Source organism: Solirubrobacter soli DSM 22325 (assembly GCF_000423665.1).
GTDB lineage: Bacteria > Actinomycetota > Thermoleophilia > Solirubrobacterales > Solirubrobacteraceae > Solirubrobacter > Solirubrobacter soli.
Map to the genome: position 1 here is coordinate 451,239 of NZ_AUIK01000009.1, position 111,788 is coordinate 563,026.

At 71.3% G+C, this 111,788-nt stretch carries 108 protein-coding genes and 3 tRNA genes (2 of these 111 cut by a window edge); 41 read left to right on the forward strand and 70 right to left on the reverse strand.

What is annotated here, in order from left to right; all coding sequences use genetic code 11:
• From G569_RS46870 to G569_RS0109310, 16 genes are all read right to left on the reverse strand, one after another.
• Positions 1-997, reverse strand: the 5' portion of a protein-coding gene (locus tag G569_RS46870) for a complex I subunit 4 family protein (RefSeq protein WP_037495687.1). It extends 461 nt beyond the left edge of the window; only the first 997 of its 1,458 coding nucleotides appear in the window; the start codon lies at positions 995-997; its stop codon lies off the left edge, out of view.
• On the reverse strand, positions 994-3,006 hold the full coding sequence (gene nuoL / locus G569_RS0109240) for an NADH-quinone oxidoreductase subunit L (protein WP_028063205.1): 2,013 nt from the start codon (positions 3,004-3,006) through the stop codon (positions 994-996). The genes G569_RS46870 and nuoL overlap by 4 nt, the downstream gene beginning before the upstream one ends.
• Entirely contained in the window at positions 3,003-3,302 is a 300-nt protein-coding gene (gene nuoK / locus G569_RS0109245; RefSeq protein WP_028063206.1) for an NADH-quinone oxidoreductase subunit NuoK, read from the reverse strand. The genes nuoL and nuoK overlap by 4 nt, the downstream gene beginning before the upstream one ends.
• Before the next feature lie 70 nt (positions 3,303-3,372).
• Positions 3,373-4,002, reverse strand: a complete 630-nt coding sequence (locus G569_RS0109250; RefSeq protein ID WP_028063207.1) for an NADH-quinone oxidoreductase subunit J family protein — start codon at positions 4,000-4,002, stop codon at positions 3,373-3,375.
• A 43-nt stretch (positions 4,003-4,045) separates the two neighbouring features.
• Positions 4,046-4,576: an NADH-quinone oxidoreductase subunit NuoI gene (nuoI, locus tag G569_RS46875; protein WP_028063208.1), complete on the reverse strand. Its 531-nt coding sequence runs from the start codon at positions 4,574-4,576 to the stop codon at positions 4,046-4,048.
• Complete coding sequence (nuoH, locus tag G569_RS0109260) at positions 4,576-5,604, reverse strand: NADH-quinone oxidoreductase subunit NuoH (protein ID WP_028063209.1); 1,029 nt, start codon at positions 5,602-5,604, stop codon at positions 4,576-4,578. Before nuoH ends, nuoI begins: the two co-directional genes overlap by 1 nt.
• Positions 5,601-8,195, reverse strand: coding sequence for an NADH-quinone oxidoreductase subunit NuoG (nuoG, locus tag G569_RS46880; RefSeq protein WP_064750293.1), 2,595 nt, complete (start codon positions 8,193-8,195; stop codon positions 5,601-5,603). Before nuoG ends, nuoH begins: the two co-directional genes overlap by 4 nt.
• Complete coding sequence (gene nuoF / locus G569_RS46885; RefSeq protein ID WP_053226089.1) at positions 8,195-9,550, reverse strand: NADH-quinone oxidoreductase subunit NuoF; 1,356 nt, start codon at positions 9,548-9,550, stop codon at positions 8,195-8,197. Before nuoF ends, nuoG begins: the two co-directional genes overlap by 1 nt.
• Positions 9,547-10,176, reverse strand: a complete 630-nt coding sequence (locus tag G569_RS0109275; protein ID WP_028063210.1) for an NADH-quinone oxidoreductase subunit NuoE family protein — start codon at positions 10,174-10,176, stop codon at positions 9,547-9,549. The genes nuoF and G569_RS0109275 overlap by 4 nt, the downstream gene beginning before the upstream one ends.
• Positions 10,176-11,444 carry an NADH-quinone oxidoreductase subunit D gene (locus tag G569_RS0109280; RefSeq protein ID WP_245602455.1) on the reverse strand — a complete coding sequence of 423 codons (1,269 nt, stop codon included), beginning with the start codon at positions 11,442-11,444 and terminating at the stop codon, positions 10,176-10,178. The genes G569_RS0109275 and G569_RS0109280 overlap by 1 nt, the downstream gene beginning before the upstream one ends.
• The gene (locus G569_RS0109285) at positions 11,437-11,955 is read right to left on the reverse strand and encodes an NADH-quinone oxidoreductase subunit C (RefSeq protein WP_028063212.1); all 519 of its coding nucleotides are present in this window, start codon (positions 11,953-11,955) and stop codon (positions 11,437-11,439) included. Before G569_RS0109285 ends, G569_RS0109280 begins: the two co-directional genes overlap by 8 nt.
• A complete protein-coding gene (locus G569_RS46890; protein WP_503473921.1) occupies positions 11,948-12,511 on the reverse strand; it encodes an NADH-quinone oxidoreductase subunit B in 564 nt (187 codons plus the stop codon). The genes G569_RS0109285 and G569_RS46890 overlap by 8 nt, the downstream gene beginning before the upstream one ends.
• 122 nt (positions 12,512-12,633) lie before the next feature.
• Positions 12,634-12,996 (reverse strand): NADH-quinone oxidoreductase subunit A, encoded by a 363-nt coding sequence (locus G569_RS0109295; RefSeq protein WP_028063213.1) that lies wholly within the window; start codon positions 12,994-12,996, stop codon positions 12,634-12,636.
• A gap of 53 nt (positions 12,997-13,049) precedes the next feature.
• On the reverse strand, positions 13,050-13,490 hold the full coding sequence (locus G569_RS0109300; RefSeq protein ID WP_028063214.1) for a hypothetical protein: 441 nt from the start codon (positions 13,488-13,490) through the stop codon (positions 13,050-13,052).
• Positions 13,490-13,960 carry a flavin reductase family protein gene (locus G569_RS0109305; RefSeq protein ID WP_028063215.1) on the reverse strand — a complete coding sequence of 157 codons (471 nt, stop codon included), beginning with the start codon at positions 13,958-13,960 and terminating at the stop codon, positions 13,490-13,492. Before G569_RS0109305 ends, G569_RS0109300 begins: the two co-directional genes overlap by 1 nt.
• On the reverse strand, positions 13,957-14,331 hold the full coding sequence (locus tag G569_RS0109310) for a cupredoxin domain-containing protein (protein WP_028063216.1): 375 nt from the start codon (positions 14,329-14,331) through the stop codon (positions 13,957-13,959). The genes G569_RS0109305 and G569_RS0109310 overlap by 4 nt, the downstream gene beginning before the upstream one ends.
• Positions 14,332-14,355: 24 nt before the next feature.
• Here G569_RS0109310 and G569_RS0109315 point away from each other — a divergent pair, with 24 nt between their 5' ends.
• Genes G569_RS0109315 through G569_RS46895 form a run of 3 tightly spaced genes read left to right on the forward strand, consistent with a single transcriptional unit; the run spans position 14,356 to position 16,748 of the window.
• Positions 14,356-14,784, forward strand: coding sequence for a c-type cytochrome (locus tag G569_RS0109315; protein WP_157591920.1), 429 nt, complete (start codon positions 14,356-14,358; stop codon positions 14,782-14,784).
• A 4-nt stretch (positions 14,785-14,788) separates the two neighbouring features.
• Positions 14,789-16,024, forward strand: a complete 1,236-nt coding sequence (serS, locus tag G569_RS0109320; protein WP_037495373.1) for a serine--tRNA ligase — start codon at positions 14,789-14,791, stop codon at positions 16,022-16,024.
• Entirely contained in the window at positions 16,008-16,748 is a 741-nt protein-coding gene (locus G569_RS46895; protein WP_037495375.1) for a tyrosine-protein phosphatase, read from the forward strand. Before serS ends, G569_RS46895 begins: the two co-directional genes overlap by 17 nt.
• On the opposite strand, the gene G569_RS0109330 is transcribed toward G569_RS46895, so the two are convergent.
• Together G569_RS0109330 and G569_RS0109335 are read right to left on the reverse strand one after the other, a co-directional pair.
• Complete coding sequence (locus G569_RS0109330) at positions 16,723-17,484, reverse strand: cyclase family protein (protein ID WP_028063219.1); 762 nt, start codon at positions 17,482-17,484, stop codon at positions 16,723-16,725. The two genes, G569_RS46895 and G569_RS0109330, sit on opposite strands and share 26 nt — an antisense overlap.
• Positions 17,474-19,111, reverse strand: coding sequence for a thiamine pyrophosphate-binding protein (locus G569_RS0109335; protein ID WP_028063220.1), 1,638 nt, complete (start codon positions 19,109-19,111; stop codon positions 17,474-17,476). The genes G569_RS0109330 and G569_RS0109335 overlap by 11 nt, the downstream gene beginning before the upstream one ends.
• A gap of 28 nt (positions 19,112-19,139) precedes the next feature.
• Between G569_RS0109335 and G569_RS0109340 the strand changes: the two genes are divergently transcribed.
• Genes G569_RS0109340 through G569_RS0109350 form a run of 3 tightly spaced genes read left to right on the forward strand, consistent with a single transcriptional unit; the run spans position 19,140 to position 21,328 of the window.
• Entirely contained in the window at positions 19,140-19,409 is a 270-nt protein-coding gene (locus G569_RS0109340) for a hypothetical protein (RefSeq protein ID WP_028063221.1), read from the forward strand.
• A gap of 42 nt (positions 19,410-19,451) precedes the next feature.
• Positions 19,452-20,273 (forward strand): DUF1775 domain-containing protein, encoded by an 822-nt coding sequence (locus G569_RS57580; protein ID WP_053226092.1) that lies wholly within the window; start codon positions 19,452-19,454, stop codon positions 20,271-20,273.
• A gap of 11 nt (positions 20,274-20,284) precedes the next feature.
• Entirely contained in the window at positions 20,285-21,328 is a 1,044-nt protein-coding gene (locus G569_RS0109350; RefSeq protein WP_028063222.1) for an AbrB family transcriptional regulator, read from the forward strand.
• A gap of 55 nt (positions 21,329-21,383) precedes the next feature.
• Here G569_RS0109350 and lgt read toward each other — a convergent pair whose 3' ends face one another.
• The 5 genes from lgt to G569_RS46910 are packed head-to-tail and all read right to left on the reverse strand — an operon-like array spanning position 21,384 to position 25,815.
• On the reverse strand, positions 21,384-22,265 hold the full coding sequence (gene lgt / locus G569_RS46905; RefSeq protein WP_306765002.1) for a prolipoprotein diacylglyceryl transferase: 882 nt from the start codon (positions 22,263-22,265) through the stop codon (positions 21,384-21,386).
• Positions 22,220-22,615, reverse strand: a complete 396-nt coding sequence (locus G569_RS0109360; protein WP_028063223.1) for a CBS domain-containing protein — start codon at positions 22,613-22,615, stop codon at positions 22,220-22,222. The genes lgt and G569_RS0109360 overlap by 46 nt, the downstream gene beginning before the upstream one ends.
• Complete coding sequence (locus tag G569_RS0109365; protein WP_028063224.1) at positions 22,612-23,397, reverse strand: enoyl-CoA hydratase/isomerase family protein; 786 nt, start codon at positions 23,395-23,397, stop codon at positions 22,612-22,614. The genes G569_RS0109360 and G569_RS0109365 overlap by 4 nt, the downstream gene beginning before the upstream one ends.
• Entirely contained in the window at positions 23,394-24,341 is a 948-nt protein-coding gene (locus tag G569_RS0109370; protein ID WP_028063225.1) for an NADPH:quinone oxidoreductase family protein, read from the reverse strand. The genes G569_RS0109365 and G569_RS0109370 overlap by 4 nt, the downstream gene beginning before the upstream one ends.
• 10 nt (positions 24,342-24,351) lie before the next feature.
• Positions 24,352-25,815 carry a sulfatase family protein gene (locus G569_RS46910; RefSeq protein WP_037495380.1) on the reverse strand — a complete coding sequence of 488 codons (1,464 nt, stop codon included), beginning with the start codon at positions 25,813-25,815 and terminating at the stop codon, positions 24,352-24,354.
• Positions 25,816-25,853: 38 nt separating this feature from the next.
• Between G569_RS46910 and tal the strand changes: the two genes are divergently transcribed.
• Positions 25,854-26,957, forward strand: coding sequence for a transaldolase (tal, locus tag G569_RS0109380; RefSeq protein ID WP_028063226.1), 1,104 nt, complete (start codon positions 25,854-25,856; stop codon positions 26,955-26,957).
• Here the strand turns inward: tal and G569_RS46915 are convergent.
• From G569_RS46915 to G569_RS0109400, 4 genes are read right to left on the reverse strand one after another with little or no spacing between them, the layout of a single operon-like run.
• On the reverse strand, positions 26,893-27,672 hold the full coding sequence (locus G569_RS46915; protein WP_037495382.1) for an energy-coupling factor ABC transporter ATP-binding protein: 780 nt from the start codon (positions 27,670-27,672) through the stop codon (positions 26,893-26,895). The two genes, tal and G569_RS46915, sit on opposite strands and share 65 nt — an antisense overlap.
• Positions 27,669-28,379 carry a cobalt ECF transporter T component CbiQ gene (gene cbiQ, locus G569_RS46920; RefSeq protein ID WP_053226094.1) on the reverse strand — a complete coding sequence of 237 codons (711 nt, stop codon included), beginning with the start codon at positions 28,377-28,379 and terminating at the stop codon, positions 27,669-27,671. Before cbiQ ends, G569_RS46915 begins: the two co-directional genes overlap by 4 nt.
• Positions 28,376-28,660 (reverse strand): PDGLE domain-containing protein, encoded by a 285-nt coding sequence (locus G569_RS0109395; protein ID WP_028063227.1) that lies wholly within the window; start codon positions 28,658-28,660, stop codon positions 28,376-28,378. Before G569_RS0109395 ends, cbiQ begins: the two co-directional genes overlap by 4 nt.
• Complete coding sequence (locus G569_RS0109400) at positions 28,657-29,295, reverse strand: energy-coupling factor ABC transporter permease (protein ID WP_028063228.1); 639 nt, start codon at positions 29,293-29,295, stop codon at positions 28,657-28,659. The genes G569_RS0109395 and G569_RS0109400 overlap by 4 nt, the downstream gene beginning before the upstream one ends.
• A 117-nt stretch (positions 29,296-29,412) precedes the next feature.
• Here G569_RS0109400 and G569_RS57585 point away from each other — a divergent pair, with 117 nt between their 5' ends.
• Positions 29,413-29,910, forward strand: coding sequence for a GNAT family N-acetyltransferase (locus tag G569_RS57585; protein WP_053226095.1), 498 nt, complete (start codon positions 29,413-29,415; stop codon positions 29,908-29,910).
• A gap of 4 nt (positions 29,911-29,914) precedes the next feature.
• Here the strand turns inward: G569_RS57585 and G569_RS0109410 are convergent, their stop codons facing one another.
• The 7 genes from G569_RS0109410 to G569_RS57590 all read right to left on the reverse strand — a co-directional run bounded on the left by G569_RS0109410 (position 29,915) and on the right by G569_RS57590 (position 37,469).
• Positions 29,915-30,490 (reverse strand): hypothetical protein, encoded by a 576-nt coding sequence (locus G569_RS0109410; protein ID WP_028063229.1) that lies wholly within the window; start codon positions 30,488-30,490, stop codon positions 29,915-29,917.
• Positions 30,491-30,503: 13 nt separating this feature from the next.
• The gene (locus G569_RS0109415; RefSeq protein WP_028063230.1) at positions 30,504-31,574 is read right to left on the reverse strand and encodes a winged helix DNA-binding domain-containing protein; all 1,071 of its coding nucleotides are present in this window, start codon (positions 31,572-31,574) and stop codon (positions 30,504-30,506) included.
• Complete coding sequence (locus G569_RS0109420; RefSeq protein WP_028063231.1) at positions 31,555-32,754, reverse strand: low temperature requirement protein A; 1,200 nt, start codon at positions 32,752-32,754, stop codon at positions 31,555-31,557. The genes G569_RS0109415 and G569_RS0109420 overlap by 20 nt, the downstream gene beginning before the upstream one ends.
• A gap of 6 nt (positions 32,755-32,760) precedes the next feature.
• The gene (locus tag G569_RS0109425; RefSeq protein WP_028063232.1) at positions 32,761-33,834 is read right to left on the reverse strand and encodes a S1 family peptidase; all 1,074 of its coding nucleotides are present in this window, start codon (positions 33,832-33,834) and stop codon (positions 32,761-32,763) included.
• Between the two features lie 55 nt (positions 33,835-33,889).
• Positions 33,890-34,621: a glycosyltransferase gene (locus G569_RS46930; RefSeq protein WP_028063233.1), complete on the reverse strand. Its 732-nt coding sequence runs from the start codon at positions 34,619-34,621 to the stop codon at positions 33,890-33,892.
• Between the two features lie 426 nt (positions 34,622-35,047).
• A complete protein-coding gene (locus tag G569_RS46935; protein ID WP_053226096.1) occupies positions 35,048-36,139 on the reverse strand; it encodes an arginase family protein in 1,092 nt (363 codons plus the stop codon).
• A gap of 4 nt (positions 36,140-36,143) precedes the next feature.
• Positions 36,144-37,469: an HD-GYP domain-containing protein gene (locus G569_RS57590; RefSeq protein ID WP_053226097.1), complete on the reverse strand. Its 1,326-nt coding sequence runs from the start codon at positions 37,467-37,469 to the stop codon at positions 36,144-36,146.
• A gap of 134 nt (positions 37,470-37,603) precedes the next feature.
• On the opposite strand from G569_RS57590, the gene G569_RS0109445 reads away from it, so the two are divergent.
• On the forward strand, positions 37,604-38,263 hold the full coding sequence (locus G569_RS0109445; protein WP_028063234.1) for a hypothetical protein: 660 nt from the start codon (positions 37,604-37,606) through the stop codon (positions 38,261-38,263).
• Positions 38,264-38,346: 83 nt separating this feature from the next.
• Here the strand turns inward: G569_RS0109445 and G569_RS0109450 are convergent.
• Positions 38,347-38,433 (reverse strand) — tRNA-Ser (locus G569_RS0109450).
• A 225-nt stretch (positions 38,434-38,658) separates the two neighbouring features.
• On the opposite strand from G569_RS0109450, the gene G569_RS64515 reads away from it, so the two are divergent.
• The 7 genes from G569_RS64515 to G569_RS0109485 all read left to right on the forward strand — a co-directional run bounded on the left by G569_RS64515 (position 38,659) and on the right by G569_RS0109485 (position 45,710).
• Positions 38,659-41,031, forward strand: coding sequence for a hypothetical protein (locus G569_RS64515; RefSeq protein ID WP_211232935.1), 2,373 nt, complete (start codon positions 38,659-38,661; stop codon positions 41,029-41,031).
• A 74-nt stretch (positions 41,032-41,105) separates the two neighbouring features.
• Complete coding sequence (locus G569_RS46945) at positions 41,106-42,035, forward strand: calcium-binding protein (protein ID WP_169542105.1); 930 nt, start codon at positions 41,106-41,108, stop codon at positions 42,033-42,035.
• An 87-nt stretch (positions 42,036-42,122) separates the two neighbouring features.
• Positions 42,123-43,142 (forward strand): rod shape-determining protein, encoded by a 1,020-nt coding sequence (locus G569_RS0109465; RefSeq protein WP_028063236.1) that lies wholly within the window; start codon positions 42,123-42,125, stop codon positions 43,140-43,142.
• Positions 43,143-43,171: 29 nt separating this feature from the next.
• Positions 43,172-43,261 (forward strand) — tRNA-Ser (locus G569_RS0109470).
• 16 nt (positions 43,262-43,277) lie between these two features.
• A complete protein-coding gene (locus G569_RS0109475) occupies positions 43,278-44,198 on the forward strand; it encodes a putative sugar O-methyltransferase (RefSeq protein ID WP_028063237.1) in 921 nt (306 codons plus the stop codon).
• A 64-nt stretch (positions 44,199-44,262) separates the two neighbouring features.
• On the forward strand, positions 44,263-44,844 hold the full coding sequence (locus G569_RS0109480; RefSeq protein WP_028063238.1) for a carboxymuconolactone decarboxylase family protein: 582 nt from the start codon (positions 44,263-44,265) through the stop codon (positions 44,842-44,844).
• Positions 44,841-45,710 carry an RNA polymerase sigma-70 factor gene (locus G569_RS0109485; protein WP_028063239.1) on the forward strand — a complete coding sequence of 290 codons (870 nt, stop codon included), beginning with the start codon at positions 44,841-44,843 and terminating at the stop codon, positions 45,708-45,710. The genes G569_RS0109480 and G569_RS0109485 overlap by 4 nt, the downstream gene beginning before the upstream one ends.
• Positions 45,711-45,713: 3 nt before the next feature.
• Here the strand turns inward: G569_RS0109485 and G569_RS0109490 are convergent, their stop codons facing one another.
• Positions 45,714-45,977 (reverse strand): hypothetical protein, encoded by a 264-nt coding sequence (locus G569_RS0109490; protein ID WP_028063240.1) that lies wholly within the window; start codon positions 45,975-45,977, stop codon positions 45,714-45,716.
• A gap of 192 nt (positions 45,978-46,169) precedes the next feature.
• On the reverse strand, positions 46,170-46,748 hold the full coding sequence (locus tag G569_RS46950) for a TetR-like C-terminal domain-containing protein (protein ID WP_084284549.1): 579 nt from the start codon (positions 46,746-46,748) through the stop codon (positions 46,170-46,172).
• Between the two features lie 79 nt (positions 46,749-46,827).
• On the opposite strand from G569_RS46950, the gene G569_RS57595 reads away from it, so the two are divergent.
• Together G569_RS57595 and G569_RS0109505 are read left to right on the forward strand one after the other, a co-directional pair.
• Positions 46,828-47,412, forward strand: coding sequence for a cupin domain-containing protein (locus G569_RS57595; RefSeq protein ID WP_084284554.1), 585 nt, complete (start codon positions 46,828-46,830; stop codon positions 47,410-47,412).
• Positions 47,390-47,463, forward strand: a tRNA-Arg gene (locus G569_RS0109505). The genes G569_RS57595 and G569_RS0109505 overlap by 23 nt, the downstream gene beginning before the upstream one ends.
• 153 nt (positions 47,464-47,616) lie before the next feature.
• Here G569_RS0109505 and G569_RS0109510 read toward each other — a convergent pair.
• From G569_RS0109510 to G569_RS46960, 3 genes are read right to left on the reverse strand one after another with little or no spacing between them, the layout of a single operon-like run.
• Positions 47,617-48,132: an LURP-one-related/scramblase family protein gene (locus G569_RS0109510; protein WP_028063241.1), complete on the reverse strand. Its 516-nt coding sequence runs from the start codon at positions 48,130-48,132 to the stop codon at positions 47,617-47,619.
• 12 nt (positions 48,133-48,144) lie between these two features.
• The gene (locus tag G569_RS0109515) at positions 48,145-48,546 is read right to left on the reverse strand and encodes an SHOCT domain-containing protein (protein WP_028063242.1); all 402 of its coding nucleotides are present in this window, start codon (positions 48,544-48,546) and stop codon (positions 48,145-48,147) included.
• Between the two features lie 59 nt (positions 48,547-48,605).
• Positions 48,606-49,721 carry an NAD(P)H-dependent flavin oxidoreductase gene (locus G569_RS46960; RefSeq protein ID WP_053226100.1) on the reverse strand — a complete coding sequence of 372 codons (1,116 nt, stop codon included), beginning with the start codon at positions 49,719-49,721 and terminating at the stop codon, positions 48,606-48,608.
• A gap of 71 nt (positions 49,722-49,792) precedes the next feature.
• Here G569_RS46960 and G569_RS0109525 point away from each other — a divergent pair, with 71 nt between their 5' ends.
• Positions 49,793-50,149: a winged helix-turn-helix transcriptional regulator gene (locus G569_RS0109525; RefSeq protein ID WP_037495388.1), complete on the forward strand. Its 357-nt coding sequence runs from the start codon at positions 49,793-49,795 to the stop codon at positions 50,147-50,149.
• The gene (locus G569_RS0109530; RefSeq protein WP_028063244.1) at positions 50,150-50,782 is read left to right on the forward strand and encodes a PI-PLC domain-containing protein; all 633 of its coding nucleotides are present in this window, start codon (positions 50,150-50,152) and stop codon (positions 50,780-50,782) included. It abuts the gene before it with no gap.
• On the opposite strand, the gene G569_RS0109535 is transcribed toward G569_RS0109530, so the two are convergent.
• From G569_RS0109535 to G569_RS46975, 4 genes are all read right to left on the reverse strand, one after another.
• Positions 50,772-51,410, reverse strand: coding sequence for a QcrA and Rieske domain-containing protein (locus tag G569_RS0109535; protein ID WP_028063245.1), 639 nt, complete (start codon positions 51,408-51,410; stop codon positions 50,772-50,774). The two genes, G569_RS0109530 and G569_RS0109535, sit on opposite strands and share 11 nt — an antisense overlap.
• A gap of 38 nt (positions 51,411-51,448) precedes the next feature.
• Positions 51,449-55,255, reverse strand: coding sequence for a hypothetical protein (locus G569_RS57600; protein ID WP_028063246.1), 3,807 nt, complete (start codon positions 55,253-55,255; stop codon positions 51,449-51,451).
• A 153-nt stretch (positions 55,256-55,408) separates the two neighbouring features.
• Positions 55,409-56,008, reverse strand: a complete 600-nt coding sequence (locus G569_RS57605; RefSeq protein WP_053226102.1) for an Hcp family type VI secretion system effector — start codon at positions 56,006-56,008, stop codon at positions 55,409-55,411.
• A gap of 58 nt (positions 56,009-56,066) precedes the next feature.
• The gene (locus tag G569_RS46975) at positions 56,067-58,964 is read right to left on the reverse strand and encodes an AfsR/SARP family transcriptional regulator (protein ID WP_053226103.1); all 2,898 of its coding nucleotides are present in this window, start codon (positions 58,962-58,964) and stop codon (positions 56,067-56,069) included.
• Positions 58,965-59,067: 103 nt separating this feature from the next.
• On the opposite strand from G569_RS46975, the gene G569_RS0109555 reads away from it, so the two are divergent.
• The 4 genes from G569_RS0109555 to G569_RS0109570 are packed head-to-tail and all read left to right on the forward strand — an operon-like array spanning position 59,068 to position 63,460.
• Positions 59,068-60,069, forward strand: a complete 1,002-nt coding sequence (locus G569_RS0109555; RefSeq protein ID WP_028063247.1) for an SPFH domain-containing protein — start codon at positions 59,068-59,070, stop codon at positions 60,067-60,069.
• The gene (locus G569_RS0109560; RefSeq protein WP_028063248.1) at positions 60,066-60,947 is read left to right on the forward strand and encodes an NAD(+)/NADH kinase; all 882 of its coding nucleotides are present in this window, start codon (positions 60,066-60,068) and stop codon (positions 60,945-60,947) included. The genes G569_RS0109555 and G569_RS0109560 overlap by 4 nt, the downstream gene beginning before the upstream one ends.
• A 29-nt stretch (positions 60,948-60,976) precedes the next feature.
• Positions 60,977-62,425, forward strand: coding sequence for a class I adenylate-forming enzyme family protein (locus G569_RS0109565; RefSeq protein ID WP_028063249.1), 1,449 nt, complete (start codon positions 60,977-60,979; stop codon positions 62,423-62,425).
• Entirely contained in the window at positions 62,426-63,460 is a 1,035-nt protein-coding gene (locus G569_RS0109570; protein WP_028063250.1) for a hypothetical protein, read from the forward strand. It begins immediately after the preceding gene.
• On the opposite strand, the gene G569_RS0109575 is transcribed toward G569_RS0109570, so the two are convergent.
• A complete protein-coding gene (locus tag G569_RS0109575) occupies positions 63,408-64,688 on the reverse strand; it encodes a leucine-rich repeat domain-containing protein (protein ID WP_028063251.1) in 1,281 nt (426 codons plus the stop codon). The two genes, G569_RS0109570 and G569_RS0109575, sit on opposite strands and share 53 nt — an antisense overlap.
• A gap of 38 nt (positions 64,689-64,726) precedes the next feature.
• Here G569_RS0109575 and G569_RS0109580 point away from each other — a divergent pair, with 38 nt between their 5' ends.
• Complete coding sequence (locus tag G569_RS0109580) at positions 64,727-65,443, forward strand: suppressor of fused domain protein (RefSeq protein ID WP_028063252.1); 717 nt, start codon at positions 64,727-64,729, stop codon at positions 65,441-65,443.
• Here the strand turns inward: G569_RS0109580 and G569_RS46980 are convergent.
• Positions 65,427-66,206 carry a S1C family serine protease gene (locus G569_RS46980; protein WP_053226105.1) on the reverse strand — a complete coding sequence of 260 codons (780 nt, stop codon included), beginning with the start codon at positions 66,204-66,206 and terminating at the stop codon, positions 65,427-65,429. The two genes, G569_RS0109580 and G569_RS46980, sit on opposite strands and share 17 nt — an antisense overlap.
• On the reverse strand, positions 66,206-66,703 hold the full coding sequence (locus G569_RS63730) for a hypothetical protein (protein ID WP_169542106.1): 498 nt from the start codon (positions 66,701-66,703) through the stop codon (positions 66,206-66,208). Before G569_RS63730 ends, G569_RS46980 begins: the two co-directional genes overlap by 1 nt.
• Positions 66,704-66,726: 23 nt before the next feature.
• On the opposite strand from G569_RS63730, the gene G569_RS0109595 reads away from it, so the two are divergent.
• Positions 66,727-67,146 carry a hypothetical protein gene (locus G569_RS0109595; protein WP_157591921.1) on the forward strand — a complete coding sequence of 140 codons (420 nt, stop codon included), beginning with the start codon at positions 66,727-66,729 and terminating at the stop codon, positions 67,144-67,146.
• On the opposite strand, the gene G569_RS0109600 is transcribed toward G569_RS0109595, so the two are convergent.
• Entirely contained in the window at positions 67,132-69,369 is a 2,238-nt protein-coding gene (locus G569_RS0109600) for a xanthine dehydrogenase family protein molybdopterin-binding subunit (RefSeq protein ID WP_028063255.1), read from the reverse strand. The two genes, G569_RS0109595 and G569_RS0109600, sit on opposite strands and share 15 nt — an antisense overlap.
• Positions 69,366-69,815: a (2Fe-2S)-binding protein gene (locus G569_RS0109605; protein WP_028063256.1), complete on the reverse strand. Its 450-nt coding sequence runs from the start codon at positions 69,813-69,815 to the stop codon at positions 69,366-69,368. Before G569_RS0109605 ends, G569_RS0109600 begins: the two co-directional genes overlap by 4 nt.
• Positions 69,816-69,935: 120 nt before the next feature.
• Here G569_RS0109605 and G569_RS0109610 point away from each other — a divergent pair, with 120 nt between their 5' ends.
• From G569_RS0109610 to G569_RS0109620, 3 genes are all read left to right on the forward strand, one after another.
• Entirely contained in the window at positions 69,936-71,123 is a 1,188-nt protein-coding gene (locus G569_RS0109610; RefSeq protein WP_157591922.1) for an MFS transporter, read from the forward strand.
• Positions 71,084-72,511, forward strand: coding sequence for a nitroreductase family protein (locus G569_RS0109615; protein WP_028063258.1), 1,428 nt, complete (start codon positions 71,084-71,086; stop codon positions 72,509-72,511). Before G569_RS0109610 ends, G569_RS0109615 begins: the two co-directional genes overlap by 40 nt.
• A 76-nt stretch (positions 72,512-72,587) precedes the next feature.
• Positions 72,588-73,784 (forward strand): EAL and HDOD domain-containing protein, encoded by a 1,197-nt coding sequence (locus G569_RS0109620; protein ID WP_028063259.1) that lies wholly within the window; start codon positions 72,588-72,590, stop codon positions 73,782-73,784.
• Positions 73,785-73,868: 84 nt separating this feature from the next.
• On the opposite strand, the gene G569_RS0109625 is transcribed toward G569_RS0109620, so the two are convergent.
• Genes G569_RS0109625 through G569_RS0109635 form a run of 3 tightly spaced genes read right to left on the reverse strand, consistent with a single transcriptional unit; the run spans position 73,869 to position 75,840 of the window.
• Positions 73,869-74,174, reverse strand: coding sequence for a hypothetical protein (locus G569_RS0109625; protein WP_028063260.1), 306 nt, complete (start codon positions 74,172-74,174; stop codon positions 73,869-73,871).
• Complete coding sequence (locus G569_RS0109630; RefSeq protein ID WP_028063261.1) at positions 74,171-74,503, reverse strand: hypothetical protein; 333 nt, start codon at positions 74,501-74,503, stop codon at positions 74,171-74,173. The genes G569_RS0109625 and G569_RS0109630 overlap by 4 nt, the downstream gene beginning before the upstream one ends.
• Positions 74,500-75,840, reverse strand: coding sequence for a hypothetical protein (locus G569_RS0109635; RefSeq protein ID WP_028063262.1), 1,341 nt, complete (start codon positions 75,838-75,840; stop codon positions 74,500-74,502). Before G569_RS0109635 ends, G569_RS0109630 begins: the two co-directional genes overlap by 4 nt.
• Before the next feature lie 98 nt (positions 75,841-75,938).
• On the opposite strand from G569_RS0109635, the gene G569_RS0109640 reads away from it, so the two are divergent.
• Complete coding sequence (locus tag G569_RS0109640; RefSeq protein ID WP_037495395.1) at positions 75,939-77,417, forward strand: MFS transporter; 1,479 nt, start codon at positions 75,939-75,941, stop codon at positions 77,415-77,417.
• Here the strand turns inward: G569_RS0109640 and G569_RS0109645 are convergent.
• Together G569_RS0109645 and G569_RS0109650 are read right to left on the reverse strand one after the other, a co-directional pair.
• Positions 77,346-78,002, reverse strand: coding sequence for a carbon-nitrogen hydrolase family protein (locus G569_RS0109645; protein ID WP_028063264.1), 657 nt, complete (start codon positions 78,000-78,002; stop codon positions 77,346-77,348). The two genes, G569_RS0109640 and G569_RS0109645, sit on opposite strands and share 72 nt — an antisense overlap.
• Positions 77,987-78,919, reverse strand: a complete 933-nt coding sequence (locus tag G569_RS0109650) for an SDR family NAD(P)-dependent oxidoreductase (RefSeq protein ID WP_028063265.1) — start codon at positions 78,917-78,919, stop codon at positions 77,987-77,989. Before G569_RS0109650 ends, G569_RS0109645 begins: the two co-directional genes overlap by 16 nt.
• A gap of 49 nt (positions 78,920-78,968) precedes the next feature.
• Here G569_RS0109650 and G569_RS0109655 point away from each other — a divergent pair, with 49 nt between their 5' ends.
• Positions 78,969-79,520, forward strand: coding sequence for a TetR/AcrR family transcriptional regulator (locus tag G569_RS0109655; RefSeq protein ID WP_028063266.1), 552 nt, complete (start codon positions 78,969-78,971; stop codon positions 79,518-79,520).
• On the opposite strand, the gene G569_RS0109660 is transcribed toward G569_RS0109655, so the two are convergent.
• A complete protein-coding gene (locus G569_RS0109660) occupies positions 79,517-80,353 on the reverse strand; it encodes a sigma-70 family RNA polymerase sigma factor (protein ID WP_028063267.1) in 837 nt (278 codons plus the stop codon). The two genes, G569_RS0109655 and G569_RS0109660, sit on opposite strands and share 4 nt — an antisense overlap.
• A 78-nt stretch (positions 80,354-80,431) precedes the next feature.
• On the opposite strand from G569_RS0109660, the gene G569_RS46985 reads away from it, so the two are divergent.
• Complete coding sequence (locus tag G569_RS46985) at positions 80,432-81,820, forward strand: MFS transporter (RefSeq protein ID WP_053226106.1); 1,389 nt, start codon at positions 80,432-80,434, stop codon at positions 81,818-81,820.
• On the opposite strand, the gene G569_RS46990 is transcribed toward G569_RS46985, so the two are convergent.
• A complete protein-coding gene (locus G569_RS46990; protein ID WP_064750294.1) occupies positions 81,709-82,776 on the reverse strand; it encodes a threonine aldolase family protein in 1,068 nt (355 codons plus the stop codon). The two genes, G569_RS46985 and G569_RS46990, sit on opposite strands and share 112 nt — an antisense overlap.
• Before the next feature lie 72 nt (positions 82,777-82,848).
• Here G569_RS46990 and G569_RS0109675 point away from each other — a divergent pair, with 72 nt between their 5' ends.
• Together G569_RS0109675 and G569_RS0109680 are read left to right on the forward strand one after the other, a co-directional pair.
• Complete coding sequence (locus G569_RS0109675) at positions 82,849-83,709, forward strand: LysR family transcriptional regulator (protein ID WP_028063268.1); 861 nt, start codon at positions 82,849-82,851, stop codon at positions 83,707-83,709.
• A complete protein-coding gene (locus tag G569_RS0109680; RefSeq protein WP_028063269.1) occupies positions 83,691-84,236 on the forward strand; it encodes a hypothetical protein in 546 nt (181 codons plus the stop codon). The genes G569_RS0109675 and G569_RS0109680 overlap by 19 nt, the downstream gene beginning before the upstream one ends.
• Here the strand turns inward: G569_RS0109680 and G569_RS0109685 are convergent.
• Entirely contained in the window at positions 84,233-85,210 is a 978-nt protein-coding gene (locus tag G569_RS0109685; protein WP_037495399.1) for an enolase C-terminal domain-like protein, read from the reverse strand. The genes G569_RS0109680 and G569_RS0109685 overlap by 4 nt on opposite strands.
• Before the next feature lie 25 nt (positions 85,211-85,235).
• Here G569_RS0109685 and G569_RS57610 point away from each other — a divergent pair, with 25 nt between their 5' ends.
• Positions 85,236-85,583, forward strand: a complete 348-nt coding sequence (locus tag G569_RS57610) for a TraR/DksA family transcriptional regulator (RefSeq protein ID WP_028063271.1) — start codon at positions 85,236-85,238, stop codon at positions 85,581-85,583.
• Here the strand turns inward: G569_RS57610 and G569_RS0109695 are convergent.
• A complete protein-coding gene (locus G569_RS0109695) occupies positions 85,580-86,275 on the reverse strand; it encodes an SDR family NAD(P)-dependent oxidoreductase (protein ID WP_028063272.1) in 696 nt (231 codons plus the stop codon). The genes G569_RS57610 and G569_RS0109695 overlap by 4 nt on opposite strands.
• A gap of 78 nt (positions 86,276-86,353) precedes the next feature.
• Between G569_RS0109695 and G569_RS0109700 the strand changes: the two genes are divergently transcribed.
• Positions 86,354-87,316, forward strand: coding sequence for a sigma-70 family RNA polymerase sigma factor (locus tag G569_RS0109700; RefSeq protein ID WP_028063273.1), 963 nt, complete (start codon positions 86,354-86,356; stop codon positions 87,314-87,316).
• Here the strand turns inward: G569_RS0109700 and G569_RS0109705 are convergent.
• Both G569_RS0109705 and G569_RS60480 read right to left on the reverse strand, forming a co-directional pair.
• Positions 87,285-87,749 carry a hypothetical protein gene (locus tag G569_RS0109705; RefSeq protein ID WP_028063274.1) on the reverse strand — a complete coding sequence of 155 codons (465 nt, stop codon included), beginning with the start codon at positions 87,747-87,749 and terminating at the stop codon, positions 87,285-87,287. The two genes, G569_RS0109700 and G569_RS0109705, sit on opposite strands and share 32 nt — an antisense overlap.
• Positions 87,746-89,821, reverse strand: coding sequence for an ADP-ribosylglycohydrolase family protein (locus G569_RS60480; protein ID WP_157591923.1), 2,076 nt, complete (start codon positions 89,819-89,821; stop codon positions 87,746-87,748). Before G569_RS60480 ends, G569_RS0109705 begins: the two co-directional genes overlap by 4 nt.
• A gap of 20 nt (positions 89,822-89,841) precedes the next feature.
• Between G569_RS60480 and G569_RS0109715 the strand changes: the two genes are divergently transcribed.
• Positions 89,842-90,321, forward strand: a complete 480-nt coding sequence (locus tag G569_RS0109715; RefSeq protein ID WP_028063275.1) for an AN1-type zinc finger domain-containing protein — start codon at positions 89,842-89,844, stop codon at positions 90,319-90,321.
• Here the strand turns inward: G569_RS0109715 and G569_RS0109720 are convergent.
• Genes G569_RS0109720 through G569_RS0109735 form a run of 4 tightly spaced genes read right to left on the reverse strand, consistent with a single transcriptional unit; the run spans position 90,318 to position 93,455 of the window.
• Positions 90,318-91,220 carry a LolA-like protein gene (locus G569_RS0109720; RefSeq protein ID WP_028063276.1) on the reverse strand — a complete coding sequence of 301 codons (903 nt, stop codon included), beginning with the start codon at positions 91,218-91,220 and terminating at the stop codon, positions 90,318-90,320. The two genes, G569_RS0109715 and G569_RS0109720, sit on opposite strands and share 4 nt — an antisense overlap.
• Positions 91,217-91,711 (reverse strand): RNA polymerase sigma factor, encoded by a 495-nt coding sequence (locus G569_RS47005; RefSeq protein ID WP_053226107.1) that lies wholly within the window; start codon positions 91,709-91,711, stop codon positions 91,217-91,219. The genes G569_RS0109720 and G569_RS47005 overlap by 4 nt, the downstream gene beginning before the upstream one ends.
• A gap of 29 nt (positions 91,712-91,740) precedes the next feature.
• A complete protein-coding gene (locus G569_RS0109730) occupies positions 91,741-92,511 on the reverse strand; it encodes an ABC transporter permease (RefSeq protein WP_028063277.1) in 771 nt (256 codons plus the stop codon).
• Positions 92,508-93,455 carry a daunorubicin resistance protein DrrA family ABC transporter ATP-binding protein gene (locus tag G569_RS0109735; protein WP_028063278.1) on the reverse strand — a complete coding sequence of 316 codons (948 nt, stop codon included), beginning with the start codon at positions 93,453-93,455 and terminating at the stop codon, positions 92,508-92,510. Before G569_RS0109735 ends, G569_RS0109730 begins: the two co-directional genes overlap by 4 nt.
• A 32-nt stretch (positions 93,456-93,487) precedes the next feature.
• On the opposite strand from G569_RS0109735, the gene G569_RS0109740 reads away from it, so the two are divergent.
• The 3 genes from G569_RS0109740 to G569_RS0109750 all read left to right on the forward strand — a co-directional run bounded on the left by G569_RS0109740 (position 93,488) and on the right by G569_RS0109750 (position 103,581).
• Positions 93,488-94,249, forward strand: a complete 762-nt coding sequence (locus tag G569_RS0109740; protein WP_028063279.1) for a TetR/AcrR family transcriptional regulator — start codon at positions 93,488-93,490, stop codon at positions 94,247-94,249.
• Between the two features lie 103 nt (positions 94,250-94,352).
• Positions 94,353-102,365: a ThuA domain-containing protein gene (locus tag G569_RS57615; RefSeq protein WP_053226108.1), complete on the forward strand. Its 8,013-nt coding sequence runs from the start codon at positions 94,353-94,355 to the stop codon at positions 102,363-102,365.
• Between the two features lie 61 nt (positions 102,366-102,426).
• Positions 102,427-103,581, forward strand: a complete 1,155-nt coding sequence (locus tag G569_RS0109750; RefSeq protein ID WP_028063280.1) for an FAD-dependent monooxygenase — start codon at positions 102,427-102,429, stop codon at positions 103,579-103,581.
• 410 nt (positions 103,582-103,991) lie between these two features.
• Here the strand turns inward: G569_RS0109750 and G569_RS0109755 are convergent, their stop codons facing one another.
• The 5 genes from G569_RS0109755 to G569_RS0109775 all read right to left on the reverse strand — a co-directional run bounded on the left by G569_RS0109755 (position 103,992) and on the right by G569_RS0109775 (position 109,260).
• Complete coding sequence (locus G569_RS0109755; RefSeq protein WP_084284566.1) at positions 103,992-105,629, reverse strand: MFS transporter; 1,638 nt, start codon at positions 105,627-105,629, stop codon at positions 103,992-103,994.
• Between the two features lie 378 nt (positions 105,630-106,007).
• Complete coding sequence (locus G569_RS47015; RefSeq protein ID WP_211232936.1) at positions 106,008-107,054, reverse strand: lipase family alpha/beta hydrolase; 1,047 nt, start codon at positions 107,052-107,054, stop codon at positions 106,008-106,010.
• Entirely contained in the window at positions 107,047-107,454 is a 408-nt protein-coding gene (locus tag G569_RS0109765) for a PaaI family thioesterase (protein ID WP_028063282.1), read from the reverse strand. Before G569_RS0109765 ends, G569_RS47015 begins: the two co-directional genes overlap by 8 nt.
• A complete protein-coding gene (gene mgrA, locus G569_RS0109770) occupies positions 107,447-108,472 on the reverse strand; it encodes an L-glyceraldehyde 3-phosphate reductase (RefSeq protein ID WP_028063283.1) in 1,026 nt (341 codons plus the stop codon). The genes G569_RS0109765 and mgrA overlap by 8 nt, the downstream gene beginning before the upstream one ends.
• On the reverse strand, positions 108,469-109,260 hold the full coding sequence (locus tag G569_RS0109775; RefSeq protein WP_028063284.1) for a DNA-3-methyladenine glycosylase family protein: 792 nt from the start codon (positions 109,258-109,260) through the stop codon (positions 108,469-108,471). The genes mgrA and G569_RS0109775 overlap by 4 nt, the downstream gene beginning before the upstream one ends.
• Before the next feature lie 125 nt (positions 109,261-109,385).
• On the opposite strand from G569_RS0109775, the gene G569_RS0109780 reads away from it, so the two are divergent.
• A complete protein-coding gene (locus tag G569_RS0109780; RefSeq protein ID WP_028063285.1) occupies positions 109,386-110,606 on the forward strand; it encodes an acyl-CoA dehydrogenase family protein in 1,221 nt (406 codons plus the stop codon).
• 48 nt (positions 110,607-110,654) lie between these two features.
• Here G569_RS0109780 and G569_RS0109785 read toward each other — a convergent pair whose 3' ends face one another.
• Positions 110,655-111,788, reverse strand: partial view of a sugar phosphate isomerase/epimerase family protein gene (locus G569_RS0109785; protein ID WP_028063286.1) — the 3' portion only. The gene runs 738 nt beyond the window's last position; the window shows 1,134 of its 1,872 coding nt (coding positions 739-1,872); its start codon lies off the right edge, out of view; its stop codon occupies positions 110,655-110,657.

Genomic DNA, 111,788 nt, shown 5'->3' on the forward strand with positions numbered 1-111,788 from the left:
CGTGGTTGACCGACTGCAGCAGCGCGCCCTGCGCGCCCTGGCCGGCCGCGTCGATGGCGAAGATGCCGAGCGTGATGAAGCCGAGCTGCGCGACCGACGAGTAACCGAGGATCAGGCGCGCGTTGGTCTGCGTGAACGCCTGGATCGAGCCGTAGAGGATCGAGACCACGGCGAGGATCAGCAGGATCGTGTGGAAGTCCTCGGTGGCGGCCGGGAACAGCGGCAGCACCAGGCGCAGGAACCCGTAGGCCGCGACCTTGGAGACGACGCCCGAGAAGAACGCCAGCGCCGGCAGCGGCATCGCGCGATAGGCGTCCGGCATCCAGCCGTGGAACGGGAAGGACGGCATCTTGATCAGGAACGCGAGCGCGAAGGTGATGAAGATCCACTTCTGCGTGGACTCCGGCAGCGGGTTCGCGGCGAGATCCGAGAGCACGAACGAGATCCGCCCACCCGGGTTCGACAGCACCGCCGTCGCCACCGCGCCCGCGAGCATCAGCAGCGAGCCGACGAGCGTGTAGATGACCATCTTCAGCGCCGCCGCGACGCGGTCCGGCCCGCCCCACTGCCCGACCAGGAAGTAGAAGGGCACCAGCATCAGGTCGAAGAAGAGGACGAACAGCGCCAGGTCCTGCGCGACGAACGCGCCCAGCACAGCCGTCTCGCCGAGCAGCATGTGGAAGGTGAACAGCCCCCCGCGCTCCTCGACCGGCCGCACCGCCAGCCAGACCGCGCAGGCGAACGCGATCACCGTGGTCAGCAGGATCAGCCACAGGTTCAAGCCGTCGACGCCGAGCTTGTAGCGGATGCCGAGATCCTTGATCCAGGCATCGTCGGTGACGTGCTGGAGGCCGCCGGCGGTATCGAAGTCGGCGACCATCATCACCGCGTAGACGAGCGGGATGAGCGTCGCGATCAGGCCGATGATCCGCGGGTTGAACGCGGCCAACAGCCCGCAGACGGCGGGGAAGAAGACAAGGATGGTCAGATGGATCATGCGGAGATGAGGAAGTAGGCGCTCAGGCCGGTCAGGCCGACCAGTAGCAGCGCGGCGTAATAGCGCAGATAGCCCGTCTGGAGGCCGCGCACCGCGGCGGAGAGGGCGCGCACGGCGCCCGAGGAGCCGCCGACGAGCGCGCCGTTGACGAACACGCGCTCGATGGTGCTGTTGGCGAAGCGGCCGAGCCAGGCGACGGGCCGCACGATCAGGAAATCGATGACCTCGTCGAAGTACCACTTGTTGACGAAGAACTTGTGCAGCCCCTTGAAGCGGGCCTGGATCGCCGCGGCGTTGCCGCCGTGGCCGTAGATCCGCCAGGCGATGCCGATGCCGGCGAGCCCGATGATCGCGCCGATGGCCAGCCCGGTCCACTCGGCCCCGGTGCTCGGCTCGAGCCCCGCGTAGAGCGAGGAGTCGTGGAACGTCGGCTCGAGGAAGTGGTGCAGCTCGGACGTCACGCCCGGGATCTGCAGGAAGCCGCCGACGATCGCCAGCACCGCGAGACAGCCCATGGCGATCTTCATCCCGGGCGCGCGCTCGGCGATGTGGTGCTCCGGGCCGGGGAAGCCGATGTCGGTGTCCTCGACCTCGCCGGTCGCCGGGTTCGTCGGCTCGGGCGCGTGGTAGAGGTGGCCGTGCGAGAGCTCCTCGGCCTCCGGGCACTGCTCGCCGTGGAAGGCGCGGAAGATCATCCGGAACGTGTAGATCGCGGTCAGGAACGCGCCGATGTAGCCGGCCACGCCGAGCGCGGTGTGCCAGCCGGCGCGATCGAACTCGAGCGCGATGATCTCGTCCTTGGACCAGAAGCCTGAGAAGGGTGGGACGCCCGAGAGCGCGAGCCCGCCGATGAGCATGCACCCGTAGGTGAACGGCATCACCTTGCGGAAGCCGCCCATGCGGTCGAGGTCCTGGTTGCCGCCCATCGCGGAGATGACCGAGCCGGCCGCCATGAAGAGCAGCGCCTTGAAGAACGCGTGCGTCATCAGGTGGAACATGCCCGCGGCGTACGCGGCCGAGGAGACGGCCATGATCATGTAGCCGATCTGCGACATCGTCGAGTACGCGATGACGCGCTTGAGATCGGTGACCACGAGGCCGATCGTCGCGGCGATCAGGAGCGTGACGCAGCCGATGATCGCGCCGACCGCGGCAGCGTCCGGGGCGTGCTCGAAGAGCGGGTGCAGGCGCGCGATCAGGTAGACGCCGGCGGTGACCATCGTCGCCGCGTGGATCAGGGCGGAGACCGGGGTCGGGCCCTCCATCGCGTCCGGGAGCCAGGTGTGCAGCGGGACCTGCGCGGACTTGGCGAACGCGCCGACCAGCAGGAGGATGCACCCGGCCACCAGTTCCGGCTGGTTCGTCGTGAACACGCCGCCGTCGACCTCCGCGAAGGTCTTCAGGAAGTCGAGCGTGTGCGTGCCCTTGAAGATGAAGTACGTGCCGAGCACGAGCCCGACGTCGCCGAGCACGTTGATCACGAACGCCTTGATGCCGGCCGTGGTCGCCGTCGTGCGGCGGTACCAGAACGAGATCAGCATGTACGAGGCGGCGCCGACGAACGCCCAGCCGACGATCAGGATGAAGAAGTTGCCCGCCAGGACGAGCAGCAGCATGCTGAAGACGAAGAAGTTCAGGTAGGCGAAGAAGCGCGAGTAGCCGCGGTCGCCGCCCATGTAGGCGAACGAGTACACGTGGATCAGCGTCGAGACGCCGGAGACCACGAGGATCATCAGGACCGACAGCGGGTCGATCAGGATCGACAGCTGCGCGTCGATGCCGACCGTCTTCGCGTAGTCCCACGCGACCGAGACGACCTGCTTCTGCTCCTCGGACCGGTCACCCAGCTTGATCAGCACGATCACGGCGCTGAGGAAGGCGAGGAAGATCGCGAGGATGCCGATCGCGCCGTGCACCCGCGAGGGGAGCGCCTTGAAGGTCAGCCCGATCAGCGTCGCCCCGGCGAGCGGGAAGATCAGGACGAGCCAGCCGAAGGTGGTGATGCTCACCCTTGCAACTCCCGAAGTTCATCGACGTCGATCGGCAGGCGCCGGCGGTAGATGGCCACGACCAGGCCGAGGCCGACAGCGACCTCACAGGCGGCGACGACCATCACCATCAGCGCGAAGATCTGTCCACCCATGTCGCCGTGCGCGCGCGAGAAGGCGACCAGCGCCAGGTTCGCGGCGTTCAGCATCAGCTCGAGGCAGAGCAGGATCACAAGCGGGTTGCGGCGCGTGAGCACGCCGCCGGCGCCGATGCAGAAGATCAGCGCCGACACGATCAAGTACCAGGTGAGGCTCATGCCAGAACCTCCGCCTCGGGGGTCCCCGAAACCGGACGGATGGTGCCTCGCAAAACGGTTGCCGGGGTCCTCATTTGGGCGGCGGCCCTCCGGACCCGATCGCGGTCGCGACCAGCTCGGGCGGTCCGTCGTCGCCCTTGGTGACCTCGCCGCGGGCGAACTCGGCGACCGAGATCTCGCGGGCGTCCGCCAGGCCGGAACGGCGGCGGGCCAGGATCACGGCGCCGACCGCGGCGATCAGCAGCAGCAGCGAGGCGACCTCGAACGCGACCAGGTAGTTGGTCAGGAACTGCTTGCCGACCTCGGAGGGCTCGCCGAACGGCGCCTTGTAGGCCGCGCCCTCGGTGTCCAGAGCGCTGACGCCCGAGCCGATCAGCGCGATCGACAGCTCGACGAAGAGCGCGAGCGCGAACAGCACCGACACGATCCGCAAGGTGCGGCCGGTCGGTCCGACCAGGCCGGCCTGCATGCCGCCGACATAACCGACGACGAAGACGTAGAGCACCATCACGGCGCCCGCGTAGACGATCACCTGCGCCGCGGCGACGAACTCCGCGCGCAGCAGCAGGAAGAGCATCGCCAGGAAGATCAGGTGGCAGACGAGCGCGAGGACGCTGTAGAACGCGTCGCGCAACATGACGGTGCCTGCGGCACCGGCCACCGCGCCGATCGCGGCGATGAAGAAGAAGACCTCGGACATTAAGGTCGGATGATCGGGGTGGGGTGGAGGGGCTGCATTGCCTTTACTCGTTCTCCATCCGCAACGGTGTGCGCTCCAGCGGCTCGGCGAGCAGCATCTCCTTGGTGAAGATGAGGTCGGACCGGTTGTAGTCCGCCATCTCGTAGTCGTGGCCCATGGTGATCGCGTCGAACGGGCACGCGATCTCGCAGTAGCCGCAGAAGATGCAGCGCGAGAGGTTGATCTCGTAGACCGCGGCGTAGCGCTCACCGGCGCTGACGCGGTTGTCCGGCGTGTTCTCGGCCGCCACGACACGGATGCAGTCCGCGGGGCACGCCGCCGCGCACAGCGAGCAGCCGACGCACTTCTCCAGCCCGCTGTCCTCGAAGCGGTGGAGCTTGTGCCGCCCGCGGAACCGCGGGTAGACCGGCGTCTTCTCCTCCGGGTAGCTGATGGTCTCGGGGCCCTCGACCATCCGCCCGAAGGTCATCTTCAGGCCCTTGAGGGTGGCTGCAAAGGCGCGATAGGTCCCCGCTGCCGCGTTGTCACGCGGCGCACGGATCACTTCGACGACTTCACCGGGGTCGTAAGGCATCAGTCGAGCACCACCACGAGGATCGCGGTCACAAGAGCGTTGAGCGTCGCCAGCGGAAGCAGGATCTTCCAGCCGAACGACATGAGCTGGTCGTAGCGCAGGCGCGGGAGCGTTGCGCGGATCCAGATGAAGAAGAAGACGAAGACGCACATCTTCACGATCACGACGATCGGCTCGATCCAGTTGGGCTGGTCCCAGATCGGGATGTCCCAGCCGCCGAAGAAGAGCGTGACCATGATCCCGGAGATGACGACCATGTTCAGGTACTCCGCCGCGAAGAACGCGGCGAAGCGGCCGCCGCCGTACTCCGTGTTGTAGCCGCCGACCAGCTCGGCGTCGGCCTCGGGGAGGTCGAACGGCGGGCGGTTGGTCTCGGCGAACGCGGCGACGAGGAAGATCAGGAAGCCGACGAGCTGCGGCCCGACCATCCAGAAGTGGTTCTCCTGCCAGTGGACGATGTCCGTCATCGACAGGGAGCCGACCATCATGATCAGGCCGACGATCGAGAGGCCCTGGGCGACCTCGTAGGAGATCAGCTGCGCCGCGGCGCGCATCGAGCCCAGGAAGGAGTACTTCGAGCCGGACGCCCAGCCGCCGAGCATCAGGCCGTAGAAGGCGATGCCGCCGAACGCGAAGGCGAAGAGGATGCCGATCGACGGGTCGACGCCGTACAGGCCGGTCGGCGTGCCGAAGATGTCGACGACGTCCGAGAACGGGATGATCGCGATCGTCGCCGCGGCGGTCATCATCGAGATCACCGGGGCGATCGCGAACAGCCAGCCCTGCGAGTCCGTCGGGCGGAACTGCGCCTTGAAGACGAGCTTGCCGATGTCGGCGATCGCCTGCAGCAGGCCGAACGGGCCGACGCGGTTGGGGCCGTAGCGGTGCTGGAAGCGACCCAGCACCTTGCGGTCGGCGAGCAGCGCGAGCGGGACCAGGTTGAAGACGACGAAGAAGATCGCGATCGCCTTCAGGATCTGCATCCACCACGGCTCGTAGAAGCCGACCTCGGCATACAGTCGACTCATGTGACTTCCCTCGGCGGGATCGGGAGCGGGGCGGAAGCGCGCGCCTCGGCGAGGCCCTCGACGGCCGGCTGGATCTGCGCGGCGACGGCGCTGGGGTCCAGCGACCCCGGCCCGATGCGGTGGATCTCGACGAGGCCGTGCGTGAGCACGTTGGAGTTGTTCTCCGCGGTGCCCTCGGCCAGGAAGACGCTGCCGGCGGGGACCGCGTCGCGCAGCTTGACGTTCGCGCGCACGCGGGCGCCGTTCCCGACCTCGACCTGATCGCCCTCGTTGATCCCGAGCGCCGCGGCGTCGACCGGCGAGAGCTCGGCGATCTGGCGGGCGCGGATGAACTGCAGGATCGGCGAGAGGTCGACCTCCTTGGCCGCCCATAGCGGGCGGTAGGTGCCGAGCCGCAGCTTGCCGTCGGCGGCGGCGGGCGCCGCCTGCGGGATCTCAAGCGCCGTGGTCTCCCACGACGGCGAGACGAACTCGTCCTGCTCGACCCAGCGCACACCGCGGCCGCCGATCGCCTCGAGCGTCAACCCCGCGTAGAACGGGACGACCTCGAAGAGGCGTCGCGAGACCTGCGCGCCGGTGCGGAAGTCACCGGTCGGGTGGCCGAGCGTGCGGGCGATGTCGGTGATGACCTGCCAGAGCGGGCGCACGCCGGAAGCGGGCGTGCCGTTGGCGGCGCGGGGACGCCCGATCGCGGGCCGCAGCCGCTGCACGCGCCCGTCCGGATGCACGAGCGTGCCCTCCTTCTCGGGGTACGCCTCGGCGGGGAAGACGACGTCGGCGAACTCGCGGACCGTGTCGGTCAGCTGCGACTCGACGGCGATCACCGTCTGCGCGGTGCCGAGCGCGCGCTCCCACAGAGCACGGTCCGGGTAGCTGCGCAGCGGGTCGACGTGGTGCAGCCAGATCGTGTGCAGCTCGGTGCTCGCGAGGCCCTCGGCGATGCCGATCGCGTCGTGGCCGGGAGCGGCGATCGAGGCGTAGCCCGGGCCGTGGCCGGGGGCGAAGCCCGCCTCGCGGATGCCACGGCCGTTGGGCGAGCCCGGCAGCGACAGCAGGCCGGCGTTCGCGATGCCCGCCAGGTTCAGGCGCGCGGCGACGTTCAGCAGCGCGCGGCCGCCGTTCCCGTGCAGAGCCCGCTCGCCGTAGACGATCACGACCTCTTCGCCCGCCGCCTTCAGGGCGTCGGCGAACTCGCGGACCGCGGTGGCGTTGGTGCCGGCCGAGCTGGCCGCGCCGCCGAGGTTGCCGGCGTCGCCGGAGAGCGCGGCGTCGAGCGCGACGAGGAAGCCCTCGCCGCCGCCGGGCGCGAAGCGCAGCGTGGCCGAGGCGACCGGGTCAAGCGCCGTCGGGCGCGCGGAGGCGGTGACGACCTTGGTGCCGTGGCGGCGCACGCCCTTGCGGATGCGCAGGTCCCACACGGGCGCCTCGTCGATCGGGTCGCAGTCGACCAGCAGCACCGTGTGCGCGAACTCGAGGTCCGGCACGCTCGCCTGCAGCTTCGGGTCGGCCAGCGCGCGCAGCACGTCGAGCGGCTGCTCGGCGCCGGTGCGGGCGCTCATGTGCGAGGAGCCGAGGTCGTCGCGCAGCAGCTGCTGGAGGAGGAAGGCCTCCTCGTTGGTGGTCGTCCCGCCGGCCAGCGCGCTGGCGCGGTCGCCGGCCTTCTTGAGGGCCGAAGCGGCGGCGGCGATCGCCTTGTCCCAGCTGGCGGGCAGCAGCTCGGCGCCCTCGCGGACCATCGGCGTGGTGATCCGCTCGTCGGAGTGCACGGCCTGGTAGCTGAAGCGGCCCTTGTCGCACAGCCAGCCGTCGTCGACCTCGGCGTGGTCGCGGCCGAGCACGCGCAGGACGCGGTCGTCGCGGACGGTCAGCTCGACGTTGCACTGCGCGGGGCAGCCGGCGCAGACGGTGCCCGCGCCCTCGATGTCCCACGGGCGCGCGCGGAAGCGATACGCGCGGCTCGTCAACGCACCCACCGGGCAGAGCTCGATGATGTTGCCGCTGAACGGGGCGACGTACGGGTGGCCGTCGAACGTCCCCACGTACGCCGCGGCGCCGCGCTGATGCAGGATCAGCTGGTAGTCCTCGGAGATCTCCTGCGAGTAGCGCACGCAGCGGTAGCAGAGGATGCAGCGCTCGCGGTCGATCGCGATCAGCGGCGAGAGCTCGAGCGGCTTCTTGAAGTGGCGCTTGGGCTCGATGAAGCGGCTCGTCCCGGGACCCCACCCGTAGGTGATGTCCTGCAGCGGGCACTCGCCGCCCTTGTCGCAGACCGGGCAGTCGAGCGGGTGGTTGATCAGCAGGAACTCGACCACCGCGCGCTGCGCGTCATGGACGCGCTGCGTCTGCGTGTGGACGACCATGCCGTCGCGCACCGGCGTCGAGCACGCCGTCTGCAGCTTCGGGATGCCCTCGATCTCGACCAGGCACATGCGGCAGGCGCCGACGGGCTGGCCGAGCTTGGGGTCGTAACAGAAGACCGGGATCTCGACGTCGCCGTTCTTGGCGCCGTCGACCAGCATCACGCCTTCCGGCGCCTGGACCTCACGCCCGTCGAGCGTGAAGGTGATCGTCTTGACCTCGGGGCGCGGCATCAGGCGGCGGCCTCGATCGGCGCGAGCATCGGCTGCGGGCCGGAACCGGCGCCGCGGTTGACCTGCGGGATCGCCGCGCCGAAGCCGTTCTCCTCGCGCTTGGCCTCGATGTAGGCCTCGAACTCGGGCCGGAAGTGCTTGATCATGGAGCCGACGGGCATCGCCATCGCGTCGCCGAGCACGCACAGGCAGTTGCCCATGATCTGCTCGCAGACCGAGGCCATGATGTCCAGGTCCATGGGCGTCGCGTCGCCGTTCTTGATGCGCACGAGCATCTTCTCGGTCCAGTTGGTGCCCTCGCGGCACGGCGAGCACTTGCCGCAGGACTCATGGCGATAGAAGTGCGCGGTCTTGTAGGCGACGTCGACGATCGAGGTCGAGTCGTCGAAGACGATGATCGCGCCCGAGCCGAGCATCGAGCCGGCCTTGGCGAGCGAGTCGAAGTCGTAGGGGAGGTCGAGGACCTCGTCGGTCAGCGGCAGCACCGGCGAGCTCGACCCGCCCGGGAACCAGGCCTTGAAGGTGCGACCGTCCAGTGGTCCGCCCGCGAGGTCGTAGAGGATGTCGCGGGTCTTGGTGCCGAGGACGATCTCGTAGTTGCCCGGGTACTTGATCTGCCCGGAGATCGAGATCAGCTTCGTGCCGGTCGACGTCTCGGTGCCGATCTTGGCGTACTCGGCGCCACCCATGTTGAGGATGATCGGGACGTTCATCAGCGTCTCGACGTTGTTGATCAGCGTCGGACCCTGGTAGAGACCCTGGACGGCCGGGAACGGCGGCTTCAGGCGCGGGTTGCCGCGCTTGCCCTCCAGCGAGTCCAGCAGCGCGGTCTCCTCGCCGCAGATGTACGCGCCGGCGCCACGGTGCACGACGAGGTCGCACGTGTGGTCCGAGCCGAGGATCTTCTCCCCGAGGTACCCCTTGGCCTTGGCCTCGGCGACGGCGGCGTCGAGGATGTCGGCGACGTAGTTGTACTCGCCGCGGATGAAGATGAAGGCCTTCGAGGCGCCGATGCAGTAGGCGCCGATGATGATTCCCTCGATGAGCAGATGCGGGTTCTTCTGCATCAGCTCGCGGTCCTTGAAGGTCCCGGGCTCGGACTCGTCGGCGTTGCAGACGAGGTACTTGTCCATCGTCCCCTTGGGGATGAAGGACATCTTGCGGCCCATCGCGAAGCCGGCGCCACCGCGCCCGCGCACGCCGGAGGCGAGCATCTCGTCCAGGACGGCGCCCGGCTCCATCTTGAGCGCCTTCTTGAGCATCTCGTAGCCGCCGCGCTTGGCGTAGACGTCGAGCGTGTTCAGACCAGGCTCGTCGATGTCCTTGAAGAGAGTGGTGTCGATGTTCGCGATCATCGGTTCCAGTGTTTTGAGGCGGCCTTGCGGCGGGCGAGCTGCTTGTCCTCGAGGACCTCGCGACCGGCCTTGACGTCGTCGCGCAGGCGCTCGATGTCAGCCTTCTCGAGGGGGCCGACGTAGACGTTGTCCACCGAGGCCATCGGGGCGATCTCGCACGCGCCGAGGCACTCGAACGCGCGCACGTTGAAGTCCGGATCGCCGCCGAGGACGTCCTTGGTGTGGGCGTAGATCTCGTCCGCGCCGAGCAGCGAGCACGAGATGTTCGTGCACACGTAGACGTCGGTCTGCCCCTTCGGCGCGAGCTCGAACATGTCGTAGAAGCTCGCGACGGAGACCATGTATGCGGGCGTCAGGCGCATCACGCACGCGGCCTGCTCCATCGCCGTCGGCGACAGCCAGCCGTGCTCGGCCTGGACGATCTTCATCGCCGGGATCGCGGCGGAGCGGATGTCCGGGTACTTGGACATCAGATCCTCGATCGCCGTCCGGATGTGGTCCGGCACGTACGTCGTCGCGGGATCCGGCACGACCGCCGGGTCCTTCGTCAGATCGACGGAGGAGTCCCAGCCGGGAACGCGGGAACCGTGGGCGTAGCGCTTGACCTGGCTCGGATCGATGGCCATTACCGGTCGATCCCTCCGAGGATCGGGTCGAGCATCGCGAGCGCGACGATCAGGTCGGCGATGTAGGTGTCCTGCACCATCGCCGGCAGCGCCTGCAGGTTCACGAAGGAGGGGTCGCGCATGTGCACGCGGGCGGGCTTGGAGGAGCCGTCGGAGCGCACGAAGCAGGCGAGCTCGCCGCGCGGGGACTCGACCGGGTAGTACGCCTCGCCCGGCGGCACGCGGAAGCCCTCGGTCACCAGCTTGAAGTGGTGGATCAGCGCCTCCATCGACGTCGCCAGCTCGTGCCGCGGCGGCAGCGCGTACTTGCGGTCGTTGGTGATGTAGTCGCCTTCGGGCAGCCCGTCGAGCGCCTGGTCGATGATCCTCGTCGACTCGCGCATCTCGGCCATGCGGACGCGGTAGCGGTCGTAGTGATCGCCGACGGTGCCGACCGGGATCTTGAAGTCGAAGTCCTCGTAGGAGGAGTAGGGGTGCGCCTTGCGCAGGTCCCACGGGTTGCCGGCCGCGCGCAGCAGTGGGCCGGTGACGCCGTACTGCAGGAGCGTGTCCGCGTCGACGGCGCCGACGCCGCGCATGCGCTCGAGGACGATCTGGTTCGAGTTGATCAGATTCTCCATCTGATCGATGCGCTTCGGGAACTGCGCCGTGAACGCGCGGACCTTGGCCTCGAAGCCGGCGGGGATGTCCTCCGCCACGCCGCCGACCTGGAAGTAGCGCGGGTGCATGCGCTGGCCGGACGACATCTCGAAGCAGTCCAGGATCAGGTCGCGCTCGCGCCAGCCGTACCAGAACACCGACATCGCGCCGAGGTCCAGGCCGCCGGTCGCCAGCCACAGCAGGTGCGAGGCGATCCGGTTGAGCTCGAGGTGGATCACGCGCAGGTACTGGGCGCGCTTGGGGACCTCGAGGTCCAACAGGGTCTCGACCGCGCCGCAGTAGGCGAGCGCGTTGAAGTAGTAGGACAGGTAGTCCATCCGCTCGACGAGCGGGATGACCTTCCAGTAGGCCTTGTCCTCGCAGTTCTTCTCGATGCCCGTGTGGACGTAGCCGATGATCGGCTTGACGTCGCGCACGACCTCGCCCTCGAGCGTCGTGATCACGCGCAGCACGCCGTGCGTCGCGGGATGGTGCGGACCGAGGTTGAGCGTCAGCAGCTCGTCGTGCTCGGGGTGCTCGAGGTGCGAGAGCTCGACGCTCTGCTCCATCTCGCGATAGGTCAGGCCGGGGATCGCCGACGGGGCCGGCTTGGACGTCACGTCACTCATCGCGCTCCCACCAGGACGGCGTGGTCGTCTCGTTGTGCGTGAAGAGGATCGGTTCGCCGCCGAGCGGGAAGTCGCGCCGCTGCGGATGGCCGACGTAGTCCTCGGGCATCAGGATGCGGCGCATGTCGGGGTGGCCGTCGAAGATCACGCCGAACATGTCGAAGATCTCGCGCTCCTGATGGTCCGCGGTCGGCCAGTCGTGCATGACCGTCGGGACGTGCGGGTGCTCCGTGGACACGCGCAGCTTGACCGTCATGCGGTCGACCTCGTGCATGTCCAGCAGTTCGTACTGGACGCCGAGGCGCGGCTCTTCCGGGAAGTAGTCGACGCCGTGGACCGAGGCGAGGAAGTTGAAGCCCTTCGCGCGCAGGTGCGCGAGCACCTCGCGGATCGAGGACGGCGCGACGGTCAGCGCGGCCTTGTCGCGGAAGAACTCCGTGTTCAGGACGGCGTCCGCGTCCTTCTCGCGCAGTTCGTGGGCGATCAGCTCGAGCCCGGTGGCATCAGGCACCGGGATCGCTCCCTCGGCCGGTCGGCAGTGCGACGTTCGCGACGTTGAGGGCCTCGATGCTCTCCCGGAGCACCTTCGGGTCGAACTCCTCGGTGCCGCGGCCGCCGTAGCGCGAGCGCCAGCCGAGGTCCGGCTTGGCCAGGACCATCGAGCGCAGCTTCAGGATCCCGTACACGAGCGCCTCGGGGCGCGGCGGGCAGCCCGGGATGTGGATGTCGACCGGGAGGAACTTGTCGGCCGGGACGATCGCGTAGTTGTTGAAGACGCCCATCGACGAGCTGCAGGCGCCCATCGCGATCGCCCACTTGGGCTCGAGCATCTGGTCGTACACGCGGCGCACGACCGGGGCCATCTTGATCGAGATCCGGCCCGAGATGATCATCAGGTCGGCCTGGCGCGGGCTGGCGCGGAAGGCCTCGAAGCCGAAGCGCGCGATGTCCATGCGGGCGTTGACCGCGCCCATCATCTCCAGCGCGCAGCAGGCGAGGCCGAACGTGGCGGGCATGAAGGCGTTGCCGCGAGCCCAGTTGGCGGCCTTCTCCATGGTCGTGACCATGAGGCTCTCCTCGACGTGCTTGTCGAGGTCGTCGTTCTCGAGCTCGCCGGCGAGCATGCGGCGGGCGTTGAGCTGGCGGGCCCGGAGCTCGCCGTTGGCGCCCTTGCCCAATGGCTGACGCGTCACTTCCATTCGAGAGCCCCCCTGCGCCACACGTAGATGAAGGCCACGAACAGCAGCACGATGAAGACACTGAGCTCGATCAGCGCGAACGTCCCGAACGCCTTGAGCTGCACGGCGACCGGGAACAGGAAGATCGTCTCGATGTCGAAGAGGATGAAGAGCATCGCCACCAGGTAGAAGCTGATGCCGAAGCGCATCGACTTCGACACATGCGATGGCAGACCACTCTCATAGGGTTCCGACGTCGCCTTACGACGGAACTTCGGCTTGGGGCCCAGGACGCTGTTGAGCGTCGTGAAGACGACCCCGAGACCAACCCCGAGGACCACGAAGACGATCGCCGGCAGATACGCACGGATCACGTCTCGGATTTGTAGCACCTTGTGCGTGGCTGTTACTTAGTGCCAAAGCGCACCTAAAGAGCGCCTTGCGCCCGCGCGGCCAGGACGGCGACGATGAACGCCGACGTCGCCATCACTCCGAGCTCCCGTCGCAGGACCGCCGTGACGAACGCGACCTGCTCCTCCTGCGGCAGCTTCGCGACGTCGGCGCCGCTCTCGAGGTCGCGCTTGTCCAGGAGGGTTTGCGTGGCCAACAACTTGAGCTGCTCGGCCAAGAACGCGACCGCGATCGGTGTCAGTCCGTAGACCAGATGCAGCCGCGGGAGATCCTTGCCGTCGAGCAGCAGCGCGGCGCCGATCACGGCCTCGACCATGATCAGGCCCTGGCCGCCTCGCAGCAGCCACCAGAACGGCTTCGGGTTGGCGCGTAGAAGCCAGGCGATGCCGCCGAGCGCCGCCGCGGCGACGTTGAGGCCGATCGCGATCCAGCCGAGGGTGGTGTGGACGTCGGTCATCAGCGGTACTCGCCGCGGAACCAGACCAACGGCTCCCCCGTGCCCGCCTCGGCGGCGGTGACCGCGCCGATGCCGATCGTGTGGTCGCCGCCGGGGATCAGCTCCTGCAGCGTGCAGCCCACCCACGCGAGCACGCCGTCGATCACCGGGATGCCGTCGTGCACGGAATGTTGCACGCCGGCGAACTTCTCCACCTCCGGCGCCTTGGAGGCGAACAGGCGCGCCAGGTCCTCCTGGCCCGCTGCGAGGACGTTGACCCCGAAGCGCCGGTGCTCGCGGATCGGCGGCAGCGTGCGGGCGTCGTTGGCGAAGCAGACGAGCAGCAGCAGCGGGTCCAGCGAGAGCGAGCAGACGGCGTTGGCGGTCATGCCCACCGGGCCGGCCTCGGCCGTGGCCGTCACCACGGTCACGCCGGTCGTGAAATGACCCATCACGGCGCGGAAGCGCTGGGGGGCGACGGTGTCCATCATCCGACCACCAGCGTGCCGTACATGCCGAGCTCCTCGTGGTTGGCCAGCACGCAGTACATCGTGTAGGTCCCGCGGCTGATCTTGAAGCTGCGGGTCTTGGACTCGCCGGGCTGGAGCGTCTGGAAGGCCAGGACGTTGCGGCCCGTCCGGGTGCGGATCCTCAGCGTGTGACCGAGCCGGCCGCGATTGGTGACCGTCACGGTCTCCTCCCCGCTCGGAACGCGGAGGTTCTGCGGGCGGATCAGGTAGTCGTCGAGCGTCAAGTCGAAGTGGCGCGACGGCTCGCGCACGGCCGAGCCCGAGCCGCCGCACGCGGCGAGCGCCAGGGCGCAGAGGGCGAGGACGAGCGGGGTGAGGGTCCTGACGGGCATCGGTCCCCTATGCTGTCGCACCCGATGACGAGGGCTCGCCGTGTGCTGCTGATCGCCGTTTCGCTCGCCGCGACCGCGGGGGGCGTCGTCGCCTGCGGTGAGGAGGGAATCTCCTCGAGCTTGCCGCCGGAGCAGCATGCTGCTGCCGGACTCTTCGCCGAGCGCTGCGGTGGATGCCACACCCTCAGCGTGGCGGGTACCCAGGGCTCCGCCACCAATGTGCGGACCCGGGAGTACAAGGACGGCCCGAACTTCGACCAGCGCAAGGTCACCAAGAACTGCGCGCTGTACGCGATCCGCAACGGCGGCTTCTCCTCCGGCCCGATGCCGCAGAACATCGTCGTCGGCGCGGAGGCCCAGGCGCTGGCCGAGTTCCTCGCGGAGTTCTCCGGGTCCGACGTGCACCTTCCGCCGGGCGCGACGACGCCGCCCGACTGCCCGCCCGCGGGGTAGACGCGTGCTCGACCTCAGGGCGATCGCCCGCGATCCGGAGCCTGTGCGGGCCGCGTTGGCGCGGCGTCGCGACGGGTCCGACGAGCGGCTGCTGCAGGCGCTGGCGGCGCGTGAGCGGCTCAACGCGGTGCTGCCGGAGCTCGAGGAGACGCAGGCGCGGCGCAATGCCGGCGCGAAGGCGATCGGGGAGGCCAAGCGGACCGGCGCGGACGCCTCCGAGGCGATCGCCGAGATGCAGACCGTCAGCGCCCGCGTCAAGGAGCTGGCGGCCGAGAAGGATGAGCTCGAAGCGCGCGTCACAGAGCTCAACCACTCGCTGCCGAACCCGCCCGATCCGACCGCCGCCGACGAGGACACGACGCTTCGCGAGTGGGGTTCGAACAAGCCTGAAGGCCCGGATCACCTCGAGATCGCGGGCGCGATGATCGACATGGAGGCCGGGTCGAAGACCTCCGGCTCGCGCTTCGCGTACCTCAAGGGCGACCTCGTCTTCCTCGAACTGGCGCTGGTGCGCTGGGTGATGGAGATCCTGCGCGGGCACGACTTCGAGCCCGTCATCCCGCCGGTGCTGGTCAAGGAGCAGGCGCTGTTCGGCACCGGTTTCCTGCCTGACACCGAGCAGCAGATCTACCGTCTGGCGGATGACCCGCTGTACCTGACGGGGACGTCCGAGGTCCCGCTGGCATCGCTGCACGCGGGCGAGATCATGGACGTGCTGCCGCGCCGCTACGCGGGCTTCTCGCCCTGTTTCCGGCGCGAGGCGGGGGCCGCCGGCAAGGACACGCGCGGCATCTTCCGCGTGCACCAGTTCGACAAGGTCGAGATGTTCTCGTTCGTGGACCCGGCGGACTCGCTGGCCGAGCACGAGCGGCTGCTGAGCATCGAGGAGGAGATCCTCCAGGGGCTCGGCATCCCGCATCGCGTCGTGAACATCGCGGTCGACGACCTCGGTTCCAGCGCGGCCAAGAAGTACGACCTCGAGGCGTGGCTTCCCTCGCAGCAGCAGTACCGCGAGCTGACGTCGACCTCGAACACGACGGACTTCCAGGCCCGCCGCCTCGACATCCGCCATAGACCGTCCCGCCCACCCGGCAAACCCGAGCACGTCCACACGTTGAACGGCACGGCGGTCGCGGTCGGCCGGACGCTGATCGCGCTGATGGAGAGCCACTACGACGGCTCCGGCGTCGCCGTGCCCGAGGTGCTGCAGAGGTGGGGAGCGCCTGAGCGGCTGGGTTGAGCTCGAGGGCGCCGTCAACGTCCGCGACGTCGGCGGCCTCCCGCTGTCGGGCGGCGGCAGCACCGCCTCGGGCGTGCTGTTGCGCTCGGACAACCTGCAGGACCTCACGGCCGGTGACATCGCCGCGCTGTCCGCGCTGGGCCTGAGCCGCGTCGTCGACCTGCGCACGACCTTCGAGGTCGAGTCCGAGGGTCCGGGGCCGCTGGTGGGCCAGGTCGAGATCCGCCACCGCTCCGTCTATCCGGAGAAGGGCGAGACCACCGACGTGATCATCTCGGCCGAGGACGGCGAGCACCCCGCCGCGACCTGGTACCTCTCCTACCTGCGCCACCGGCCTGACTCGGTGGTGGGCGCGCTGAACGACATCGCCGATGGTCCTGGCGCCGTGCTGGTCCACTGCGCGGCGGGCAAGGACCGCACCGGCGTCGTCGTCGCGCTGGCGCTGGAGGTCGCGGGCGTGCCGCGCGAGGAGATCCTCGCCGACTACCTGCTCACCGGCGAGCGGATCACGGCGATCATGCGCCGCCTGCGCGCCTCACCGACCTACGCCGCCGACCTCGAGCCCTACACCGACCAGTCCCGCATGCCCCGCGCCGAGGCGCTCGAGGGCGTCTTCGACGCGCTCGACCGCCAATTCGGCGGCGTCGCGGGCTGGCTCGAGGCACACGACTTCGACCCAGCCCCGCTGCGCGAACGCCTCACACGAGAGCGAACACCCGGCTAGGCGACCCGGTCCCGTCGACGAGCTTCAGCGGCGCGACGACGACGATCGCGCCCTGAGGCGGCAGCTCGGCGAGGTTGGCCAGCTGGGTCAGGCCGTACTTGCCGGCTCCGAGCAGGAAGTGGTGGACGGGGAACGGCGGGTCGAAGGAGTGGGCGGCGCCCGCGTCGGTGCCGACGGTCTCCACGCCCACGCCCACGATCGGCGACGTCTCCGCCAGCCAGCGCGCGGCCTCGACGTCCGGGCCGGGCGTCTGGGCGCCGTTGAGGAACGCCTCCTGGTCGTGGGCGCGAGCGTCCCAGCCGGTGCGCAGGAGCAGCCAGCCGCCGGGCGGGAGCGGCCCGTGCTCGTTCTCCCAGCGCTGGATGTCGTCCAGCGTGAGCAGGTAGTTCGGGTCGGCGGCGGACTCGGCGGACTTGTCGATCACCGCGGCGGGGGCGACGAGCTTGGACGGCGCCACGGACGCGACGTCCTCGCCGTCGCGGCCGGTGATCCAGTGGATCGGGGCGTCGAAGTGGGTGCCGACGTGCTCGCCGAGGCTCAGCGTGGTCCAGGCCCAGGCGGGGCCGGCGTCGTCGAAGCGGCTGATGTCCTCGCGCGACAGGCCGGGCGTGTTCGCGAACGGCGGCGGCAGCTGCAGCACCGGCGTGTTCTCGCTCAGCGGCTGGGTCAGGTCGACGACGCGGACGGAGCCGTCGGCCAGCGCCGATGCGAGCGACGCAAGGGATTCAGTGGCCACGAAATGCCTCCTCTAGCCATTCGGCACAGATGTCGGGATCGACTTTGGCGTCCAGTACGAGCGGGCGGTCGCGGTTCGGCAGCCACTCGCGCACGGCATCCAGGTCCTCGACCGAGCGCGCGGTGACGCCGCGGCAGCCCGCCGCCTCGGCCAAAGCGGCGAAGTCGGTGGGCGGGAACTGGGCGAGCTCGACCGGAATGCCCATCGGGCGGAAGTGGTGGACCTCGGCGCCGTAGGCCGCGTCGTCGTAGACCACGACGAGCATGTCCGGCTTCTCGCGGCCGAGCGTCTCCAGGTCGGGCAGCGACATCATCAGACCGCCGTCGCCGACGGCGCACACGGTCAGCCGGTCGGGCCGCGCGACCGCGGCGCCGATCGCGTTCCCCAGCGCGAGCCCGACGCACTGGAACGCCTGCGGGAACACGAAGCCCTGGGCGTCGGGGACGCCGAGGTACATCGACGGGTAGCCCATGAACGCGCCCGAGTCCACGACGACGGTCCGCTCGGCCGGGAGCAGCTCGTCCAGCGCGATGCTCAGGTCGCGTGGGTCGAGCCAGTCACGCGACGCCTCGTACGGCACGTCCCGCCACGCGCCGCCCGCGATCTCGGCGGCCAGCGCGATGCTGCGGCGGGCGGCGCCGCCCACGTCGACCTCGCCGCGCCGGGCGGTCAGCGCCGCGATCAGCGCCTCGGCGGTCTCCCGCGCGTCGCCGACGAGCCCGTGGTCGACCGGCCGGTGGGCGCCGATCGCGTCCGCGTCGCGGTCGACCTGCACGAGCTGCGCGTTCGCGACCAGCGCCCCGTGACGCGTCGTCCACGCGTTCAGCGAGGCGCCGAACGCCACGATCAGGTCGGCCTCGCCGATCAGCTTCTGGCCCGTCGGCGTGGCGAAGCCGCCGCTGATCCCCACCGCGAACGGGTCGTCGCCGAAGAGCCCGTTGGCCACCGCCGAGGTGGCCAGCAACGCGCCGCTGAGCTCGCCGAGCCGCCGCAGCGCCGGCCCCGCCCCGCTCAGCACCGCCCCGCGCCCCGCGATCAGCACCGGCCGTTGGGCGCGCACGAGCAGCTCCGCGACCGCGAGCACGTCGGCCGGCCGGACCGGCGGCAGGTCCGCCCACGGCCGTGGGTCGGTCAGCTCGACCTCGGCCGCCTGCACGTCGAGCGGGAGGTTGAGGACGACCGCGCGCCGGTCGACGACCGCGGTGCGGACGGCGCGGGTGACGTCGGCGACGGCGGTCGCGGCGGAGTGGACCCGCTCGGGCACCGCGCCGACCGAGCGCGCGAGCGCGTCCTGGTCGATCTTGAAGTTCGAGCGCAGCTGCGCGGCGGGCGTGTCGGCCGCCAGCAGCACCAGCGGCGTGCGCGACTTCGCCGCCTCCGTCAGCCCGGTCAGCGCGTTGGTCAGCCCGGGCCCCTGATGGACCGAGGCGACCCCGAGCCGGCCGGACACCCGCGCGTAGCCGTCGGCCATGCACAGCGCCCCGGTCTCGTGGCGCGCCGACACGAACCGCCCGCCGGCCGCCACGATCGCGTTCGTGACGGCCAGGTTCCCGCTGCCCATGAGGCCGAACACGACGTCGCCGCCGAGGCGGTGCAACGTCTGGCCGATCGCCGAGGAGACAAGCACGCCGCGCAACGGTACCCTTGCGCCCTTCATGAGGCGCTCCGCCCCGGTCTTCCTGCTTGCCGCGATCCTGCTGGTCGTGGCCATGGGCCCCTGGGCGGCGCCGATCCTGGTCATCGCCGCGCTGCTGCTGACGGGCCGGTACGTCGGCGAGGAGGTCATCCTCGCCGTCCACCGCGCGCTCGCCGAGCGGGTCCGCGCCGCGAAGGTCCTCTGGTCGCGCCGTCACTCGACGGCGCTGGTCTCGCTGTTGGAGCGCGCCCCGCGCGCCCCGCGTGGTCCGCCGGCTCTCGCCGTCTGACCCCAATCCGACAGCGAAAACCAAGATCTAGGAGCAAGACCAATGTCGCGTACGCGCGTCTCCGTCGTCGCGGGCCTCACCGGGCTCGCCATCGCCGCCCCTGCGGCTCAGGCCCATGTCACGCTCAACCCCCGCTCGGTCGTGGCGAACTCGTTCGCCCGCGTCGACGTCCGGGTCCCGAACGAGCGTGACGAGGCCTCCACCAAGACCGTCGTCGTCTACTTCCCGAGCGGGTTCTACTCGGCCTCGACCAAGCGCGTCTGGGGCTGGACCGCGAAGGTCTCGATGCGCAAGCTGGCGACCCCGGTCAAGAGCGATGACGGCGACATCACCGAAGAGGTCGCGAAGGTCACGTGGCGCCCGACCTCCAAGGCGGGCTGGATCCTCCCCGGCCAGTTCGAGGAGTTCGGCCTCTCCATGCGGATCCCGAACAAGCCGAACTCGGTCCTGACCTTCCCCGCCCGCCAGACCTACAGCAACGGCGAGGTCGTCAACTGGAACGGCGCCGCCGGCGCCGAGACCCCCGCCCCGACGCTGACCGTCACCGCGCCCGTCACCGCGGTCGCCGCGCACACGCCGCTCAAGAGCGTCACGCCGAAGCGCAACTCGACGCAGACCAAGGCCGTCAAGGAGGTCCGCGCGACCTTCAAGGCGAAGATGCAGACCGGCACGATCTCGCTCACGACCGCCAACGGGCACGTCTTCGAGCTCAAGTCCAACGGGCTGATGTCGTCCAACAAGGCCGTCCTGCGCGCGGTGCCCAAGACCGCGCTGGGGAGCGGCAGCTACAAGGCCTCGTGGCGCGCCCGCGCCGGCGACGGCCACTCCGAGAAGGGCAGCTGGACGTTCAAGGTGAAGCTCTAGCCTGAGGAGGGATGCGAAGCGCGGCGCCATGGCTTGGACTCGGCGCCGCCACCGCGATCCTGGCGCTCGCGCTGAGCGCGGTCGGCTTCCCGTCGCCGACGCTCTTCGCGGCGCTGCTGGTCGGGCTCGCCTTCGCCCTCGCACGGCCGCGGGCAGGCCTCGCGCCGCCGAGCTGGAGCTTCCTCGCCGCGCAGGCGGTCGTGGGTGTCACGCTCGGTGCGTACATGCGGTCCGAGGCGCTGACGGCGGCCGCGCACGACTGGCTGCCGGTCACGCTCGTGAGCGCGGCCACGCTGGGCATCAGCATGGCCGCGGGGCGCGTCCTGGCCCGCTACACGGCGCTCGACGTGCCGACCGCGACGCTCGGGATGATCGCCGGCGGCGCGTCCGGCATCGTCACGATGGCCGACGACCTCGGCGGCGACGACCGCCTCGTCGCCTTCATGCAGTACCTGCGGGTGCTCGTCGTCGTGCTGCTGACGCCGCTGCTGATCGCGGCCTTCGGCGGCGGGTCGGGGGGAGCGACCGCCCACGAGGCCGCGTTCGGTGAGGTCACCGACTGGCTGCTGACCGCCGCGATCGCGGTCTTCGGCGCGCTCGCAGCGCGGCGGCTGAACGTGCCCGCGGGCACCCTGCTCGGCCCGATGCTCGTCGCAGGCGCCCTCACGCTCGCGGGCGTCGGGTTCGCCGTCCCGCCGGTCGTGCGCGAGCTCGCGTTCGCGTTGATCGGGCTCCAGGTCGGCCTGCGCTTCACGGTCGCCACCGTGAAGCTGCTCGGCCGGCTGATCTTCCCGGTGCTCGGCGCGGTCTTCGCGCTGCTGATCGGCTGTGCCGGGCTCGCCGTCGTGCTGACGCTGACCACCGACGTCACGTTCCGCGACGCGTACCTCGCGACCACGCCCGGCGGCCTCTACGCCGTGCTCGCGGTGGCCGTCGGCGCGGGCGCGAACACCACGTTCATCCTCGCCGTGCAGATCCTGCGCCTGTTGGTGGCGGTGCTGCTGGCGCCGCTGGCCGTGCGCCGGATCGCCCGCGCGGGTAGACCCGTCGGATGACCGAGATCCCCAAGGACCCGCCGCCCACCGAGGCTGGAGAGCCGGAAGAGGACGATCAGCCGATGGGCCCGCCGGCCGAGCTGGATCCGGAGGACGCGCCGCTCCCCGGGCTGCCCGAGAAGGAGCCGCCCGCGTCCGAGTGACGCTGCGTGTACCAGAACCAGATCAGGCCGCCGACGCACAGCGTCACGGCCACGAACAGGTTCAGCCGCAGTCCGAGGAAGTGCTTGGCCGGGTCGACGCGGATCAGCTCCGCGAAGATCCGGAACGCGCTGTAGCCGGCGACGTAGAGCGCAAAGAGACCCGGTGGTCGGACGCGGCCCGTGAGCCTGACCAGGACCCCGGCCAGCGCGAGGTTCCAGATGATCTCGTAGAGGAAGACCGGGTGGAACGTGGCCTGGTCGGCGTACTGCGCGGGCCGGTGCTCGGGGTCGATCTCCAGGCCCCAGGGCAGGTCGGTCGGCTTGCCGAACAGCTCCTGATTGAACCAGTTCCCGACGCGCCCGATCGCCTGCGCCACCAACAGCGCGGGCGCGCCGGCGTCCATGAACTCGGCCACGTTGGCGCCGTTGCGCTTGACCCGCCACAACCCGACGGCGACGCCGAGCGCGATCCCGCCCCAGATCCCGAGCCCGCCCTTCCAGACCGCGAACGGCCCCCACCACGTGTGCGGGACCTCGTCCCAGCTCGTGGCCAGGTGGTAGAGCCGCCCGCCGATCAGGCCCGCGGGAAAGCCCCACAGCGCGACCTCGTCGACGAGCTGCGGATCGCCCTTCCAGCGTCGTTTGGTGATGACCACCGCGACGATCACCGCGATGGCGTACATCAGCCCATAGGCGTGGATGTCGAGCGGGCCGATCGAGATCGACCCGCGCGACGGGCTGGGAATGCTCAGGAGGGGTAGATGCAGAACGCCTCGTGGCTGCGGTTGAAGCAGACCATGCCCTGGAGACGGTGCTCGGCGTCCACCACGGGGATCCGGGTCATGTCTTCGTCCTCGACGAGCGCCATCGCGGTCGCGACGGGGTCGTCCGGCGTGACGCGCGGGGGATCGGCGTTGACGTGCGGGCCGATGGCGCCGTCATCGGTGTCCGGCAGGTCGGCGGGCGTCAGGGTGCCGAGGAACCGGTCGCCGTCGGTGACGAGCAGCAGTTTTTTGCGCGGGGTGAAGAACGCGCGGGCGTCGGCGAGCGGCATGTCGGGCCCGACGCTCTCGGCCCCGACCATCATCACGTCTGAGACGCTCGGCCCGGCCTCGTCGAGCGGGATGTGGATCGTCGAACTCATGGCTCTCCGAAGTGTGGCGCACGCTTGTCGAGAAACGCCAGCACGCCCTCGCGGCCGTCCGGCGCGGCGGAGAGGCCGGCGATCGTGTGGGCCTCGTCCTCGAGCTGCTTGCTGAACGTCGTCGTCGACGACCAGCGCAGGAGCCGCTTGACCGCGCCGTGCGCGCCGATCGCGCCCTGGGCCAGGCGTCGCGCCAGCTGCTCGGCCTCGGCGTCGAGGTCGTCATCGGGCACCACGCGGGTGACGATCCCGAGCTCCTGCGCCCGCGCCGCGGTCAGGCGCTCGTTGAGCAGCGCGAGTTCCATCGCGCGGCGATGTCCCACGATGCGGGGGAGGGTCCAACTCGCGCCGCCGTCCATGCTGAAGCCGATCGCCGTGTACGCGACCGTGAAGTGCGCCGACTCCGCGGCGAGCACGAGGTCGGCCGCGATCGCGATGCTCATCCCGCCCCCGGCCGCCGCCCCGCGGACGACGCTGATCACGGGCGCGTCGAGCTCCGCCAGCGCCTCGATCCCCGCGTGCATCGTGCTCGCGAGGCCGTAGACGGCGTCGGACACGTCGTCGCCGGCATCGTGCATGAACCGCAGATCGCCGCCGACGCTGAAGTTCTTGCCCGCCGCCTTCAGCAGCACGGCGCCTACGTCATCGCGCTCGTCCAGGCTCTCGGCGGCATCGCGGAATGCGTGCATCAGCGCGGGATCGAGCGCGTTGGCCGCCTCGGGGCGGTTGAGCGTCAACGTCGCGACGCGGTCCTCGACGGAGAGCGTCACAGGCTCGCTCATGGTTCCAGCACCACCTTTCCGGTCGCACCGCGTTCGTCGATGAGCTTCAGCGCCTCCGAGGCCTGCTCGAGCGGCAGCCTGGCGCCGACGACGGGCTGGATGTGGCCGGCGGCGATCAGCTCGTCGAGCTTGGCCGCGATCTCCCCGATCACCTGCGGCCGCCTGGTGATGTAGGCGCCCCAGCCGGCACCCACGACGTCGATGTTGTTCAGCAGCAGGCGGTTGACCTTGACCTCGGGGATCGAGCCGCCGGTGAAGCCGACCACGACCAGCCGCCCGTCCTGGTTGAGCGAGCGCAGGCTGTCGGTGAACCGGTCGCCGCCCACCGGATCGACGATCAGGTCGGCGCCGCCGAACTCCTTGACCGCGTCCTTGAAGCCGTCGGCGCGGACGACCTCGTCGGCGCCCGCGTCGCGCGCGACGGCTTCCTTGGCATCGGTGGAAACGACCGCGATCGTCCTCGCGCCGAGGCCCTTGGCGACCTGCAGCGTGGCCGTTCCCACCCCGCCGGCGGCGCCGTGCACGAGCACCGTCTCGCCTGCCTGCAGGCGCCCGCGGTTGACCAGCGAGAAGTACGCCGTGTGGTAGTTGAGGATCAGCCCCGCGCCCTGTGCGAAGTCGAGCGCGTCGGGCAGCTTGAAGGTGAAGTGCGCCGGCGCGACGGCGACCTCCGCGAACCCGCCGAGCATCGGGAACGCCGCGACCCGGTCGCCCGCCTCGAACCCGTGCGCCGTCTCCTTGACGGTGCCCGCGACCTCGCTCCCGGGCACGAATGGCAGCTCCGGCTTGATCTGGTACGCCCCGCGCGTCTGCAGCACCTCGGGGAAGGAGACGCCGGCCGCCCGGACGTCGATCACGACGCCGTCACCGCCGGGCTCCGGGATGTCCACGAGCCTCAGCGCCGACCCGGGGCCGCTGAGCTCGACGATCTGGATCGCCCGCATTCGGCGAAGACTACGGGCCTCGATCCGCCGTTTGGCACCAACCGCCGCCGCTGCACGCGTGCAGCTGTTCCGCCTGCGCCGCGAGCTGCGCCTGGCGCGCCGGCGAGAGCGTCCCGAAGACGTTGACGCGTTCGTCCGGGTCGGTCGTCAGGTCGTAGTACTCGGGCGCGAACCGCGGGCTGTCGAACTGGACGTAGAGCGCGTCCGGGAAGCGCAGGGCGACGTAGCTCGGCGGCTTGCCCTGCCGTGGGCCCTGGAAGTCCGGGTCGGCGACCTCGGTGTAGGCGCCGCGGTGCTCGACGAGCGTCATCGTGCGCCAGCTCGCCGGCGTCGTCCCGCGCAGGAACGGCACCAGCGAGCGGCCTTCGACGCGCGAGCCGATCGGCGCTCCCGCGAGCTCCTGGAAGGTCGGGCGCAGGTCGACGTTCGCGGCGAGATCGCGCACGCTCGTATTCGGCGGGACGCCGGGGCCGACGACCACCAGCGGCACCCGCACGTCGTGGTCCCATGCGGTCTGCTTGCCGGGCGTCAGCCGCCGCTCGCCCATGTGGTAGCCGTTGTCGGAGCTGAAGACGAAGTAGGTGTTCTGGGCGACGCCCAGGGCGGCGAGCTGGGCGCGCAGCTCGCCGATCATGCGGTCGACGGCCTGGACGGACTGGGCGCGCAGGCGGAACTCGGAGTCGATGCCGGCGATCTCCAATGGCGAGAGCGGTGTGGTCGACAGCCACGCGGGGGCGGGGGAGAGCTGCGGGGCGTCGAACAGCGCCGTGCGCGGGGCGATCAGGCCGGGGAAGGCCTCCCCGTCGCGCGGCGCAGGGGTCGACGGCGCGTGCGGCGCGTAGGTGGAGAGCTCGACCAGGAACGGCTTGCCGTCGGCGACGGCTCGCGCCACGAACGCCTGGCCGAAGCCGGAGATGACGTCCGTCAGGTAGTCCTCCGGCATGGTGCCGTACCGGGCGATCCTCGGCCGTCCGCGGTACGGCTTGACCGCGAGCGTGTAGTCGAACTCGCGATACGCCTGGCCGCCGACCGCCCACGCCGACCAGCCCGGTGGCACGTAGGGGCGCGCGCCGTCGGTGCGGGTGAACGGGAAGTAGCCGTTGAGGTACTTGCCGAACAGCGCGGTCCGGTAGCCGCTCCGCTGGAGCGCGGTCGCGAACGTGCTCTTCTCCTCGACCGGGTGGAACGCGCCGAACCCGCCGTCGGCGCCCATGTTCTTGAGCACGCCGGTGCTGTGCGGATAGCGGCCGGTGAAGATCGATGCGCGCGACGGGCAGCACAGCGAGTCGGTCACCACGTAGCGCTCGAACGTCATCCCCTCCCGCTGCAGCCGCTGGACCTGCGGCATGTACGGGATCAGGTTCCAGGAGAGGTCGTCGGTCAGCACGAAGACGATGTTCGGCCGCGTCTGAGCCGCCGCGGGCGGGGCGAACAGCGCGAGCAGGAGGGCGACCAGCGGCAGCACGCGGGGCATGTGACAATCAGTGGCGGCGAATCGGAAAAGGAGACGGAATGAGCGCGACCGCAGTGAACGAGCGCCTGGCTGCGCTGACGGCGGCGGGGACGAGCATCTGGCTGGACCAGCTTTCACGGGGCTTGATCGAATCAGGTGAGCTTGCACGGATGGTGCAAGAGGAGTCGCTGCGCGGCGTGACCTCCAACCCGGCGATCTTCGAGAAGTCGATCCTCGGCTCCGCCGACTACGACGCAGAGCTCAAGGCGCTGGCCGACGAAGGCAAGACTGCACGCGAGATCTACCGCTCGATGGCGCTGCACGACGTGCAGGCCGCGTGCGATGTGCTGCGCCCGGTGTACGACGCCACCGGCGGCGTCGACGGCTACGTGTCCTGGGAGGTCGCGCCGCGGCTGGCCCACGACACCGAGGGCACGCTCGAGCAGGGCCGGATGTACTGGGACCTCGTCGACCGCCCGAACCTGATGATCAAGATCCCGGCGACCGAGGAGGGCATGCCGGCGATCGAGCAGGCGCTGTTCGACGGGCTGAACATCAACGTCACGCTGCTCTTCAGCGTCGCCGCCTACGAGAAGGTCATGGAGGCGTACATCCGCGCGATGGAGCGCCGGGTCGAGGCCGGCAAGCCGCTGGACCGGCACTCGGTCGCGTCGTTCTTCGTCTCGCGTGTGGACACCGAGGTCGACAAGCGCCTCGAGGCCGCGGGCAACAAGGAGCTGCAGGGCACGGCCGGCCTGGCCAACGCCCGCGCGGCGTACAAGGCGTTCGAGAAGGTCTTCGGCGGCGAGCGCTTCGCCGCGCTGCGCGAGGCCGGCTGCCCGGTCCAGCGCCCGCTGTGGGCGTCGACGGGGGTCAAGAACCCCGCCTACCCGCCCACGCTGTACGTCTGGGGGCTCGTCGGTCCCGACACCGTCAACACGATGCCGCTGCCGGTCGTGCAGGCCGCGGGCTCCGAGGGCGGTGTGACCGGCCCGACCGCCGCCGACGATCCGGCCCCGACGCTGTCGGCGCTCGCCGACGCCGGCATCGACATGGACGACGTGACCGATCAGCTGCTGCGCGAGGGCATCGACGCGTTCAAGGTGCCGATGCAGAAGCTGCTGGACGGGATCGAGGCGAAGCGGGCAGAGATCGCAGGCTGAACCCTTCGGGCAGCTCCAGGTCGTTCGCGGCCAGGAGCTGCTCGTCGGAGAGGATCTCGCGGGTCGGGCCGTCGGCGACGATCCGGCCCGCGGACAGCAGCACCGAGCGCTCGCACAGCATCGCCGCCAGCGGCAGGTCGTGCGTGACGATCACCAGCGTGCGGTCGATCGCGTCGAGCGTCTCCATCAGCTCCCGCCGCGTGCGCGGGTCGAGGTTCGCGCTCGGCTCGTCGAGCACGAGCAGGCTCGGGTCCATCGCGAGCACGCTCGCGATCGCGACCCGCCGGCGCTGGCCGAGGCTGAGCTGGTGCGGCGCGCGGTCGGCGTGCTCGCTCATCCGGACGGCGTTCAGCGCTCGCGTGATGCGGTCCTCGACCTCGGGCTTGGAGAAGCCGAGGTTGAGCGGCCCGAACGCGATGTCCTCACGGACCGTCGGCATGAACAGCTGGTCGTCGGGGTCCTGGAAGATCAGGCCGACGCGGGCGCGCAGATCGCGGACGTCGTCGTGGCCGACCCGCAGGCCCGCGACCTCGAGCTCCCCGGTGCCTTGCAGGAGCGCGTTGAGATGCAGCATCAGCGTCGTCTTGCCGGCGCCGTTCGGGCCGAGGACGGCGACGCGCTCGCCGTGCTTGATGTGCAGGTCGAGGCCGTCGAGGCCTCTGACGCCGTTCGGGTAGGTGAAGCGCAGGTCGCGGGCGTGGATGGCGCAGCTCATAGGAGGATCCGGGTGGCGAGGAGGGGCGTGGCCAGGGCGGTGAGGAAGAGCGTGTCGGTGCGGGTGAAGGCGAGCGTGTTCAGGCGGGGCATCGTCTGCCGCCAGCCGCGGGCCAGCATCGCCAGGTGCACGCGCTCGGCGCGCTCGTAGGTCCTGAGGAACAGCGCGGTCGCGACGCGGCCGATCGCCTGCGCCTGGAGGGCGTGGCGGGGCGCGTAGCCGCGGGCGGCGAGGGCCGAGCGCATCCGCTGGACCTCGTCGAGGATCGTGAACAGGTAGCGGTACATGAACGCCGCGATCAGGACGAGCAGCTTCGGCGCCCGGAGACGCTCGAGCGCGTGCAGGACGTCGGGGAAGCTCGTCGTCGCGCCGAGCAGGACGGCGCTCGTCGTGCCGATCAGCGCCTTCGAACCGGTGTTCACGAACGTGCTCAGGCCGTGCTCGGAGAACGGGATGAAGAGCGCGACGAAGAGGATCAGGGGGAGCACGACGCGGGTTCTGGAGACGATCGTGCGGGCGGGGATGTGGGCGGCGATCGCGATGCTCAGCTGCGCCGCCGCGCAGGCCACGAAGACCGGCCAGGCATGCAGCGGCGCCGAGACCGCGACCACGGTGATGCCGAGCAGGCCGAGCAGCTTCGCCCGCGGGTCCAGGCGATGGACCGGGCTGTCCCCGACCACCCCGGTATGGAGGTGCGCGCCGCTCATGCGAGCGTCGGGCGCCTCCGCGCGGCCTTGACGAGCAGCAGGCCGGCGCCGAAGACGATCAGCGTGCCGGTGAAGCCGGCGAGGCCCTTGGCGACGCGCGCGTTGTGGACGCCCGGGAAGGCATAGCCGGCGATCGGGCCGTCCTGGCTCTTGCCGGCGTCGATGAAGGCGTGGTCCTCGGCGACGCGGTTGAGCCCGTCGGGTGCGGTCGACGCGAACGGCGACGCGGCGGTGGCGAGCCCGATCGCGAGCGCGAGGGCCAGGATCGTGAACAGCTTCATGCCGCCACCGCGATCCGGCCGCGGACGAGGTCCGGGCGGGTGGACAGGACGGCGCTCACGGCGGCGACGGTGACGATCGCCTCGCCGACGCCGATCAGCGCGTGGGTGGCGAGCATCGCCGGCAGGACCGTGCCGAGCGGGACCGTGCCGGAGATCGCGAGCTCGAACGAGGTCGCGGTCGCGCCGAGCATCACGGCCAGCCAGGCGCCGATCGCGGTGATCGGCAGGATCTGCTTGGGCGCGAGGTGGCGGGCGAAGTGCATCATCCCGCCGACCGCCAGGGCACCGATCACCCCCATGTTGAGGATGTTCGCCCCGAGCGCGGTGACGCCCCCGTCGGCGAACACGAACGCCTGCACCCCGAGCACGACGGCCAGCGTCAGACACGCCAGCCACGGGCCGAGCAGGACCGCCGCCAGGGCCGCGCCGAGGAAGTGCCCGCTCGTCCCGCCCGCGACCGGGAAGTTGAGCATCTGCGCCGCGAACACGAACGCCGCCGTGACGCCCAGCAGCGGCACCCGCCGCTCGTCGAGGTCGCTGCTGGCCTTGCGCAGGCCGACGCCGACGGCCACCGCAGCCGGAACGGCGCACGCGAGGGCGACGTCGGTGGTCAGGAAGCCGTCAGGAATGTGCATGTGACTGGTCTCTCTCGGGGGTGCTGTGCAACTGCAAGTCTTTCGCATCTGGGGCCGCGTTGCGCATGTCCTCCATTGCGCGCTTGGCGCCGCCGCGGTTGTAAGGCTTGTTGCGACATGGATGCAGCAAGCCTCCGGCGCGCGGTCGCGACCGACCTCGACGCCCTGATCGCGCTCGCCGAGCGCCCCGAGATCGCGCGCACGCTCGCGTGGGATGCCGCCGAGACCCTGCGGCGCGCGCTGTCGTCGGCTTCGGGCGAACTGCTGGTCGTCGAGGTCGACGGCGGCTTCGCGGGCGGCGTGCGCTGGGAGCTCGTCAACCGCCGCTCGCGGATCACCGAGATCCGCACGCTGATGCTCGATCCGGCGGTTCAGGGCCGCGGGTTGGCGGTGCGGGTCGTGCGCGAGCTCTGCGATCGGCTGTTCGACGTCCACGGCATACACCGCGTCGAGGCCGAGGTGATGGGGATCAACGACGCCGCCCGCGGCGTCTTCGAGCGAGCGGGATTCGTTCTGGAGGGCGTCCGTCGCCGCGCCTACGACCGCCACGGGTCCTGGCAGGACGGCGTGCGCTACGGGCTGCTGGTCGAGGAGCGGACGCCGGAGCGCACCTGACCGCTCAGTCGTCGTGGTCGAGCAGGTCGTCCGGGGAGCCGCGGCGCGCGGCGAGCCGCGGGTCGGCGAGGATCGCCTCGATCAGCTCCGCCCCGCCCCCGACGGCGATCTCGTTCGTGTAGATCGGCACGCCGACGAACCACGAGCGGTCCTCAGGCCAGATCAGCGACGGCGGAGCCGCCCCGTCGTCGCGCAGCGCCAGCACCGAGCGCAGCGGACCGGACCACAGGTGGTAGCGCCGGTGCGGGAGCTCGAGCGGATCGGCGGCCGGGCGTTCGAGCTGGTGCGCCGCGATCTGCTCGCCGGCGTCGGCGAGCCAGCCCCAGCCGTCCCACAACCCACAATGCACGGGCTGGTCGCCGGTGACCGGCGCGAGCACGTCCAGCAAGGCGTCCGTCACCGTGATGCTGGGCGACTCGGCATCGTCGTCCTCGTCTTCGTCCCACGGGATGGGGACGATCGCGTACCCCTCGTACCCGAGCGGGACGGCGTGTCCGAGCGCCGCTCCGAACGGTCCCAGCCGAGAGGCGATCCACGCACCCGCCTCGGGACCATCGTCCCACTGGAACGGCAACGACATCGCACCGATGAGTTCAGCACACCGCGACGTGATGCGCCTTGGCGTCCGGGTGCGTCCAGCGGACGAGCTTCTCGCCCTCCTCGAGGATCGCGCGGTCGGGTGAGCCGGTCAGCGTCAGCGTCGCCTCGCGGCGCTTGACCTCGATCGCCCAGATGCCGGCGACGAAGCCGTCGACCAGAAACGTCGGCTTGACCTGGAGGTTCTTGCGCAGGTAGACGAGGTCGCGCAGCTCGTCCGGGACGATCCGCGTGCGGCGTTTGGAGGGGTAGGCGAGCAGGGCGGAGTCGAAGGCGGCGAGGAAGCGCGGCGGGGCGGGCGTGTCGGCGTCCGGGCGCGGCGCTTCAGGCAGGTCGAACAGCCCGTCCACCTCGACCAGGTCCAGCACCTTCATCGCCTCGCGCACGGGCGGGACGCGGAACCCGATCCAGCTCGCGACGTCCTCCGCCGAGGCCGGCCCGAACGCGCGCAGGTGGCGTCGCACCACCATCGCGAGCGCGTCGTCCGGGGCGCTCAGGTCCGGCGCGGCGACCAGCGTCATCGGCGTCTTCGCCCACTTGCCGTCCTCGGGCACGCGGGTCAGAGCGCTCCAGCGCACGAGCGGGCGCCACTTGTACGCCCGCTGGTGCTCGAGCTCGTCGGGGGCGATCGCGTCCGGGTGCTCGTCCACCCACGCGTCGGCGAACGCGGCGACCTCATCGCCGCTGCGGGGCGTGTCGGCGAAACCGAGGAGGGCGTCACGCAACGCGTCGGACGACGTCGCCTTGGTGCGCCGCCAGTCGGTCATGCCGGAGGCCTCGACGACCGCGTGGTAGGCCGGGTGCTCGCGCGCCGAGACGAGGTGCAGCGTGGCGCGCAGGTTCATGCCGACGACGAGCTCGCGCCGCGCCAGCGCGGAATGAAGGTCCTCGGTCTGGAAGCCCTTCATCCGCGACCAGAGCGCGAAGGGCGGCGCCGCCCACGCCTGCGCCTGCAACGCGCCGATCGCCTCGACGACGTCGACCACGGGCGCGTCGAAGGGCTCGAGCAGCCCCTGGCGCGCCAGGAGCGCGCGGTTGAGGGCGCGGTCAGCGCCGGCCGCGGGCACGTTTGCGCTCGGTCATCTCTTCCAGGTCCTCTCGGCTCATCCGCGACATCGACAGCGCGGCGCAGACAGCACCGACCGCGGCCAGCAGCCAGAGGTAGGCGTGCGGCTCGAGGGTGTCGTACAGGCGACCGAGCGAGAAGATCGCGATCAGCAGGACGACGCGCATGACCCGGGCGGGCCGCGTCTTGGCCGCCAGGAACACGCGCGTGCCGAGCAGGTAGATGCCGATCGCGATCGCCGGCATGACGTACGCGAGCTTCGGCGGTTCCTCCTCGAGGAGCAGTCCGACGCCCGAGGCGACGAGCAGGAGCGAGAACGCCGGGACCATGTGCCCGACCGCGAAGATCGCCTTCGCCATCGTCGGCGACCCGCCGGACAGCTCGAACACGCGCAGGTTGATGTCGGCGGCGGAGTCGAAGTACAGCCACCACAACGACGCCGCCAGGATCATCGCGGCGACGAGCGCCATCCACCCGTCGAAGGTCGCGACGTGGCCGTCCACCGATGCCTGCCCCGCCTCGACCACGACCTCGCCGAGCAGGATGATCAGGAAGAGCCCGAAGCGCTCGGCGAAGTGGTGCGGATCGAGCGCCTCGTCCGGGTTCTCCGGCTTCAGAGCCGACCAGTCGTGCTCCTCCCGCGCCCGGCGCGAGGCCTTACGGTCCTCGTGCAGCATCGAGCCCGACTCCTGCCCGATGCCGATCGCCCACAGCACGTAACACAACGGCTCCGGAGCCCAGATCGAGATCAGGAACAGCCCGGCCGAGAGCAGATAGGAGACCGCGATCCGCCCCCGCAGGATGTCGCGCATGCCGCCGTCGTCGGCGTTGGCGAACGCGAGCAGCAGGCGGGTGAGCGCCATGCTCAACGCGAAGACGGTGATGTCGCCGGTCGAGGCGGGCTCGATCGCCACCGCCGCGACGCCCGTCGGCACGCTGCCGGCCAGGAACAGCAGCCGCTGCGGCGCCGTGTCGGCCCCGAAGCGGTTGTAGAGCACCGAGAACCCGATCCACGTCCACCACAACGTGAAGAACAGCCCGAGCGCGATCCAGACGCTGTGCATCTCCGGCTCGCCGACGATCAGGTGGGAGAGCTGACCGACGGCGAGGACAAAGATCAGGTCGAGGTAGAGCTCGACCCACGAGACCCGCTTGCCGCCGCCGTCTTCCACCGGCGGCATCTTGCCTTAGCCGGGCACGGAAGGGGAGTACACCGTCCACTTGCCGCTCGCGTTGGCGGCCGTGACCTCGCACGCGACCTGCTTGCGGCCGGTCCGCTTGTAGGTGCTCTTGTTGGCGCCCTTGATCGCGGTGATCGGGTGCGGCTGCTCCTGGATCAGCTGGTGCTTGTAGCGCGGGACGCCCCACCGGAAGGTGATCTTGGGGTTCGTGCCGGTGAACGTGGGCGCGTGGCAGGTGAGCGTGTGCTTGCCGGTCAGCGTGACCTTCTGCTCCGTGTAGGGCGCGAGGACCGGGTCCGCGGCGGTGAGGAAGCCGTAGAACTTCGAGACCCGCATCCAGACGGCGGGCAGATGGGCCTGGCCGCACTTCTTCTCCTTGACCTCCGAGCCCCAGCTCGTGACGCCGATCTGGACCGGGCCGGTCGGCGTCTGGGCGAGCAGCGGGCCGCCGCTGTCGCCAGGACACGGCTGGGTCAGGGGCGTGTCGTCGTCGCGTGCGCAGATGTCGGTGGGCTCGATCGCCTTCGGGTAGGCCTGCTCGCAGGTCGCGGCGTCGATCAGCTTCAGGTCACCGCCCTGCAGCGGGATCAACGGGGTCGTCTCGACCGGTTGGGTGGCGCCGTACCCGAGCAGGCGGACGGCGCTGCCGGGCTGCTCGAGCCCCGCGTCCTGCGGACCGGCGATCCGGAGCGGCGTGACGCCCTCGACCGGCCGGTCGAGAATGATCATCCCAACGTCGTTGACCGCGATCGCGTTCTGCGGGCGCTTGTGCGCGAACGGGAACGAGAGCTTGAACCCTGGCGCGATCGAGACGCCCTTGGCCGAGTATCTCTTGGAGGCCGGCAGCTTGGTGAAGTCGACCGTCCCGGCGCCGACCGCCAAGTAGAACCCGTTCCCGGCGCCATCGAGGCAGTGCGCGGCTGTCAGCACCCGATCGGGAGCGATCAGCGTGCCGGTGCAGTTGCCCGTGCCGGCCACGAATGGCGCCGTGGCGATGTCGACCGTCGTGCCGCCGGACACGGCGAAGGCCGGAGCCGCGAACAGCAGAGCCGCGGCGACGGCGAGGAGGAGAGAGCGCATCCACCCGACGCTAAGCGCGGTCGCCGCGCGGGACAATCGGTGGCGGACCCTGGAGTTACGCGCGCAGGCGGGCCACGGCGAGGTCGACGTCCGGGAGCGTGCGGATCTCGGTGGCGACGGCGGCCGCCCGCGCGGCGTACCGGGGATCGTCGAGCACGCGTTCGACAGCGTCGGCGAGTCCGTCCCGACCCGGGGCGATCCCGGCTCCGAGCGCATCGACGCGCTCGGCGTTGTCCGGTTGATCGGCGAACAGTGGCAGCACCACCTGCGGGATCCCGGCGGCGAGACCGGCGCGCAGCGTGCCGCTGCCGCCGTGGCTGACCATCGCCTTCGCGTGCGGCATCACGTCGGCCTGCGGCACCCAGCGCTCGACGTGGACGTTCGCGGGTCGCGGTCCGAGATCCTCCGGGTCGCGCTCGCGGCCGATCGTGACCAGCACGCGGACCGCGAGTGGCGCGAGCGCGTCGATCGTGGAGCGGTAGAGCGCCGGGAAGATGTCCGGCCGCTGCGCGGCGACCGAGCCGAAGGTCACGTAGACGAGCGGATCCGTCGCGCCGTCCCACAAGTCCGGCAGCGGCGCGGGCGCCGAGTCGTCGCGCTCCCGGAACCGTTCGAGGTTCACCGGGCCGGGTGCGGAGGGGTGCTCGAGCACCGGCGGCATCAGCGTGAAGTGCGCCTCGGGGAGGCCGTTCCGGGCGTTGAGCCCCTGCTCTGCCCGCAGCCGCTCGCGCGCCTCGTCCATCGCGATCTGCATCCGCTGCTCGATCGCGACCTGCGTGATCGACACCCGCGCGGTCGGCAGGCCGTGATGCGCGGCCGCCAGCGGACCCGCTCGCTCGGCTCATAGACCACGACGTCCGGCCGCCACGTCGCGCAGGTCTCGAGCACGCCCGGCAGCGCCGCGCGGGCGTCCATCCCACCGAACACCTCCCGGAGCAGGCGCGCGTGCGCCTCCTCGAGCGGAAGGCCGCGGGTCGAGGCCAGGACGGCGTCGCGCTCCTCGGCCGGCGCGTCGCGGAACGGCCAGACGTCGAAGCCCGTCGCTTGCGCTCGTAGCGCGGACGACCCCCGGGTGGCGATCAGCACCTCGCCCCCCGCGCGGCGGATGGCGTCGGCGAACGGAACGAGCGGACCAAGATGACCGGCCGAGCCGGTGGTGGTGAAGAGCGCGCGCATCGTCGATACGAACGGCGGCGCGACGCTGCGTATTCCGCTAGACGCGGCGGCGATACGCGGTCTTCATGTCGTGGCCCCGCCCGTTGAACCAGCGCGGCTGGGCGCTGCGCACGGCGGCGATCGCGGCTCGCACCCGGTCGTCGGCCGGCGCGCGGGCCGCGCGGATCGTGGGGTCGTCGGCGTACGGGTCGGCGATCCCGCCGGTGGCGCCCGCGAGTCCCTCGAGGACCGCCAGCAGGCAGAACGGGTTGTAGATCGGGCTGTAGCCGCCTTCGGTGCTCGCGACGAGGCGCCCGCCGGTCAGCTCGTCCGCGAGGCCGGCGATGCGGGTGGCGAGCGCCCGGAACCCACCCGCCGAGACCATCATTCGCCCGGTCGGGTCGTAGATCGAGGCGTCCTGGCCCGCCGCGACCATGATCAGGTCGGGCCGGAAGGCGCGCAGGACCGGCGCCACGAGCTCGTCGAAGGCGAGTTCGTAGCCGCCGTCGGTGGTCGCGGGAGGGAGCGGGATGTTGACCGTCGCGCCTTGCGCCCTCGGGCCTCCCGTGGCGTCGAGCGCGCCCGCGTGCGCGGGGTACCAGTCGCGCTGGTGCAGGGAGACGGCCAGCACCTCGTCGCGGTCCCAGAAGATCCGCTCCGCGCCGTTGGCGACGTGCACGTCCCAGTCGACGATCGCCACCCGCTCGGCACCGCGCGCGAGCGCATGCTCGACGCCGCAGGCGACGTTGTTGAGGTAGGTCGAGGCGATCGCCCGGTCCGGCTCGGCGTGGTGGCCGGCGGGGCGAGCGTGCACGAGCGCCCGCGTGACGCGGCCGTCGAGGACCGCGTCGACGGCGGCCAGCACACCGCCGACCGTCAGCCGCGCCGCCTCCCAGGTCCCGGGCGTGACCGGCGCGTACTCGCCGTCCCACGGCCCACCCTCACACGCGGCTTGCAGCCGAGCGAGGTACTCGGCCGTGTGCACGCTCAGCAGCGCGTCCTCGGGCGCCGGCTCGGGCGCGATGGGCGCGAGTTGCAGCGTGCTGCGCTCGACCAGCTCGTGCGCCTGCGCGGTCAGTCCGGCCTGGTTGACGTCGGGCGCGGGCGGGTCATGCGCGAGGACGCGCGGCGAGTACACGTAGCCGAGCACGGCATCAGGATTTCACCTGCTCGTCGCTCAGGGACGCGAGCATCGCGTCGACGACCGCGGGATCGAACTGGCTGCCGGAGCAGTCGAGCATCTCGCGCGTGGCCACCTCGGCGCTCAGGGCCTTGCGGTAGGAGCGGGTCGTCGTCATCGCGTTGTAGGAGTCGCAGCACGTGATGATCCGGGCCTCGAGCGGGATCGTGTCGCCGGCGAGGGCGTCGGGGTAGCCGTCGCCGTCCCAGCGCTCATGGTGTGAACGCACGATCAGCCCCACGTCGCTCATGAAGCCGCCGACGCGATCGAGCATCCGCTGGCCCTCGATCGTGTGGGTCTTGATCAGTTCCCACTCGTCAGGATCGAGCTTGCCGGGCTTGTTGATGATCGCCTTCGGGATCGCGACCTTGCCGACGTCGTGCAGGAGGGCGGCGAACTCGAGGTTGCGCATGCGGTCGGGCCCGAGGCCGAGCCGGGTCCCGGTGGCGAGCGCCAGGGCGACGACGTCGCGGCAGTGCTCGCCCGTGTAGCCGTCGTCGTGCTCGACGACGTCGCCGAGCACGAGCGCCATGCCCTGATACGCGTGGTTGAGCTCGGAGAGGTTCTCGATGCGCCGCCGGCGTTCGCGCGAGAAGATGGCGAGGACGCCGATCAGCGGAATCAGCGCGACCGGGCCCCAGGGCACCTCGTCCATGGCGTAGACAGCCAGCAGGCCGACGGGGGCGAGCGCGGCATCCACGGCGTAGACCCACAGATCGCCGAGTTGCTCGCGCAGCGACGCGCCGCGGGACAGCCACTCGCGGACCGCGGACGCCCCGAAGTCGCCGGCGAACTGCGCGGCCAGCGCGGCGAGCAGCACCGCCGCGTCCGCCTGCTGGACCTCGGTGGTGCCCGACACCGACAGCACCAGGACCGGGCCGACGACGAACCACGAGTTGCCGAAGACGGCGAACAGGCGGGTGATGCGCATCTCGCCGCGCAGGACCTCGGGCAGCTTCGCCAGCGCCCAGGCCGCCGGCACGCAGACAGCGACCAGCGACGGCGGCAGGCTGAAGAGCAGCGGCACGAACGCCAGCTGCGTCGGCACGGTGATGCCGGCGCCCGTGTCGAACTCGGTCCTCGACGCCACGGCGAACGCGATCAGGCAGGCGGCGACGCTGAGCCAGTTCACGGAACCGAGCTCGGGAGGCCAGTGGAGCACGATCGCCAACGCGACGAGCACATAGGCCCCGCCGACGAGCAACTCGGCGGCACGCTCACGCGAGGACAGGCGCGTTATCTGACGCGCCCGCGCGCTCGCGAGCAACTGTTGCTCCTCGAACGTCGGATTCAGGGCCACGCCCAGTGAATCGGCCGCGGCGCCCGCAGGTTGAGCTCGACGCATGTCCGATGCGTCCCGCCTGAATTCTGCCGATCACACGGAGTACGCCGGGAGATCTCGGCGCGTCGCACCGAAGTCCAGGAAGGACGTGGATGAACCGCATCACCCGCCTCGCGGCGATCACCGCCGCGGCGCTCGCGTGTACCGCCCCGCCGGCGTTCGCCGACGACGACGAGTACACCACCGAGTCCGTCAAACCGTCATGGACCGCGGCCTCCTCGGAGAGCTGCACCGACCCTGACGTGGCTCCGCTCCTGTCGTCCTTCAAGGACGACGACCTCTACGCCCCGGCCCCGGGCGGCACTTTCAACAACGGTCCGGCCGGCTGGCAGTTCACCGGCGGCGCCGACGTCGTCGCCGGCGATGGCGCACTCCAGCTCTTCGGCGCCGATGGCGGCGCGCTCGACCTCCCGGTCGGCGGGTCTGCGACCAGCCCGACGTTCTGCGTCGACGAGCGCTACCCGCACTTCCGCTTCGCCTACGCCTCCTCCTCGCCCGACAACGACGCCGACGTCCGCGTCGAGGTGATCTACCCCGGCCTCGCCGACAAGAACGTGCGCAAGGCCAAGGACCTCAAGGCCAAGCACGGCAAGGGCTGGGACCTCACCGACCGGATCAAGCTCGAGCCCAACCACGGCCTCAAGAACGGCGGCTGGCGGCTCGTCGCGGTCCGCATCTCGGTCCGCGGCGGCAAGCCCGGCACCAGCGTGCGCGTCGACGACGTGCTCATCGACCCGCGGGCGCGCTTCTAGGCGACCAACGTCGTACGGCGACGATCGCGGCTCGCACGCGATCGTCCGCCGCCGCCGTCACCGAGGGCGGGCGGCACCGCGAGCGGAGGGGGTGGGATTCGAACCCACGGTCCGCTTGCACGGACTCCGGTTTTCAAGACCGGTGCGATAGACCACTCTGCCACCCCTCCGGGCGTCTCAGACGATAGCCCCGAACGGTCGGGCAGGAATCTGGACGCTTGTGCGTCTCAGGGTGGGGGTGTCCAAAGGTCGGGGTCGGGACCCGATTGGCGACCTCAGGGTGCGCGTCAAGGATGCGCGCCATGTCACGCGGGAGGTTGGTCGGAGCGAGCGTCTCGCTCGCGCTGCTGAGTGCTGCCCCAGGGGCGGCGCTGGCTCAGGCGGAGGTTCCGCCGGTGCCTGATGGTTCTGTGCTCACCGACGTCATCACGGACAACGGGTTCGAGACGTCGACGCAGCGGTTCGCGCCGTTCTATCCCGCGGACGGGAGCGTCTCGCGCAGTTCGACGGACCCGATCGGCGGCGCCTCGAGCCTGCGGGTGCACGTGAACGCGTATGGGCGCGTCGGGCTCGTGCAGACGTATCCCTATGGCGGTGGGCCGGTCGCCGACTCGGTGACGGTGGCCGCGAAGGTGCGGGTGGATGCGACGTCGCCGGCGGGGCGGCAGGTGCAGGTCTGCTCGATCGCCTACTTCTTCAACGACAGCACCCCGCGTTCGACGTGCGGCAACCTGGCGCTGAGCAACCGCCAGGTGCAATCGGTCTACCTGAGCCTGGCGACGCAGGGGCGCAGGCTCGACCGGGCGTTCTTCCAGTTCACGCTCAACAACAGCGGGTCGGTGGACGCGACGGTCGACGACGCGCACCTGTACGTGGTCGCGAAGGGAGCGTCGCCCACGCCCACCCCGACGCCGACCGCGACGGCAACGCCCACCGCAACCGCAACCGCAACGCCCACGGCGACCCCGACCACAACTCCCACACCCACACCCACACCCACACCCACCCCGTCAACCGACCTCGAGCAGTCCGGCTTCGACCTGCACCCCACGAACTGGCGCTCGATGACCCGCCAGATGGACCTGCGCAACGACCTCACAGCCGACGGCGCGCCGGCCAACGCGACGCCTCGCGACGTCACGGTGAAGCTGATCCCGGCCGCCGACGCGACCGGTGCCACCCGCCGCGTCTCGTTCGGCTTCCCCCTCGCCCCCGGGATGCTCGTCGACACCACGAAGATCCGCGTGACGAACGCACAAGGCGAGGAGATCCCGGCCTACGTGCGCAGCCTCGGCGCGTGGCGCCACATGCCCGACCAGTCGCTGCTCTGCAACGGCCTCGACGCGAGCGGGAATCGCGGCATCCGCAGCGTCCTGATCCAGTTCGACATGGCGTTCCCGACGACGGCGCCGACCACCGTCACGATCGGTGTCAACCGCGCCAGGACGCAGACGCTGACGACCGAGACCCCCGTCCGCGACACGTACCGGACCGTCAACGACGGCACGTACGCGCCCGCGGCGAACACGTCCGGCTTCGCGATCAAGGAACCCGCCGTGCTGGCGGCGATCGACCACCAGTTCCTCGCCTGCAGCGGCGTCACGCCCGCAACCGATCCGGCGAACGCCCGGACCTACATGGCGGCCAGCGACAAGGCGACCGATGACTTCTTCTACTCGCTGATCAATCAGCACGCCCGCAAGCAGGACTGGCCGGTCACCAACCCGGCGGACATCATCGACTTCTACACCGACGGCGAGCCCTGGCTCTACGACCGCGCGCAGACCTTCTTCAACGGCTATCTGCGCACGGGCAACCCCGACATGCTGCGCGAGGCGCAGCGCGCCACCGACCACTATGCGCAGAACGTCTACGGACCGGAGGCGTGCGCGACGTCCTTCTACCCCTACTGCGTCGGCAGCTTCAAGCTCAAGAACCCGACGCCGTCGCAGCCCTACCAGGACATGAAGTACTCCTACAGCGAGAACCTGCTGTCGGACTACCTGCTCACCGGCGATCCGACCGTCCTGCGCAAGATCGGCTACATCAGCTGGGGGATGGAGTTCGGCGTCGACCTCACCAACGCCGGTGACGCCTTCACCGAGCGCCACCGCGCGTTCGCCCTGCTCGCCCACGTCGTCGACTACGAGCTGACCGGCTCACCACACGAGCTCGACGTCATCAACAAGGGCATCCAGGCGATGCGCACGCGTCAGAACGCGTCGACCAACGGCTGCTTCAACTACCCGCCGGAGGGTGAGGCGAACACCTTCTCGCCGTGGATGTCGAGCCTGCTCGCCTACTCGTTCCTGCGCGCCTACGAGGCGACCGGCAACGCCAACACCAGGCCCGCGCTCGTCGATCTGGCGCGCTGCGAGGTCGACCGCGGGATCGACGCACTCAGGCCCGGCCAGAGCGGTCCGATGAACGTCGGCGACCTCTACCCGTACTACATCGGCGCGAGCATCGGCACCAAGCACGACGCCGACGGCGACAACCCGTGGAACGGGTTCGAGCATGCGATCGACGTCGCGGTGCCGGTCGCGCTCGGCGCCCGCTACACGACGGACGCCACGCAACGAGCGACCTTCACCACCACCGTCAAGGGCCTGCTGAAGACCCACGACGAGTCGATCGCGGAATGGACCCGCGACGGCCCGGACACCCGCGCCGCCGGCCGCTCGAAGTACCGCACCGAGCCGCCGCGCAAGTACCTGTGGCAGTACAAGAACGCCGGCCTGATCGGCTGGGGCCTGGACGGGCCGTAGAGAAACTGCGGGCAATGAACCGGTGCTTCGAAGCACAGGTTCATTGCCCGGACGTCGCCGGGCATCCAGAAGATGTGCCCCGCGTTCTGTTGCTCGCGATCGCGTGCCTGCTGGTCGCCACGCCCCCCGCCTCGGCCCAGCGACCGTGTGCCGGCGCCACGATCACCGGCACGGCCCGCGACGACCAGCTCGTCGGGACGCCGGGCAATGACGTGATCGACGCCGGCGCCGGAGATGACGTCGTCACCGGCGGCGGAGGCGACGACACCATCTGCGGCGGCCCCGGCGACGACATCCTCGACGGCGACGTCGGCAACGACCGCCTGCAGGGCGAGCAAGGCGACGATCTCCTCTACGGTCGCGCGGGCGACGACACACTCGAGGGGGGCTCGGGCGCCGACCTGCTGGTCGGCGCCCAGGGGGCCGACCGGATCAGCGGCGCGTCGGGCGCCGACACGGTCAACGGCGACGCCGGCACCGACCGGATCAGCGGCGGCCCAGGCCCTGACCAGCTCAACGGCGGCGACGACGCCGACCAGATCACCGGCGAGAACGGCGCGGACGCGCTGTCGGGCGGCAACGGCGACGACGTCCTCGACGGCGGCTCCGGCGACGACATCCTCCAGGGCGGCGACGGAAACGACACGCTCGACGGCGGCTCCGGGGCCGATCGCGCCGACGGCCAGGGCGGCAACGACGTCGTCGGCGGCGGCTCCGGGAACGACCAGCTCTCCGGCGGGGACTCCGACGACGAGCTCCACGGCGGGCGCGGCGACGACACCCTCGCGGGCGGCGACGGCGCCGACCGCGCCTTCGGGGAGGAGGGCCGCGACGCCCTGCTGGGCGGCGCCGGAGCGGACACGCTCGACGGCGGCGACGGCCCCGACCGCCTGCTCGGCGGCGACGGGAACGACACCCTCACCGGCGGCGGCGGCCGCGACCAGGTCCTCGGCGAGGGCGGCACCGACAGCTGCACCGGCGAGCTCATCCTCAGCTGCGAATGAATTGGCCCGGCGCACGCCCCGGCGTGTGCTTGAGTGATCGGCCAGATGGCCTTGAACCTCTTCGGAGGCGCCGGACGGCGCCGGAGCGTGGGACGCCTGCGGTCCGGCGGCGACGTCGCCGTCGACCTCGGCACCGCCAACACGGTCGTCTACGTGCGCGGGCGCGGGATCGTCCTCTCCGAGCCGTCGGTGGTCGCGATCGACCAGCGCACCGGCGAGGTCCACGCCGTCGGGGCCGACGCGCAGCGCATGATCGGCCGCACGCCCGCGACGATCTCCGCCGACCGGCCGCTGCGCCACGGCGTCATCGCCGACTTCGAGGTCACCGAGGCGATGCTCCGCCAGTTCGTCGGCAAGGTGCTGAACAACCGGTTCGCGCGGCCGAGGATGGTGATCTGCGCGCCCTCCGGCATCACCGAGGTGGAACGGCGGGCGGTCGAGGAAGCCACGCTTTCAGCGGGCGCCCGCGAGGTCCACCTGATCGAGGAGTCCCTGGCCGCCGCGATCGGCGCGGGCGTCGACATCGCCGAGCCCAAAGGCCGGATGGTCGTCGACATCGGCGGCGGCACGTCCGAGGTGGCGATCATCTCCCTCGGCGGCCTCGTGGTCGCGAAGTCGCTGCGGGTCGGCGGCTACGACCTCGACGACGCGATCACCAACCACATCCGGCTCGAGCACCGGATGGCGATCGGCTCCCAGAGCGCCGAGGCGATCAAGCTCGCCGCCGGGTCGGCGATCCCGCTCGTGGAGGAGATCGAGACCTCGATCCGCGGCCGCGACATGGCGTCCGGCCTGCCGCGCGAGATCGTCCTGACCAGCGAGGAGGTCCGCCAGGCGATCGCCTCGCCGCTCGCGGACATCATGACCGCGATCCACGCGACGCTGGAGGAGACGCCGCCCGAGCTGGCGGCCGACATCACCACCGAGGGCGTGCTCATGGCGGGCGGCGGGTCGCTCCTGCGCGGGCTCGACCAGCGTGTCGCCGCCGAGACGGGCATGCCGGTGCGGCTGGCCGACGATCCGCTCGCGTGCGTCGCCACCGGCGCCGGGATGTCGCTCGAAGAGCTCGACACACTCCCCCGCGGTCGCCGCAATCGCACGAGCTGAGCCTCGGGTCTCTACACTCCCGCGGACCGGGACAGGTGGCCGAGAGGCTGAAGGCACTCGCCTGCTAAGCGAGTATGGGGTTTATAGCTCCATCGCGGGTTCGAATCCCGCCCTGTCCGTTAAGGTGCTGCCGCGATGCCGCAGCAACCATCGCAGTTCTGGTCACAGCTCCAGGACGAACACAAGCAGGACCTTGAGAGCTACGGCCTCGAGCACGTCAAGCGCCACCAGGCGCTCCGGTACTTCACCTTTCAGTGGACGCTGCGGACGGCGTGGCGCGATCCTCAGTTCCTGTTCCTGGCCCGTCACCTCGGCCCCCGGACGCTCGGTGCGTGCGCGCGAGAGGGCGTCGACGTCTCCGACGCGGCGTGGGAGGGGATTCCCTGGTCCAAGCAGGATCGCTGGCTCTACGCGTACATCGTGCGGCTGCTCGCGGAGTACGCGCGCCGCAACGATCCGCTCGGGGCGATGCGCCTCGACGAGCCGCTGATCGGCGACCCGCCGCCGGTCCGCCACCGCGGCCGGGTGCTGTCGCAGGACCTGAGCAACTCCGTCCTGGAGGTCAACGCGATGGCGCGGGCGTTCGGTTCGGACGCGCCCTCCTCGATCCTCGAGATCGGCGCCGGGTACGGTCGCGTGGCCTACGTCCTGCTGAGTCTGTTTCCCGACGCGACGTACACGATCGTCGACATCGAGCCGGCGCAGACGATCCAGCGCTGGTACCTGTCGCATTTCTTCGCCCCGGAGCGGCTGCGGTTCCTCTCGCCGGATCAGATCGATGAGATCGTCCCCGGCTCGATCGACCTGGGCGTCGCGATCTCGTCGCTGCACGAGATGACGAAGGAGCAGGTGGCGGACTACCTGCAGCTGTTCGATCGCGCCGCCGCCGGCGGCAACGTCTACCTCAAGCAGTTCGAGAACTGGACCAACCCGGTGGACGGGATCGTCCAGCGCTTCGACGACTATCCCGTGCCGACGCGCTGGCAGCTGTCCTTCCGCGACGTCGCCCCGGTCCAGACGACCTTCATCGAGGCCGCCTGGAAGGTTCCCGCCTAGCTGTCACGCCGTCTCGCCCGCCGGTGTCTCGATGCCGAACCCCATCGAGACACAGGAGGACGACATGTCCAGCAGGATCCCCCCGGCCGAGATCACCGGCGTCTTCGGGGCGATGCTCAAACGCTACAGCCGCAAGGAGCTCGGCTCGGTCCCCGAGTCGCTCGGCGTGATGTGGCACAACAAGCGGGTGCTGCGGCACTTCTTCGGGTTCTTCGGGAAGATCGACAAGTGGGACGCGTGCGACCAGCAGCTCAAGTCGTTCGCCCACATGGCGGCGGTCGCCAACGTCGGGTGCAGCTTCTGCCTGGACTACGGGTACTTCGAGGCCCGCAACCGGAACATCGACATGGAGAAGGCGCGCGAGGTGCCGCGGTGGCGCGAGTCCACCGTGTTCACCCCCCTGGAGCGTGACGTGATGGAGTACGCCGAGGCGATGTCCGCGATGCCCCCGGCGGTGACGGACGAGTTGTCCGCGCGTCTGCTCGACCAGCTCGGCGCGGCCGCTCTGGTCGAGCTGACCGCGTTCATCGCCGCGGCGAACATGGTCAGCCGCGCCAACGTCGCGCTCGGGATCGAGGCGGAGGGCCTGGCGGCATCCTGCGGGCTCAAGCCGCTCGCGATGCCCACCTTGGCCGCATCGGCATGACCGGCGACCCGTTCGTCACCCACCGCAGCCTGCTCTTCACGGTCGCCTACGAGATGCTCGGCTCCGCCGCCGACGCGGAGGACGTCGTGCAGGAGACGTGGGTGCGGTGGAACGGGGTCGACCAGGCCGAGGTGCGTGAGCCTCGCGCGTACCTGGTGCGGATCGCCACCCGCCAGGCGTTGAACCGGCTGCGCACGCTGGCCCGCCGGCGCGAGGACTACCCGGGCGAGTGGCTGCCCGAGCCGCTCCTGACCGTCCCGGACGTGGCGCAGGACGTCGAGCTCGCCGAGAGCGTCTCGATCGCGATGCTCACGGTTCTGGAGACGCTCGGCCCGGTCGAGCGCGCGGTGTTCCTCCTGCACGAGGTCTTCGACGTGCCGTACGAGGAGATCGGGGACGTCGTCGGCAAGAGCACCGTCGCGGTGCGGCAGGTGGCGCACCGGGCGCGCTCGCACGTCGCCGCCCGCCGGCCGCGGATGTCGGTGAGCCGCGCCGAGCAGGAGGAGGCGGTCGAGCGCTTCCGCGTCGCGTTGTCGACGGGCGATCTCGCGGGCCTGATCGACGTGCTCGCGCCCGACGTGCGCATGGTCGCCGACGGCGGCGGCGTCGTGCCCGCGGCCATTCGCCCCATCTCGGGTCCGCGGACCGTGGCCCGCCTGCTGTCGCGGTTCGTCGCGGTCGCGCCCGCGGCGCGGATCGAGGCGACGTGGCTCAACGGCGCTCCCGGGCTGCGGCTCGATCCCGGGGGCGAGTTCGACAGCGCGATCAGCCTCACCGTCGAGGGCGGGCGCATCACCCGCATCTTCACGATCCGCAACCCGGACAAGCTGGCCGGGCTCGGGCAGGTCGCGGCGCTCAGCCGGTGACGCTCAGGCGTCGGGGAGGACCGGCCGGGCGCCCCCGCCGTTGTCGACGTCCGCGAGGCGGCGGACCTCGCGGGCGAGTGCCAGCAGATCGTGAGCCGTCGTCAGGCTCGGCCCGTCAGGCTGCCCCTCGAGCTCGTCGAGGACCGCGCGGATGAGGGCGGCCTCGCGGACGTACTGGCTGACGCTGATGCCCTGGGCGTCGGCGGCTCGGCTGATCGCGATGTAGCTGCGATCGGCAAAACGGATGGTGGTCGCATGCAGAGACAAAGCGGTCGAACCCTACTGGACGTATGTTGCTGTGGTCTCCGAGCGGCGGTGGTACGATCGCTATCGCGGTAGCGAATACGCCATCGTTCAACAAAGCTTTGCCGGTCCGGCCGAACGCCGCGCCGTGCGAGGGCACACCGGGTCTGACCCCCCTGGTGAGTATGAGAGCCCCGCCCCCCTCCGGCGGGGCTCTCACATTTCCAGCCCGTCCCGCGCGCTGAAGCTCGGGTACAGCGCGTCGACCACCTGGGCCGGCCACTCCGGCCCCGGTCGCCCGCGCTCGTAGAAGCGGGTGAAGAAGGAGCCGAACACGGCGTCGGCGGCCAGGTCGATGTCGAGGTCGGCGCGGATCTCGCCGGTCGTCTGACCTTGGCGCAGGATCCTGCGGAAGCGCTCGACCGCGGGGGTGATCATCTGGGCGCGGGCCGCCTCGAGGATCTCCGGGTGCGACTGCGCCTCGACCAGCACCGTCGCCGTGATCGTGGGATCGATCCGCTGACGCACCGCCTCGAGCGTGGCGATCAGGTCGGTCCTCGCTGACCCGGTGTCCGGGTCCTGCGCATCGGCGTTCAGGCGCGCGATCGCCGCGAGCGCGAGCTGCGCCGGCGAGGCGTAGCGGCGGTAGACGGTCGTCTTCGCCACCCCCGCCGCGGCCGCCACGCCCGGCACGGTCATCCGCTGCAGCCCGCCCTCGAGGAACTGCCGCGTCGCGGCGGTGACGATCGCCTCGTCCACCTCCGGATCGAGCGGCCTACCTGGCGGTCTGGTCATGGGCTTGCAATCTAGGCGGCAATTACGCTACCGTTAGTTTCGATACTGATCGTAGCGTAAATCCTCCCCGGAGCTTTCCATGTATCCACGCACCATCGACAACGGCCACGGCGAGCGCATGACCTTCCTCGGGGTCGACGGCGACCGCCTCCTGATCTCGAGCGCCGTCGAGCCCGGCGCCGGCCCGCCCATGCACGTCCACAAGCTCCAGACCGAGGTCATCCGCGTCGTCCGCGGCCGCGTCGGCTACGAGATCGACGGCTCCGCCCCGGTCTACGCCGGCCCCGGCGACACCCTGACCTTCGACCCCGGCGTCGTCCACCGCTTCTGGAACGCCGGCGACGACGAGCTGGAACTGACCGGCGAGGTCTTCCCGGCCGACAACCTCGAGTACTTCCTGACGCAGATCTACGCGTCCGTCGCCGCCCACGGCGGCCGCCCCGGCGCCTTCGACGGCGCCTACCTGCTCACCCGCTACCGCTCGGAGTTCGACATGACCTCGATCCCGGAGCCGGTCCGCCGCTTCGTCTTCCCGATCCAGGCATTCGTCGGCCGCGTCTTCGGCCGCTACGGCCACTTCTCGGACGCCCCAGCCCCGGTCCGCCGCCCCAAGAGCGCTACACTCCCCGGCCGCACGTCCAGCGCCCGTAGCTCAGCTGGATAGAGCGTCGGTCTACGGAACCGAAGGTCAGAGGTTCGAATCCTCTCGGGCGCGTTTCACAGAAAGCCTCGCGGTTAGCGGGGCTTTCGTCGTTTCCGGGCCGCGACGCTCCGCCTAGATCGGGGGGTGACGCACGAACGTTCACTGGGCGTGAACGTTCGTGCGTCACCCTTCCCAAGTCGTGAGGCGCGGAGACGTCGGCTCGCGTCAGCCGCGGGTGGTCATCTCGTCCAGCGCGACCGCGACGGCGAGGAGGAGCGGTTCATCCTCGCCGTCGATGATCTCGATGCCGTAGGTGTCGCGCAGACGGAACCACTTCTTGGAGATCCTGGCCACGACGTCGTCGTCGCGTTTGATCTCGTACTCGTGGTCGACGACGTTGCCGTGGGCGTTGAGGTCCTCGCCGCCCTCGATGTCGACCTTGAAGCGGTCGCGGATGCCGACGAGCGCCTTGTGGACCGTGGCGACGGTGCGGCCGTCGCGCTCGATCGCCAGGGTGTCGCGGACGTGGAGCTTGCGCTCCTGGATCTTCGCCACCTCGTTGCCGCTGCGGTCCTTGAGGATGAACGTGTCGCGGATGCGGAAGGCCTTGCCGTCGACCTTGTAGAGGCGGTCGCCGCGGTCGTCCTCGATCCAGGCGTCGTCGCCGATCGACGCGAGCTTCTCGCGCATCTGGAACCGCCGGCCGGCGGGTGCATCGTCGTGGTGGCGGAGGAACCCCATGGCTGCCTCAGGTCAGGCGAGCGCCTTCGCCTTCAACGAAGCGAACTCGGCTTCCGTGATCGCGCCGCTGTCGAGCAGCTCCTTGGCCTTGGCGATCTCGCCGGCCGCGCCGCCGCCACCGCCGTCGGTTGCGACCGACCGCACGTAGGTGTCGAACTGCTTCTGCGAGGCCTGCATGTCCTGCATGCGCCGCTCGGACATGCCCGAGCCGTTGGCGATCAAGTAGACCAGCACGCCGAGGAACGGCAGGAAGATCAGGAACACGATCCAGGCGGCCTTCAAGAAGCCCGACATGTCCCGCCGGAACACGTCGCTGAGGATGATGATCAGAACCCAGATCCACGCGATCCAGAAGAAGAACAGGATCATCGTCCACAAGATGTCCAGGAACGGGTAGTCGGCGGCCAGGGCCATCGCGTCTTTCTCCTTCTCGGGGGACCACGACGGATCATCGAGCCGGCTGGATCCCTCCCTCAAGGTGGCGTGCATGTGGGTCGCGTGGGTGTGTGCGCGCTGAGCATCGTGTCGGTGCCTGACACGACCGCGTCGTAGACGTCGGCGGCGCGGCGTTCGCGCAGCAGCGACGTCCCCTGGCCCGCCCAGAGCGAGACGACGTCTGTGCGGCCCTGCGCGCGGGCCGCGGCGATGACCGGCCGCAGCAGGTAGCTCTGGTAGGGATAGGGCTCGGGCTGCTCGAGCGACGCGGTCAGCCGGTTCGGGACACCCCGGGCGAGCCGGCCGGTGAACGCGCGGGTCAGGGTCGTCCGGCGGGCGCCCCCGTCGAGCAGGACCGCGCGATGCTCGGGCGTCGTGCCGGACTCCTCGGTGGCGAGGAACGCCGACCCCAACTGGACGCCTTCGGCGCCCAAGGCCAGCGCCGCGACGACCCCCTGCGCGTCCGCGATCCCGCCCGCCGCGACGACCGGCGCCCGCACCTCGCTCGCCGCGGTCCGGACGAGCGCGAGCGTCCCGACCAGCGAGTCCTCCACGGGGGCGAGGAACGCGCCGCGATGGCCGCCCGCCTCGTAGCCGGACGCGACGATCGCGTCGACGCCGGCCTCGTCCAGCGCGACGGCTTCGTCGGGCGTCGTCGCGGTGCCGATCGTGCGGATGCCGGCGGCACGGAAGTCAGTCAGCACGCGGTCGTCGGGCACCCCGAAGACGAAGCTGAACACGGGCGGCCGGGCGGCCAGCACCGCCGATGCCTGCTCCTCGAACGTCGGCGAGAACCGCTCCGGGAACTCCGGAGCGTCGACGCCGAACTCGTCATACAACGGCTGCAACCGCGCGACGGCGGCGTCGAACCGCGAGCGCGTCATCGACGCCTCGTCCAGGTCGTGCGTGGACACCCACAGGTTCAGTGCGAACACACCCGCGGCACGCGAGCGCAACTCGGCGCCGACCGCGGCGATCCCGTCGGGTTCGAGATGGTGCACGCCGAACGAGCCGAGACCACCGCAGCGCGCGACCGCCGAAGCCAGTGCGACGCTCGACAGCCCGCCGCCGAACGGCCCTTGGATGATCGGATGGCTGAGCCTGAGCAGCTCGGTGAGGCGTGTGCGCGGCCAGGAGGCGAGTGGGGAGGACATGGCGATCACCGTAGGTAACCAGTAACCCACATGCAACCAACTGCCGGTTGCCCCCTGGTAACTTTCTGTGCATGCCATCCACGCCGGTCAAGTACCGCCCGAGCCGCGTCGCGCCGCCGCCGACGGAGTGCCCGTTGACCGAGTGCATGTCGCTGCTCGGCGGCGCGTGGACGCCGAACATCGTCTGGTACCTGCGCGAAGGGCCACGCCGCTTCAACGAACTGCGCGGCGACATCGACGGCGTCTCGGGCAAGGTGCTCTCGGCGCGGCTGAAGCGGCTCGCCGAGGACGGCATCGTCACCCGCACCGTCATGCCGACCACGCCGCCGTCGGTCGAGTACGAGCTGACCGAGCTCGGCCGTGAGCTGCTGCCCGCCGTCGACGCGATCGTCGAGGTCGGGCGCCGCCTCAAGACGCGACACGCCTGAATGAACCTGGACTGGCTGCTGGCGACGCCGATCGCGCACCGCGGACTCCACGACGTCGCGAACGGGCGACCCGAGAACTCCCGCGAGGCGTTCGTCCACGCGGCGGAGCGCGGCTTCCCGATCGAGCTCGACGTCCAACTCGTCGCGGGCAAGCTCCTGGTCGCGCACGACCCCATCCGCGAGGAGACCGACGCGCCGACCCTCCAGGACGTGCTCGCGGACGTCGGCGGGCGCGTGCCACTGCTCATCGACCTCAAGTCGGCCAACCGCGCGGCGCTCGCCCGCGCGATCGCGCCGGCGCTCGAGGGCTACGCCGGCCACGTGGCACTGCAGGACTTCAACCCGCTCTCGCTCGCGGTGCTCCGGCGCGCCGCCTACCCGCGCGGGCAGATCTCCGGCCGCCTGGACCCCGCGCCGGCGCTCATCCGCCCGCTCGCTCGCGCGATGCCCACGAACGCCCTCCTGCGCCCCGCCTTCATGAACGTCGAGCTCGCCGCGCTGCCGAGCCGCGCGACATCGTTCTGGCGCCGCCGCGGCATGCCCTTGCTGGCTTGGACGATCAGGACGCCCGAAGAGGCCAGGCGCGCCGCGGCGGTCGCCGACAACTACCTGTTCTCCGGCTTCATCCCTTAGGCAGCGGCGCGGTCGAGGGCCGGGCGGGGTACAGGAAGCGGCCGAGGCCGTCGAGCGCCTCGCCGGGGTCGCGCGGCGAGAAGCGCTCGAGCTCGTTGTTGACGCTGAAGCGCGGGCCGATCTCGAGCTCGCCCGCCCGAACGCGCGTGAGGAACCGGTCGAGCGGCCGCGGCGGCGGACCGCCGATGCGGATGCCGCGGAAGTCGTAGACGCCGCCGTGGCACGGGCACACGAACGACCGCGAGGCGTCGAAGTAGTTCACCGGGCACCCGATGTGGGCGCAGCGCGTGCTGATCGCGACGAAGCGGTTCCACTCATCGAGCGGCTCCGTGTCGATCTCGGGGTTGCGCCGGCGGACGAACGCGATCGACCTCGCCGCCTCGCCGATCGGGTCGGTCGTGAGCCGGATCACGCGTGGCACGTAGGTGGTGTCGGTGAAGTCGCCGGCCGGGCCGACCGGCTGCCACATCACCGGTTGGCGCTCGAAGCCCGGGCCGAGGGCGAAGCCGATGGCCGGGAGCGCGACCGCGGACGCGGCGACCGCGCCCGCGGCGTAGGCAGTGCCGGTCATGAACCGGCGGCGCGTCACGGTCTCGCCCGCGAACGCGCCTGGGAGTCGTTGATCCATGTCTACTACAGAAGGTAGTAGACATGGATGAGACGAGCCTAAGGGGTCGTCGTGGAGAGCGTGAAGGTGAGCGTCCTCGCGTAGGTGCCGGTGCGCAGGGCGTCGGTGGCGCCGATCGCCTGCTTGAACTGGATCGCCACGGCCGCGTTCGCCGCCGGTGCGCTCCAGGCATTGGGCGTGATCTCGACCCGCAGCGGCTGCGGGAGGGAGAAGGCGCCGTTGGTCATGTGGCCCGGATCGGACGAAGTCAACGTGGCGTCGCCCGCCGAGCTGGTCACCGTCGCGGTCGTGGCGGCCGTGTAGTCCTTCGCGACCCCCGGTGTGAACGCCCCGAACTGCGCGGGCGCGCCGAGTGTCAGTGCGAGCGTCGCCGGCACCGTGCCGCCGACCACACCCGACGCTGTCGTGGACAGGTTCGCGACGGCGAACGAGGCCGATGCGACGCTGCCGTCGGTGCCGCTGATCGCCGTCTTGACCGTGTAGCGACCCTTCTCGGCGTAGTCGTGCGTGCCCGCGATCGCGAACGTCCCGGCCGACCCGGTGACCGTCCCGAGCGAGTGGGTCCCGTCGCCCCAGTCGATGTCGGCGGTGAACGAGGCCGCGGCCGCGGTCAGATCGGAGTCCGTGAAGCTCGCGACCGCGCCGTCGTAGCGGCCGGTGATGCTCGCGGCGGGCGCCGCGGTGGTATCGAGCCGGCACGTCGGCACGCGGAATGCGCCGGTGCGGCCGAAGAACGGGCCGCCGGTGCGGGACGCGTCGCCGTAGCCGCCGTAGTACCAGAACGTGCAGTCGTCGGTCGGGTCCACGGCGATGTTCGACCAGTCCTCCCAGCGCGACCCGCCCGCGGCGCTGATGCCGTCGACGATCACGCCGTCGCGGTAGGTCATCTGGTTGAGCGGGTCGCCGGGCGCCCGCGCCGTGTAGCGCTGGCCGACCGCCACGCACTCGGGCGGGGTGCACATGAACGCCGCGTTGGAGACCGTCGACGCGCTCGTGTGCGCCAGCGTCATCGGCGCCGTCAGGTCGATGCCGGTCCCGGTCGCGCCGGCGGTCCCGACCGCCGCCACGGTGACGGTCTCGAGCGTCGCGCCCGTCCCGATGTTGATCTTGCGCCCGGGCGCGAAGTTGATGTTCGCGCCGCTCACGCCCGCGACCTTGATGTTCGTCGCGCCCACCACCGACGCCGCGGCCATCGTGGTCGCGATCGGCGGGATGTACGGCCCGCCGCCGTACGAGAACGCCAGCGCGATGTCGCCGTCGCGGTCGATTCCCGGACTCCCGAGCCAGCGGTAGTGGTTGTCCGGCGCGTAGGTGCTCTGCTGGTACAGGTACGGCTGGCGGGAGCCGTCGAGCCGCAGCTCGTACCAGCGCTCGCCGCCCGCGCCCACGGACGTGTTGATCGAGTGCAGCATCGCGATCGACTCGACGTCGCCACGCCGCCGGTAGACCACGCGGTGCATGATCTTGTCGCCCTGCGAGTCCAGCCGGGTCGTCGAGCCCGGCTGCGGCACGCACTGCGTGAGCTGACCGTCGCAGAGGAAGTGATACGGCGAGACGCCGACCTTCACCGGCCCGGTGAACGTCGTCTTCGACGGATCGGCGAAGTCGACGTGGAACTTGTACGTGTAGAGCCCGTCGTCCTCGAAGATGCTGCGCAGCTGGTAGCCGCCGGCCGCGAAGTAGTGCTCGGGCGCGCCCGCGGGCGGGAGCTCGGAGCCGTCGAGGTCCGCCGGCTCCATGAAGCTGACGGCCGGCACGATGATGCACTGCTCGGTGGCGTCGAGACCCTGCAGCATCCGGAGCCGGTCGACCGCGCACGCGTGCTTCTCGATCACGTTGTCGCCCGTGCTGGTCGCGTTGTAGTACGCGTCCGGCCAGACCGCGACGCGCGGGTAGTCGGGGAACAGCGAGCGGCGGAAGACGTAGCGGTAGAACGGCCCGGCCGGGTCGGTGCCGACGCTGACCGCGTGGCACATCGCGTACAGGCCGCCGACGCGGGTGAACGACGGCGTCGTGAACAGCCAGCGCTTGGCGAGCTGGTCGTAGCGGATGTGGCCGTCGCCGCTGTTGGTGCACGCGCCCTGCCCGATGCCGGACCGGCCCTGCGTGGTCGTCGTCACCGTTCCGGCGGTGTCGCCCAAGACCGTGAGCTGCCCAACGTCACCCAGCCCGGTCTGGCGGGGGCTGCCGAGCGGGGTCAGCGCGTTGAACGTGACCGTGTAGCCGGTGTCGGCGACCGTGCCGATCGTGACCGTGGTGTCCGACAGCCAGCTCGCGACGCCCGGCGTGCCCTTCACCAGTTCGCGCACGGTCCCGGTTCCGTCCACCACCGACAGCGGCAGCAGGTCGGTCTTCGCGCTCGCGCCCGCGAACGTCAGCGTGTAGCCGGTGTCAGCGACCGTGCCGACGGTCGCGACCGTGCCGGGCGGGAGCAGCCCCGCCGTGCCCTTGACGGTCTCGGTGACGGTGCCGCTGGAGATCCCGATCGGCGCGACGTCGAGCCCGCCGGTGAACGTGAGCGTGTACCCCGTCTCGCTGACCGTGCCGGCCGTGACCGTCAGGTTGGCCGGCCAGTTGGAGACGCCTTCGCCGCCCTTCGCGGACTCGCGGACGGCCGCGCCGCACGGGTTGGCGGCCTGCGCGCAGTCGCCGAAGACGATCTCGACCGGCGGGACGTCCTTGCGCGCGTTCGCGCCCGCGAAGGTGATCGTCGGCCCCGTCGTGGGGCCTGCGCCGGTGACCGTCACGGTGCCGGCGAAGCCGAAGATCGCGTTGATCTCGTCGCTGACGTTCTGGTTGGTGACCGGCGTCGCGTCGCCCAGCGCGGTCGCGAACCCGAGCGGCCCGGTCTCCTTCCCGCCGATCCGGATCCGGAACGTGTTCCCGGCGACGGCCGAGTCGAAGTTCGTGAAGGTGACCGCCTGGACCTCGTTGCCGCCCTGGAGCGCGTTCTGGATCCCGGCGGGCGTGTCGTTGGCGCCCTTGACGATCGGCACCGTGTTCTGGCCCTGGTAGCTGAGCGTGTAGCCGTCGCCGGCCGGGGCGACGGTCTGCACCTCGCTCGGGCCGTTCAACGCCGCGAGGATCGCCGCCGCGGTGTGGTTGGTCCCCTTCACGAACGGCGCCGACACTTTGTCGCCGTACTTGAGCGAGTACGACGTGAAGTTGGTCAGCGCGACCTGCTGCTGCTCGTTGCCGCCCTGGAGCGCGGCCTGGATGCCCGCCGCGGTGTTGTTCTGCCCGCGCGTGATGGGGACCGAGTCCGCGCCGTCGTAGCGCAGGCGGTACGACGCGCCATCACTCGTGTAGCCGCTCAGCGCGACCTGCTGGACCTCGTTGGTGCCCGCGAAGATGCTGTTGTTGTTGAGCGGGCCGAGGAGCGTGTCGCCGGTCTTGCTCATCACCTTGAACTGCGAGTTGCGCATGACCACGATCGAGTCGGGGCCGGCGGCGATGTTGTTGTCCGAGGTCGAGCCGCCGTTGAGGCCGTTGTCGAAGCTGATCGCGGCGGGGATCGCCGGGCGCGGGCCGAAGGTCGTCTGCTCGGCGCTGCCGTTGTCCGGGATGCCGGGCTGCGCGGCGGCGGGGTTCGCCTCGACCTCGTTGCCCTCGCTGAGGCCCACCTCGATGTTGGGAGCCGCCGCGAGCGGCTGCGCCGCAAGGCCGCGGAGCGACTCCGATCGGTCGTGGATCGCGTCCGACACCAGCGTGCGCTCGGTGTGTCGCGTCTCCGTGCGCGGTGCCTGCGTCGGCACCGACCGCGTCGTGGCTATGGCGCCCAGGGCCAGCAGCACCAGCAGGGCAAGCGAAGCTCGCAGCCCCGTCGACCTCCTCTTGACGAGCATGTGACGAACGCTACAAATCCAGCGCTCATACATTCACCATCCAGCGGGAGCAAGTTCGACCCCGCCCGTGCGACAAGTGGTTAACGCCCAACGCCCCCGCCGGCGTTAGCCGGCGGGGGCGTGTGTGCGACCCCGGCCAGAAGGCGGGAAGGCTTACTTGATCGCGCTGCAGGGGCTGGAGAGGTCCGTGAACGGCTTGGCGGCGATCTGGCTCCAGCCGGCGGCCACGGTCGTGGGCGCGGCGTTCAGCGCCTGCCGCTGGTACTGCTGGACGACCGCGCCGAAGCGGAAGGTGACCTTCTCGCCCGCGGCGTCGTCGGTCTCCTGGCCGGACTGCTCCTGCGAGGTGACGTACACGTTCGAGAAGCAGTAGCGCAGGTAGGGCGCCGCGTTGGGGGTCGTGCCGCCGGCCTTGCGGATCGAGAGCTCCATCGCCGGGATCTGCTTCATGGTCGTCATGTTGCCGAACAGGTACGGCGTGGCGGCGTCGACGTTCTTCTCGATCGTCAGCTCGTTGAGCGCGGGCTTGCCGCCCGACATGCCGCCGGTCGCGCCGAGGGTGACCGGAGTCTCGGCGCTCCAGCTGAAGCCGTTGACGTCGACCGCGCCCGTCATGCCGTTGGCGACGGACTCGCCGTTGAAGTCACCGATCTTGAGGAAGTAGTCGCTGGCGGCGAACGCGCTGGGAGCGATGGCGACGGCGGCGGCGACGGAGGCGATCGAGGCGAGGGCGATGCGGCGGGCTCGGTTCATGGACCACATCCGATCAATCGCCCCTGACGCGGGGCAGACCATCCGCTGACGGGGTTCGTCAGCGGGCGAGATCGGCCGGCTGGCCGGAGCGCCGGAAGCGGCCGGGGCGCGCGACGACCACGTCCGGCGGGAGCCGGCGGCCTTCGGCGAACAGGGCGTTGAACGCGTCCTCGCCGAGCTCCTGGCGGGACGGGATCAGCGCGCGCTCGTGGATCGCGACCAGCGACGCCCACGGCGGGGCGCCGATGCGCTCGTGGATCACGTCGGCGGCGCCCGCGAGTCGGGCGGCGTCGACCGGTCGGCCGTCCATCCCGGCCAACGTCGAGAGCCCGGCGAGGGCTTCGGCGACGTTGAACTCGTCGCCCACGTGGCGCGACAGCGCGAGACAGTCGAGGAAGCCGAGCCGCGCGACCTCGGCGCTGCCGCGCGCGAGGTCCAGCCACGCGTTGTCGATCAACGGCTCGACCAGCCGGCGGTCGTCGCCGAGCCGGCGCCGCAGCTCCAGCGCCTCCCCGAGGCGCTGCTCGGACTGCTCGAGGCGGCCGTGGACCATGTCGTAGAAGCCCTGCTCGCCCAGCGCCGCCGCAACACCGTACGGGTCGTCCGCGCGGCGGAAGTTCGCGAGCGCCTCGCCGGCGATCTCGGCCGCGCGCTCCCATTCCTGCGCGCGCTCGTACGCGCCCGCCTGCGCGAGCAGCGCGTCGCCGAGGAGCCCTGGGCGGGCGAGGCCGCGGGCGATCGCCACCGACGCCTCGCACAGCCCCGCCGCGTCCGGCGAGTCGATCAGCACCGCGCGGCGCCCGAGCGCCGCGAGCACGTGCGCGACGAGCGCGGGCTCGCCGAGGTCCTGCGCGACCGTGAGCGCCTGCTCGAGCGGCTCCTCGGCCTCCGCGAACCGCGCCTGCGCGATCGCGAGCTGGCCGTCCCAGTACAGGGCCGCGGCCCGCAACGGGCTCGGTGTGGGATCGAACGCCGCCAGCGACTCGGCGAGCCACCCGCGCACCTCGTGCACCCGCGCGTCCCACGGGAGCGTGCGCGCGAACGACAGCGCGATCCGCAGCGCGCCCTCCGCCTCGCCCGCGACCAGCAGCCGCTCGTACGCGACCCGCAGGTTCCCGCGCTCGCGCGCGAGCCGGGCGAGCCAAGCGCGGCGGTCGCCCTTCGCCGCCGCTTCGGCCGCCTGTTCGGCGTAGCGGAGGAAGTAGGCCGCGTGCCGGGCCTCGAGCGGGGCGCGGTCGGCGACCTGCTCGGCGGCGTACTCGCGCACCGAGTCGAGCAACTCCAGGCGCGGCTCGGCGTCCTCGCCCGACTCGACGACGATCAGCGAGGAGCGATCCAGGATGCCGGCCAGCAGGACCTCGGGCGGCTTCTCGCCCGGTTCGCAGACGGCATGGCAGGCCTCGAGCGAGATCCCGCCCTCGAACACGCTCAGTTGCCCGAGCAGCTGGCGCTGGCCGACCTCGAGCGCCTCCCACGACCAGTCGAGCGTCGCCCGCAGCGAGCGCTGGCGCTCCGGCAGGTCGCGCGGGCCGTACGTGAGCAGCTCGAGGCGCCGTTCGAGCCGCTCGAGCAGCGACGGCAGCGGCAGCAGCCGCGCGCGGTCGGCCGCGAGCTCGATCGCCAGCGGCAGCCCGTCGAGGCGCGCGCAGATCGCGTTGACGACGGTCGGGTCCGGGACCCAGTCGGGGCGCGCCGCGGCGACGCGGGCGGTGAACAGCGCCGCGGCGTTGGAGATCGCCAGCGGCTGCACGCGATAGGTCTGCTCGGCGGTCAGCCGCAGCGGCGCGCGGCTGGTCGCGAGCACGGTCAGGTTCGGCACCGCCGCCAGCAGCTGCGAGATCTGGGCGGCGTCGGCGAGGAAGCGCTCGACGCCGTCGAGGACGAGCAGCGAGCTCGCTCCGCGGGCGGCGCGGGAGAGGCGCTCACCGAGCTCCGCGGGGGTCTCGGCGAGCACGCCGAGGGCGGCCGCGGCCGCGGTGACGAGCAGGCCTTCCGCGCCCGCGAGGTCGGCGTACGCGGCGCCGCCGGGGAAGCGCGCGTCGATCGCGCGTGATGCCTCGAGCGCCAACCTCGTCTTCCCGACGCCGCCGGTCCCCACGAGTGTCAGCAGCCGAACTTCGGGTCGTGCGAGGAGCGCCCCGATCTCGGCCAGCTCGCCCTCGCGGCCGATCGTCGCGTTGGCCGGAACCGGCAGCGGGGCGGTGAGTACGCCCGCGGGTGCCTCGGCGTCGAGCCCGGGGTCGTGGGCGAGGATCATCCGCTCGAGCTTGCGCAGCTCCGGCCCGGGCTCGAGCCCGAGGTCGTCGACCAGGAGCCGCCGGCCTTCGCGCATCACCTCGAGCGCGTCCGCCTGCCGGCCCGCGCGGTAGAGCGCGAGCATCAGTTGCCCGCGCAGGCGCTCACGCAGCGGGTGCTCGGCGACGAGCGCGCGCAGCTCGCCGACCAGGTCGACCGCCTGGCCGCGCGCGAGGTCGGCGGCGATGCGCTCCTCGATCGCCTCCGCCCGCAGCTCCTCGAGCCGGAAGATCTCGGCCTGCGCGAACTCGTCGAAGCGGTGGTCGGCGAGCGCCGGGCCGCGCCACAGCGCGAGCGCCGGGCCCAGCTGCGACGGGTCGCCGCCGCGGGCGCGCTCCAGCAGCGCCTCGAACCGGCGGCTGTCGATCGCCTCGCGCTCGATCTCGAGCGCGTACCCGGTGGTGCGACGGCGGACCGGCAGCGCGTCGCCGATCCTGGCGCGCAGGCGCGAGACCTGCTTCTGCAGCGCCTGGTCGCGGCCGTCCGGCGCCTGGTCGCCCCAGACCGCTTCGACGAGCTCGTCGACCGGGACGGCCTCCGGCGCGCGCAGCACGAGTGCGACGAACAGGCGGCGCTGCTTGGCGCCCTCAAAGTCCACTGGGCCTGTCGGGGCGACGACCTCCAGCGGCCCCAGCAGCCTGACCTCGATCCCGTTGTTCATGACCCCAACAACAGCGACCCTACCCGGCGGGAGAAAAAGTCGCTACGACCAAAACCACGCTATCCTTGTTCAGGTCAAGATGACCAAAAAGGACCGAAGGATCATGGCCGAGATCAAGACCTACCCGCTGTTCCGTCACCTGCGCGCCGAGCCCACGAGCCACGTTCTGGGCTATCGCGGCGGGGCGCTGCGGCGCGAGGGCCCCGGTCAGGCGTTCTGGTTTCGCGCGATCAACACCGCGATCGCGGAGGTGCCGATCGACGACCGCGAGCTGCCGTTCCTGTTCCACGTTCGCAGCGCCGACTTCCAGGAGCTGACCGTCCAGGGCGTGATCACGTTCCGCGTCGTCGACCCGCAGCGCGTCGCCCGCCGCATCGACTTCGCGATCGACCTCGACACCGGGCGCTGGACGCAGACCCCGCTCGAGCAGCTCGCGGGGCTCGTGATGCAGCTCGCGCAGCAGTTCGTGATCGACGAGCTGGTCAAGCGCGAGGTGCGCACGATCCTCGCCGACGGCGTCGCGCCGATCCGCGCCCACATCGCGGCCGGGCTCGCCGCCGAGCCGGCGCTGGCCGACCTCGGCATCGAGGTCGTCGCGGTGCGCGTCGCCGCGGTCGCGCCGACGTCCGAGCTGGAGAAGGCGCTGCAGCAGCCGACCCGCGAGGCGATCCAGCAGTCCGCCGACGAGGCCACCTTCCGCCGTCGCGCTCTCGCGGTCGAGAAGGAGCGCGCGATCGCCGAGAACGAGCTGCAGAACCGGATCGAGCTCGCGCGGCGCGAGGAGGACCTGGTCGCCCGCGAGGGCGCGAACGCGCGCCTGCGTGCCGAGGAGCTGGCCGCGGCCGAGATGGTCCAGGCGCAGGCCGCCGACGAGCGCGGCGCGCTGGTCGCGTCCCGCCAGGCGGCGACGATCGACGAGGTCGAGGGCGCGCGGCTGCGCATCGACGCCGAGCGCGCGCGGCTCGACGCCGAGTTGGGTGCCGACGTGCTGCTCGCCCTGGCGGCGCGCGAGCTGGCCCGCGAGATCGGGCAGGTCGAGCACCTGACGATCACGCCGGACATGCTCACCTCCGCCCTGGCGCGGCTGAATGGCGGCGCAAAGTGACGCTCGTCCCGCGCTGCGTGCTCGTCGAGCGCCCGACGGAGTTCCGCGAGCTGCTCGCGCGTCATGGCACGCGCGAGCAGGCGCGGTTCTTCCTCGCGCAGCGGGGCGTCGCGCTCGGCGACGTGGAGGAGCGCCATCTCCGGTATGAGGAGGTCCGCGCGGGCGTGATCGGGGCGATCCCGCCGGCGTGGCGGACGGCCGCGGTGGGGCGCGACGACCTCGACCGCTTCCTCTTCGCCGCCGACGACATCGTCGTCGTGCTCGGGCAGGACGGGCTGGTGGCCAACGTCGCCAAGTACCTCGACTCCCAGCCGGTGATCGGGCTCAACCCGGAGCCGGAGCGCTTCCCGGGCGTGCTCGTGAACCAGCGGCCCGAGGCGATGGCGGACCTGTGCGCGGACGTCGCCGCGGGCCGGGCAGGCGTGCAGGAACGCACGATGGTCCGGGCCGCGCTCGACGACGGGCAGCAGCTGCGCGCGCTGAACGAGATCTTCCTCGGGCACCGCACGCACCAGTCCGCCCGCTACGAACTGACCGTGGGCGACGTGCACGAGCACCAGTCCTCCTCCGGCCTGATCGTCGCGACCGGGACCGGTGCGACCGGGTGGGCGGCGAGCATCAATCGCTCCGTCGGGCTCGACCTGCCCGTTCCGACCGCGGGGGAGCTGGCGTGGTTCGTGCGCGAGGCGTGGGAGAGCCCGGCGACCGGCGCGACGCTGACCGCGGGCGTGCTCGACGCGGGTGCGGTGCTCACGGTCACGGGTGAGCGCGAGAGCGTCGTGTTCGGCGACGGCATCGAGGACGATCGGCTGACCCTCGGGTGGGGGCAGCGGGTGACGATCGGGGCCGACGAGCGGCGCCTGCGGCTCGTCGTCTGATCAAACGTTAGTTTGCTAACGTCGCCCGTGTGGAGACGTTGGCCGGACTGCTCGCGGCCCATGCGGGCGAGGAGCGCGTGGCGATCTCGTATCCGGACGCGCGGCTGACGTACGCGCAGCTCGACGCCGACGCGCGGCGGGTCGCGGGGGCGTTGCGCGCGAACGGCGTGGGGCCGGGTGCGCGGGTCGGGATCTTCATGCCCAACGCGCTGGACTACATCCGGCTGATCTTCGCCGTGTCGTACGTCGGCGCGCAGCTCGTGCCGATCAACGCGCGCTTCAAGCGCCGCGAGCTCGCGCACGTGATCGCGAACTCGGAGCTGGCGATGCTGTTCACCGCGCCGGCGATTCCCGAGGTCGACTTTCCCGCGATCGTGGCGGACGCCGTCGGCGACCTCGGGACGCGAGTCGTCGTCGCGCCCCTCGACGACTTCACCGCGGAGCCCGTCTCCGAGCCGGTCGGCTCGGCCGACGACGTCGGGCTCGTGCTCTACACGTCGGGCACCGCCGCGTCGCCGAAGGGGTGCGAGCTCACATGGCGGGCGGTGATCAACGCGTGGCGCTCGTACGCCGACGGCATCGGGCTGCAGGCCGACACGCCGCTGTGGGCGCCGTGCCCGCTCTTCCACGTGGGCGGGATCGGGCCGCTGACGTCGGTCGTCCTGCGGGGCTCGACGATGGTCTCGGCGCCGCACTTCGTCGCCGCGGAGGCGCTCGAGCAGATCGTGTCGTCACGCGCCGTGCACCTGTTCCCCGCGTTCCCGGCGTTCACGCTCGGGATACTGCGAACGCCGGCGTACACGCCCGAGCGGCTGTCGCAAGTGCGCACCGTGCTGAACGTCGCGCCGCCCGAGACCCAGGAGCTGATCCAGTCGCTGCTCCCGGCGGGCGCCGTCCTCCTGAACGACTTCGGGATGACCGAGGCCGCGGGGATCGTCACCTTCACGCCGGTGGGCGACTCGGTGGCCGATCGCTGCCGCACCAACGGGCTGCCGTTCGAGGGCGTCGAGCTGCGGATCGAGGACGGCGAGATCCAGTTCCGCGGCGCGAACGCGTTCCGCTCGTACCTCAACGAGCCGGCGGCGACGGCGGCGACGATCATCGAAGGCGGGTGGGTGCGGACCGGGGACACCGGGCGGCTCACCGACAGCGGGCGCCTGGTCTACGTCGGGCGCATCAAGGAGATCCTCAAGGTCGGCGGGGAGAACGTCGCGCCCGCCGAGGTCGAGGCGTGGCTGAGCACGCATCCCGCCGTCGCCGTCGCCCAGATCGTCGGCAAGCCCGACGACAAGTACGGCGAGGTCCCCGTCGCCTTCATCGAGTTGCTGCCGGGCAAGCAGGCGAGCGGCGAGGAGCTGATCGCGTTCTGCCGCGGCCAGCTCGCGAACTTCAAGATCCCGCGCGAGGTCCGGTTCGTCACCGAGTGGCCGATGTCGGCCACCAAGATCCAGAAGTTCCGGCTGCGGGAGCTCGTCTAGATGCGCTACCACGTCTATCTGGAGGGCGAGCCCGGGCTCGACGCGTACCGGCTCTCGCATGACCCACGTGACGGCCTCGCCCCGGTCTTCATCTGCCCGTTCGTGGTGCTGAGCGCTGCCGACGGGACGATGTACAACGCGATGCGGGGCATCCAGGGCCAGAACAAGGGCGCCGCGCACAACTACAACGCGTACCGGCTCAACGGGGTGTTGGACGAGCAGTGCCCGATGCTGTTCCCGTGGGCGGAGGCGCCGGTGTCCGAGCCGTACTGGGTCGCCGAGGACCGCGATGCGGTGTCGTACGTCGGCTCCGCGTTCCGCTTCGACTTCGGCGTCGACCGCTACGGCTGGGAGGACGCGGGCGGGCGCCTGAAGCTGGAGGCGAAGCGGCTCGGTCAGGTGTGCACGTTCTGGATCCCCGAGCAGGAGGGCTACGCGTATCCGCAGATGCTCCGCAGCCATCTCGGCAAGGCGACCGGGACGCTCGACGGGGTCCCCGTCGAGGGCCTGTTCATGCTCGACTACATCTACAGCCGCCCGGACGCGCTGTGGACCGAGATGGGCATGCTCACCAAGCTCCACAACCTCTGGCTCAACTGGCTCGTCGAGTACGAGGACGGCTCGCTCGAGGGCGGCTATGCGTGGCGCGGCCGTCCGGGCACCGGCTTCGCCGCCGCCCACCACTTCGTCGACGGCGCCTCGACGGCGCGCTCGGACGCGGTGCTCACGACCTCACGCACCGAGCGTGGCACGGTCAGCGGCGTGAACCTGCGGCTCGGCGAGTTGTCCGTCGATCTCACGCAGCACGGCTCCTGCGACTGGCCGCTGCACACCTGCGGGACGGTGAGCGCGATCACCCGCGACAAGCCGATCGCCAAGAGCTGGAACTACACCGAGGCCTTCCCGCTGAACTGGTGGGCGGTCGCCGACTACCAAGCCGCCCACAAGGCCCTCTTCGGCCGCTACGCGTCCTTCCAGCGCCTCATGGCCGGCGCGGTGGTGGACGAGGATCAGATGTTGCGGCTCCCGCGCTAGCGATCGCCGCGGCGGCGGCCCGGATGTCGGCCTCGCTCGTCGCGGTGATCCCGAGCATGTCCGGTTCGGAGTCGAACGTCAGCCGGCCGGCGACCTCGGGGTCCAGCAGCGGGCGGACGCGTGCTTCGGCGTCGAAGTTGTCCTCGACGTCGAGCAGCGCCGCCACGTCGCGCAGGATCGACCAGGTCCCGTCCGGAAGCTGCCGGTAGGGCGGCTCGGGGCCGCGGTCGTCGTGGCCGATCCGGGCCTTGAGCTCGGGCATGGACGCGTACCGGCCGGCGAAGCCCGCGAACTGCAGCCGCGGGATGGTGGCGAGCGGCTCGAGGTCGCCGTCGGCGATCGCGGTGTCGATCAGCTCGAGGGTCTCGAGCGCCTGGTGGTCGCGGAGGAACCCGATCGTCGGGATGGAGCCGAGCCGCGTCATCGTCCCCGCCCGGTAGCGCAGGTACCTCAGTGCGGGAAGCGCGTCGAGCGCCGAGGGGTCCTCGAGCTTGCGCGGCCGGTCGATGCGGACCTCGGCCAGGGCCGGCAGGCCGGCCAGCGGCGAGAGCTGCTTCACCGCCGGTGTGTCCAGGAACAGGTACTCGAGCGCGCGCAGGCCCTGGATGCCCTCGAGCGACCTCACCGGCCCGTCCAGCGTGAGCCGCCGCAGCGCGGTCATCCGTGCGAACGCCTTGAGGTTCGGCATCGCGGTCCCCACGAGTTCGAGCCGGAGCTCTTCCAGGCCGGTGAGCTCGCCGAGCCCGCGGATGCCGGTCTTCGCGGCCAGCGCGAGCCAGCGCAGGCTCGTCAGGCGTCCGAGCGGTTCGACGCTCCCGAGGAACGCGGCGCCGACCCGCAGACGCTCCAGGCGCTCGAAACGCTCGAGCGCCTCGAGGCCGCCGAACGCCTGGAAGTCCACCGCGAGGAGCCGGAGCCCGGCCGGAACCGCCTCGACCTCGACCGGCTCCTGCAGCATCAGCGCCTCGAGGTTCGGGAGGTTGCGCAGCGTCTCGGCGTCGGTCCGCACGGCGGTCAGTTCGCGGATGTGCGGAAGTGGGACGCGCGCAACGACGGTGTTGCCCAGGATCGCGGAGCGCACGGACTCCACGCCGGCCAGCGCGTCGAGGTCGGCGATCTCGCGGAACGGCAGCCGCACCTGCTCGACGCCCGGTCGCGCCTCGGCGAGCGGCACCATGTCCGCCGTGTCCCACGGCGGTCCTTTGAGCAGGTCTTCGAACGCGAGCACCGCTCGGACAGAGTAGGCCGCTATAGGATCGCCCAACGATGAGCATCGAGCGATCAAAGGGCGGCAGCCGCATGCTCCGCCACGACACTCCCACGGAAGCCAACCTCGTGACGGGCGACGAGGGGCTGGTGAACGCCGTCAGCGACCACGTGACCAAGCACTTCGGCGAGTTCGAGGTGCTGCACGAGATCGTCTCCACGTACGTGCACGTCGACCTCTTCGTCGTCCCGCCGACCGACACGCGCCCGGTGTACACCGTGGTCACCTGCGGGATGAGTCAGCAGCCCATGCCGGGTGGCGTGTACGCCGAGCTGATGCTCGTCCTCCCGCCGACGTGGCCGAAGCACGGCGACCCGGAGTTCGAGTCCGAGGAGGCCTACTGGCCGTTTCGCCTGCTCAAGACGCTCGCGCGCCTGCCCCACGAGTACGACACCCGCCTGTGGGGAGGGGACACCGTGCCCAACTTCGACCCGCCGCAGCCGTACGCGCCCAACACGAAGCTGTGCGGCGCGCTGATCGGTCCGATGGTGCATCCCGACCACGACGGCGCCGAGACCTTCGAGTACGACGGGCGCGAGATCAGCCTGTTCGCGGTCTGGCCGCTGTACAAGGAGGAGATGCAGGTCAAGCTCGACGACGGCCTCGACCGGCTGCTGGACCTGATCGACGAGGCGCGCCTGCTCGAGATCGTCGAGCCGAACCGGCCGAGCGTCGTGCCGCGGCGCGGCCTGCGCAAGTTCATCCGCAGGGCGTGACGCGTTCCTCGCCGCCCGCCTGCATCAGCGTGCGGACGGACGAGAGCGGGATCGCGTAGGCGACCTTCATGAAGTCCTGGTCGGTGGCGCCCGGCTCGCCGGCGAAGATCACGCCGACCACGCGGCCCTTGGAGTCGAGCAGGGGACCGCCGGAGTTGCCGTGCTTGATGCGGCTGGAGACCTGCATCACCTTGCCGCCGAACGCGACCCCGGACGGGAGCTTGGAGCCGTCGAGGTAGCCGATCACGCGGCCCGGGGAGAGCGTGAGCTCGCCGCCGAGGGGATAGCCGACGGCGGTCACCCGCTGGCCGGGCTTCGGGTCGGCGCCGAGCGTCGCGACCTCGGGCAGCGTGGTACCCACCTTGGTCACGCCGATGTCGACCAGGCGGGCGGTCGAGGACTCGTCGACGTCGGCGTCCAGCGACGTGCCGTCCCAGGTGTTGAGCTCGAGGACCGAGGCGCCCGCGAGGACGTGGCGGTTGGTGATGATCGTGTGGTGGTCGATCGGGAACCCGGAGCCGGTCGCGATCCCCTCGCAGGAGATGTTGCGCACCCGCAGCGTGAGCTTCTCCGCCGCACGGCGCAACGAGTCCTGGGCGAGCTTCTCCGGCGTTCCCTTGAGCGTGTCGCGGGCGACCGGAGCGACGGTCGCGACCGCGGGGAGCGACGCCTGACCCGGTGCGGGGGTCACGCCGATCCCCAGCGCGACGGCGACGCCGGCGACGAGCAGCAGGGCGGCCAGCGCGAAGAGCCCGAGCTTCACTACCCGCCCCCGCTCGCGGACTCGAGCGCGGCGAAGTCCGCCTGCGCCTGTTGGCACGCCTGGCCCACGGTGTCCGCGTTGGCGTCCACCCACTCGAAGTCCTCGGCCGCATACCGATTCAAGAGCTCGGTCAGGCCGGTCGTACAGGTGCGCTGCTCACCCGCGAGCCGCGCGAGCGAGCCCGCCTGCACCTCGAGCGCGCCGCGCACGTCCTCGACCTTGGCCTTCTCGTCGGCGAGCTGCCGCTGACGGCCTTCGAGCGTCTTGACGTCCGCCTCGGAGCGCTTCAACGCGGCCGCGGTCTTGTTCAGCGCCGTCGTGCGCGTGTTCAACTGGTGCGTCCGCGCCGTCAACGTCCGTTGCAGCGTCTCGGCCCGGTCCTGCCAGCGGTCGGCGTGGTCGCGGTTGCGGTGCGAGGCGACCGCGAAGTACAGCCCGGCGCCCGCGAGCACCACGACCACCAGGCCGACCACCCATCCCCACGCGTTCTCGTTCATCGCCTTCATTCATAGTGACGGGCGTGATCGACGACGAGCTGCGAAACGCGCTGGCCGAGTTGGAGGACTACCTCGACGGCGTCGACCCGGAACGGGCCGCCGAGCTGACGCTGCCGTTCGCGGCGCGCTGGGTGCTGCCGGAGCTCGGGTTCGACCTGCCGCGACTCGAGGACGAGGCGGGCACGTTCGTCGAGGCGACGCCGCTGAGCGACCGCATCCTGACGGGCTACAAGGGCCATCTGACCTACTGGATCGAGCAGCGGATGGCGCTCGACGGCGATGCCGCGACCCAGATCCACCGCGCCGAGGCCAAGCTCGCCGAGCGGGCGGAGCGGGTCGAGGCCGAGGGCTTCCCCCGCGTGGCCGCCGGCCTGCGCGCGGCGGCCGGCGACCCGCTGTGGACGGCGCTGGCGGAGCGGATCGCCGAGTCAGTCCTTCAGTAGCCGCCGGATCCGCGCCGGGGTGAACGGCACCTGGCGGATGCGCTTGCCGGTCGCGTCGAAGATCGCGTTGGCGATCGCCGCCGGGCCGTTGGTGATCAGCACCTCGCCCGCGCCCATCACGTCCGCGTCGGGGCGGTCGATGATCCGGAAGTGCAGCTTCGGCATCGCCGTGAACCGCACGACCGGGTAGCTCTCCCAGTCCTCGGAGGTGATCCCGTCCGGACCCCACTTGAGCTCCTCGATCAGCGAGCGGCTGATCGTCTGCATCAGACATCCCTCGGCCTGCGCGCGCATGCCGTCCGGGTTCAGCGCCGGCCCGCAGTCCTGCGCGGACCAGACGTCGTCGACGACGACCTTCCCGGTCTTCGTGTCGACGGTGACGCCGAAGATCGCGGCGTTGTAGCCGTTGTCGCCCTCGTAGACCATCGCCGCGACGCCGCGGCCGGTCTTGAAGCGCCCGGGATCGATCTTCGACGCGGCCACGCCCGGCTTCCACTTCGCCAGCGACGCGGCCGTGTTGATCACGTCGATCATCCGCTGGTCCTTCAGATGCGCGAGCCGGAACTCGATCGGGTCGCGCTTCGCCAGGAACGCGAGCTCGTCGATGAAGGACTCGTTCGCCCACGTGTTCTGGATCCGGTTCGGTGAGCGCAGCGGCCCGGCCATGAACGAATGCTTGCCCGAGTGGCTGCGCAGGCGCTGGCTTCCGATCACGTAGGACGGCCCGGAGTTCGAGTTGTCGACGACGTTGGGCTTGGTCGCGGGCGTGGGAGGCGGCGACTTCGCCAGCGGGTTCTCCGGGAACCCCATCAAGATGCCGCTCGGGAGGTTCGCCGGCGGTCCGGGGCGGCCGCCGCGCGAGGCCGTCCACGCCACGTAGTCCCACGCCACCACGTTCCCGCGAGCGTCAAGCCCGCCGCGCATCTGGTGCAGATAGGGCTGGCCGTAGTTCTCCCACTTGTGCTCGTCCGCGCGCATGTACTGCACGCGCACCGGCTTGCCGACCTGCTGCGAGATCACAGCGGCGTCGAGCGCGACGTTGTCGGCGCCGTTGAGCCCGTAGCACCCGGACCCCTCGACGTAGATCACGTGCACGTTCTCCTTCGGGAAGCCGAGCGCGGTGGCGATCGCGTCGCGCAGCGGGTAGACGCCCTGCGTGGAGGACCACACCGTCGCCGTCTGCCCCTCGACCGACGCGACACCGCACGACGCGCCCATCGAGCCGTGCATCTGGATCGGATAGCGGTAGTTGACCTGGATCTTCTGGACCGCGCCCGCGAGCGCGGCCTCGACGTCCCCGGTGTCGATCAACACGCGGTTGGTCGCCTCGGTCTGGCGCTGGAGGTCGCCGTAGAGGTGCTCGAAGCTCGGCAGCGGCGTCGTCTGCCAGGTCACGCGCAGGTCGGCGGCGGCGTCGATCGCCTGCTCCTCGCGCCGCGCGACGACCGCGACGAAGTTGCCCTTGACCACGGTCGCCAGGTAGCCCCGCGGCTTGGTCTCGAACCCGTCGACCTTGACGAGCGTGGAGTCGAGCGTCGGCGGGCGCACCACCCGCGCGTGGACCATCCCCGGCACGCGCACGTCCTGCGTGTACTGGAACGCGCCCGTGGCCTTGGCCGGCACGTCCCGGCGCGGCACGCTCGTGCCCACGATCTTGTAGTCCTCGAAGCGCTTCGGGACCGCCTTGCCGGTGATCTTGAGGTCGAACCGGCGGTTCCCGATCAGTTGCGCGTAGGACACCTTGCCGTTGACGAGCCCGTCCTTGACGGTCAGCTGGTCGACCGGCACGCCGAGCTGCGCCGAGGCCATCTGCAACAGCGCCAGCCGCGCCTCGGCCGCCGCCTGGCGCAGGCCGCCCTTGGCCGCGTACTGGGTCTTGTTGGACTGGCTCCCGGCGGTGAAGCCCTGGTCGGGCGTGCGCCACGTGTCGGCCTCGACGACCGTGCACTTCTCCAACGCCACGTCGAGCTCGTCGGCGACGAGCTGCAGCGTCGTCGTCAGCACGCCGGTGCCGAGCTCGACCTTCCCGGTGAGGATCGTGACCGTGCCGTCGCCGCCGATCGCCAGCCACGAGTCGATCAGCGTCGGGTCGACGAGCGCGGGGCCGATCTGGGCGGACTGCAGGGCGCCGAACGCCGTCTTCGGCGTCAGCAGGCGGGGGAGCGAGGCGGCGACGAACATCGCGCCGGTGCCGGCGAGGAACTCGCGCCGGGTGGCGGTCATCGCGCGGCCGCCTTGATCGCCGCGACGATCCGGAAGTGGGTCCCGCAGCGGCAGATGTACGGGTTCATCGCTCGCTTGATCTCGTCCTCGGTCGGGTCGGGATGCTTGGCCAGGAACGCGTCGGCGGCGACGATCATCCCGTTCGTGCAGTAGCCGCACTGCGCGGCCTGGTGCTCGATGAACGCCCGTTGGACCTTGCCCGGCTTGGCCTCGGTGCCGAGCCCCTCCAGCGTCGTCACCCGCTTGCCCTCGACCTCGCTGACCGGGGTGACGCACGAGCGTGTCGGCTCGCCGTCCACCTGGACGGTGCACGCGCCGCACTGCGCCAGCCCGCAGCCGAAGCGCGGCCCGCGCAGCTCCAGTTCGTTGCGCAGGACGTACAGCAGCGCGGTGTCGCTCGTGGCCTGGACCACGTGCCGCTTCCCGTTCACGCGAATAGCCGCCATCTTCACCCTCCGATTCAGACCCGGTGCCGGAGTGATTCGCAATCCGGACCGCGGCGGTTCAATTGCGGATGAGAGCCTGACGTTACTGCCGCATTACCGGGTTTGACGACATTCCCCGGTGTGAGAGACGCGCTCGGCTTCTGGCGTACGCATCGCCGCGTGCGGCCGTTCTTCATCGCCCAGGCGCAGGGGGCGATCGGCGACGGCGCGGGCTACGTCGCGCTGCTGCTGCTCGCGTACGACCGGTTCGGCTCCGCGTGGGCGGCGACGGCGCTGATGCTGGCCGACTTCGGCCCCGCGATGCTGCTCGGCCCGGCGCTCGGCGCGCTCGTCGACCGGCACGGCCGGCTGCGCGCCGCGATCGTCTCGGACCTGATCCGCGCGGTCGCGTTCGCGGCACTCCTGTTCGTCGACGGCGCGGTGGGGATGATCGCGCTGGCGCTGTTCGCCGGCCTGGGCACCGCGCTCTTCCGCCCCGCCACCGGCGCGCTGCTGCCGACGCTGACCACACCCGACCGGCTCGGCGCCGCCAACGCGCTCGTGAGCATGCTGCGCGACGGCGGTCAGCTGCTCGGGCCGGCGCTCGCAGCCGGGCTGCTGCTCGTGGCCGGGCCGGAGACCGTGCTCGGCTTCAACGCGGCGACGTTTGTGATCTCGGCGGTGCTGCTGACCCGCGTCCGCGGCCACGTGCGCCCGGTCGCGCGCGCCGAGGCGTCGGAGGCGCCGGGCTGGCGCGTCGTGCTCGGCGACTCCCGCGCACGCGTGCTCGCGATGACCTCGGGGGTGGCGACCCTCGCGGGCGGGACGCTCAACGTCTCAGAGCTCGCGCTCTCCCAGCACGACCTCCAAGCGGGCGGGGCCGGGCTCGCGCTGCTGATCGGCTCGATGGGCGTCGGGCTGGTGGTCGGCTCGGGGCTCGGCGCGGAGTCGCGCGACACGCTCGGCCTGCTGCTCGTCGCCCTCGGCTTCGCCGGCGCCGCGCTGGCGCCGGTGCTGGGGCTCGCGGTCGTCGCGTTCGCCGTGCTCGGCGTCGGCAACGGCATGTTCTTCGTCTCCAACCGCGTCAAGCTCCAGCGCCACGTCGCCGAGCACCTCCACGGCCGCGCCTTCGGGCTGGTCAGCTCGTTCGACTCCTGGGGCGCGTGCGCGGCGGTCGTGCTCGGCGGCGCGCTGGTCGCCACGGCCGGCGCGCGCCCGACGCTCGCGATCGCCGGCGCGGCGATGACGCTGATCGCGCTCGTCAGCCGTCGCGAAGTACTGTCCGCCCAATGGCGCCAGGAGACACCGCTCGGCTCTACCACCGCCTGAGCTCGTACGGGCCGGTGAAGGACTGGCCGCCCACGCCCGCCCGGCACGAGCTGGTGCTGCAGGACTTCGAGTCCAACGACATGGCGAGGTGGCCCCCGCAAGTCAAGACGTACGCGGAGGGGCTGTCGGTCGTCGAGTTGCCGCGCGAGTGGCCGGTGCCGGACGTGCCGGCCACCGCCGTGCTCGCGGCCGGACCGCCGGCGATCGAGCTGACCCTGGCGTCGCTCGCGCGGCTGCTCTTCCTCTCCGCCGGCGTGGTCCGCACGAGCCCGAACCGCCAGAAGCGCACCGTGCTCCTGCGCGCGGCCGGCTCGGCCGGCGGGCGCTTCCCGATGGAGCTCTACGTCTCGGCGCGCGGTCTCCCCGGCGTCCCCGATGGTGTGCACTGGTACGACCCGGTCGGGCATGTGCTGCGGCAGGTCGGTCCGCCCGCGGGCGGGGAGGCGACCACGCTGATCGTCACCGGCATCCCGTGGCGTACCGGCTGGCGCTACGTCGAGCGCGGCTTCCGCCACATCTACTGGGACTCGGGGACGATGCTCGCGCAGACGCTGGCCCTGTATCCGGGACGCCTCTTCACGCGGTTCCCCGACGCGCAGGTCACGCGGCTGGTCGGTGCCGACGGCGTGCAGGAGTTCCCGGTCGCGCTCGTCGCGTTGCAACCGGGCGCGCCGGCGATCCAGCCGGGCGGCGAGGCGGTCGCGGGGACGATCGACCCCGGCGAGATCGAGTTCCCGCTCATCACCGCCGCGCAGCGGGCCGGGGACGGCGACACGCTGGGGGAGCCGTGGCCGCCGGCGCCCGCGGTCGACGCGCCGCCGTCGCGCGACCTCGACGCCGTGATCCTCCAGCGCGGGTCGACGCGGCTGATGGACGCCACGGCGACGCTCCCGCGTGACGCCTACCTGTTCTCGCTCGCCGCCGCGATGCGCGGGATCGACGTGCCGCACTTCATCGCCGTGCACGGGGTCGAGGGCGTCGAGCCGGGGCTCTACCGCTGGCCCGACCTCGACACCCCGCTGCGGCGCGGCAACCTCCGCCACGAGCTGCTCGTGACCTGCTGGGACCAGGACCTCGGCCGCGACGCCGCATACGTCGTGATGGGCGCGATCGACCTCTCCACGCTCGACGACCGCGGCTACCGGGCCGCGCAGCTCGCGGCCGGCATCGTCGAGGGGCGGCTGCACCTCGCGGCGTACGCGCTCGGACACGGCGCGTCGGGGATGACGTTCCTCGACTCAGAGATCGAGCCGCTGCTCGGCGAGCCGCTCGCGGGCCTGCTTTTCACGTGCGTGGGCGTCCCGACGTACCGCAACACGGCGGGCGGCCGGCCGGGCGAACCGGTCTCGGTATCGAACATCACTGCGGGCGAGACGCCAACGTCGTAGGGTCCCGACCCGAAATGTGCTCAGCTTCCCGGCCGGATCGGCCGATGAAGCGGCCATGCAACTGAAAACGCGATTCGTGAGGACAGAAGAGGACATCCCCACCCCGGTCGTCGTCTCCCGACAGCCGATCCTCGATCACCTCGAGCGGATCGTGGCGTTCGAGTTGCTGACCCAGGACGACGCGTCCCGCGAGTCGACCGCGAGCCTGCTGGCGCACGCGTTCGGCGACATCGGCCTGCCGCGCCTCGTGGGCGCGCGCGCCGTGCACGTCAACGTGGGCCGCGATTTCCTGCTCGCCGTCCGGCCGCTGCCGCTCGATCCCGCGCGGGTCGTGCTCGAGGTCGACGCCGCGCAGCCCGCCGACGACGCGCTGCTGCTCGTCCTGCGCGAGGCGCGCGACGGGGGCTTCCGCATCGCCCTCGACGGCTTCCGCGCCGACGCCGGCGCCGACGCGCTGCTCGAGCTCGCCGACACCGTCAAGCTCGACGTCGGCGCGATGGAAGAGGAGGAGATCGAGGCCGCGGTCAACGTGGCGCGCGGGCTCGGCCTGCAGCTGATCGCCGGCGGCGTGCAGAACCGTGAGCAGTACGGGATCTGCCGCGGCCTGGGCTTCGACGCCTTCCAGGGCCAGTACTTCGCCGAGCCGGTCGTCGTCCACGGCGCCGCCGTCCCCACCTACCGCTTCCGCGCGCTGTCGATGCTCGCCGCGGGCGACGCGACGTCGTTCGAACAGCTCGAGCGCGTGATCTCCGAGGACCCGGGCCTCTCGCTGAAGCTGGTCAAGCTCGCGAACTCGGCGTTCTTCGGCGGCCGCCACCGCGCCGGCACGATCCGCCAGGCGCTGATGACGCTCGGCTCGGTCGCCGTGCGCCGCTGGGCGACGATGATGGTGCTCGCCGGTGTCAGCGATCGTCCGAGCCACCTGCTCGAGCTCGGCCTCCTGCGCGCCCGCCTGTGCGAGCTCGTCGCCGCCCGCACGCCCGGCACGGAGACCGACCGCGCGTTCACCGTCGGCCTCTTCTCGGTCGTGGACTCGCTGCTCGGCGTGCGCATGCCGACCCTGCTCGAGGACCTGCCGTTCGACGACCGCACCTCGCGCGCGCTCGGCGAGCACGAGGGTCCCGAAGGTCGCCTGCTCGCGGGGGTGCTCGCCTACGAGGCGGGCGACTTCGACCGGTGCGTCCAGACCGGCGTCAGCCTCGTCGACATCGCCCACGCCTACGGCGAGGCGCTCGACTGGACCGACGGCGCGCTGATCCAGCTCACCGCGTAGAAACCTAAAGGGGTCAGGCCCCTTTAGGTTCACACCGTTGGGGGGCCACCGCGGAGCGGCCTGGACCTAAAGGGGCCTGACCCCTTAAGGAAGCGGCGGGCCGCCCGGCGCGCCTCCGCCGGGCGCCATCAGCGTCAGCGACGGCTGGGCGACGAGCAGCTCGACCTCGGCGCCTGGAACACCCTGCGCGGCCGTCAGCGCCGCGCTCGGGTCCTCGCCCGGCTGGAAGGCGACGACGTCGACCGCGTCGACGGTCCCGCCCGTCGTCGCGTAGGACGCGACCCAGCGCAGGTTCGGCAGCGCGGCGCGGATCGCCGAGACGACCATCGTGTGGACGACCTCGGCGTTGCCGCCGGGCGCCTTGAGCAGGAGGACGTGCAGCTCGTTCATCGCGATCGCTCCCGGAGGATCAATTGGGCGGCGACCATACCGAGCCAGCGGGTGAAGACCTCGCGGTCCGCGTCGTCGCGCGCCGCGGCCAGGCCCGCTTTGACGAGCATCTCGAGCGGTGGGGCGACGAACCCGGTCGCGTTGCCGCTCGCCACCTCGTGCACCTGTGCGGCGGTGACGAACTGGTTGTCGAGCTGGATCGCGGCCGCGGTCGAGCCGATCCCCTGCAGCTCGGGGCGCATGCTCCCGTCCGCGTCGGTGATGCCGTCGGCCAGCAGCGCGCCGAGGTCCAGTGTGCTCAGCTCGGCGTCGGAGTAGCTGTCGCTCATGTCTTGGGCGTCGGCTTGTCGTAGCCCGCGAGGAACGGCCACGACAGCGGCGGCGCCAGCGTGTTGGTCAGGAACGCCTGGCGCCCGACCCAGGTGGTCGTGCCGCTGCCCGGGTCGTTGATCAGGATCTGGTCGCCCTGCGCGCGCAGGCCCATCACGTAGTGCGCGGTGACGTTCGGGCCGCCGCCGATCAGGATCGGCACCTGGATGCCCTGGTTGAGGAAGGCGATGATCGAGTCGACGGCCTTGTCGACCTCGCCGCCCGCCGGGTTGACCGGCGCGAGGGCGTTGACCGCGGTGAAGGCGTAGGTGACGCCGGTGGTCGACGAGATCGAGTTCAGGTCGGACTCCACCCACGCGCCCTGGCCGGCGGTGCCGAGCGGCGTCGGCATCGAGCCGTGGCCGATCAGGATCGCGCCCTGCTCGAGCGTCATCGGCAGGTTCGCCCAGCTCGCGCCGCTGACCGGGCCGGCCGCGGTGAGCGAGAGCGCGTAGATCGGGTCGTTCTGCGCGCGGATCGTCTGGACCGAGGTCGGCCCGCACGCCATCTGCCACTGCTGCTGGATGCCGGCCGCGCTGCCGCCCTGGGCGACGTTCTCGTCGGCGACGTTGAGGTTGGCGAGCAGCCACGCGCGATCCTTGCCGCGGATCGCGCTCGCGAACGTCGCGATGTCGGCGATGCTGCGCTCGGCCGCCAGCGCCTTGCACAGGTACGCCATCTCGACGCCCGAGCCCGAGAAGTACATGAGCTGGCGGAACTGCAGGTACTCGTTCTCGGGGATCTCGTCGATGCGGGCGACCGCGCGGCGGACCTGGCGGTCGTTGATCACGCCGGGCGAGATCTCGCACGTCAGGTTCAGGTTGTCCCAGCGCGTCCAGCGGGGGAGCTCGGCGCCGCGGTCGCGGCAGTCCCACCACACCCGCGCGTGTGTCGCCATCATCGCCGGCAGGCGTTCGCCGAAGGACGCCCAGATGCGTTCCAGCGCGGCCTCGTCGCGCGGCCCGACCCAGAACTGGTCGAGCAGGATCGCGATCAGCTCGAACCGCTGCGGGTCCGAGGCGGGCGTGAAGTCGTCGATCGCCTTGATCGCCCCGATGTCGCGGTCCGCGATCGCCTGCGAGATGCTCGCGTTGGCCTGCGGCGCCTCGGCGGTGCCGGGCTCGCGCGCCAGCGTGGCGCGCACGCTGCGCGCCATCAGCGCCATCGCGGCCTGGTTGCCCATCGTCCGCTGCAGGTCGAGCATCTGCGAGACCGGGGCGGGTGGGGGAGCGGCTTCGCGGCGGCCGTCCTCGCGCTCGACGTCCTCTTCGCGCTTGAGCTTGGTCCGTGTCGTCATGGCGTTGTCTGGAACGTACCGGCGCGGCGCGTGGCGCGCCTAGAGGAAAAGGGGCAGCCTTTCGTAACGCACCGGCGGTTCGTGAGACGGTGTCGAGGATGCGGGCGACGCGGCGGGAGTGGATCGGGTTGGCGGTGATCGCGCTCCCGTGCCTGGTCTACGCGATGGACCTCAACGTGCTCAACCTCGCGCTGCCGGCGATCAGCGCGGACCTCGAGCCGTCCAGCACGCAGCTGCTGTGGATCGTCGACATCTACGGCTTCATGGTCGCGGGCGCGCTGATCACGATGGGTGCGCTGGGCGATCGCGTGGGTGCGCGGCGGATGCTGATGATCGGCGCGTTCGGCTTCGCGGTCACGTCGGTGCTGGCGGCGTTCGCGTGGAGCGCCGGCGCGTTGATCGCGGCGCGGGCGCTGATGGGGCTCGCGGGGGCGACGCTGGCGCCGTCCACGCTGTCGCTGATCCGCGGGATGTTCGACGACCCACGCCAGCGGACGTTCGCCGTCGGCGTGTGGGCGACGAGCTACAGCGTCGGCGCGGCGATCGGGCCGCTGGCGGGCGGCGCCGTGCTCGAGTTCGCGTGGTGGGGCTCGGTCTTCCTGCTCGGCGTACCCGTGATGGTCCTGGCGCTCGCGCTCGGGCCGCGGCTGTTGCCCGAGCACCGCGAGGCGTCAGGCGGGCACGTGGACGTGGCCAGCGCGGCGCTGTCGCTGGCGGCGGTCCTGGCCGTCATCTACGGGCTCAAGCAGCTCGCGGTGGGTGGGTCGCTGCCGGTCGTCTGGGTCATCGTGGGCGCGGTGGCGGGCTGGCTGTTCGTGCGCCGCCAGCACCGGTTGAGCGACCCGCTGATCGATCTCACGCTGTTCCGCGTGCCGGCGTTCAGCGCCGCGCTGGCGGCCAATCTGGTGGCGTTCTTCGTGATCTTCGGGATGGCGCTGTTCACCGCGCAGTACGCGCAGTCGGTGCTCGGCTACACGCCGCTGATCGCCGGGCTGCCGACCGCCAGCGAGGCGCTCGGGTTCGTCGCCGGATCGATGATCACGGCGCGGCTCGCCGCCCGGTTCGCGGCGCCGGTGCTGCTGTGCTGGGGGATGGTCGTGGGCGCGGTCGGGTACGCGATCGTGGCGCTCACGGGCAACTCGCTCCTACCGCTGTTCATCGGGCCGACGTTCGGCGCCGTCGGGCTCGCGGTGGTCATCACGCTGGTCGCCGACCTGGCCGTGAGCGCGGCACCGAAGGAGCGGGCGGGCGGGGCCGCCGCGACGTCCGAGACCAGCTCCGAGCTCGGCGGCGCGCTCGGGCTGGCGCTGTTGGGGTCGATCGGCGTCGCGATCTACCGCGCCGGCGTCCCGGACGGCACGCCCGACACGATCGGCGACGCCGTCCGCGGCCCGTTCGCCGACGTCGCGCGCGACGCGTTCGGCTCGGCGCTGGTCGCGACCTCGCTGGTCAGCGCGGCGGCGCTGCTGGTCACGGCGGGCGCGGCGTTCGCGCTGCTGCGCCGCTTACGTGAGGGTGAAGCGGGCGAAGGCGCCGGGCTGCGCGCCGGCGCGGGCGAGGGCGCGTCCGTCGGCTGAGTAGATCGCGGACTCCGCGGCGGTGGTCGTGAACCCACCGCCGGTCGGCCCGGCGAAGCTCGCGAACGCGACGTACGCATCGCACGCGGTCGCGATGCGGTGCGCCCGTCGCTCCTGCTCCTCGAGCTCGTGGTCGTGGTGCACGAGCCCGGCGACGTACAGGTCCGGCTTCAAGGCGGCAGTGTCGTCGATGTGCTGCTGCACGCCCGTGTCCTTGCAGATCCCCAGCCCGACCCGCCACCCGTCGACGTCGATGGAGGTCGCGCCCGGGCCGGGGGTGAAGCGGGTCGCCTCGTCGCCGCCGAGGAACGACTTGCGGTAGACGACGCTCGCCCCCTCCTCGTCGACCCGCACGGTGGCGATCGAGCCATCCACGGGCGCTCCGACGAGCGCGATGCTCCCGGTCTCGGCGCAGGCGTCGACGATCGCGCTCAGGTCCTCCGGCGCATCGGCATCGAGCTCGTAGCCGGTGACCGACAGCTCGGGGAAGACGACCAGTCGAGCCTTGGCTTCGCGGATCGCGGCCGCGTGCGCCTCGACGGTCGGCGCGGGTTGGGCGACGGCGACGGTCAGCGGCTCTCGCACCCCACCAACCTAGACGACAGGTCCCAGAGACGCTCGGCGTTGGCCGGGTCGAGCGCATAGGCGGCGACGCCCCGCCCGCCCTGGGTCGTGACCGGCGCGTCGACCACCGCAGCCTCGTTTGCGTCCTCGAAGTAGTGGCCGCCGTCGAGGCCCGGCCACGTCGCCGCCATCACCGAGGTCGCGGCGCCCTGCTGGAGCGTCTTGTAGCGGTAGGCGCCGGACGTGCGAAGGTGCTCGAGCACCGCCGGGTCCATGTGGCGGGACAGGTTGGACTCGAGGATCGCGCCCGGGTGCACGGCGTTGGCGGTGACGCCGTCCCAGCGCCGGTTCGCCTCGACCGCGAACAGGACGTTGGCCGTCTTGGACTGGCCGTAGGCGGCGACCGGGTCATATGGGCGGCGCTCGAAGTGGGGGTCGTCGAAGTCGACCGGCGCGCGCAGGTGGCCGACCGAGCTGAGCGAGACGATCCGGGCGTCCCCGGCCGCGACGAGCGCGTCGTGCAGGCCGACCGCGAGCGCGAAGTGGCCGAGGTGGTTGACGGCGAACTGCAGCTCGGCGCCCTCGGGCGAGCGCTGCAGCGTCTGCAGCGCCATGACGCCGGCGTTGTTGATCAGCAGGTGCAGCGGGCCGTCCCACGCGGCGGCGAACGCGCGCACCGACCGCAAGTCGGCGAGGTCGAGCCGGCCGACCTGCACGCCATGGCCGATGCCGGCCGCGACGCGCTCGCCGGCGGCGGTGTCGCGGACGGCGAGGGTGACGTCGGCGCCGGCCTCGGCCAGTGCGCGGGCGGTCTCGATGCCGATCCCCGACGATCCGCCGGTGACGATCGCGCGCTTGCCGGTCAGGTCGATCCCGGCGACGACCTCCGCGGCGGTCGAGTCGAAGCCGAATGGGGTCGTGATCAGTGTTGATGCCATAGTGATGCTCCTGAACTGGAACTCGATTCCGGTTCCAGTATAAACGGAAATGGATTCCGATTCCACAAAGCCCCAGCTACGCGCCGACGCCCGCCGCAACCGCGAGCGGTTGATCGCGGCTGCCCGAGAGCTCTTCGCCGAGCAGGGAACCGCGGTCCCGCTGGCGGAGGTGGCCAGGGCGGCGGGGGTGGGGACCGGCACCGCGTATCGCCACTTCCCCACCCAGGACGCGCTCGTCGAGGCCACCTACCGCGAGGAGATCGCCCACCTTCGGGACGCGGCGAGCGAACTCCTGCGCGAGCGGCCGCCGGCGGACGCGCTCGCCGCCTGGCTGCACCGCGCGATCGACCACCTCGCCACCGAGCGCGGGCTCTCAGAGGCGCTGCGCGACGCGGTCGTCGGCGCGCACGCCGAGTCCCGCGTCGCGATCCTCGCCGCGCTGACCGAGCTGCTCGACGCGGCGCAGGCCGCGGGCACGGTGCGCGGCGACGTCGACGCGCGCGACGTCGCCGCCGCGCTCGGCGGCATCTTCCTGCTCGCCGAGCCCGACCGCGCGCACCGCCTGCTCGACGTGACGATCGACGGCCTGCGGACCGTTTAGCCGAGCGGCAGCGCGCGCAGACGCTCCGGGTCGGTGAGCAGGTCGATCGCCACGATCCGCCCGCCGGCGATCGTGAACGCCGCGACGGAGATGATCCGGTCGCCTTCCCGCACCACGAACCCTGGGAGCCCGCTGACGATCTCGGGACGGGCGAGCGGGGCGAGCCGCCGGAACGTGACCGCCTGCCGCGCGACGTTCTCGGCGCCGCGGGTCTCGAGCACGAGCTCGCCGCGGTCGACGCGGATGACCACGTTCGGGTCCAGGACCGAGACGAGCCGCTCGAAGTCGCCGTCGCGGGCGGCGGCGTTGAACGCGTCCACGAGCGCGCGCTGCTCGGTCAGGTCCGCATCCGGCTTGGGAACGGTCGCGCGGACGCGGCGGCGCGCTCGTGAGGCGAGCTGGCGGGCGGCGTCCGGTGTGCGCTCGACGATCGGCGCGATCTGGGAGAACGGCACCGCGAACATGTCGTGCAGGACGAACGCGAGCCGCTCGGCCGGCTCCAGCGTCTCGAGCACGACGAGGAGCGCGAGCCCGACCGAGTCGGCGAGCAGCGCCTGCTGCTCGGGTCCGTCCCCCACCACCGGCTCGGGCACGTGCACGTCGAGCGGCTCCTCGCGGCGCGCGCGGCGGGAGCGCAGCATGTCGAGCGAGATCCGGGCGACGACGGTGGTCAGCCAGCCGCTGAGGTTCTCGATCCCCTCGGCGTTGCGGCTGAGCCGCAGCCACGCCTCCTGGACGGCGTCGTCGGCCTCGCCGGTCGAGCCGAGCATCCGGTAGGCCACCGCCCGCAGCTGCGGCCGGTTGGCCTCGAAGAGGTCCGCGAGTTCGTCCATCGGTCACATCCCATCGTCGCCATTCGTCGTGTCGTTGACGAAGCGCAGCTCCCCGATGTGACCGAAGGAGGTCTCCCCATGACCGCACCCGTACCGCACGACCGCCGCTGGCAGTTGCTGGGGGTGATCGGCATCGCCCAGCTGATGGTGGTGCTCGACGTGACGATCGTGAACATCGCGCTGCCGTCGGCGCAGCAGGACCTCGGCTTCTCGGCCGACCAACGCCAGTGGGTGATCACGGCCTACGCGCTCGCGTTCGGCGGCCTGCTGCTGCTCGGCGGGCGGATCGGTGACGTGTTCGGCCGCAAGCGCGTGTTCGTCACCGGCCTGCTCGGGTTCGCGGGCGCGTCCGCGGTGGGCGGCGCGGCCACGAGCTTCGAGATGCTCGTCGCCGCCCGCGCGTGCCAGGGCGCGTTCGGCGCGCTGCTCGCGCCCGCCGCGCTCTCGCTGCTCACGACCACGTTCACCGATCCGCAGGAGCGCGGCAAGGCGTTCGCCATCTACGCCGCGATCGCGGGCATGGGCGGCGCGATCGGCCTGCTGCTCGGCGGCGCGCTGACCCAGCTGCTGGACTGGCGCTGGTGCCTGTATGTGTCGGTGGTCTTCGCGCTGCCCGCGGCAATCGTCGCGAGCCGGCTGCTCATTCACGTCCCGACGCCGAACCGCCCACGGCTCGACGTCCGCGGCGCGCTCGTCGCGTCGACCGGGCTGTTCGCGCTCGTCTTCGGCCTCTCGCGGGCGGAGACCGACGGCTGGGGCGACCCGCTCACGATCGGCTGCCTCGTCGCCTCGGCGCTGCTGCTGACGACGTTCGTGGTGCTGCAGAAGCGCACACCGCAGCCGTTGCTGCCGCTCAAGGTCGTCTCCGATCGCGACCGCGGCGCCTCGTTCATCGCGATCGCGACCGCCAGCGCGGGCCTGTTCGGGCTGTTCCTCTTCCTGACCTACTACCTGCAGCTGACCAAGGGGTTCAGCGCGTTCGAGACCGGGCTCGCGTTCCTGCCGATGAGCCTCTCGATCGCGCCCACCGTCGGCCTGGTCACCACCAAGATCCTCGCGCGGACCGGCCCGCGCCCGCTCGTCCCGACCGGGATGCTGCTCGGCGCGCTCGGCATGCTCCTGCTCACACGGCTGACGCCTGACAGCGCGTACGCGACGCATGTGCTGCCGTCGCTGATCCTGATCGGGATCGGCTTCGGGTTGACGATCGCGCCGTCGTTCGCGACCGCCACCTACGGCATCCCGCCGCGCGACGCCGGCGTCGCCTCCGCGATGGTCAACACGTCCCAGCAGATCGGCGGCTCGATCGGCGCCGCCCTGCTGAGCTCGGTCGGCGCCGGGAGCCTGACGACCGCCTACTGGTGGGCGGCGGGCCTGCTCGTGTGCGGGGCGCTGGTGACCGGCGCGCTGTTCCGGACCGACACGCGCCCGGCCGTGGCCCACGGGCCCGATCCCGTGACGGCGTAGATCGCGTCGAGGACGGTGTCGATGTCGGCGGCGCTGACATCGAGGTGGGTGACCGCGCGGAGGCGGTCGCCCACCGCGCCGATCCTCACGCCGTGGCGTTCGAGGGCGGCGAGGAAGTCGGGCGAAGGCGGCGTGAAATAGACCATGTTGGTCTCGGGCTCGGGGGTCTCGATGCCGAGAGCGTTGAGGCCGCGGGCGAGGCGCCGCGCGTTGTCATGATCGATCGCCAGGTGGATGACGTGGTGGTCGAGCGCGTGGATGCACCCGGCCGCCGCGATCCCCGCCTGGCGCAGCGCGCCGCCCAGCATGTGCTTGAGCTCCCGTGCACGAGCGATGAACGCCTCGTCGCCGGCGAGGACGGCGCCGATCGGCGCGCCGAGGCCCTTGGTGAAGCACAGCCAGACGGAGTCCACGTGCGCGCAGTACGCGTGCGCGGGGACGCCGCTCGCGACGACCGCGTTGAGCAGGCGCGCGCCGTCCATGTGGATCGGCAGGCCGACCTGGCTCAGCGCGCGCAACGTGTCGAGCGGGAGGACCGTGCCGCCCGCGAAGTTGTGGGTCTGCTCGACGCACAGCAGCGACGCGCGGGGCTCGTAGAGCGAGCCCTTGGCGGCGTGGCGCTCGACGGCCTCGGGTGTGAGCTCGTCGAGCGGCTCCATCTGCACCCGCGCGAAGACGACGGGTCCGGCGCTCTCCGAGCGCAGCAGGTGCGCGGCGCGGTGGGCGAGGACGGCGTCGCCGCTGCGCGTGTGGGCGGCGACGGCGATGATGTTCGCCATCGTCCCGCCGGGGAGGAAGAGCGCCGCGGCCTTGCCGGTGAGCGCGCAGACGCGCTCGAGCAGCTCGTTGACGGTGGGGTCCTCGCCGCGCTGCTCGTCGCCGACCTCGGCGGCGGCGATCGCGGCGCGCATCGCGGCGGTGGGGCGGGTCAGCGTGTCGCTGCGCAGGTCGATCATGCGAGTCATCGTCGGCCCGTTCGTGTGAAAGCACAAGTTGCGATTGCTGTGCTGAAGCGTAAGCTGTGCTTTGTGTTGGATGTCCGCCGGCTCCGGGTCCTGCGCCAGGTCGCCCACGAGGGGACGATCGCGAGCGCCGCGCGCTCACTGCACATGACGGGCCCGGCGGTCTCGCAACACCTGCATGCGCTGGAGCGCGAGACGGGCGCGAAGCTGCTCGAGCGCGAGGGCCGCACGCTGCGGCTGACCGCGGCGGCGCAGACGCTCGTCGCCCACACCGAGACGATCCTCGCGCAGCTCGAGCTCGCGCAGGCCGACCTCGACGCGAGCGAGGGGCGCTTCGGCGGCGAGCTGCGGGTCGCCGCGTTCCCCACCGCCGTGCGCGCCGTGCTCGCGCCGGCACTGCGCGAGTTCCCGCGGGTGCGGGTCGACGAGCTCGAGCCCGACGACGCGCTCCCGCGCCTGCGGGCGGGCGACTTCGACCTCGTGATCGCGCACGCCTACGACCGCGTGCCGCGGCGGATCGACGCGTCGCTGGAGACCGCCGAGCTGTTCGTGGAGCCGCTGTTGCTGGCGGTCGGCGGGCCCGGTGAGCGGTTGGAGGACTTCGCCGACGCGGCGTGGATCGCGCCGCCGGCGGGGATGACATGTGCGCGCGAGGTGGAGCGCGCCTGCGCGGCCGCGGGCTTCGAGCCGCAGGTCACCTCGCGGGTGCTCGGCTACGAGCAGGTGCTCGCGCTGGTCGCGGCGGGCGTGGGCGTGGCGCTGGTCCCGCAACTCGCCGCGACGGACTTGGACGGCGTCCGCTACGTCGAGGTCGACGCCCGTCGGAGCGTGTTCGCCGCCACCCGCCGCGGGTCCGCCGGCCGACCGGCACTCATGGAGTTGCGCGATGCGCTGCTTTCATCAGGGCGGTGCTCGATCGCCACCTAGGCCCGAAGGCCCTCGTCGTCGTGGTCATCTTCGCCCTGGCGCTGGCGTGGGGGCTCTCGCAGCTGATCAAGAAGGACCCCGACGAGACCGCGGGAACCGGGGGCGGTGCGGAGGTGAGCGCGACCGCCGCGCCGTGCAAGGAGGTCGCTGACCCCTTCGGCGCCCCACCCGACACGTTCGCCTACGAGAAGGTCGACGAGAAGACCCGCGCGAACACGGTCAAGGCGCTCAACCTCGACGAGGCGGGCGGCAAGGTCGAGATGCGCGCCGCGCGCCGCACCGGACTCACGCTGGGGACGCTCGTGCGGGTGCCGAGCCAGGACCCGGGCGCGTACGCCGACCAGTTGGTGGAGACCGCCAAGCGCGCCAGGGCGCCGGTCACGCAGAAGAGCGGGTACGACGTGCTGCCGCTCGCCGGCGGCTCGGTGGTCGCGGTGGGCGTGCGCGGGTGCGCGACGATCCTGATCAGCGCGCCGGACCCGTCAGCGGTGCCGTTCATCGCCGACGCGGTCTTCGCGAGCAACTAGCGCCACTCGATGCCGCTTCCCGGGTGATCCGGGATCAGCACGTGGCCGTCCTTTACCTGGACCGGGTGTCGCAGGATCGGTGCGGCGTGGTCGAGGTACTCGAGCAGGTGGGCGGTGGGCGTGACCGCGAGCAGGTGGGCGCTGATCTCGGGGAACGCGTGGCTCGAGATCGGGCGCGTCGTGCGTCGCGCCGCTTCGAGCCAGCCGGTCACGCCGCCGACCTTCTGCGCGTCGAGCATCACGTGGTCGGACACCTCCGCGACCTTCTCGATGTCGTTCGGTCCCCAGGCGTTCTCGCCGAGCTGGAGCGGGGTGCTCGTCGCGGCGCGGATGCGGGCGTGGCCGGCGTAGTCGTCGGCGCGCGTGGGCTCCTCGATCCAGTACAGGTCGAGCGCGTCGAGTCCGAGCCGCAGCGCCTGGTCGACGGTCAGGCTCTGGTTGAAGTCGACCATCAGCTGCAGGTCGCTCACGGCGGACCGCACCGCGCGGACCGCCGCCAGATCCGCGCCGGACTTCATCTTGACCGTCGTGAAGCCCTGCGCCCGCGCGGCCTCGGCCTCCTCGGCGGCGGCACTCGCGCCCATCGACCGCAGGCTCGCGTAGGCGGGGATCGGCCGCGGCTCGCCACCCAGCAGCGTGACCAGCGGGACGTCCCGCGTGCGAGCGATCGCGTCGTGGTGCGCCATGTCGATCCCGGCGATCGCGATGCCGGTAAGGCCTTGGGTACCGAGCAGCTTGAAGTGGGCGTACAGGTCGGCGTTGGCGAGCGGCTCGAGGCTGTTGATCAGCCGTGCGAGCGGCTCCATCGCCACGGGCGTGTAGGTGCGCACGTAGGCGTGGCCGGTGACGCCCTCGGTCGTGGTGACGTCGATCAGCACCAGCGGAGTCGTGCGCAGCGTGCCGGCGGCGGTCTCGACCGGCTTGGGCATCGGCACCTCGACCGCGCGGGCACGCACCGATCGGATCGCCTCCATCCCGCGTCACCCTAACTTGTTAACGATGGACGACATCCGGGCGGAGCTCGAAGCGCGCCGCGACCGGGCGCGGGCGACGATCGCCGGGCTGGCGAAGACGCCCGAGCGCGGCACGGCGCAGGGGTTCGGCAAGCGGATCGGCGACGGGACCGTCGAGGCGATCTCGCGACTCACCGACATCGGCGTCGGCGAGTCGCTGGAGCTCGGGCTCGAACGGACCGAGCGGGCGCTGGCCAAGCTCGACGAAGGGACCTATGGGCGTTGCGACGTGTGCGGCGAGGCGATCGCGCCCAAGCGGCTGGCGGCGATGCCGGACGCGGTGACGTGCGTCGCCTGCGCGTCACCGCGTGCCGGACGGTCGCGGCGGCGCTAGTCGGCGACGCCGCCCATCGTCAGGTTCACCGTGGTGCCGGTCAGCCCGCGCGCGTGGTCGGACGCGAGGAACGCGGCCGCGGTTCCCACCTCGTCGAGCGTCTGGGTGCGGCGCGGGTGGGAGGTGCTCGCGAGATAGGCCTGGAACTCCTCCCAGGTCATCCCGCGCGGCTTGTTCTCGTACACCGCGCGCATCGTGCGCGTCTCCGGCAGGCCGTGCGGGCGCAGGCCGACCACGCGGATCCCGTGCGGCGCGAGCTCGAACGACAGGTCGCGCGTGAGCTGCTCCTTGGCCGCCTGCGCCGGGCCGTAGCCGCCGTTGAGCGGCGTGGCGGTGCGGCCGGGCAACGCGCTGACGGTCATGATCACGCCCGACCGGTTCGGGATCATCCGCCGCGCGGCGAGGCGGGCGGTCAGCAGGTAGGAGGTCGTGTACGCGCTGATCGGGCGTTGGAAGCGCTCGACGTCGATCTCGGTGAACGGGATACCGACGGCGTCCGGCAGACCGATCGCGTTGAACGAGATGTCGACGCGTTCCACGGAGTCCAGGTGTGCGTCGATCGCGGCCTCGTCGAGCGCGTCGACCTGCGCGTCGATGACCGTCGCTCCCTCGTCGGCGAAGGCCTTGGCGACGGCGCCGCCGATCGCTCCACGTGCGCCGTAGATGACGGCGATCTTGTCCTGTAGCAACATGCCGGGGTAGACACCGCGACGACGGCAAATCGGGCGCGCTCAGTTCGCGCCTCCCCCGGTGTCCATACGGGAATGGAGATGACCGCCGATCTGATCTCGAAGGCGCGCGCCGGTGACGGCGACGCGTTCCGCGCGCTGACCGAGCCCCACCGGCACGAGCTGCACGTGCACTGCTACCGGATGCTCGGCTCGCTGCAGGACGCCGAGGACGCCCTGCAGGACACGCTGCTGGCCGCGTGGCGCGCCTTCGCCGCCTACAAGGGCGACGCCTCGATCCGCACGTGGCTGTACCGGATCGCCACCAACACGTGCCTGAACGCCCGCCGCGCGGCGAGCCGGCGGCCGCCGCAGGACTGGAACGTCCCCGGCGTCGACCCGCCGGAGCCGACCGGGGTCGGCGAGGTCGTCTGGCTGGAGCCGTACCCCGACGCGCTGTTCGAGGTCGAGCAGACCGAGGCGATCTCACTCGCGTTCATCACCGCGCTGCAGACGCTCCCGCCCCGCCAGGTCGCGGTGCTCGTCCTGCGCGACGTGCTCGAGTTCCATGCGAGCGAGGTGGCGGAGATGCTCGACACGACCGTCGCGTCGGTCAACAGCGCTTTGAAGCGGGCGCGGGCAGGGATGGAGCGGCGGCGCCCGGCCGCGTCGGCGTCGGCGTTCGAGGAGGAGATCGTCGCGCGGCTCGTGCCCGCCTACGAGGCCGCCGACCTCGACGCCGTCGTTGCCCTGCTCACCGACGACGTCTTCATCTCGATGCCGCCGATGCCGTTCGAGTACACCGGCCGCGCGCTCGTCGCGCGGTTCTTCGGCGCGATCTTCGGCTCGGGCCGGCGGTTCGACCTCGTCCCCACGCGGGCGAACGGGCAGCCGGCGTTCGCGACCTACCTGCGCGGCCCCGACGGCCTCAGCCACGGCGTCGGCCTGATGGTCGTCGAGGTGGGTGCCGACGGCATCAGTGCCATGATCCGCTTCGAGAAGAGCGTGCTGGCGTCGTTCGGGCTGCCGCGGACTATGCCTTCGCGGCCCGGATCGCCTCGGTGAGCGCGGCGCGGGCGGCGGGACCGTCGGGGGCGCCGAGGCCGACGTAGAACGACGCGCTCGTGCTCCCCTCCGACCCTGACGTCGGGAAGCCGTCGACCGACATGCCGTCGTCGGGCGAGATGCCCCCGATCGCGGGCAGCTCCGTGATCGAGGCGGCATCGAGGCGGGCGTGCAGCGCGGCGGTGCCGCGCTTCTCGCCGTAAGTTGCGACGAGGATGTCCTTCGCGCCGATCACGAGCGCGGTCTGGTGCTCTTTGTCGGGGTCGCCGCCGAAGAGCCGCTTCTTCAGCCGCTTGCTGTGGGTGAGGTAGGCGGGCGCGTCGTCGGCCACGGTCAGCAGCAGGGCCTCGGCCTTGGCCTTGATCGCGCCGCGGATCGGCTCGGGCAGCGTGGCGAGCGTCGCGGTCGTGGTGGAACGGTCGTAGTCGCTCATCGCGGCGCGAAGGTATACACGTCGCGCAGCCGGAGGAGCCTGTCGCGGTTCGCGCCGAGGTAGGCGGGGTCCCAGAGGTCGCGGTCGGGCTCGGGGAAGTTCACGTACACGCCGATGGCGCCTTCCGGGAACTCGACCGGGCGCTTGCCGGCGATCTTCAGGAGGAAGCGGGCGTCGCGATGCGGGAACGTCGGGCTGCGGGCGTAGGCGCCGCCGAGCGGGGAGAAGTCGTACTCGAGGTCCGGGTCGATCGGCGTGTCGATCGCGTGGGTGAAGAAGCCGGAGCGGTGGTGCGGGAGGTCCTCGCCGTCGCCGGGACCGGTCTCGGCGAGGCGGTGCTTCAGCGCTCGGTACGGCAGCGTTTCGAGGTGCGGTGATCCGCCGAACGGAGCGAGCAGCGTCGCGGCCTGTCCGGCGCTGCCCACGTGGGCGCCGAACACGTGGGCGCGGCCTTTGATGATCAGCAGGCTCGCGGCGAGCTCGGGCGGGGCGTCGAGGTGCATCCAGGTGTGCAGCGCGGTCCGAGCATCCTCGAGCTCCATATGGATCGCGGTCGCCGTGGGCGCTTGAACCGTCTTGAGCGTGAGCTCCGTGACGACGCCGAACCGCGCCCCGCCCGCGCCTTTGAGCGCCCAGAGGAGGTCGTCGTCGGCGTCGACGATCTCGCCGCTGCGCAGCACCACCGTCGCGGCGACGAGCTGATCGCACGTGAAGCCGTGCAGCCGGCCGAGGATGCCGATCCCGCCGCCGAGCGTCAGGCCCGCGATGCCGACGGTCGGGCCGCACCCGCCCGCGATCGTCCGCCCGTAGGGCTCGAGCGCGTCGTAGATCTCGCCCAGCCTCGCCCCGGCGCCGACGGTCACGGTGTCCTCGTCGACCCGGATCGCGTGCATCGGGCGGGTGTCGATCAGCACGCCGGTGGTCGACGAGCGGCCGGCGAAGTCGTGGCCGCCGCTGCGGACGGCGAACGGACCGCCGAGCCGCAATGCCGCAGCGACGTCGTGCGGCGTGGCGCACTCGGCGATCGTCGCAGGCTTGATGTGCTCGAACCGCGCGATCGCGGGACGGGCGACGTCGAGGTCGTACAGCGCGTCCGCCATCGCGACGATCTCGTCATGGCGATGCAGCCGGTCGCGCCACTTGGCCGGGATGCCGTCGAGACCGTGGATCGCGCCGGCGAGCTGGCCGTAGATCGCGGCGGTCGTGTCCGCGTCGTCGCCGAGGTTGACCGCGGCGAGGACGCCGGCCTCGAACGTCGCGGTGGTCCGCAGCGCCCACAGCGCGGCCTCGAGCGCGTCGACGACGTACCCGCCGCCGCGCACCTCGGGCGGCTCGCGCGTCGAGGCGAGCGCCGCCGCCACCCGCGGGTGCCGCGCGACCCCAGCGCCGCCGGCGGCGCCCACGCCGCCCGCGCCCACGCCCGCCGCGCTCGCGTCGGCCGCGGCCACGCCGGCCGCGCCCGCGCCGGCCGCGCCCGCGCCGGCCGCGCCCGCGCCGGCCGCCCCCGCGCCGGCCGCGGCCGGCCATCGTCCCTCGAGCGCGCACACGAGCAGCGCGGCGAAGGCGCGCGAGGCGTCGACCGCCTCCGCCGCGCCATGCGTCGTGCGTGCGCTCTCGCCCGCGAAGCGGATCGCGTCCTCCGGCTTGGACGCGTACGCCATCGCGACCGGCGCGAGCTTCATCAGCGGGCCGTTGCCGGCGGCGTTCGGCGCGGCGTCGCCGGGGAACGGCTCGCCGGTCTGCTCGAAGCGGTGCAGCGCCGCGCGGGTCGCGTTGCCGATGTCGAAGCAGCGGCCGGTGCTCGACCAGTGACCCTCGCGGTACCACCGCACGTAGCGCTGCAATTGATCGACAGGGTCGAACGTGCGCCGCTCGACCAGCGACTCCGCGAGGCAGAGCGCCATCGACGTGTCGTCCGTCCACGCCCCCACGGGCAGGTTGAACGGGCCACCGCCGACCATGTCGGCGACCGGGGCGAACGTGCCCGGCGGCTTGAACTCCACCGTCGTCCCGACCGCGTCTCCGACGGCCAGCCCCACCAGTGCTCCCCGGAACCGATCTCGACGCGTCATCTGCGTCAGCATGGCGCACCGTGGACAGCTTGCTCGACGTGATGCTCGAGGCTCGCCGCCTCACGGCACCGTGGGACGACGACCTGCGAGACGAGCTCGACGGTCACATCGCCGAACTGCGCGCCGGCCGCGGCGACACCCGCTCGATGAACATCCTGTTCCTCCCGACCGGCCCGCTCCAAGAGCTCAGCCTCGACAGCGGGTGGGGCGACGAGTTCGTCGCGCTCGCCGACCGGTTCGACCTCGCCCGCTGCGTCCACGACGGCCGCGCCGTCCACCTCTGCGAGCTGTGCGGCGCACAGGCCGCGAAGCTCACCTGCGCCGCCGGCGAGCTCCGCCGCGAGACCTTCACGGGCGTGCTCACGCAGCGCGAGACCCCGGCGGTCCGCGCCGCGATCGCCGACGCCGCCGCCCTGTACGCCCTCGACCCCGAGCTCGCCCCGTTCCACTGCCCCGAGTGCCGCCGCACCTACTGCGGCGACCATCGACAGCGGCACTAGCGCGACAGCTTGAGCAAGCCGAGGTTCGCGGGCGTCAGCGGGAGCCGTTCGTACGTCTTGAAGTTCACCCGGAAGCCGCGCATCGGGGCCAGCTTGCCGTTCTTGGGTTGGTACGGGCGCTGGTCGACGCGGACCGGCTCGTAGGACTCCGGGTCCACGAGGTACTCGACGCGGACCTCCGGCGTGGTGAACCCGCTCTTGAGCTTCTTGGAGGGGATCGTGCCGCGCAGGGTCAGCAGCTTGCGGCCGTCGACCACGGTCTCGCCCGCGGGCTGGAGCTGCTTGTCGGCCAAGAGGGCGCGGATGTCGGCGACCGGGTCCGTGCCGGTTGCGCCCAGCATCGGCGGCGGCGAGTCGGTGTTCTCGCGGAAGCGCTTGGGCACTCGGAAGGTGTGGACGCCGCCCTTCATCCACGTCGCTTCGAAGTGGTAGACGCCGTCGGCGTACTCGGTCTGCTGGACGCCGTCCGCGCCGCCGTCGGCGGCGAAGATGGTGTTGATGATGTGCTCGCGCCGCGGGCTCTGGGCCGTCCAGCGCTCGGTCTGCAAGTCGCTGTAGCCGAAGCGCTTCGGCTTGCGAGAGAACTGGTACTTGCGACGGGCGGCGGGAACGCCGTTGCGGTCGAGTTGCTGGAACGTGTAGACCGTGTGCACCACGGCGCCGTCGGACGCGAGCGCCTCGCTGGCCTCGGCGACGACGTCGCGCGAGGGGGAGCCGGCGATGATCGCCACCGCGGCGGCGAGCCCGCCCACGGCGGCGAGCCCGGCAAGGAGCGGTCGGCGCCGCGCCCGCCGGACCGGGGCCGGCTCGAGCCGGCCGAGCATCCACTCGACGGGCGGGGCCTCCGGCTCGACCACCACTGGGTCGGCCGCGCGCAGACGTTCCAGGACGTCGGTCATGACGGTTCCTCCAAGGCTTTGGCGAGGCGTTTGCGCGCGCGGTGCAGGCGGACGTGGAACGTCGCGGCCGAGCACCCGGCGGCGCGTGCGGCGCGGTCGGCCGACAATCCTTCCCACGCGGTGAGCTGGAGGGCTTCGCGGTCGATCGGCTTCAGCGAGGCGAGCGCCTCGCGCAGGCGGGGGTCCGGGGCGTCGGCGTCGGCCGGGAGCGGCGGCTCCGCGGCGAGCCGCGCCGATAATGCCGCCTGCCGGCGCTCCGAGCGGGCGCGGTTGCGGAGCACGTTGCCCGCGACCGCGTACAGCCACGGAAGCGCGTCGGCGGGGACGTCGGCGCGCCGCCGCCAGGCGACGAGGAACGTCTCGGCGAGCACGTCCTCCGCGGCCTCCGGACCGATCCGCCGGCGCGCGTACCCCAGGACCGCGCCGGCGTGCGCCTCATACAGCGCGACGAAGCGCTGGTCAGGCGGCGCGGATTCGATGGACAGGACCATGCCTGCATCTGTCCGGCCGCCCTCGACCCTTACCGGCTCAGCGCCCGATAGCGCGCGACCGCCAGCGGGAAGAAGACCGCGCTCAGCACCAACGGCCACGCCACCGCCAGCTCCAACGCGTGCGTCGCCGCCCACGAGTCCCCGCCCCACCCGGGATTCCCGAACAGCTCCCGCGTCGCCGCGACCGTCGCCGACAGCGGATTGACCTCGGCGATCGCGCCCACCCACCCGGGCATTGTCGCCGGATCGCTGAACGCGTTGGAGAGAAAGGCGAGCGGCCAGACGAGGATCTGCACGGCGACCACGGCCTCCGGCTTCCCCGCGACCAGCCCGAGGTACAAGCCGAGCCAGATCGTCGCGAACCGCAGCCAGAGCAACAGCGCGACGGCGGCAAGCGCGTTCGCCAGGCCGTCATGCCAGCTCCATCCGATCGCAAGCCCGCAGGCCATCAGCACCACGAGCCCGGCGACCGCGGTCAAGAGATCGGCGACCCCGCGGCCCGCGACCGGAGCCGACCCCGCCATCGGCAGCGAGCGGAACCGGTCGGTGATGCCGCGCCCCGCGTCGGTCACGATCGCGGTCATCGTCCCCTCCAGCCCGAAAACGCACCCGAGCGCGAGCAGCCCCGGCACGAGGATCTCCGGATACGACGGGCCGTACCCGCCCCGCAGCAGGTAGGCGAACATCAGCAGCATCAGGATCGGGAACGCGAGCCCGACCAGCAGCACGAACGGCTGCCGCACCAGGTGCTGCAGGGCGCGCAGCGTGATCGTCCAGGTGTCCGCGACGACCCACCTCATGCCGGCCGCTCCGAGGCGGCCGCGCGCGGCGAGGGCGGGGCCGTGAGCTCCAGGAACACCTCGTCGAGCGTCGGGCGGCGCAGCGTCACGTCCTCGGCGTCGTCGCCGAGCTCTCGCACCACCGCGCCGAGCGTCGCGATCCGGTCGCGCACCGGCGCGCTCACCCGCCGCGCGTCCACATCGACCTCGGCGCCGGCTCCCAGCACCGCCCTCGCGCGTTCCAGCGACACCGCGTCGCGCACGACCACTTCGATCCAATCAGCGCGCACCGACGCCTTCAACGCGGCGGGGGTGTCGGACGCGATCACGCGCCCGCGATCGATCACGGTGACGACGTCCGACAACTGATCGGCCTCCTCGAGCATCTGGGTCGTCAACACCACGGTTGTCCCTTCGCTGACCAGCGCGCGCACCGCGGCCCAGACCTCGCCCCGCCCACGCGGGTCGAGCCCCGTCGTCGGCTCGTCGAGGAACAGGACCGGCGGAGACAGGATCAATCCGGCCGCGAGGTCGAGCCGCCGCCGCATCCCGCCCGAGTAGGACGACACCGGCCGATCGCGTGCGTCGGTCAGGCCGAACTGCGACAGCAACTCGTCCGCCCGCGCCCGGGCCCGGCGCACGCCGAGGTGGAAGAGTCGCCCGAACAGGACCAGGTTCTGCCGCCCGGAGAGCACCTCGTCGACCGCGGCGTGCTGGCCGACGAGCCCGATCCGCCGCCGCACGCCCACCGGGTCGCGCGCCACGTCGCACCCCGCGACGACGGCGCGCCCCGCGTCCATCCGCAGCAGCGTGGTCAACACCCGCACGGCGGTCGTCTTCCCTGCGCCGTTGGGCCCGAGCAGCCCGCACACCCTCCCGGCCGGCACCACCAGTGACAACCCGTCCAACGCGGCCACGTCACCGAATCGCTTGGACAAATCCGAGGCCTCTACTCCGTACGCCATACGGGATAGCGTACATGATACGGAGTACACCCATGACGGAGTACGGCGGAAGCGGCGACCCCCAACGCAGCCTCGAGCTCCTCTGGCGCGCGCGCACCCCACCGACCAAGGGGCCGAAGCCGCGGCTCGACCTCGACCGGATCGTCAACGCCGCGATCGAGGTCGCCGACGCGGAGGGCCTCGGCACGCTCTCGATGCGCAAGGTCGCCGAGCAGCTGGGGGTCGGGACGATGTCCCTCTACACGTACGTGCCGGGCAAGTCTGAGCTGATCGACCTGATGTTCGACCAGGCCGTCGCGGGACCCAACGAAGAGGTCGAGGGGACCTGGCGGGAGCGGCTCGAGCAGGTCGCCCACGAGAACTGGTGGCGCTATCACCGTCACCCCTGGCTGCTCGAGATCACGATGGTCCGCCCGGTCCTGGGGCCGAACGTGATCGCGCGCTACGACCACGAGCTCCGGGTGGTCGACGGCATCGGGCTGACCGACGTCGAGATGGACGCCGTCATCAGCCTGCTCGCCGGCCACGTCGAGGGCGCGGCCCGCCGCGCGCTCGAGTCCGCCCACGCCGAGCGACGAACGGGCCAGAGCGACGAGGCCTGGTGGGCTGAGCGGGCCCCGCTCCTCGAAACACTCCTCGAACCTGAGCGCTATCCCACCGCTATGAGGGTCGGTGGAGCGGCCGGTGAGGAGCACAACGCCGCGTTCGCACCCGAGCATTCCTTCGAGTTCGGTCTGCAGCGAATCCTCGATGGGGTTCAAGCGCTGGTGGAAGGCCGGTCTTCGGTCGGCTGACGGCAAATCTTGTTGACGAAGTGTCGATTCCCGCTGGACTTTATTTCTCTCATTTGAAATAAGTCCGGAGGTCGGAGGAATCAAACGGAGGAGAGCCGTTTTCATGCGCACGCTGCGTTCTGCGCTGCTCGCACTCGCCGTCGCCCTTGTGGCCGGCGCCCTGGGGACCGGAACCGCCCTGGCTGACACCGTGGTGATCGACGCGGTCGACGCACCTGTACCGGCGTTCTCGCCCCCCAACGTCACGATCCACAAGGGGGACACTGTCCGCTTCGAGTTCGATGGTGCGACGGCGACCCACACGGTCACGTCGACCAGTGCGAACTGGACGAGCAACGAGGTCAAAGCTCCCAACGAGGCGCCGATCTCGCGCACGTTCGACACCGCCGGCACGTACACGTTCATCTGCGCTCTGCACAGCGGGATGGGCGGGTCGATCACGGTCTCCGACACCCCGGCGAACACGCTCTCCAAGGTGCTCGTGTTCTCCAAGACCGCGGGCTTCCGCCACGACTCGATCCCGCAGGGCATCGCGGCGATCCAGGCGCTCGGCGCCGCCAACGGCTTCACGGTCACGGCGACCGAGGACGCGGCGCAGTTCACCAGCGCCAACCTGGCGCAGTACGACGTCGTGGTCTTCCTCTCCACGACCGGCGACGTCCTCAACGACGCCCAGCAGACCGCCTTCGAGAACTACATGAAGGCGGGCGGCGGCTTCGCGGGCATCCACGCGGCATCCGACACCGAGTACACGTGGCCCTACTACGGGCAGATGCTCGGCGCGTACTTCCGCAACCACCCGTCCGGCACGCCCACCGCGACGGTCAAGGTCGAGGACGCCGACGAGCCGTCGACCCAGGGCCTTCCGGCCTCCGAGGTGCGCACGGACGAGTGGTACAACTTCCAGCCGCCGACGAACCCCGTGGTCGGTGGCAACCAGCCCGGCATCCAGGACTACTCGCCCCGCGCGAGCGGCGTCCACGTCCTGATGACGATCGACGAGTCGACCTATGACGAGGCCGACGACTCCGCCGAGGCCGACGATCACCCGATCAGCTGGTGCACGAACTTCGACGGCGGCCGCGCGTGGTACACCGCGCAGGGCCACACGCAGGCGTCGTTCTCCGAGCCGAACATCCGCGCCCACATCCTCGGCGGCCTGAAGACCGCCGCCGGCGTCGGCAACGCCGACTGCGGCCCGATGCGTCAGGCCCCACCGGTCGCGAGCGACTTCGAGGTCCGCGCGATCGACGACGACACCGAGAGCCCGATGGAGCTCGCCGTCGCCAAGGACGGCCGCGTGTTCTACGTCGAGCGGATCACCGGCGAGGTCAACGTCATCAAGCCGGACGGCACGGTGCTGACCACCGGCCGCATCCCGGTCTCCAGCGTGCAGGAGAACGGCCTCCTCGGCATCGCCCTGGACCCGAACTTCGACACCAACCACAACATCTTCGTCGCCTACACGCCGCTGCCGGACTCCTCGACCGAGACCCGGATCGCGCGCTACACGCTCAACGGCGACACGCTGGACATGGCCTCGCAGAAGGTCATCTTCCAGATGCAGAACCAGCGCACGGAGTGCTGCCACTCGTCCGGCTCGCTGGCCTTCGGCAAGGACGGCAGCCTGTACCTGTCGACGGGCGACAACACGAACCCGTTCGCGTCCGACGGCTACAACCCGATCGACGAGCGCCCCGGCCGCGCCTTCTGGGACGCGCAGCGCACGTCGGCCAACACGAACTCCTACAGCGGCAAGATCCTGCGCATCGTCCCGCTCGCGAACCCGACCGCCCCGGGCGTCGGCACGGGCTACACGATCCCGACGGGCAACCTCTTCAACGAGGCCGACGACACGCAGAACAAGACCCTGCCCGAGATCTTCGCGATGGGCTTCCGCAACCCGTTCCGGATCACGGTCGACCCGATCTCCGGCAAGGTGCTGATGGGTGACTACGGCCCGGACGCGAGCGCGACGAACCCGAACCGCGGCCCGCAGGGCACGGTCGAGTACAACGTCGTCACGCCCGGCTTCTATGGCTGGCCGTACTGCATCCGCGACAACGTCGCCTACAACGACTACGACTTCGCCACCAGCACGTCCGGGGCGAAGTTCAACTGCGCGGCGCCGGTCAACAACTCGCCCAACAACACGGGCCTGACCAACCTGCCGCCCGCCAAGCCCGCGATCATGTGGATGGGCTACAGCGAGACGGACACGCGCAATCCGGGCCTCGGCCCGGGCGGCGCCCCGACCGGCGGCCCGCGGTACAAGTTCGACGCCAACCTGAACTCGGACACCAAGTTCCCGGCGTTCTACGACAAGCAGTGGTTCATCGGCGAGTGGAACAGCGGCTGGATCAAGACGGCGAACCTGAACTCGGACGAGTCGGCCGTCACCAACGTCGCCAACTCGCCGTGGATGACCACGTTCAAGCGCGTCCACGAGATGGAGTTCGGGCCTGACGGCTCGCTCTACGTCATCGACTGGGGCGGCGGCTTCAACGGCAACAACGCCGACTCCGGCGTCTTCCGGATCGACTACGTCAAGGGCGCGAGGAGGCCGATCGCCCACGCGGCGGTCGACAAGGACAACGGCCCCGTCCCGCTGACGGTCCAGTTCTCGAGCACCGGCTCGGTCGACCCCGAGGGCACCTCGCTCACCTACGCGTGGGACTTCGACGGCAACGGCACGACCGACTCGACGGCCGCGAACCCGACGCACACCTACACGACCGCCGGCAACTACAACGTCAAGCTGACGGTCACCGATCAGGACGGCATGGCCGGCACCGACACGCTCGTCGTGGTCGCGGGCAACACCCGCCCGACGGTCAAGCTCGACTTCCCGGAGGACGGCAAGTTCGCCGACTTCGGCGACACGATCGCCTACAAGATCACCGTCACCGACCCCGAGGACGGCACGATCGACTGCTCGAAGGTCTCGCTGAACCTCCAGCTCGGCCATGACGAGCACGCCCACCCGCTGTCGACCAAGGCCGGCTGCGAGGGCACGGTCACGACCGCCTCGGACTCGGGCCACGACCCGAACATGAACATCTTCACGTCGATCGTGGCGACGTACACCGACAAGGGCAACGGCAACGCCCAGGCCCTGACCGGCATGGACGACGTGGTCCTGCACACCCGCAAGAAGCGGGCTGAGCACAACAACGGCACCGGCCGCGTGGCCGGCTCGACCGCCGGCGGCGACCCGGGCGTCCAGGAGGAGGCCACGCAGGACGTCGGCGGCGGCAACAACGTCGGGTTCATCGAGAACGGCGACTACATCTACTTCAACCGGATGAACTTCGAGGACATCAACAAGATCGACTTCCGCGTGGCGTCCGGTGGCGCCGGCGGCAAGATCGAGCTGCGGATGGACTCCCCGACGGGCGCGACGTTCGCCTCGGCCGACGTGGCCCCGACGGGCGGCTGGCAGAACTGGGTGACGGTCTCCGCGCCGATCACCAACCCGCCGCAGGGCACGCACGTGCTCTACATCGTGTTCACGCACCCCACCGACGGCGGCGGCCTGATGAACCTCAACTGGTTCCAGGTCCACGGCAAGGGCGCGGCGATCTCGGCTCCGCCCGAGGTGTCCGCCACGGCCACGCCGGCGAGCGGCCAGGCGCCGCTGCAGGTGAAGTTCGACGCCACGGCGACCGACCCCGAGGGCGAGGCGCTGACGTACGCGTGGGACTTCGGCGTGACCGGCACCAACACGGACACCTCGACCCAGGAGGACCCGACGTACACGTACGTGAACGCGGGCACCTACACGGCCAAGGTCACCGTGACCGACGCGCAGGGCATCAAGGCGTCGACGACCGTCGACGTCCGCGTGACCGGCGCGCCCAACCAGTGCGACCACAACGCCAAGTCGGACGAGTTCAACGGCTCGAGCCTGGATCTCAACCGCTGGACGGTGCGGCGCAGCTTCGACAACTTCACCGTGACCAACGGTGAGCTCGTCCTGCCGATCGACAACGGCTCGATCTACCAGGGCGGCACCAGCGCCGGCAACATCATCACGCAGCCGACGCCGAGCGGCGTCTGGACCGTCACCGCGAAGGTCCGCGTCGCCGAGCTCAACCAGAACTACCAGCAGGCCGGCCTGCGCGTGTACTCCGACGACGACAACTGGGCGTCGGTGCACATGATCTCCGCGGGCGGCACCCGGACGTTCGAGTTCATCTACGAGAACGCCGGCAACCCGCGCAACACCGCGGCCGACAACGTCGGCCCGTTGCCCGAGACCGCTCCGCTCTCCTACTACGTGCGGATCCACTCGGACGGCACGAACCTGACGGCGTTCTACTCGTTCGACGGGGACACGTTCACGCCCGTCGGCCAGCCGGCGCCGCTGAGCACGTTCTCCAACCCGCAGATCGGCCCGGTCGCGCTGAGCGACCAGGCGGCCAACAAGCCGAACTCGTACTTCGACTGGATCCACTTCGACCCGGACGTTCCGGCCGGCGGTGGCTCGACCCAGCTCGACGAGTTCAACGGCACCGACATCGCGACCCCGCCGTGGGACGTGGTGCGCCGCGACCAGGGGATGACGGTCGGCAGCGGCGCGCTGCACATCCCGGCCGCGCCCGGTGACATCTACGGCGATAAGAACGACGCCAAGAACATCGTGCTGCGCGCCGCGCCCACGGGGGCCTGGACCGCCACCACGAAGGTCGCCTTCGAGGGCGACAACCAGTGGCAGCAGGCGGGCATGATCCTCTACACCGACGACGGCAACTTCGTGAAGTTCGGCCGCATCGCGACCGAGAACGGGACCGGCGTCGAGAAGTTCGAGTTCATCCTCGAGACGAACGGGACCCCGCGCAACGACGCGGCGGACTCCACGGCGAACCTCGCCGCGAACTTCCCGAAGGACTACTACCTGCGCATGGTGTCCGACGGCACCAACGTGACGGGCGCGTACTCGACCGACGGCACGACCTGGACCCCGGTCGGCCGCGCGGCGGCCATCCCGGCCGGGGCGAAGATCGGCATGTTCGCCTTCAACAACGCCGCGGCGGCCTCGCCGGTCGCCGACTTCGACTGGTTCCGCCTCGAGAGCGCGAGCGGTGGCGGCGGAGGCACGCCGTCCGGCTCGAACCGCAGCGACGACTTCTCCGGCACGTCGCTGGACAAGTCGCGCTGGAACGCGATCGTGCGCGACAACCCGGAGAAGTACGCCGTCGGCGGCGGCAACCTGACGATCACCACCGAGCTCGGCGACATCTACACGGGTGACACCAACCCGCCGCCGAACAACTTCATCCTCCAGTCGGCCGACCATGCCGGCGCGGACTGGGAGATCGAGACCAAGCTGTCCGGCACGATCACCGACGGCTATTCCCAGGGCGGCCTGATCGCCTACAAGGACGGCGACAACTACGTCAAGTTCGACGCGATCTCCGACACCGGCAACACGCGGATCAACCGCATCGAGCTGCGGTCGGAGGTCGGCGGGGCCGTCCAGAACCCGCAGAACAACATCGACGTGCCCGCGGGTACGACGAACATCTGGCTGCGCCTGAAGAAGGCCGGCACGAATTACACCGCCCAGCACTCCTTCGACGGGACGACCTGGGTCGACTCGGCCGCGGTGCCGAACGCGATGACGACCCCGGCCTTCGGCCTGTTCGCCTTCGGGCCGCAGGCGGCGGGCGTGGGCGACACGATGTCGTTCGACTACTTCCTGCTCGACGGCAAGCAGCCTGGCGGCGGCAGCGGGTGCGACTGCACCGGCCCGGGCGATGACTTCGACGGGACCGCGCTCGACACCGAGAAGTGGAACAAGATCGTCCGGCCCGACGCGTCGAAGATCGCGTTCGCGGACGGCGACCTGAAGGTCACCACGGTCCTCGGCGACATCTACACCAACGGCGATCCGTCCGGGACGCGGAACTTCCTGCTGCAGTCCGCGGACCACATCGGCAAGGACAACTACGTCCTCGAGACCAAGGTCGACGTCTCGCAGCTCAACGGCGGGTACGCCCAGGGCGGCATCCTGGTCCGCGCCGACGACGACAACTACATCAAGTTCGACGCGATCTCCGACGTCAACAACACGAAGTTCAACCGCATCGAGCTGCGCTCCGAGCAGGCGGGTGTGATCCAGAACCCGCAGCCCGAGGTCAACTCCGGGTTCCCGGCCGTCGTCAACGACGTGTGGCTGCGTCTGACCAAGACCGGGACGACCTACAAGGGCGAGTGGTCGCTCGACGGCTCCACGTGGACCGCGATGGCCAACGAGGTCAGCAACACCATGGTCAACCCGGACTTCGGCCTCTTCACGCTCGGCGTGCAGATCGCCGATCGCGTCGTCGGCTTCGAGTACTTCAAGGTCGACGGCTCCACCGGCTGCCCGCCGGTGGATGAGAACCACGCGCCGCTGGTCACCGAGATCTCGGCGACGCCGTCCACCGGGTTCGCCCCGCTGCCGGTCAACTTCGCCGTCACCGCCTCTGACGAGGATGGCGACAACCTGACCTACAGCTGGGACTTCGGTGACGGCAGCGCGGCCTCGACCACCGAGGACCCGTCGCACACCTACACCGCGGCGGGCACGTACACCGCGAAGGTGACGGTGTCCGACGGCGAGGACCAGACCACGCGCTCGGTCACGGTCAACGTGTTCGGGCCCGACCAGGGCGGCGACCGGTTCCGTGTGCTCGTCTTCTCCAAGACGACGGGCTTCCGCCACGACTCGATCCCGGCCGGTATCGCCGCGATCAAGAAGCTGGGCACGGACAACCACTTCGGTGTCGACGCGTCCGAGGACTCGGCCGCGGTGTTCACCGACAGCTTCCTGAGCCACTACGACGCCGTGGTCTTCCTCTCGACCACGGGCGACCCGCTCAACGACACCCAGCAGGCGGCGTTCGAGCGCTACATCAGGGGCGGCGGTGGCTACGTGGGCATCCACGCGGCCGCTGACACCGAGTACACGTGGACCTGGTACGGCAAGCTGGTGGGCGCGTACTTCCGCAACCACCCGGCCGGCACGCCGACCGCGACGGTCCACATCGAGGACACCGACGACCACTCGACGAGCGGGCTCCCGAACCCGTGGGAGCGCGTGGACGAGTGGTACAACTACCAGAAGCCCGACGGGGCGGTCGTCGGCGGCGGCGGGGACGACTACTCGCCGCGTGCCGGCGGTGTCCACGTGCTCGCGACGGTCGACGAGTCGACCTACGGCGAGGACGACGGCAACACCACGGATGACGACCATCCGATCTCGTGGTGCCACGCGTATGACGGCGGCCGCTCGTGGTACACGGGCATGGGTCACACCCAGGCCTCCTTCGCCGAGGCGCCGTACCTGAAGCACCTGCTGGGGGGCATCGAGATCGCGGCGAACGCCGTGGCCGACGCCGACTGCGGCAGCACCGGCGGTGGGGCGGGCAACCACGCCCCGACGGTCGAGGCACAGCGCAACCCGAGCGGTGACGTCGGTGTCGGCGACCCGGTCGCGTTCACCGCGCAGGGAGCGGACGCCGACGGCGACACGCTCACCTACGCGTGGGACTTCGGCGACGGCGGCACCGCGTCCACCAAGGACGCGATGCACACCTACACCACGGCCGGCGTGTTCCACGCGAAGGTCACCGTCACCGACGGCCACGGCGGCACGGTGTCCAAGCTCCTGCAGGTCAACGTGCAGCCCGCAGGTGACAACAGCGAGGACGTCGGCGTCGGCGGTCTCGTGCCGGGCGTCCTCGCGCTCGAGATCACCGGCTCGGCCAACTTCGGGACGTTCCAGCCGGGCGTCGCGAAGGACTACACGGCCAGCCTCGCCGGCAAGGTCACCACGTCCGCCACGGCGGCCGAGTTGACCGTGCGCGACGACAGCACGAACCACACCGGTCACCTCGTCAACGGCGCGTCGTTCCTGGCGCAGCCGCTGCAGGTGAAGGCGAACGACGGGGCGTACAAGCCACTGAGCGAGACGCCCGGGACGCGGGTCAGCCTGACCGCGTTCCCGACGCCGGTCAGCCTCCAGCCGCTGACGATCGGCTTCAAGCAGTCGATCGGGGCGGGCGAGTCGCTGCTGCGCGGCGGCTACGCCAAGACGGTGACGTTCACGCTCTCGGCGACGACGCCGTAATTGAGCGGTCTACTCTCGCCCGGCCGCCTGCGCGCGGCCGGGCGGGGGTAGGTTCTACGCCATGCGCGTAGGCATCGCCGGTGGTGGATTGGGCGGCCTGTCGGCCGCCCTTTTCCTGCTTCGGGCGGGGGTGGGTGAGGTGCGCGTGTTCGAGCAGCAGCGGGAGCTGAGCGAGATCGGCGCTGGCATCCAGATCGCCCCCAACGCCGTCCGGCTGCTGCAGCGGCTCGGCCTCGGGGACGCCCTCGCGGCGGTCTCGGTGGCGTTCGAGGACGCGTGGGAGTTCCGGCGCTGGGAGGACGGCCGCATCCTGTTCTCCCAGACGTACGGCGCCGAGGGCGAGGCGCGCTTCGGGGCGCCCTACATCGCCGTCCATCGCGCCGACCTGCTGCGTGTGCTGGCGGACGCGCTGCCGGCCGGCGTCGTGTCCTTGGGCCGGCGCGTGAGCGATGTGGACGGGGCCCGGTTCGTGTTCGCGGACGGGTCCGCGTCGGAGCCGTTCGACGCGCTGATCGGCGCCGACGGCATCCACTCGGTCGTGCGCGACGTGGTCGCCGGGCCGGGCTCACCGGTCTTCACGGGGCTGGCCGCGTACCGCGCGCTGGTACCCGCTGACGAGGCGCCCGAGTTCGCCCGGCGCCCGGTCTGCTCGATCTGGCTCGGGCCGAAGCGCCACTTCGTCCATTACCCGGTGTCAGGCGGCGCGTTCGTGAATCTGGTCACCGCGAACCCGGCGGGCGACTGGCGCGAGGAGTCCTGGACCGCACCGGGCGAGGTCGCCGACTTCCTCGCCGAGTACGCGGGCTGGGACGCGGCGGTGCAGCAGCTGATCGGCGCGGCCCGCGAGACCAAGCGCTACGCGTTCTACGCCCGCGAGCCGATCACGTCCTGGGTGTCGGGCCGGATCGCGCTGCTCGGCGACGCCGCCCACCCGATGCTCCCGTTCTTCGCCCAGGGCGCCGGCCAGGCGATCGAGGACGGCGCGGTGCTCGCGCGCTGCCTCGTGGACGCGCCGGTCGACGCCGCGCTCCGCCGCTACGAGTCGCTGCGGGTCGACCGCGCCACCCGCGTGCAACGGCTGAGCGGCGCTCGCCGCGAGCACCACCACATGGAGGACGGGCCGGAGCAGGAGGCGCGTGACCTCGCGTTGTCAGCGCAGGACCCGCTCGGCCACAACGAGTGGCTCTACGGGCACGATGTGGAAGCGGGGTTGTGAGTGATGCCGTGGCATCGGTGGGCGAGTGCGTTGTTGTGTGGCCGTGCCGGTATTCGGGGAACGGCCTAGCACTGAGGGAGGGGGGTCGCTGCTGCGCCCCGGCCTGGTCGGTCGTGCCGCCGTCCGCCGCGGCGCTTGGCCGTGCTGACTCGTCGCGCCGTGCAGGGAGACCGTCAAGTTACGGTCCACGGAGACCGTGCGAGATCGGTTGTGATCACTTTCGCCGGTGGTGGCGCTTCTCGACCGAAGCCGCACTGTTCGACTTGGCGCGTTCGTAGGGGTGTTCGACGTTCCGCCCCCGTACAGGGGCGAAACGTAGGCCACCCCCCGCGGAGTGCACATGGACGTCCCTCACGCCGATCACGGCAGCCGAGAGCGGACAACCGCCCACCGATGCCACGCCCCGAACATCACGCCGGGGCGAGCCGCGCATCGGCCAGATCGTGGCCCGCGGCCAGGGCGCGGCGATCGCCGGTGATCGCGGCGAGGAACTCCTCCCGCTCCAACGCAAGGAGTTCGACGTCCGTGCGAGCGACGACGGTCGCGGTGCGGGGGACGTCGCGCAGCAGGGCGATCTCGCCGAAGCAGTCGCCGACGACCTCGGTGCGGCGGAAGCGGCCGCGCTCGGAGACCTCGACCTCGCCCGCGGCGATGACGTAGAAGCGGTCGCCGGGCTCGCCCTCGCGCAGGACGACCGAGCCGCGGCGGAAGTGGGTCGGCGTGAGCCGGCGCGAGAGCTCCTCCAGTTGCGCGACCGGTAGCGGCGCGAACATGCCGAGGCCGCGCAGCAGGCGGTACTCGCGCTCGGGGACGGGCGCGGACGCCTCCATCCGCGCGAGCGCCCGCCAGCGCAGCAGGATCAGGGTCGGGAGGGTCGCGCCGACGACGAGCAGCGCGCCGCGGACGCCCGCGAGCGCGACCAGCAGCGGGGCGAGCAGCGAGCCGAGCCCGGTCGTCAGCCAGTACGTCCCTTCGACGACGCCGAACGCGCGGGCCAGCACGGCGTCGGAGGCCAGCCGCTGCACGAGGGTCAGCCCGGCGACCTCCATCACCGCGTAGCCGACGCCGAGGACGATCAGACCGACGACCGCGACGCTCGTCGCGGGAACCGCGCTGAGGCCGAGCAGCGGCAGGCCGATCAGCAGCGACGCGATGACGAGGCCGGTGGCGTTGCGCCCGCGCCCGAGGATGAGCAGCGCACCTGCCGCGCCGAACAGGCCCCCGACGCCCCACGCGGAGTTCAGCCAGCCGACTCCGGCGGGCCCGAGGTCGAGCAGCTCGAGCGCGATCAGCACGACCAACACGTCGATCGCGCCCTCGATCAGCGTCGATGCGCCGAGCACGCCGACGACGAGTCGCAGGTGCGGTTCGTGCCACACGGTCTGGATTCCCTCGACGAGGTCGGTCCGGTGCCGTTCGGCGCTGAAGCGCGGCGGCGGGTCGGCCGGGATGCCCGCGAGCGCGAGCGCCGCGAGCAGGAACGCGACGCTGGTCGCCGCGAGCGCGAGCTCGACCCCGCCGACGGCGCTCAGCAGGCCTCCCGCGAGCGCGCCGCAGAGAAAGCCGAAGCTGTCGACCGCGCTCCACAGCGCGTTGGCGGCGGCCAGCTGGCCGGGGTCGTCGGCCAGCGACGGCAGCAGCGCGGCCTGCGCGGGCCTGTGCCCGGTGCCGATCGCGGTGAAGAGCGCGGCCAGCACGAACACCAGCACGGCGGGCGCGCTCACCCACACGAGCAGCGCGGCCGCGGCGAGCACCACCGCCCGCGCGAGCGCGAGGCAGAACAGCACGTTGCGCCGCGAGTGCCGATCGCCGAGCAGCGACATCCAGGGCGCCGCCAGCGCCGCCGGCGCCATCCGCACGACCGCGGCGACACCGACCAGCGAGGCGCCGCCGACGTCATACGCGTACACGGAGAGCGCGACGAAGAACGCCCACCCGCCGAGCGAGCACGCGACCCACGCGAGCTGCAACCGTCGCAGCGCCCGCGTCCCCACCGCATCCCGCAAGGCGCACCCGGCGACGGCGAGGCTGTGGGGGAGCGCGGCCAAGGGCCGACACTACCGCGCCCCGCGCCCGCGTGGCGCGGCGCGGCGCGGTGTGGAGGCGCGCGGTGTGGAGCGCGCGAGTGGGGGCGCGCGGTGTGGAGGGCGCGAGTGGGGGCGCGGTGCGGGCGCGCGGTGCGCGGGCGCTGGGTGCGGCGCCGCGCGGTGCGGGGACGCGGGGTGCGGCGGCGCGCGGTGTGGGGGCGCGTGGTGCGGCGCCGCGCGGTGCGGGGGCGCGGGTGCGGCGGCGCCGCCACGCGCGGCGGCCGGCGCGGCGCGGCGGCGCGCGGTGTGGGGGCGCGTGGTGCGGCGCCGCGCGGTGCGGGGGCGCGGGTGCGGCGGCGCCGCCACGCTCGGCGGCCGGCGCGGCGCGGGCGCCTCGCGTCACTCTGCGAGCCAGGCGCGCAGTTGCTCCGCCACCGCGGGGTGGTTGAGCAGCGCGAGGTGGTGCGTCCCTCCGACGGCGAACCCGTCGTCTTCGAGGAATCCGACGCGGCGGCCGGCGGCCGAAGGGGCGAGGACGAGCATGTCGCCGAGCAGCCGGCCGACCGGGTGCGTCGGTGAGCGGGTGATGGTCGCGGAGACGAAGCAGTGCGTCGCGCCCGCCAGCAGCGGGACCTCGGTGAGCGCCTTCGCCCGCAGCGCGTCCGGGTCCTGGTCGCGCCAGTCGGAGTCGACGAGCGAGCCGCGGCGCAGATCGCGGATGCCGGCGCTGCGGCGGCGCAGGAAGCGGGCGAACGGGCGCGTCTCGGGCGCGAGGTGCAGGGCGGCGCTGAGCGCGTGCACGGCCTGCTCGAGCGGCGCGCCGTCGTGCGGCGTCCCCAAGGTGATCACGTGGCGGACGCGGCGCGTCCAATCGCTGCCGCGATGACACGCGCTGCGGGCGACGAGCCCGCCCATCGAGTGGCCGATCAGCGTGATCCGCTCCACCCCGCGTTCGCGCACGAGCTCGGTCATCAGCGCGTCCAGCGACGCGCCGTTCTCGGAGATGTGGCGGCCGGTGTTGTAGCGGACGAACACGGGCGTGGCGTCGTCGAGCATGTCGCCGTAGTTCGGTGACCCCCACGCGTACTCGGTCTCGCCGAGCCCGTGCACGAAGACGACCAGGTGCGGCGTGTCGACCTCGCCGACACGCCGCCCCTGCATGGGGATCGCGAGCGGCGAGCCCTCGGCCTCCAGCCGATCCCCGTAGAGACCGTTGAGCGCCGCGACGGCGGTCTCCGAGCGCAGCTCGGGAAGGGCCGCGGCGCCCAGCCACAGGCCGCCGGCCACGGTCTCGTAGACGCTGCGGGAGATCGTGTCGTGCATGAGCCGGACCGGCCTGGCGGGCGCGCCGAGCAGACCGAAGACACGATCGGCGATCGCCGAGTGGACGTCGCCGATCCCGCGCGGCAGCGCGCTCAGCTCATCGCGGACGAAGCGGCTAGCCAAGGCGCTGCACGATAGACCCGGTCGCCACCAGCCGGCCATCCGGCTCGGTCACGCGGACCTCGCTGAAGACCAGGCTGCGGCCGCGGCGGGTGACCGCCGCATGCGCGGTGAGGTCCGTGCCGTTCGCGGCCGCCAGGTAGTTGACGTTCAGTGTCACGGTGGAGCCCTTCATGGACTCGGGCTCGAAGTCGTCCGCCCAGGTCGCGGCCATCCCGGCGGTGTCGATCAGCGTGGCGATCGCGCCGCCGTGGACGGTGTCCCCGATCGTGGCGAGCTCGGGCCGGAACGGGAGGACGAGGGTCGCCTCGTCCGTCCCGATCGAGTCCAGCCGCAGCCCGAGATGCGCCACCAGCGGCGAGTGCGGGAAGAACCGCTCGATGAGGTCGCGCCGGCTAGGCACCGCTCGACTGGGCCCAGATGTTGATGCCGGCGTCGACCGCGTGCTTGTCGATCTCGGCCAGCTCCTCGTCCGTGAACGCGAGGTTCTCGAGTGCGCCCACGTTGGTCTCGAGCTGCTGGACGCTGGAGGCCCCGATCAGCGCCGACGTGACCCGCGGGTCCCGCAGCACCCACGCGAGCGCCATCTGCGCCAGCGGCTGCCCGCGCCGCGCCGCGATCTCACCCAGCGCGCGGACACGCGCCATGTTGTCCTCGTTGATGAAGTCCTTCTTCAAGTAGAAGTCCTTCGCGGCGCGCGAGTCGGCGGGGATGCCCTCCACGTAGCGGTCGGTCAGCATGCCCTGGCCCAGCGGCGAGAACGCGATGATCCCGACGCCCTCCTCGCCGCACGTGTCGAGCACCTCCGGCTCGATCCAGCGGTTCAGGAGCGAGTACGACGGCTGGTGGATCAGGATCGGCGTGCCGAGCGAGCGCGCGATCGCGACCGCCTCCGCGGTGCGCTCGGCGGAGTAGGACGAGATGCCCGCGTAGAGCGCGCGGCCCGAGCGCACGGCGGTGTCGAGCGCGCCGATCGTCTCCTCCAAGGGCGTGTCCGGGTCGAACCGGTGCGAGTAGAAGATGTCGACGTAGTCCAGGCCCATGCGATCGAGCGACTGGTCGAGCGAAGCGAGCAGGTACTTGCGCGAGCCCCACTCGCCGTACGGGCCGGGCCACATGTCGTAGCCCGCCTTGGTCGAGATGATCAGCTCGTCGCGGTAGGGCGCCAGGTCCTCGCGGAAGATCCGGCCGAAGTTCAGCTCCGCGGAGCCGTAGGGCGGGCCGTAGTTGTTGGCCAGGTCGATGTGGGTGATGCCGAGATCGAACGCGCGGCGGATGATCGCCCGCTGGTTCTGGATCGGGGTATCGTCGCCGAAGCGGTTCCACAGCCCGAGGCTGATCGCGGGCAGCTTGATGCCGCTCCTACCGCAACGGCGGTAGGGCATCGAGTCGTATCGGTCCTCAGCGGCGACATAGGTCATGCCGTGGATTTTGCCCAACGTCCACCGGAACGCCAGCCCGCCGACACGAGATACATCGCCGCGAGGCCCTGCCACGGGGTGTATCGATCAAGCACGGCGGCGAACTCCTCCTCTGTCACGCTGCCTGTGCGCACCCCCGCGACCCGCGCGTAGGCATTGCGCATCCCGACGTCCCGGGCCAGCGGGACGTCGAAGCGCCCGCGGCCGAACAGGTTCAGGTGGGCGATCGTCCACTCGCCCACGCCGGGGATCGCGGCCAGCGCGCGCTGGTCGTCGGCGGCGGGGTCGAGCCGGCCGTCGGCGATCGCGCGAGCGACCCGCGACAGCGTCCGCGCCTGCGTCGGCGCCAGGCCCGCGGCCTCCAGCGCCGCCGCGTTGGCGAACGCGGCGGGCGTGGGCGCGACCCACAATCCGCGGGGGTGCCGAATCCCGTGCGCGCGGGTAAACGCCCAGGCGATGTTCCCCGCCCGCTGCGTGTCGATCAGCTGCTCGATGATGGCCCACGCCAGCGCCTCGAACGGCTCCGGCTTGCGCAGCCAGCGGAGCTTCGGCCGCGCTCGCAGCGCCCGCCCCAACAAGGGATCGGACCGGAACGCCCGGTGGAACGGCTCGAGGTCCTCGTCGAGCATCAGGACGAACCGCATCCGCTCCACCGCGAGTCGCGCCGCCGCTTCGTCAGCCGCGTGCGCGCGCAGCAGCACCTCGTCCCCGCGCCACGCCGCCTCGACCAGCGCGAGCTCGGAGCCGACCCGCAGCGCCCGCCGTGCCACGCCGCCCTCGATCTTCACCAATCCGCCCGGTCCAGATGAGCGGGGCGGCTCGCTTGGCCACGGCGGCCGTACCGTGACGTCCACGAGGACCATAAGGTTGGGATCCTATGGCGAGTGAACCGATGGAGGCAGTAACCGAGCCGATGGCCCAAGGCGCGTTCTCGATGGAGCTGAGCCAGGATCAGCTCGACGTGCGCGAGTGGGTCCACGGCTTCGCTGAGAACGTGGTGCGGCCGGCGGCGGCGGAGTGGGACGAACGCGAGGAGACGCCGTGGCCGCTGATCCAGGAGGCGGCGAAGATCGGCCTCTACAGCTTCGAGGCGCTCGCGCAGTTCTACGCGGACGAGTCCGGGCTGATGCTGCCGATCGTCAACGAGGAGCTGTTCTGGGGTGACGCCGGCATCGGGATGTCGATCATGGGCACGACGCTCGCCGTCGCCGCGATCTTCACCTCCGGCACCGGCGAGCAGTTCGGCGAGTGGGTGCCGCAGTGCTATGGCACCGTCGACGAGCCGAAGGTCGCGGCGTTCTGCGTGTCCGAGCCCGACGCGGGCAGCGACGTCTCGAGCCTGCGGACCCGCGCGCGCTACGACGAGGCGGCGGGCGAGTGGGTGATCAACGGCCAGAAGGCCTGGGCGACCAACGGCGGCATCGCCGACGTGCACGTCATCGTCGCCTCCGTCGACCCCGAGCTCGGCGCCCGCGGCCAGGCCAGTTTCATCATTCCGCCCGGCACGAAGGGGCTCGTGGAGGGGACCAAGGTCAAGAAGCACGGCCTGCGCGCCAGCCACACCGCCGACGTCTTCCTCGACGACGTCCGGATCCCGGCGCGGCTCGTGCTCGGCGGCAAGGAGAAGCTCGACGAGCGGCTCGCGCGCGCACGCGAGGGCACGCGCGGGAAGCGCCAGGGCGCGATGCAGACCTTCGAGGCGACGCGCCCGGCGGTCGGCGCGCAGGCGATCGGCATCGCCCGCGCCGCGTACGAATACGCGCTCGGCTACGCCAAGGAGCGCAGGCAGTTCGGCCGGGCGATCATCGAGAACCAGGCGATCGCGTTCGCGCTGGCGGACATGCGGATGGAGATCGACGCCGCCCGCCTGCTCGTCTGGCGTGCGTCCTGGATGGGCCGCACCGGGCGCCGGTTCGAGGCGGCCGAGGGCTCGATGAGCAAGCTCAAGGCGGGTGAGGTGGCCGTGTGGGCGACCGAGCGCGCGATCCAGATCCTCGGTGGCAACGGCTACACGCGCGAGTTCCCCGTCGAGCGGATGCACCGCGACGCGAAGATCTACACGATCTTCGAGGGCACGTCGGAGATCCAGCGGCTGGTCATCGCCCGCGCCATTTCCGGCGTCCAGATCCGTTAACGGGTGAGGGCCCCCGTGGGGGCCCTCGAATCGTTGCTGCTCAGCTACCTACGGCGCCGTCGTGGACAGCGTGAAGGTCAGCGTCTTGGTGTAGTTGCCGGACCGCAGGACGTCGGCGGCGCCGATCGCCTGGCGGAAGCCGATCGTGACGGCGTCGCCGTTGACCGGGCCCGGGTACGTCAGGAGGTTCAGCGCCGTGCCCGTCGTCTCCGGCAGTGCCGCGTAGGCGTTGCCCGGGGTGGCCGTGTTGGTGGCCTTGACGTTGAGCGGCGAGGGCAGGAAGAACGTGCCGTTGACCAGGTGGCCCGGAGCGACGGTGCCCGGGTCGTTGACCGCGAGGGTCGCGTCGCCGGCGGTGCTGGTGACGGTCGCCGAGACGGCCGTCTCGTAGCTCTTGGCGACGGTCGGCGCGAAGGTGCCGAAGCTGCCCGGCTGGGTCGGCAGGCTCAGGGCGAGCAGGCTCGGGACGTTGCCGCCGACGGTGCTGATGGCGTCGCCGGTGCTGGTGCCGACGAGCGGGATCGTCTCCATCGCGTCATCCGAGTTCGAGGCGAACGTCAGGCGGGCGACGGACGTGTAGTTGGTGCGGGTCGGCTTGAAGCCGACGTTGACCGTGCAGGTGCCGGCCGGGACCGCCGGAGCGGACTCGTCGGCGGGCGTCGACGGGTCGTCGGCGACGGCGTCCTTGGCGGCGGCCAGGGTCTTGTTCTGGCAGTCCTGGCTGACGATCGCGAAGTCGTCGCGGGTCGTGTTGCCGCCGTCGTCGGCGTTGGCGGCGAGCGCCGGGGCCGCGTTGGTGATGACCAGCGGGGCGTCGCCGACGTTGGTGATCACGATCGGCGTCACGTTGTTGGCCGCCAGCGTGCCGGCGGGCACCGAGGTGAACGACGGGACGCGGGCGAAGGCGACCGGGGCCGGGTCACCGGCCAGAGCGGCGAAGCTCTTGTCGGCCGAGGTGAACGGGTTGAAGCCGCCGTTGTTGCCCGGGGTGACCGGGTCGTACTCGTAGAGGTAGTAGCGGACGCGGTTCTTGGCCGCGGCGAAGATCGGCGCGAAGTTGATGTCGCCGTCGCCGAGGGCGCGGAGGTCAGCGGTACCGGCGTTCACGCGCGGGTTGACGACGTCCTTGACGTGGAAGCTGATGAGGCGCGACGCGTAGGTCGGGTTGCTCACCGTGTCGAT

Excerpts from the sequence above, each read along its gene's own strand:
- nuoK (WP_028063206.1), bottom strand. The coding sequence starts at position 3,302 with ATGAGCCTCACCTGGTACTTGATCGTGTCGGCGCTGATCTTCTGCATC.
- G569_RS0109250 (WP_028063207.1), bottom strand. The coding sequence starts at position 4,002 with ATGTCCGAGGTCTTCTTCTTCATCGCCGCGATCGGCGCGGTGGCCGGT.
- nuoI (WP_028063208.1), bottom strand. The coding sequence starts at position 4,576 with ATGCCTTACGACCCCGGTGAAGTCGTCGAAGTGATCCGTGCGCCGCGT.
- nuoH (WP_028063209.1), bottom strand. The coding sequence starts at position 5,604 with ATGAGTCGACTGTATGCCGAGGTCGGCTTCTACGAGCCGTGGTGGATG.
- nuoG (WP_064750293.1), bottom strand. The coding sequence starts at position 8,195 with ATGCCGCGCCCCGAGGTCAAGACGATCACCTTCACGCTCGACGGGCGT.
- nuoF (WP_053226089.1), bottom strand. The coding sequence starts at position 9,550 with ATGATCGCGAACATCGACACCACTCTCTTCAAGGACATCGACGAGCCT.
- G569_RS0109275 (WP_028063210.1), bottom strand. The coding sequence starts at position 10,176 with ATGGCCATCGATCCGAGCCAGGTCAAGCGCTACGCCCACGGTTCCCGC.
- G569_RS0109280 (WP_245602455.1), bottom strand. The coding sequence starts at position 11,444 with ATGAGTGACGTGACGTCCAAGCCGGCCCCGTCGGCGATCCCCGGCCTG.
- G569_RS46890 (WP_503473921.1), bottom strand. The coding sequence starts at position 12,511 with ATGGTCACGACCATGGAGAAGGCCGCCAACTGGGCTCGCGGCAACGCC.
- G569_RS0109300 (WP_028063214.1), bottom strand. The coding sequence starts at position 13,490 with ATGACCGACGTCCACACCACCCTCGGCTGGATCGCGATCGGCCTCAAC.
- G569_RS0109305 (WP_028063215.1), bottom strand. The coding sequence starts at position 13,960 with ATGATGGACACCGTCGCCCCCCAGCGCTTCCGCGCCGTGATGGGTCAT.
- G569_RS0109310 (WP_028063216.1), bottom strand. The coding sequence starts at position 14,331 with ATGCCCGTCAGGACCCTCACCCCGCTCGTCCTCGCCCTCTGCGCCCTG.
- G569_RS0109315 (WP_157591920.1), top strand. The coding sequence starts at position 14,356 with ATGACGAGGGCTCGCCGTGTGCTGCTGATCGCCGTTTCGCTCGCCGCG.
- G569_RS0109340 (WP_028063221.1), top strand. The coding sequence starts at position 19,140 with ATGAGGCGCTCCGCCCCGGTCTTCCTGCTTGCCGCGATCCTGCTGGTC.
- G569_RS57580 (WP_053226092.1), top strand. The coding sequence starts at position 19,452 with ATGTCGCGTACGCGCGTCTCCGTCGTCGCGGGCCTCACCGGGCTCGCC.
- G569_RS0109350 (WP_028063222.1), top strand. The coding sequence starts at position 20,285 with ATGCGAAGCGCGGCGCCATGGCTTGGACTCGGCGCCGCCACCGCGATC.
- G569_RS0109360 (WP_028063223.1), bottom strand. The coding sequence starts at position 22,615 with ATGAGTTCGACGATCCACATCCCGCTCGACGAGGCCGGGCCGAGCGTC.
- G569_RS0109365 (WP_028063224.1), bottom strand. The coding sequence starts at position 23,397 with ATGAGCGAGCCTGTGACGCTCTCCGTCGAGGACCGCGTCGCGACGTTG.
- G569_RS0109370 (WP_028063225.1), bottom strand. The coding sequence starts at position 24,341 with ATGCGGGCGATCCAGATCGTCGAGCTCAGCGGCCCCGGGTCGGCGCTG.
- G569_RS46910 (WP_037495380.1), bottom strand. The coding sequence starts at position 25,815 with ATGCCCCGCGTGCTGCCGCTGGTCGCCCTCCTGCTCGCGCTGTTCGCC.
- tal (WP_028063226.1), top strand. The coding sequence starts at position 25,854 with ATGAGCGCGACCGCAGTGAACGAGCGCCTGGCTGCGCTGACGGCGGCG.
- G569_RS46915 (WP_037495382.1), bottom strand. The coding sequence starts at position 27,672 with ATGAGCTGCGCCATCCACGCCCGCGACCTGCGCTTCACCTACCCGAAC.
- cbiQ (WP_053226094.1), bottom strand. The coding sequence starts at position 28,379 with ATGAGCGGCGCGCACCTCCATACCGGGGTGGTCGGGGACAGCCCGGTC.
- G569_RS0109395 (WP_028063227.1), bottom strand. The coding sequence starts at position 28,660 with ATGAAGCTGTTCACGATCCTGGCCCTCGCGCTCGCGATCGGGCTCGCC.
- G569_RS0109400 (WP_028063228.1), bottom strand. The coding sequence starts at position 29,295 with ATGCACATTCCTGACGGCTTCCTGACCACCGACGTCGCCCTCGCGTGC.
- G569_RS57585 (WP_053226095.1), top strand. The coding sequence starts at position 29,413 with ATGGATGCAGCAAGCCTCCGGCGCGCGGTCGCGACCGACCTCGACGCC.
- G569_RS0109410 (WP_028063229.1), bottom strand. The coding sequence starts at position 30,490 with ATGTCGTTGCCGTTCCAGTGGGACGATGGTCCCGAGGCGGGTGCGTGG.
- G569_RS0109420 (WP_028063231.1), bottom strand. The coding sequence starts at position 32,754 with ATGCCGCCGGTGGAAGACGGCGGCGGCAAGCGGGTCTCGTGGGTCGAG.
- G569_RS0109425 (WP_028063232.1), bottom strand. The coding sequence starts at position 33,834 with ATGCGCTCTCTCCTCCTCGCCGTCGCCGCGGCTCTGCTGTTCGCGGCT.
- G569_RS0109445 (WP_028063234.1), top strand. The coding sequence starts at position 37,604 with ATGAACCGCATCACCCGCCTCGCGGCGATCACCGCCGCGGCGCTCGCG.
- G569_RS0109475 (WP_028063237.1), top strand. The coding sequence starts at position 43,278 with ATGCCGCAGCAACCATCGCAGTTCTGGTCACAGCTCCAGGACGAACAC.
- G569_RS0109480 (WP_028063238.1), top strand. The coding sequence starts at position 44,263 with ATGTCCAGCAGGATCCCCCCGGCCGAGATCACCGGCGTCTTCGGGGCG.
- G569_RS0109485 (WP_028063239.1), top strand. The coding sequence starts at position 44,841 with ATGACCGGCGACCCGTTCGTCACCCACCGCAGCCTGCTCTTCACGGTC.
- G569_RS46950 (WP_084284549.1), bottom strand. The coding sequence starts at position 46,748 with ATGACCAGACCGCCAGGTAGGCCGCTCGATCCGGAGGTGGACGAGGCG.
- G569_RS57595 (WP_084284554.1), top strand. The coding sequence starts at position 46,828 with ATGTATCCACGCACCATCGACAACGGCCACGGCGAGCGCATGACCTTC.
- G569_RS0109510 (WP_028063241.1), bottom strand. The coding sequence starts at position 48,132 with ATGGGGTTCCTCCGCCACCACGACGATGCACCCGCCGGCCGGCGGTTC.
- G569_RS0109515 (WP_028063242.1), bottom strand. The coding sequence starts at position 48,546 with ATGGCCCTGGCCGCCGACTACCCGTTCCTGGACATCTTGTGGACGATG.
- G569_RS46960 (WP_053226100.1), bottom strand. The coding sequence starts at position 49,721 with ATGTCCTCCCCACTCGCCTCCTGGCCGCGCACACGCCTCACCGAGCTG.
- G569_RS0109525 (WP_037495388.1), top strand. The coding sequence starts at position 49,793 with ATGCCATCCACGCCGGTCAAGTACCGCCCGAGCCGCGTCGCGCCGCCG.
- G569_RS0109530 (WP_028063244.1), top strand. The coding sequence starts at position 50,150 with ATGAACCTGGACTGGCTGCTGGCGACGCCGATCGCGCACCGCGGACTC.
- G569_RS0109535 (WP_028063245.1), bottom strand. The coding sequence starts at position 51,410 with ATGGATCAACGACTCCCAGGCGCGTTCGCGGGCGAGACCGTGACGCGC.
- G569_RS57600 (WP_028063246.1), bottom strand. The coding sequence starts at position 55,255 with ATGCTCGTCAAGAGGAGGTCGACGGGGCTGCGAGCTTCGCTTGCCCTG.
- G569_RS57605 (WP_053226102.1), bottom strand. The coding sequence starts at position 56,008 with ATGAACCGAGCCCGCCGCATCGCCCTCGCCTCGATCGCCTCCGTCGCC.
- G569_RS46975 (WP_053226103.1), bottom strand. The coding sequence starts at position 58,964 with ATGAACAACGGGATCGAGGTCAGGCTGCTGGGGCCGCTGGAGGTCGTC.
- G569_RS0109555 (WP_028063247.1), top strand. The coding sequence starts at position 59,068 with ATGGCCGAGATCAAGACCTACCCGCTGTTCCGTCACCTGCGCGCCGAG.
- G569_RS0109570 (WP_028063250.1), top strand. The coding sequence starts at position 62,426 with ATGCGCTACCACGTCTATCTGGAGGGCGAGCCCGGGCTCGACGCGTAC.
- G569_RS0109580 (WP_028063252.1), top strand. The coding sequence starts at position 64,727 with ATGAGCATCGAGCGATCAAAGGGCGGCAGCCGCATGCTCCGCCACGAC.
- G569_RS63730 (WP_169542106.1), bottom strand. The coding sequence starts at position 66,703 with ATGAACGAGAACGCGTGGGGATGGGTGGTCGGCCTGGTGGTCGTGGTG.
- G569_RS0109600 (WP_028063255.1), bottom strand. The coding sequence starts at position 69,369 with ATGACCGCCACCCGGCGCGAGTTCCTCGCCGGCACCGGCGCGATGTTC.
- G569_RS0109605 (WP_028063256.1), bottom strand. The coding sequence starts at position 69,815 with ATGGCGGCTATTCGCGTGAACGGGAAGCGGCACGTGGTCCAGGCCACG.
- G569_RS0109615 (WP_028063258.1), top strand. The coding sequence starts at position 71,084 with ATGGCGCCAGGAGACACCGCTCGGCTCTACCACCGCCTGAGCTCGTAC.
- G569_RS0109625 (WP_028063260.1), bottom strand. The coding sequence starts at position 74,174 with ATGAACGAGCTGCACGTCCTCCTGCTCAAGGCGCCCGGCGGCAACGCC.
- G569_RS0109630 (WP_028063261.1), bottom strand. The coding sequence starts at position 74,503 with ATGAGCGACAGCTACTCCGACGCCGAGCTGAGCACACTGGACCTCGGC.
- G569_RS0109635 (WP_028063262.1), bottom strand. The coding sequence starts at position 75,840 with ATGACGACACGGACCAAGCTCAAGCGCGAAGAGGACGTCGAGCGCGAG.
- G569_RS0109640 (WP_037495395.1), top strand. The coding sequence starts at position 75,939 with ATGCGGGCGACGCGGCGGGAGTGGATCGGGTTGGCGGTGATCGCGCTC.
- G569_RS0109650 (WP_028063265.1), bottom strand. The coding sequence starts at position 78,919 with ATGGCATCAACACTGATCACGACCCCATTCGGCTTCGACTCGACCGCC.
- G569_RS0109655 (WP_028063266.1), top strand. The coding sequence starts at position 78,969 with ATGGATTCCGATTCCACAAAGCCCCAGCTACGCGCCGACGCCCGCCGC.
- G569_RS0109660 (WP_028063267.1), bottom strand. The coding sequence starts at position 80,353 with ATGGACGAACTCGCGGACCTCTTCGAGGCCAACCGGCCGCAGCTGCGG.
- G569_RS46985 (WP_053226106.1), top strand. The coding sequence starts at position 80,432 with ATGACCGCACCCGTACCGCACGACCGCCGCTGGCAGTTGCTGGGGGTG.
- G569_RS46990 (WP_064750294.1), bottom strand. The coding sequence starts at position 82,776 with ATGATCGACCTGCGCAGCGACACGCTGACCCGCCCCACCGCCGCGATG.
- G569_RS0109685 (WP_037495399.1), bottom strand. The coding sequence starts at position 85,210 with ATGGAGGCGATCCGATCGGTGCGTGCCCGCGCGGTCGAGGTGCCGATG.
- G569_RS57610 (WP_028063271.1), top strand. The coding sequence starts at position 85,236 with ATGGACGACATCCGGGCGGAGCTCGAAGCGCGCCGCGACCGGGCGCGG.
- G569_RS0109695 (WP_028063272.1), bottom strand. The coding sequence starts at position 86,275 with ATGTTGCTACAGGACAAGATCGCCGTCATCTACGGCGCACGTGGAGCG.
- G569_RS0109700 (WP_028063273.1), top strand. The coding sequence starts at position 86,354 with ATGACCGCCGATCTGATCTCGAAGGCGCGCGCCGGTGACGGCGACGCG.
- G569_RS0109705 (WP_028063274.1), bottom strand. The coding sequence starts at position 87,749 with ATGAGCGACTACGACCGTTCCACCACGACCGCGACGCTCGCCACGCTG.
- G569_RS60480 (WP_157591923.1), bottom strand. The coding sequence starts at position 89,821 with ATGACGCGTCGAGATCGGTTCCGGGGAGCACTGGTGGGGCTGGCCGTC.
- G569_RS0109720 (WP_028063276.1), bottom strand. The coding sequence starts at position 91,220 with ATGACCGACGTCCTGGAACGTCTGCGCGCGGCCGACCCAGTGGTGGTC.
- G569_RS47005 (WP_053226107.1), bottom strand. The coding sequence starts at position 91,711 with ATGGTCCTGTCCATCGAATCCGCGCCGCCTGACCAGCGCTTCGTCGCG.
- G569_RS0109730 (WP_028063277.1), bottom strand. The coding sequence starts at position 92,511 with ATGAGGTGGGTCGTCGCGGACACCTGGACGATCACGCTGCGCGCCCTG.
- G569_RS0109735 (WP_028063278.1), bottom strand. The coding sequence starts at position 93,455 with ATGGCGTACGGAGTAGAGGCCTCGGATTTGTCCAAGCGATTCGGTGAC.
- G569_RS0109740 (WP_028063279.1), top strand. The coding sequence starts at position 93,488 with ATGACGGAGTACGGCGGAAGCGGCGACCCCCAACGCAGCCTCGAGCTC.
- G569_RS57615 (WP_053226108.1), top strand. The coding sequence starts at position 94,353 with ATGCGCACGCTGCGTTCTGCGCTGCTCGCACTCGCCGTCGCCCTTGTG.
- G569_RS0109750 (WP_028063280.1), top strand. The coding sequence starts at position 102,427 with ATGCGCGTAGGCATCGCCGGTGGTGGATTGGGCGGCCTGTCGGCCGCC.
- mgrA (WP_028063283.1), bottom strand. The coding sequence starts at position 108,472 with ATGACCTATGTCGCCGCTGAGGACCGATACGACTCGATGCCCTACCGC.
- G569_RS0109780 (WP_028063285.1), top strand. The coding sequence starts at position 109,386 with ATGGCCCAAGGCGCGTTCTCGATGGAGCTGAGCCAGGATCAGCTCGAC.